The sequence below is a fragment of the Rhizobium sp. WYCCWR 11152 genome (assembly GCF_013087615.1).
In the GTDB taxonomy this organism is placed as follows: domain Bacteria; phylum Pseudomonadota; class Alphaproteobacteria; order Rhizobiales; family Rhizobiaceae; genus Rhizobium; species Rhizobium indicum.
On the sequence record NZ_JABFCP010000020.1, the window covers coordinates 283,223 to 398,565 of the forward strand.

The window sequence follows — 115,343 nt, forward strand, 5'->3', positions numbered from 1 at the left end:
AGCCGTAGGCCTTCTGCAGACGCGGCACCAACTGGTCGTAGATGCTGTCATGCACGAAGAGACGGCGCAGCGTCGTGCAGCGCTGGCCGGCCGTGCCCATGGCGGAGAAGGCGACGCCACGCAGCGTCAGGTCGAGATCGGCGCTCGGGCAGACGATCGCCGCATTGTTACCGCCGAGCTCAAGAATGGCGCGGGCAAAACGCTGCGACAGGCGCGGACCGACGGAGCGGCCCATGGCCGTCGAGCCCGTGGCGGAAACGAGTGGGATCTTCGGATGGTCGACCAGCACTTCGCCGACCTCACGGCCGCCGATGATCAGCGTCGACAGATTGGCCGGTGCGGTACCGCCCTCGGCGACGAAACGCTTCAGCGCCTTTTCGAACAGAGCCTGCACGGCAAGCGCCGTCAACGGGGTCTTTTCCGAGGGCTTCCAGACGGTGGAATTGCCGCAGACCATCGCAAGTGCTGCATTCCACGACCAGACGGCAACGGGGAAATTGAAGGCGGAAATGATGCCGATCACGCCGAGCGGATGCCAGCTTTCCATCATCCGGTGCTCGGAGCGTTCGGTGGCGATCGTCAGGCCGTAAAGCTGACGGGATAGGCCGACGGCGAAATCGCAGATGTCGATCATCTCCTGCACTTCGCCCAGACCTTCCGAAGTGATCTTGCCAACCTCGATCGAAACGAGACGGCCGAGCGCCGCTTTGGAGGCGCGCAGCTCTTCGCCGAGCAGGCGGACCAGTTCGCCGCGCTTCGGCGCCGGCACGGCACGCCATTCGAGGAAGGCCTGGTGCGCCGCTTCGATTGCCGCCTTCGTCTCGGAAACGGAATGTTCCCTGAGTTTGCCGATTTCCTTGCCGGTGACCGGCGAGGTGACGGAAAGCGTGCCGCCGTGATAGCGGCCGGCATCGACGCCGAGTTCGGCAAGCAGCTTGGCGGTTTCGGTGGCGAGATCGAGGACGGCGATGGTCATTGTCGTGTTTCCAATCTTATTGTGCTTTAGAAGCGGGCATCGGCGAAATGGGCAACCTGAGCGCCGGCTTCGTACCATATTTCCTTGAGCGCGCGGAAGCTCGGTTCGGTGGGCGCAGTCAGCGGTAGCGGCAGATCGGCTTCCGGAAGCCGGCCGAGGATATGCTCTGCCAGCGTGCGACCAAAGACCGTGCCGGGTGCAATGCCGCGGCCATTGTAACCCGAAAAGCCGACGACCCCAGGCGCGAATTTGTGGAAGCGCGGTAGCGCATTGTCGGTCATGCCGATCTGGCCATACCATTCGCACTCGAATTCGACATCGCCGACCACAGGGAAAAGCCGCTTCAATGCGCGTTTGGCCCAGCCCTTGTGTACGGCAAGCCCGGTATTGCGCAGCGCCCCGACACTGCCGAAAACGAGCCGGCCGGCCTGATCCATGCGGAAAGAGGAGAGGATTTCCTTGGTATCCCATGCGCCTTCCCGCCCTGGCAGGATCGACTGACGCAGATTGTGGCCCAGCGGCACGGTGGCGAAATTGAAATAGGGCAGATGCACCTGTTCGCTGCGCACCTGCTCCCACGGGCCGGTGCTGTAGGCATCCGTTGCGACGATGATCCACTCGGCGCTGACTTCGCCGCTTGCCGTCTTCACGGTCCAGCGGCTGCCATTGCGCTCCGTCGCGATGACCGGGCTGGATGTGTGAATGGCGACGCCGGCCTTGACGGCGGCATGGGCAAGGCCGCGCGCATAGGCAAGCGGCTGCAGCGTGCCGGCGCGTTTGTCGAGCAGCGAGCCGGTATAGGCATCGCTGCCGATGCGTTTTGCCGTTTCCGCCGCATCGAGCAGCGTCACGGCTGCGCCGCGGGCGGACCATTGCGCCGCGCGATCCTCGATTTCCTTCAGCCCGTCCGCGCCGACCGCGCAATGCAGCGTGCCGTTCCGTTCGAGTTCGCAGGCAATCTGATGTTTGTCGATCAGCTCCATGACGAGCTTCGGCGCATTGCCGAGCAGATCGAGCAGACGTTCGCCATGCACCGGGCCGAGCACGTTGGGCAGATCGTTCGGCATCACCCACATGCCGGCATTGATCAGCCCGACATTGCGCCCGGCGCCGCCGAAGCCGATCTCCTTGGCCTCCAGCAGCACCACCTTCGACCCGGCCTCGGCAAGATGCAGGGCGGAAGAGAGGCCGGTGTAACCGCCGCCGACGATGACGACGTCGGCCGACATCGCACCGTCGAGAGGCGAGGTCGTCGGCGCTTCGGGCGCTGTCTTTTCCCAGAGGCCGTGGGAGCGCGGATCATTCAGCATGGCTCAGTCCGATCGGAGCGAAATCGCGGGTACTCTAATGCAAAAAAGAAAGTGTTGAACCTGGCATTCACGCAACGGTCTTCAACGGCAGGCCCGCAAGGCCGAGCGCGGCCAGCGCCGAATCCAGCGATGCCGCCTGGCGTTCGGCGTAAAGTGCCAGCTCGTCCTGAACGGTAGCGCCAAGTGCTGCCTCGAAGGCGTCACGGTTCGAGCGGGTCGCGTAGTTCTGCTGCTGGTCGGTGCCGAGGTTCGACTGGAAGATGCCGGCCGCGCTGACGGGCAGGAAGTCTTCGTAGACGATCGGGGTGAAGGCGAGGTAACCCTTGGCAATCAGCGACTCCGGATCGCCGGGCAGCGTGCTGCCGGCCGCAGCGGCAATGCCCGCAGGCGTCGCGGCATAGCGGAAGAAGGCCAGATCCTCGTTGCGCAACTCATCCCAGCTGTCCGGCAGTGCCCTGAAACGTGCGGCGAGTTCGTCGTCGTAGGCACCGGCCTTGGCGCCGCCGGCGCCCACCTGCACCTCGCCGCGAACCGAGGCGAGCAGCTGGTCGTAGAGCGCCCGGCCCTTCGCCGTCAGCGCCACGCCGCGCTGTTCGATCTCGCCGAAGCGGGCGGTATGTGTCCCTTGAATCGCACCGTCATCACCGGAAAAGGCGATCATTTCTTCCAGCGCCTTGAAACTCGTCTGTCGCAGCAGGATATCGCAATGACGGCGCGGCGGCCCTTCGATGACGGCCTTCGGCGTGATGCCGCGTTCCGGCATGCGCGCCTGGACCGCGTCGATATCGAGCGTGCGCGGCGTCAGATGGTTGATATGCGGCCCTTTGAAGCTGACGACGTCGGCGATCAGCCGGTGGGCATCATGCAGGCGCTTATAGGTTTCGGCGCTGACTGTCGCTTCACCATGCCAGCGGAAGGTTTCCAGCGCCTCGGCAACGAATTCCGTCGCCTCTGCATCGGTCAGGCCGCCGTTCTGCTCGTGGCGCTCGATCAGCGTGACGGCGCGCGGCGTATAGATCCGCCGTTTCGCCAGAAGGGCTTCGGCCTCGCGGCGCAGCCCTTCGTCCTCGATCAGCTCCAATCGCAGCAGCGAGGTGAAGACCCGGAATGGATTGACGTTGAGCGCTGCCTCGTCGATTGGCCGGAAGCTGGTGGAATGAACCGGCACACCGGCGACCGAAAGATCGTAATAGCCGACCGGCTGCATGCCCATGACCGCAAACAGCCGGCGAATGGTGAAGAGCTCGTCAGCCGTACCGAGCCGGATGGCGCCGTGGCGCTCGACATCGATGCGCTCCAGCTCGCCGGCTTGAGCCAGACGTTCGCGCAGATCGGGATCGTTTTCGAGGCAGCCGGCATTCACATCCGCCACCAGTTCGATCAGCGTGCCGTATTGCGGCACCTCCGCCCGGTACATCTGCGACATCGCCTCGGTGAACAGCGATCGGATGCGGTCTGGGGAAACGAAGGCTTGCGGCATTGAGAAACTCCGGATCATTCCGTTTTTGCAGGATGAACCTCTTTACACGCGCGACAAAGCCTCAAATATCGCTATTTCGGAAATAGCCCATTCTGAAACGGAATGACCATGCTGACGTCCAGACGTTTTCTGCCATCGATTTCGCATCTCGCCGCCTTCGAAGCGGTTGCCCGTACCGGCAGCGTGACGGCAGCGGCGCGCGAACTCGATCTGACGCAGAGCGCCGTCAGCCGCCAGGTCAGCGCGCTGGAAGAGCAGCTTGGCGTCGAGCTCTTCCGGCGCGAACGCCAGACCATGCGGCTGACGCTTGCCGGCGACGGATATGCCCGCGAGATTCGCGAGGCGCTGCGGCGGATATCGAGCGCCTCGCTGAATCTGCGCGCCAATCCGCATGGCGGCACGCTTAATCTCGCCATCCTGCCGACTTTCGGCACGCGTTGGCTGGCGCCGCGCCTGGGACGCTTTCTCGCCGCCAATGCCGGCGTGACCATCAATCTGGTGACCCGACTTTCGCCCTTTGATTTCCGCCTCGATTCGATCGACGCCGCCATCCATTTCGGCCATCCGCACTGGCCGGGCGCCGAACTCGCGCTTCTGATGTCGGAGCGCACGGTGCCGGCCTGCAGTCCGGATTTTCTGAAGCAATATGCGATCTCAGGACCGGAGGATCTGCTCGCCGTTCCGCTTCTGCATCTGACGACACGTCCTGACGCCTGGGAGCAATGGTTCGCCGGCAATGGCGTTTCCTTCGAAAACGTGCACGGCATGCTCTTCGACCAGTTCGCCACCGCCGCGCAGGCCGCAATCGCCGGCCTCGGCGTCGCCCTGCTGCCGACATTCCTGATGCAGGAGGAGATCGGGCGCGGCGATCTCGTCGCCGCTGTCGACCGTGAAATGGAAAGTCGCGAGCGCTATTATCTCGCCTTTCCGCCCGAGCGCGCCGATTATGCGCCACTTGCCGCCTTTCGCGACTGGATCGTCGCCGAAGCGACCGCCAATCCGACTGCGTGACGAACGGCTTGCATCGGCAGGGCGCTTTCGACCATTATGCCTACCAAACAACTTTGCAGGAAATCTCCATGAAGCCGATCTTCGTCCAGCTCCAATGCGCACCCGGCAAGACCTATGATGTCGCCGACGCCATCTACCAGACCGAACTGGTCTCGGAGCTCTATTCGACCAGCGGCGAATACGATCTGCTGCTGAAGGTCTATATCGAGGAAGGCCAGGATATCGGCAAATTCATCAACGACAACATCGCCAATATACCCGGCATCGTCCGCTCGCTGACGACGCTGACCTTCAAGGCATTCTAGAGCAATTCCAGCAAAAGTGTGCAGCGGTTTTGCGTCCGGAATTGCGTGAAAACAAAAGAGATGGAGCGTTTCCGTGATTCGAGAAAAACGGAAACGCTCTGAATTCCCGTCAGACCCGGTTAACCTTTTTCGCGAAGATTGGCCCTCGCAAGCGGTCACCTAAACCGCGCCTTAACGCCGGGCATATCTGGTCGTTGTTATCACAGGCCCGCATCAGCGCGGGCCGGTACGTGCAGCGATAGGTGAAAAATGTCGATCGTCGAGGCAGAGAGGGCGCGCGCGATGCCGCAGTTGGAAACGGCTCCGCTGATCGTCCATGTCGTGCGCCAGTTCCTGCCCAATCGCGGCGGCCTGGAAGATGTGGTCGCCAATCTCGCCCGCCAGACCGTGCGCCGTGGTTACCGCGTGCGCGTCGTCACCCTGGATTCGCTCTTCACCGCGCCTAAAGACAAGCTGCCGCTTCGCGAAGATATCGACGGCATCGAGGTGGTGCGCATTCCCTGGTCCGGCACCAGCCGTTATCCGCTGGCACCGCAGGTTTTTCGTCATCTCGCCGATGCCGATCTCGTCCATGTCCATGCCATCGACTTCTTCTTCGACGCGCTCGCCTGGGGCCGGCTGCTGCACGGCAAACCGATGATCGTCACCACCCATGGCGGCTTCTTCCACACGCGGAAATACGCGACGATCAAGAAGATCTGGTTCCGGACATTGACCCGTGCTTCGGCGATGGCCTACCGCCGCGTCGTCTGCTGCAGCGCCTCCGACCTCAAGCAGTTTTCCGAGATCGTGCCCGACAGCCTGCTGATCGAAAACGGCGCCGATATCGGCAAATTCGCCGACACCGCTTTGCGCCGGGCAAAGCGCCGCATCGTCACGATCGGCCGGTTCTCGGTGAACAAACGCATCGACCATCTGCTCGATGCAATGGCCGCGCTGAAGACCCGCGACCCGGAATGGCATCTCGACATCGTCGGCGCCGAATCCGACCTGGACCGGGCCGATGTCGAAGGCGCAATCGAAAGCCGCCATCTTTCCGGCCGCGTCACCCTGCATGTGTCGCCCGACAACGACACCATCCGGCGCATCATCGCAGAAGCCTCGATTTTCGCCTCCGCCTCGGAATATGAAGGTTTCGGCCTGGTGGCGCTGGAGGCGATGAGCGCCGGCCTCCTGCCGGTGCTGAACGCCAACGATGCCTTTGTTACGCTTGCCGCCCGGCATCCTGTTCTCATGCTTGCCGATTTCACCAATCCTGAGAGCGCCGCCACGGCGATCGAAACGGCATATGAACACCTTTCGCGCCAACCGGACGCCGTTCGCGCCGAGCTTCTCGACGCCGCCCGCGGCTATTCCTGGGATATCGTCGCCGGACATTATATTGATCTCTACAGATCGCTTGATGTCAGCGCCGCAGAAAACATCTGATCCTGTCTTCCTACCGCATAAGCGCTACAGCCTTGCGCGTGTGAAAAGACGCGTGAGCTGTAAAATCCCCAGTCACGCTCTCGCCAGACGGATGATCTCGTCGAGCACGAATTTGCGCGATTGCGGCGGCGTCAGATTGTGGTCGGCATCCGGTAGCATCAGCAGGCGCACGTTCGGATAGCGCGAAAGCCTGGCGCCGCGCGGCCCGAAGTGGAAATAGACATGGTCGAGCCCGACATCACCCTCGCTGTAGATCAGCGTCAGCGGCACCTTGCGTTTGCCGAACAGCGCGAAGGAGTGCCGGACCTCGCGAGCGATATGGCGCCGGTCGGGGAGCAGCTCGAGCAACGGCGCGATCCACGGCGACAACCGGCGGCCGGCGGCGATGACGATATTCTGCAGCGCCGCAACGACATCCACCTGGCCGCGCAGCAGCCGCTTCAGCGTGTCGAGCCGCGCCAGGCGCTGGCTGTAATCATCGAGGCTACGGGGAACGGAGACGACATGCTCCCGGCGCACCGGCATGTCAGGATCCCAGTAATAGACGAAGGGATTGATCGACACGACAGCCTTCAAGCGCTCATCGGCGACGCCGGCGCGGAAGGCGACATAGCCGCCGCTGCATCGGCCGGCGACCATGACGGGGCCGGCGACGACACCTTCGAGCAGATCGAGCGCGGCGACTGCATCTCCGGTCTGCGTATCCGAATAAAGCACCTGTTCCGGCGCATCCGGCCGCGGCGGGCTGTCGCCGACATTGGCGGAATCGAAGCGCAGCGAAACGACGCCTTGGCGGGCAAGCTCGCGCGCCATATCAACCGTCGTCCGTCCCCAGCCGGCATGCCGATCATAGGCCGTCGACAAGAAGAGCACGGCATTGCCCTTGATCTCGCCGAGCGGCCGGCTGACGACGCCGACCAGATGATTATGGCTTCCGAAACGCACCGGAGCTTCGGCAAACCCATCGCCGGCAAGCGGCGGGTTGTCGATCGCCGCCGGTGAATGGGCGGCGGATGTCTCTGTCGTCGTTGCCTCCAGCCACGTCGTCAGCAGCGCCACGACAGCCATCGGCGTCTTGGCAAACAGCGGGTTGGTAGCGAGCTCGTCATAGCCGTCGAAGGCCTTCTGCTCGACATCGGCGCCAAGCGCCTTCAGCGCATCGGCAAAGCCGGTATCCTCGGCTTTGGCAGGACGTTCGAGGATCAGATAGCGGGAGGTTGCGAGCCCCTGCGGCGAGGCAATGTTGAGCTTGCCGAGCTCGGCGGCGATCTCTTCGGGCATGACGAGCCCGGCGATCTGCACCTTGGCGATCTGGACATGCTCCTTGCCGAGGCCAAGATCGGCATCGATGATCTTGGACCACATGTTGAGTTCGCGCAGATAGGCCCGGCCGCTCAGCACCGGCGCCAGCATGACGAGGCTATCGACGCCTTCGATCGAGGAGCCGACGCGGTGGGCAAGCGTCGCACCGAGGCCCTGGGCGATGAGGATGATGCGGTCGCAGCCGCTCAGCGACTTGAGCTTATCGGCGGCCGCACGGATCGAATCTTCCCAGGTTTCCAGCCTCGCCGGCAGTGCGCCGAAATCGAGCGCATCGCCGGTGCCGCGATAGTCGAAGCGCAGGCTCGGCACGCCGATATCCGAGAAATGCTCGGCCGCGACGCGGAAGAATTTACGGCTGCACATCTCCTCGAAACCCCAGGGACTGACGAAGAGCACCGCGGCCGAACGTTTCTTGGCGAGAGGATTTTCAGGCATGAACAGCCCGATCGTGCCGTCGAAGACCACAGGCAGGGCGGCGCTGCGTCCCGCCCCCTCGGCCGGTTCGAGCGAGAATTCACCGGGCGCGACCTTCGCACGATCGGGATCGCCGGGAAGCCGCGGCGCGATGAAATTGATCGCGTAGCCAACCGGTCGCCGCAGCAGGGACGGCATCTTCTCGAGAATGGAGCGCATGACTTCGACATCCTCGCCCGGCACGGCGCGCAGCACCCGGAGTGCTGCAAAATAGGCGAATGCGCCGGCGATGATGGCGCCGACCAATCCGGCCGGACCCTGGACGAATTCCAGCACGGAAGTCGCTCCGCAAGCACACAGCACGGAGGCGAGCGTCACCTTCGTCAGGCTTGCGTAGAGACCCGAAAGCTGGGATCCGAATCCTGTCTGTCTGATCATCATCACCGACATCGCAACGAATACGAGGATGCGCACGAGTGCGGCACCCTCGGCGGCAAGCCTAGGTACGATCAGTAAACAACCCGCTACCATCAGTAGGCCACCTATCACACTGATGTTCAGGCGGGAGCGGGCCCTGTCCATCGACAGCAAATAGAGGCTGAGGATCTGCATGAAGGTATAGGCGGGAGCAACGAGCGCAAGCAGCGCCACTACCGTCCCGCTGCGGCGGAATGCTTCGCCGAACACCACGAGCACCAGTTCGCTAGAGATCGCGGCGAGCCCCAGGCTCATCGGCAGCACGATATAGGCCATGCTGCGGGTAACGGCGGTAAAGACCTCGACCGGCAATGTCGAATCGTCGCTGCTGTGCCGCCGCTCGGAATAATAGGGCAGCAGGCTGCCGGTCATCTGGATCGGCAGTTGCAGTGCGATATTGGCGATCGACAGGCCGACGGCATAATAGCCGACCATCTCCACCGACCAGAACTGCTGCAGGAAGAGAAGCTCGAGGCGGTTGAGGAAAATGGAATCGATGATGAACTGGATCGACAGGATGACGGAAGAGGAGGCGAGATATTTCAGCGAGACCCCGCACCAGTCGCGCCGCGCCAGAAGGATCGGCAGCGTGGCGAAAAACAGCACGAGCTGGCCGAGCGCATAACCGACGAGAACGCCCTCGACGCCGTAGAAAACGGCGCCGACGGCAACGCCGGCAAGCTGCACGATCGAGACGGCGACCGTCAGCTTAAAGAAAGCGCCGAGCTTCTTTTCGCCGATCAGGTAGAATTTGACGAAGGATCCGATCGCCTGGATAAAGAACAGCACGCCCGTGACCAGAGCGACGGATGGCGCGGTGTCGGCCCAGTGCATCTTTTCGGAGGTGAGGAAGAACAGCGCGTAGAGCGCCAGCAGCACGACGGTCGAGAACATCATGAAGCTGACGAGGATGGCGGCAAAACCCCGCCGGCGGCGCGCGTCGAAGCCTTCCGCCGAAAGTTGCGGCAACGTCTTCAGCAGCGTGATGCTGGAGCCGAGCTCGGCGATCGAGGCGCCGGTCACCACCAGCCAGAGCGAGAAGGCGACGATGCCGTTGGCTTCCGGCCCGAGCAGCCGCGCGGTTATGATCGATGACACAAAGCCCGTCAGAAGCAGCAGCATGCCTGCCGCCGCGTTCATCACCGAGTTTGCGATAATACCCTTCGACATCTGTCCATCCGTCAGGATCGGCCTACCGCCGCATACCCGCCATCTCTAATGCGAAAATGTTAAAATAAAGCGGAGTGGCACCTTAGCTGGCCTGCATCGCCGCCAGCGTCTGAAGCGCCTTCTCGTAGCTGTTTTCCGCGAGGTAACGTAGCAGGAACTCCCGCGCCTTCTCGGCCTTCTCTCGTGCACGCTCGGGTGTGCGGAAGATATCTTGCAGGTGCGCCGCCGCCGCCTCGGGTGAGGGATCGGCCCAGACCGCGCCTTCGAGCCCGGCAAATTCGGGATGGGTATCGACCACCGGAATGAGGGGAGAGGCAACCAGCCAGCTATTGTCGGGATCGCAGAAATCCACCGTGCCCGACCAGGCCGTGGAAATGACGGGTGTACGCTGCATGATCGCCTCGGCCACCGTCAGCCCGAAACCCTCGGAACGATGCAGTGAAAGATAGGCATCTGAGCAGCGGATGAGGCCATTGATATCGGAATCCGACATCCTGTCGGTAACGATCCTGATCCGGGTATTGCCCGCGACCGAGGCGACCAGTTCGCGCAGGCCCTCATCCTTGTTGATATCGCCGCTGGCCTTCATCAACAGGAAGGCGCTGGGGCATTCGGCGGCAAATATCCGGAAGGCCTCGATGACGGCTTGCGGATTCTTCCGGTTGATCGAGGAGCCGGCGCTGAAGATGAAGCTGACGAGAAAGGCGTCTTCCTTGATGCCGAATCTCTGACGCATGCCTTCCGTCGCAGGCTTCTCGGTGACGGGATGCGGAACGACGATGACCGGTGCCGCAGTGAGGGGCGCAATCGCCCGCCTGGTGAATTCCGACGGCACGAAGACGGCATTCATGTAATGCATCGCATTGCGCCACTCGGCCGGCACGACTTCGAGCTCCCAGGCGAAATAGCCGATGTTGAAGGCGCGGGTGAAATTCGCCACGCCCTTCTTCAGGATGGCGCGCGGCAGCATCGGCGGATTGAGATGCCAGATCCGGCTTCCCGCGGGTTCGGTGGAGAGATGCGACGGCATCCATCCGGCGAAGGAATTCTCGTCAGGATGCGTGCTGACGTCGGAGAGCGAAATCGCCCGCCCCGCCTCCGACAATGCGCCGGCGCAGAGCCTTGCCGATTCGCCGACGCCGACCGCCATCGAGAGATAGCCGACGATTTCCACCGGCCTGCGCGGATTGAAAGCAAGACGCGACCGCGGGATCAGCCGCTGCAGAACATGGGCGCGCAGAAAGCGGTATATCGTTCTCAAATCACGGTCTTTCCCAATGGATCGGCATCATCCTTCGCAGCGGCGTCAGCCCTCGATTGCGACGCGATGCGAACTGCCTAGACTTCTGATCTCGCCCGCAGGCGGAATGTCGCTTTCCACGCCGGACAGCGCGTGGAGCTTCACGCGCCGCATCGCGCCGGGGGCAAGGTGGAACCAGTCGTCGTCGGCCCGATAGCCTTCGACGTCGATATGCACAGATTGCGCCAGCCGGTCGGCCCTGAGGTCAACGAACCAGTCGTCGCCGTCTCTGGTGAATGATGCTTCGATACCTGCATCATGCAGCGCCTTCCCCCGTCCGCACGGGAAGTGGAAGCTCTCGGCGAGAATGGCGCCGTCCGCCAGCGAGCGCAGGCGCGCCACACTGGCATCATGCGCCGGCGGCCCGAAACGGAAGGCATAGGTCGTGTCGAAGAAGGCGCCGAACAGCGCGGTGCAGGCAAGGCGCTCCGTATCTCTTGCCGCCAGCTTGAAGGCCCTGCTGCCGCTGACGACCTGCTGTTTTCCACCGCGCAGACAGACGACCTCGAGCTCGACATCGAGTGCTTCATCCGTCTCGTTGACGACATGCACGTCGAGACCGTTCGTTCCCTCGTCGGTGAAGACCACTTGCACCGGCCGGAATGCACGGCGCATCGCATACCAGACCGGCTTCGGCTCTCCGGTGGAGTCGATCACTCCCCAGCCGGGGCCGGGCAGCAGATCCTGCAGCGTCCAGACGAGCGCGCCATTGCAGGCGGAGCCCTTGCGCCGCCATTCGGCAAAAGTCTCCTCGATCACCTCGCCGGTAACGGCGCGGGAGAGATCGAGATAGCGTTCCGGATCTTCGCGGCGCAGCTCAGCCGGATCGAAACCGTAGAGAAGCTGCAGGTAGAAGTCGCGAACATCCTCGAAATCCCACGATGCACTGCGGTCGCGGGGCACGCGAGCCTTCCATAGCGGGCTGTGGACGGCGGGCACATCGAGATGACGCTGCAGCGTCCTTTGCTGCGGCACATGCGCGAAGGCGAGGCTTTCCGAGGCAAAACGCACATCAGCGCGGCGCGCATCGGCAATCGGTCGCATATAGGCACCGACGCCGTAATAATGCGCGATACCGGCATTGGGCGAAAAGGGCATCGCTCCGCCATATGGCGAGTTCGGCACATAGGGCACGTCGGGGCGCATGCGGGCGACGACCGCCGGGATGATTTCATCGGTGACCGGCCCGCTCCAGAATTCCGCCGGCAGGCCGAGCATTGCCGCCTGCTGGTGGACTTCGCTGCCGCCGCAGAGCACGGCCAGCGAAGGCGACGCCTGCACGCCGTGGAGGAATTCCTCGACCTCCGCATGCACGTGGCCAAGAAAAGCCTTGTCGTTGCGCGGATAATCAAAATTGGCGAACATGAAATCCTGCCAGACGAGCAGACCGAGTTCGTCGCAGAGCGCGAAGAAATCAGGCGTTTCGTAGGCCATGGTGCCGCCGATGCGGATCATGTTCATGCCGGCTGCAGCGGCAAGCCGCAGGAACGGCTCATAATCCGCCCGCCCGCCCGGCAATCGCGCGATATCGGCCGTCGTCCACACCGCGCCGCGGCAGAAGATGCGTTCGCCGTTGACGAGGAGCGCGAAGTCGTCGCCATCGGCACCACGGTCGACGTCGATACGCCGAAAGCCGGTCCTGCCGAGCGGATATTCCACGCCGTCGGAAACCAGCGTCAGCGCGTAGAGACGCGGAGCGCCATGCGTATGCGGCCACCAGGCCTCGATGTCGGAAAGCTTGAGGATAGCCGAGTAATGACTGTCGCCGACCTTCTCGAAGGGCTGCTCCATCCCGCCGCAGCGCAGCAGCATTGCCGGATCCTCGGCATTGCTATGCAGGGAAACGCTGAGGCGGCCGACACCACTCTCCTCCAATACGGCGCGGATCGAGACATTGTCGATCGAGACGGGATGACGCCGCACCATCGAAATCGGCCGCCATGGCCCGACGGCATGGATATCGGGGCACCAGCCCGGCATGTGGCCGAGCAGCGTCGTGCGGAAATTCTTCAAGCCCGCCGGCGTAATCATCTGCGGCCGCCAGCGCGCGCGCGGGCCCGGCTCCGACAGGCGGGGGCTAAGCGCCCGGAAGCACAGCGCCAGTTCGTCGCCGCCCGAAAGCGTCACCGGAATCTCGTGCGCCGTGAACATGCTCTCGGAAAACAGGATTTCCTGGCCGTTCAGGAAGACGTGGCAGAGCGTCGCCAGCCCTGCGAAACGCAGGATCGCGTCGCCGGGTTCGGCATCGAAAAGCCGGCAGAGATACCAGGCATCCCGCGTGTTCAGCGGCTCGGGATTTTCACGGTCGAAGAGCCCGGCTTTTTCGAGCGCGGCGGCGACGGTGCCGGGAACGGGTGCTGGAATGAACTGTGCGGAGAGCGGGATGTCGTGCGGCACGGCGCAGGCGCCCGGCTCCGTCAGGATCAGGTTCCAGCCTTCGGAAAGTAGACTTTCCTCGGCACCGATGCTCGCCAAACGCCCCCGCATGGTCAGATCTCCGGCCTCAGATTCGCCCCGCAAGCGACGCCATCATGGAATCCCATGCATCGGCGGCCGGATCAAGTGCTGCCTGCAACGGCTCGAACTTCCTGCGGGTGACGGCGCGGGCAAGCTGGAACTGCACCGATTTCGCCACGTCCGAAATACGCCTGGCATGCTCGGCGGCAGCGGCGAATTCACCAGGGGAAAGCCAGGCGAGGTAATCGGCCGCCAGCTCGAAATTGGCGCCCACCTGGCGAAGCGTGTTGAAGGCGTATTTGTGGAAGAAGCCGAACGGCCGTTCCGCCAGCGATTCGACCTGTTGCGGAAAGACGCTTGCAAAGGCGCGGATCGGGTTTTCGCGGGGACGCCGGGCAAAATGAAAACCGGCAAGCCGCCGTGCGCTCGCGCGCAGATGCGCCTCATCTGCCGGCCTTTCCGGGAAACGCGCAAATTCCGTGTAGGGCAGGAATGGCGGGTCGTTTTCCGTCAGATGCAGCTGGAACAAACCGTCGAAATCCTCGCCTTCGAGACGGAAATAACCGGCATTGTGGAAATAATCGACGCGCTTGGCCGCAACGTCCAGGCGGTTGATAGCAACCGTCGTCTTGCCGTGCTCCTGCCGGTAGGCCGTGCCGCGCGTATCCGGCATGTAGAAGGAATCCATTTCGATCAGGCAGAGACGAGCCCGCGCGATCTGAACCTCGACATGGCGTTCGACACGGTCGTAGATGGCAAGCTCGGTCACACGAATGCCGTAGAGCGCTTCCAGATCCTCAAGCGGCACCTTGAAGAAGGTGAACTGGTCGCCCTCGAAATCCTGCGTCAGGGTAAAACCCAGCATCGCCTCGGGCGCAACGCCTGATGTCGCCAGAACCTCGATCCAGAGATCGACATAGCAATTGGTTTCCGGCCAGGCGCGCTCGCCGGTATGCAGCGCATGCGCCCGGTAGGTTTCCGGGTCGATTCCCGAAAAGACCGATGTCATCGATTTGCTCAGCCCCACAGCGCTTTCCGTACGCTGGCCGGCCAGTGCTTCACATCGAGTCCGTGATGATGGAAGAGGGCAAGGGCGATGCGCTCCAGTCCGAAGCCGACGCAGGCGGTGTGCGCGACACTGCCGTCCTCGAGATTGAGACCCCATTTCGTGCCGAAGGCATCCTGATGGTAGTTGAAGCTCATGCAGGCGGTCGGATTGGCAGCCGAGGTGATCGGGATCAGCAGCTCGAACTTCAGGTTCTGGTCGCGCTGATTGTTGGCGAGCATCTTGCCGGCGCGGCCGAAGAACGGATCATTGGCAACGTCGATCGTCACCTCGAGGCCGACGGTCTTCATCATCTCGACGCCGCGATCCATCCAGCGCTGGCGGAAATCGGTGACGTGCAGCTCTGTGCCCATGCAGACATATTCACGCATGCGGAAAAGCTGCTGTCGGGCAGGGTCTTTCGACGGCTCATGGCGGAAGCAATAGGATTGCAGGTCGAAGAGGCCGCCCGTCTCCGGCAGATTGCCGCGCTTGGCGATCGTCGGATAGAGCGGATAGCAGGCAGCCGGCGTCAGCACGATGTCGGTCGCCTCCTGTCCCTTGGTCCAGTCTTCCCCGACTTCCATGCATTGCAGCAGGCTGACATGATCGAGCTCGCTGCCGCAGAAGCTGTGCACCGTGCCGGCGAGCTGCGGAAAGCTCTTCATGTAGCCGCTCTTTTCGAAGAAGGCGCGGTTCATGCCGGGCGGAAAACGCATGGCTTCGGCACCATCGGCGCCGCCGAACGTGTCGATCAGGCGCTCGAAGGCAGCGATCACGTCTTCGAACTGGCCGCTGCGGCCGTAGAGCCCGTCGATGCCGGTATCGATCAACAAGCCGGATTCGAAAAGCCGGTCCAGAAACGAGGTCTGCATATCCATGACTGTCACCCCAGTAGGCTAGTGTCCTGCTTATGGACAAGAAGCATGCTCGACGTGTTGCCGAGGATGCGGTCATTCGAAATCATGAGCTGTGCGGAATGCGCGTCGCGCAGATGGCGTCCGAGGCTGAAGGGCGTGCCGTTCTTGTAGCCCATGATGCCGCAGATCAGCATGGCATGGTTGACGATCTCCAGGATCGTCTCGGACGAGGCAATTTTGACATTGTTCATCGCCACCGCAAATCCCATCGAAGACAGCCTGTCGGCATCGGCCTTGGCATCCTCATAGGCCTTGAGGCCGGCAACCACGTTGGATTTCACCATCTGCAGCAGGTTCGAAACCTCGGCGAGGCGCAGCGCGCCCGGCGGCTGGGCATCCGGCGCCTTGCGGGCGGCAGCGCGCACGAAAGCCTGGGCGCGCACAACGGCATCGACGGCGATGCCGTACCAGACGCCGCTCCAAAGCAGATGCGAAGAGGCGAGCATGGATTGCGCCGCGATCTCAGCGAAAGGCTTCGGCAGGATCTGGCAAGCCGGCGCTTCGCCCTTGAACAGGAACCCATCGGAGCAGGTGCCGCGCATGCCGAGGGTATTCCAGACATGCGTTTTCTCGATCGTGTACTGGTCCTTGAGGAAGGCCGTCAACACCTGATCGGAGGAAGCCGCCTGCGCATGGGCGCGCGAGGTGATAAGGATGGCGTCGGCGTGCGAGCCGTAGGAAATGACGGTCGCATCCTTTTCGAGGCGGCACGTGTCGCCATCGACCTCGACCGCGCAGATGCTGTTGCGCAGATTTCCGCCGATACCGCCTTCGGTGGTGGCGGATGCGATCAGCAACTGCTCGGCTGCGATGCGGCGCATGAAACCGCGATGCCATTCGCTGTCGGCGCCATGTTCAACGAGGCTCGACAGCTTGATGTGGTGCATGGCGAAGACCATGGCGCTTGCAGCGCAGGCCTGGCCGAGCATCGAGCACAATTCGGCGATCTCGGTGATCGAGGCGGATTCGCCGCCGAAGTGGCGCGGCACCTGGATGCCGAGCAGCCTTTCGGCCTTCATCGCATCGACGGCTTCCCGGGGGAAGCGGGCCTCGGCATCAACGGTATCCGCGTGTTTCGCCGCGATTTCGGCGACACGGGCTACCCTTGTGACAAGACCGTCCTGCATGATCTTGACGGGGAAATTCATCAGGCGACCTTCCGGCTGTCCCGGATCAGATCGACGGTCCTGGCGATGGCCGAGATGCTCGCGAAGGATTTGCGGTTCAGGAGATTGTCGGGAAATTCGATGTCGAAGGCCTCTTCGAGGCCAAGCATCAACTGCACAGAAGCAAAGGACGTCAAACCTGCCGCATAAAGATCGGCGTCGTCGGCGACCTGGTCGATCGACCCAGGAAGCTTGCCGAATTTGGCTACGAGGTCGCGGATTGCCTTATTCATCCCATCACTCCAAGATTCTCATGATCCCGAACCGGCGTTCATCGCCTTGTCATGAGCGTTCTTTTAGTGCGGAAAACAGAACATTCCGCTAATTAATTGAGTTAAATATGACTGAGGCTCACAGTTAGGATTTTAACGATCACTCCTGCTCCGTCGTAAACAACCACCTTAAATCAATGACTTAAGGTAATTCCGATACTGCGACACACTCTGGTTTCTGGCGTGGAGAGTACAGAAATGACACGCAAACGCCGCGTTTTGTCTCAATCGGCCGGCGGATAGGAATGCTCGCCGCCGCGATAATCGGTGACGGAATAACATCCGTCGCCTGTTGCCCGGATCGCGCTCCCACTGACGACGGCCTTGCCGTGACCGCCGGGGATATCGAGGATGTAGGCCGGCTGGCAGAGACCGGAAATCCGCCCGCGCAGCGCCGCGACGATCTCCTGCCCCTCCTCGATCGTCACTCTGAAATGGCTGGTGCCAGGCGCCAGATCCGGATGATGCAGGTAATAGGGTTTGACGCGGATTTCGACGAAGGCCTTCATCAGCTTCGCCAGCACGTCGGGATCGTCGTTGACACCCTTGAGCAGCACCGACTGGCTGACCATGGCGATGCCGGCATCGACGAGGCGGCCGCAAGCCGCCCGCGCTTCCGGCGTCAGTTCCCGGGGGTGGTTGGCATGCAGCGCGACATAGACCGTCTTGCCGCTCGCCTTCAGAGCGGCGATCAGCGCCGCATCGATCTTCTCGGGGTCGACGACCGGAACACGCGTATGGAAACGCACGATCTTCACATGCGCGATCTCGGCAAGCGCCTCCATGATCTCGCGGAGCCGGCGCGGCGAAAGCACCAGCGGATCGCCGCCGGTGAGGATGACCTCCCAGATCTCCTCATGACCGCGGATGTAATCGAAAGCGGCCTGCATCGCCGCCGCATCGAGCGTGCCGAGGCCTTGCGGCCCGACCATTTCGCGCCGGAAGCAGAAGCGGCAATAGACCGGGCAGACATGCACGGCCTTGAGCAAGACACGATCGGGATAGCGGTGAACGATGCCTTCGACGGGGCTGTGGGCATGATCGCCGATCGGATCGGTGCGTTCTTCCGGGGCGATCGTGAGTTCTGCCGCATCGGGCACGAATTGCCGAGCGATCGGATCATCGGGATCGGCTCGATCGATGAGCTTGCTGATCGCAGGCGTCAACGCAATCGCGTAGCGCGCCGCAACCTCCTCAAGCCTCGCACGATCGGCAGGCACGACCAGCCCCGCCTTCACAAGATCGTCGACGCTCTTGATCGATTTGACGACATTCATCTTCCATACTCCGCCACCGGCGCCCAGAGCACCTGGTCGATGCGCGATGCTCCCGTCGCCAGCATCACCAACCGGTCGAAGCCGAGCGCGATACCGCTTGCCTCAGGCATCAGCGACAGCGCGGCGAGGAAATCCTCGTCAATCGGATAGGTCTCGCCGTAGACCCGCGCCTTCTCGGCCATCTCGATCTCGAACCGTCGCCGCTGTTCGGCAGCGTTGGTGAGTTCACCGAAGCCGTTCGCAAGCTCGACGCCGCAGGCATAGAGCTCGAAACGTTCGGCAACCCTGGAGTCGCGCGCCGAGGGACGGGCAAGGGCTGCCTCCGAGACCGGATATTCGTCGAGAATGGTGATGCGGCCGAAACCGAGATGCGGCTCGATCTTTTCGACCAGCACCCGGCTGAAGAGATCGGCCCAGCCGTCGTCATCGGCAACACGCATGCCGACGCGCTTCATCTCGGCGGCCAGATGGTCGCGATCGGTCGATCCGTCGGTGGCGACGGAGGCGAGAAGATCGATGCCGGCATGACGCTCGAATGCTTCGGCAACGCTGGTCCGCTCCGGCCCGGCGAAGGGATCGCTCTCGGCGCCGCGATAGGCAAGCTTGCCGGTCTTCACCGTCTCAGTCGCCAGCGCCAGGATGCGCACGCAATCCATCATCAGGCTCTCGTAGCTTTCGCCGGCCCGATACCATTCGAGCATGGTGAACTCAGGATGATGCAGCGGCCCGCGCTCGCGATTGCGATAGACATGGGCAAAACACGAGATGCGCTCCTCGCCCGCCGCAAGCAGCTTCTTGCAGGCAAATTCCGGCGAGGTATGAAGGTAGAACGGCGCCTTTTGCCCATCCGTCGTCAGCGCTTCCGTGGCGAAGGCATGCAGATGCGCCTCGTTGCCGGGAGAGACCTGCAGCACGGCCGTATCCACCTCGATGAAATCCTCGCGCGCGAAAAACCCGCGCAACGCCGCCTGGATCGCATTACGTCCGATCAGGAGCGGACGGCGGTCGGCATGCACGGACGGGGTCCACCAGGGGGACGCTTTCGCCGAAGAGTTCATTCCAAGCTTTCTTCGCCGGAGAGGCCGGTATGGGGGGTGGCTATTTCCCGGATTTTAGGTTAGTTGCGCCCCAAAGAAAAACATTTGCGTCTTCGGGGGCGTCTCGACAGTCATTTACGACGCCGAAAGCCGAGTTACAAGGAAGTCTTATGGTCAAGGTCATCGCCTCTTCGGTCCGCAAGGGCAACGTTCTCGATGTCGACGGCAAGCTCTACGTCGTTCTCACCGCCCAGAACTTTCATCCGGGCAAAGGCACGCCGGTCACCCAGGTCGACATGCGCCGCATCGTCGACGGCGTGAAGGTTTCCGAGCGCTGGCGCACCACCGAACAGGTCGAGCGCGCCTTCGTCGAAGACGTCTCCTTCCAGTTTCTCTATGAAGACGGCGAAGGCTTCCACTTCATGAACCCGGCGAGCTACGACCAGGTCGTCGTCGATGTCGCCACGATGGGTGACGACAAGGCTTATCTGCAGGAAGGCATGTCCTGCATCCTCTCGATGCATGAAGGTATTGCGCTGGCGCTCCAACTGCCGCGCCACGTCACGCTCGAAATCATGGAGACGGAACCGGTCGTCAAGGGACAGACGGCATCGTCCTCCTACAAGCCGGCGATTTTGTCGAACGGCGTGCGCGCCATGGTGCCGCCGCACATCAATGCCGGCACCCGCGTCGTCATCGCCACGGAAGACAATTCCTACGTCGAACGCGCCAAGGACTGATCCTGGTTTCAGCCTATCGAAGAGGCCGGCTCACGCCGGCCTTTTTTTGTATCCGCCGTCTCAATTAATAAGTAGAGCGTGATGCCGTCCGAAAGCCGCTCACACTTTTCGGCATCAAGCTCTAAAGCGCGTCGCGATCTTTCAGATTCGCTCATCGCGCTTTAGGTCTTTGTTTTTACGCATGTCGTTATCGCAAAACCGCGGCACACTTTTGCGCGACATGCTTTAGAGATGCGGGTTGCGCGGCCGGTATTTCTTGACGAGCTTCTGGTTGATCTCGGCAGCACCCGGCATGTTGGCGCTGAGATAAATTGGCGCATCGCCGGATTTGGAAAGCTCCGAGGCGACTTCGGCGAAGATCGCATTGATGACGGTCACCCCGACCGCCGTCGAGACTGGCCCAACCCGAAGCCCCGTGCCTTCGAGATCGACAACGGCGTCACCCGGTGGCAGCCCGTTGTCGAGCACCACATCGGCCACGTCGGCAAGCCGCCGGCGGCCATTGGCGATCGCTGAGGAGTAGGCGATCGAAGTGATGGCAATCACCTTTGCGCCGATTTCGCGCGCATAGTCGGCGGCCTCGATCGGCGCGGCGTTCACACCCGAATTGGAGGCGATGATGATGACATCGCCCGGCTGCATGCCGTAACGCTCCAGCATCGGCCGCACCAGGCCCTGCGTGCGCTCATAGACCGAACTGATGACCGCGCCCTCGTGCAGCATGGCCGAGCCGACGAGTACCGGCACGGTGAAGGCGAGCCCGCCGGCACGATAGTGCACCTCTTCCGCCAGCATATGCGAATGGCCGGTGCCGAAGACATAGACGCGCTTGTCGCCATGGGCAGCATCGAGGATGACCGCTGCTGCCTGCGCCATCGGCTGGGCAAGCGTCTGCTTGAGTTCTTCCAGCCGGCCGATCAGATTGGAGAAGTAGGCATCGGTAATGTCAGTCATCCGGCTTATCCTTGATTTCAGGCTACTTCGCCGCCGAGCCAGATGGCGGTGACGGCAAGCGCATCGGTGAGATGCACGAGATCGGCACGCGCGCCCGGCGAAAGATGGCCGCGATCGGCAAGCCTGAGAAACCGCGCGGGATAAAGGGTCGCCATGCGCAAGGCCTCGGCGAGCGTCAGGTCGAGATAGGTGACGCCGTAACGGATCGTCGAGATCATGTCGACGTCGGAACCGGCCAGCGTGCCGTCGGACAGCACCAGCTTCGAGCAGAAGCCGCCCCTTTCGCGCCGGACGGTGCGCCCGTTCAGCGTGAACGAGTCCTTTTCCGACCCGACGAGCGACATCGCGTCGGTGACGAAGAACAGCTTGCCTTCGCCGCGTTTGGCGCGCAGCGCCGTGCGCAGGGCCTTCGGATCGACATGATGGCCGTCGGCGATGATGCCGCACCAGGTCGAAGGATGATCGATCGCCGCGCCGACGAGACCGGGCGCCCGGTGTCCCAACTGGCTCATGGCGTTGAAGAGATGCGTGACGCCCCGCGCGCCGGCATCGAAACGTTCTTCCGCCGCCTCGCTCGAACAATCGGAATGGCCGATGCTGACGGTGACGCCGGCTTCCGCAAGCTCGCGCACCTGGGCAACCGTCACCTGCTCGGCGGCCATGGTGACCAGCAGCGTGCCGATCGCCTCGCGCGCCCGGATGAAGGCTTTGACATCGCGGTCCTCCACCGGCCGCATCAGTTCGGCCAGATGCGCGCCCTTCCTCGCAGGCGCCAGATGCGGGCCTTCGAGATGCAAGCCGGCGACGCCGCGGTTCATTTTCACTGCCTCCTTGGCGGCCTCGATGGCGGCAATGGAGGCCTCTGATGTGTCGGTGATCAGCGTCGGCAGCAGCGACGTAGTGCCATAGGGACGGTGCCCGCCGGCGATGATGTCCATCGAGGCAACGGAAGGCTGGTCGTTCAGCATCCGCCCGGCGCCGCCATTGACCTGCGCATCGATGAAGCCGGCCGACAAAACACCACCGGCAAGCGTCACCACCTCGCCGTCCGGCAGATCATTTCTTGCGACGATCGCTTCGACGCGGCCGCCGGCAACGATGAGGGCTTTGTCGTCGTGGAAGCGCTCGCCGTCGAAAATGCGGGCGCCGAGGAAGATCTTGCGGGCCATCAGACCGTCTCCGTCACCTTGAGCAGGTTTGCCGGCTTGTCGGGATCGAAGCCCTTGCGGCGCGTCACCGACTCGATCAGCCGGTAGTAGACAAGCAGCGACACCAGCGGATCGACAAGGCCGTTGCCCGTCGTCGGTACGCGCAGATGGACGCCGGAAAGCGGCTGCGTCGAGAAGCCGACGGTGGTGGCGCCGAGTTTCTGCAGGCGTTCCAGCGCCTGCACATTGTTGGCGAAGGCCGCGTCGTCAGGCGCAAAGGCGACGATCGGGAAGCCCGGCTGCACCAGGCGCATCGGGCCATGCATCAGTTCCGCCAGCGAAAAGGCTTCGGCATGCAGGCCGGAGGTTTCCTTGGCCTTCAGCGCAGCTTCGAGCGCGATCGCGAAGGCTGGGCCGCGGCCGGCCGTATAAAGCGAGGTCGCGTTGAAGAGCACCTCCTCGGCTGCCGCCGTGTCGATCCCGGCGGTCGCCGACAGCGCCTCCGGCAGCTTGCCGAGCGCCGCCTGCAAATCGGACGCACCGCCGATCGCAGCCGTCACCCCGGAAAGGGCGGCGACCGAGGCGATGAAGGATTTTGTCGCCGCGACACTCTTTTCCGCGCCGGCATTGAGACCGAGAACGATGTCGGCCTGCTTCGCAAGTGGGCTATCGGTGACGTTGACGACGGCGATCGTCGTTGCTCCGCCCTTCTTCGCTGCATCCTGCAGCGCGACGATGTCGGGGCTGGCACCCGACTGCGAGACGGTGAAATGGACACCGCCCTTCAGATGCAGCGCCGCACCATAGACCGAAGCGATCGACGGGCCGACCGAGGCGACCGGAACGCCACAGGTGATCTCGAACAGATATTTGAAAAAGGTGGCGGCGTGGTCCGAGGAGCCGCGCGCCGCCGTCGTCACCACGCTCGGGCGGGCGGACGAAAACAGCCGGGCGATCTCGGCAAAGACCGGTTTTTCCTTTTCGAGCAGCGTGGCGACCACCTCTGGCGATTGGCCGGCTTCCTGCAGCATCAGTGACTGGTTGTCATTCATAGGTCATCTCCGATTCTCAATTCGGCAACGAAATCATAGGCATCGCCGCGATAATGCGAGCGGGTGTATTCGACGACGCGTTGGTCTTCCAGGCGCGAGACACGTTCGATCAGAAGCGCCGGCGCGCCTGATTTGACGTTCAGAATCGCGGCGGAGGACGGATCAAGCGTGACCGCCGTCAACCGCTGCAGCGCGCGCACGGGCCTATGGCCACTGGCCGTCAGCGCATCGTAGAGCGATCCCTCGCCGCCGGCATCGTGCCCCAGGAACTTGATCGGCACCACGGCGCGTTCGATCGCCAGCGGCAGGCCGTCGGCAAGGCGCAAGCGGTCGAGTCTCAGCACCGGCTCGTCGCCGCCGAGGCCGAGCAGGAAGGATTCCTCCGGCGACGGCGTGTTGACCGCCCGCGACAATATCCGTGCGGCCGGCAGACGCCCGCGCGAGCGCATGTCGGCGGAGAAGGAGGAAAGCCGCCACAGCGACTGTTCCATGCGTTCCACCCTGCTCGATACGAAAGTACCGCTTCCATGGCGCGATTCCAGTGCGCCGGATGCCATCAGATCGCGATAGGCGGTGCGCACGGTGACACGGCCGAGCTTCAGAGCCTCGGCAAGGTCGCGCTCACCCGGGAGTGCGGTGCCGGGCTTCAGCAGCCCTTCCTGAATGAGGCCGGTCAGCGTCTGCGCCAGCCGCTTGTAGAGCGGTCCGGTCAGCGCCTCGTCACGCAGGCCGCGGCTGTTCAGTTCCGCTATCAGACTGGTTCTATCCATGGGCACACAATAGAACCTATATAGAACCAATCGGCAAGACAGAATCGAGCGCAGAAAGAAAAAACCCTCGCCGGCGGCGGACCGGCAAGGGTTTCATAGCGATCAAATTTGACAGTCGTGCGTCCGCGGGGCGCTCAGTTCTTGGTGAAGATATAATCCGTCTCCTGGCGCAGCACTTCGCCGGGGCGCAGGACCGCATTCGGAAAACCTTGGTGATTGATGGCATCCGGCCAGACCTGTGTCTCCAGGCAGAAGCCGGCGAATGGGCCGTATTTGCGCCCGCCGATGCCGGGCGCCGCGACATCGAGCTTGAAGCCGGCATAGAACTGCACGCCTGGCTCCGTGCTGCGCACTTCCAGCGACACACCGGAATAGAGGCTGCGGGCAAGCGCGACGCTCCGCTTGGCGGTACGCTCGCCCGACAGGCAGAAATTATGGTCGTAAAACGCTTGTTGGCTGCCGACGAAACGCTTCATCGGCGCCATCTCGCGGAAATCGAATTCCGTGCCCTCGACGGGACGGATCTCACCGGTCGGCACCTGCTTCTCATCGGTCGGCAGATAGTGATCGGCGGCAATCATGATGTCGTGGCCAAGCGCGTCTTCGCGACCGTCGAGATTGAAATAGGCGTGCTGGCAGACATTGGCGAGCGTCGGCTGGTCGCTGGTCGATTCATAGGTGATCGACAGTTCACCATTGCCATGCACCCGGAAAGTCGCCTGGATGGTGCAATTGCCGGGATAGCCAGCGCGGCCATCGGGATCGACGATCTTCAGCACCACGCGGTCGACGTCATGCTCGACGATCGTCCAATTGCGTTTGGCGATATTGTCGCTGCCGCCATGCAGATGCGTCACGCCGTTTTCATTCAGTTCGAGCTGATAGTCTTTGTCGTCAAGCGTGAACCTGCCGCCGCCGACGCGGTTGGCGCAGCGGCCGGGCGTCGCGCCGAAGTAGGACGAATAGAGGAGGTAGCTGTCGAAATCGTCGAAGCCGAGCTGCAGCGGCGCATCATGTCCCTCGAGACGCAGATCCTGGATGACCGCGCCCCAGCTGATGATCTTGGCCGTCAGCCCGCCGCCCTTGATCACGACGCGATAGACGGTCTCGCCCGCCTGCGTCTGCCCGAAAACGTCCCGCTCCAACTTATCCGACATGATCGACCGTCCATTCTGTCCCTGCTGAAAATTCCTCAATTCGGAATCGATTTGAGGAATGTGCAGCGATTGAAAGTGTGCATTGCACGTCCGACGAAGACGCGCGGTGTGGTAGGCTTCAGGACAGGAACCTGCCCGGATTTGCTTCGATCCGCAACCGGCGGATCAGAAAGAAAAGCCACAGCAGTGGTGCGGCGGCATCGGCTCCAGGCGTGATCGGCAACGGTCAGAGATCGCTGCCGATCTCTTCCACATCAAAGGGCGTCGTCTGGTAGATTTCGTTGATCCAGTTGCCGAACAAAAGATGCGCATGGCTGCGCCAGCGGTTCTGCGGCGCAAGCGCCGGATCGTTATGCGGGAAGTAATTGTGCGGCATCTTGATCGGCACGCCGGCATTGACGTCGCGGAAATACTCGTCGGAAAGCGACGTGGAATCATATTCGACGTGGTTGAACATGTAGAGCCGCCGGCCCCTCTTCTCATGCACGAGGCAGACGCCCATTTCGCTGGACTCCATCAGGATCTCCAGGCTTTCGGATTTCTCGATATCGGCGCGGCGCACTTCGGTCCAGCGCGACACCGGCACTTCGAAATTGTCGGAAAAGCCGTTGAGATAGATCGAGGAAGGCTTCAGGTTCCGGTGGCGGTAGACGCCGAAGGCCTTCTCTTTCAGCTCGTATTTCGGAACGCCGTGAAAATGATAGACTGCCGCCATCGCGCCCCAGCAGACGTTCATCGTCGAATGGACGTTCGTTTCCGTCCAGTCAAGAATCTCCTGCATCTCCGGCCAATAGGTGACATCCTCATAGGGCAAAAGCTCGATCGGCGCCCCGGTGATGATGAAGCCGTCGAACTTGCGGTGCTTTACTTCTTCCCAGGTCTGGTAGAAGGCAAGCAGATGGTCCTCGGACGTATTCTTCGCCTTGTGGCCGCCGATACGGATAAGCGACAGCTCCACCTGCAGCGGCGAGGCGCCGACGAGACGGGCCATCTGCAGTTCGGTCTTGATCTTGTTCGGCATGAGGTTGAGCAGCCCGATCTGCAACGGTCGGATATCCTGACGGATCGCCAACGTCTCGGTCATCACCCGCACACCCTCCTGAACCAGGGTTTCGAAGGCGGGCAGCGTATCGGGGATCTTGATGGGCATTGCGGTCACTCGATCAAAAACAAAAAACCGGCGGCGACAAAAATCGCTACCGGTCCGCACGCGGCCCTTTAGCGACTTTTTTAACGTGGCTGCAAGCCGGCCGGCCAAATCACCACGGAGGCCTTAATTAGACCCAGTCGGATTGCGAATCAACTGGCGAATACATGCAGGAGAGACTCATGCAAGCATCATCACACTTTAATGACTGATAGAATCTGTTGATAGACCGGTAACGCCACCATGTTATTTATAAGGGTATGGGCGATTTGGAAAAGCGTAATGGCAGATAAAATCGAGGGGAGGCCGGGCATCCGGAGGCAGGATAGGGTAGGGTATGATTTAAGCCTGACATATCGCCTCGGCGTCATGTTCTCAGCATTCTGGAATTCGGAAGTGCGTGGCAAGGTGCTGTTTCTGGCGACCGTGCTGATCCTCGTTATCCTGGCGACGTCCTACGGCCAGGTCATTTTGAACGAGTGGAATGCGCCCTTCTACGACTCGCTGGAGCGCCGCGACCTCGGCGAATTCTTCCACCAACTCGAAATCTTCGCGATGATCGCCGGCACACTGCTGCTGCTCAACGTGCTGCAGGCCTGGCTGAATCAGATGACGGCGCTCTATATGCGCGAAGGCTTGTCCCGCGATCTGGTTGACCAGTGGCTGAAGCGCAAGCGGGCGCTGCGGCTTGCCTCCAGCGGCCTGATCGGCGTCAATCCGGACCAGCGCCTGCACGAAGATTCCCGCAACCTCGCCGAAAGCACGACGGGATTGGTTCTCGGCCTGCTGCAGTCGACCATTCTTCTGGTGAGCTTCATCGGCGTGCTCTGGGAACTTTCCAGCGGCTTCATCTTCCGCATCAGCGGCCATAGCTTCTCCATTCCAGGCTACATGGTCTGGGCGGCGATTTTCTATGCCGCTTCCGCCTCGGTGCTGAGCCAGGTCGTCGGTCGGAAGCTGGTGAAGCTCAATGCCGACCGTTTTTCGAAAGAGGCCGAGCTTCGCTTCACGCTGATGCATGCCAATGAGAACATGCCGGCAATTACTGTTGCCCGCGGCGAGGAGAACGAACGCCGGCGCATCAACACCGACATCAGCTCGGTCCTGACAGTCGTCAAGCGGCTTGCCATGGCCAATACCAATCTCACCTGGGTTTCGGCCGGCTATGGCTGGCTGGTGATCGTCATCCCGATCATCGTTGCCGCCCCCGCCTATTTCTCTGGCGGCCTCACCCTCGGCCAGCTGATGATGTCGGTCGGTGCCTTCAACCAGGTCAACACGGCGCTGCGCTGGTATGTCTCCAATTTCGGCCCGATCGCCGAATGGCGCGCCACGCTGATGCGCGTCACCGATTTCCGCCAGGCGCTGGTCGAGATGGAAGAGGACTTCGACCTCAAGGACAGCATCGCCTATGAAAACGCCGCGCCCGACACGCTGACGTTGAAGGATGTGGTGATCGTCGCCAAGGTCGGCGAAGACATCGAGGAATGCGGCGGTTTTCGCCTGCGTGAAACCGATGTCGTGATCAAGGCCGGCGAAAAGATCATGATCAACGGCGATCACAGCGTCAATCGCAAGCTGCTCTTCCAGGCGATGGCCGGCCTCTGGCCGTGCGGCAGCGGCACGATAGGCCTGCCGCCAATCGACGACATGCTCTTCGTTCCGCAGGTTGCCTATGTTCCCGGCGGCACGCTGCGCGAGGCGCTGGCCTTTCCCGAACGTCCCGAAGCCTACGAGAAAGCCGCCGTCGAGGCGGCCCTCGACAAGGTTGGTCTCCATTCGCTGATCGCAAGGCTCGATACCCGCGCCCGCTGGGACAAGATGCTCGACGGCGACCAGCAGAAAGCGATCGGATTTGCCCGGCTGCTTCTCGTGCGCCCGCGCTGGATCATCTTCGACGAAGTGCTGGAAGGCATGGAGCCGGAATTACAGGAAACGATGGCCAAACTGCTCACCTCGATGCCCGAAAGCGGCATGATCTATATCGGCCGCTCCGAGGCCTATCTCGAGGCGCTGAGGCCGCGCGTGCTGCATCTGCAGGCGCTGCCTTCAGCATCCGAGGAGCCGCCTGCCGTCCAGACCGGCGCCAGCGCCAGTGCGGGCGCTGCCGCCGTGCCCGCGCCGGCGCTTTAATGCATGCCGCCCAAAAGTGTGGAGCGGTTTTGGGATGACGGCACGCATAAGACAAGGATTTGAGCCGCTGGTCACATCGGCGGTATGACGCCGTTGAGACCGACGGCGATCTGGCTGGCCGAGATGCTGCCATCCGCCGCCTTCTCGCCGGTGACGACGACGCCGGCGCCGGGCTTCAGATCATCCTTGGTCGCAGGCGCCAACGTCACGATCGGCGTGCCATCGGCAATCGAGATGGTCTTTTCCTTGCCCTGATAGGTCAGCGTGATCGTGTGGCCGTCGACGGATTTGACGGCGTTGCTGACAGTCGCGTTGGTCATCTGGCTGTTCGGCTGCGCATCCCAGGGACGGTTGCCCTCACCGGTTCCCTTCATCGACGCCGGAAAGATCAGCACCTCGATCGCCCCATCCGGGCCCGTGCCCTTCGGAAGCGAAGCGACGCCGACGAAATCGCCGGGTTTGATATCCTCGACCGAGGCTTGTCTGATGCCGCCGACCTTCCAGCCGGCTTTTAGCGCGACCGTCGCATCACTGCCCTCGCGCGTCTTGACGACGAGCGTATCGCCGCTGAGGCTTTCGATTGCGCCGCGAACACGAATGCGCTGGGCATCCTGCGCCTGTGCGGCTTGCGACAGGGCAAGCGCAACGAGGCTGCCGGCAGTAAGTGCTGTGAGAAAACGGGAATGAGGCTTGCGAGACATATGACTTTTCCTTGTCGCCATTGCGATCGGCAATATCCCCGGCTGCCGGACGGCACCTTATGCCGCAGGACGACACACTGACGAATCAAGGAAAAGTGAGCCTTCAGCCTCGAGAAAATCTCAGCCTTCCAGCTCTTCCCGCAGCATTTCGAGCTCCAGCCACTCCTCTTCCATGTCAGTCAGGCCGGCGCGCAGTTTTTCCATCTCCCCGGCAAGCCGGTTGAAGGCTGCGGGATCGCGCGTGAAAAGATTGGGATCTGCCATCAGCTGTTCGCGCTTGGCGATTTCGGCTTCGGTCTTCGCCATTTCCTTCGGCAGGTTTTCCAGTGCAAATTTCTGCTTGAAGGAGAGCTTGACCTTCGAGCTGCCTGACGCTGTTGCTTGCTGCGTCTTCGGCTTCTCCGCCGCCTTCTCGGCTCTCTTGCGCTCCTCGAGCGCGCCCTTGCGCTGTACAAGCATGTCCGAGTAGCCGCCGGCATATTCGATCCAGCGACCATCAGGCGCATCCGGCACGGCGGGTGCGATCGTCGAGGTCACGGTGCGGTCGAGGAAATCGCGGTCGTGGCTGACGAGAATGACGGTGCCGGGAAAACCGGCGACAATCTCCTGCAGGAGATCGAGCGTTTCGATATCGAGATCGTTGGTCGGCTCGTCGAGGATCAAGAGGTTCGTCGGGCGCGAAAGGATGCGCGCCAGCATCAGCCGGGCGCGTTCGCCGCCGGAGAGGTTTCTGATCGGCGTACGCGCCTGTTCCGGCTGGAACAGAAATTCCTTCATATAGCCGGTGACATGGCGCTGCTCGCCGTTGACGAGCAGGTTTTCGCCGCGCCCATCCGTCAGATAGTTGGCAAGCGTATCCTCGGGGTCGAGATCCTCGCGTTTCTGGTCGAGCGTCGCAATCTCCAGATTGGTGCCGAGCTTGACGATGCCGCTATCGGGCGAAAGCTGCCCGGTCAGCATCTTCAGCAGCGTCGTCTTGCCGGCGCCGTTCGGTCCGACGAGACCAATGCAGTCGCCGCGATGCACGCGGATCGAAAACGGCGTGACGATTACCCGCTCGCCGAAGCTCTTGGTGATCTTGTCGGCCTCGATCACCAGCTTGCCGGATTCCTGCGCGTCCGAAACCGTCGCCTGCACCGTGCCCTGCGGCCCCTTGTGGCCGCGATAGTTCGAGCGCATCGTCTGCAGCTCGCCGAGACGGCGCATGTTACGCTTGCGCCGCGCCGTGACGCCGTAGCGCAGCCAGTGCTCCTCACGCTCGATCGACTTGCCGAGCTTGTGCTGCTCCAGCTCCTCGGCCTCCAGCACCTGGTCGCGCCAGGCTTCGAAATGCGCAAAGCCTCTGTCGAGTCGCCGCGAGGTGCCGCGGTCGAGCCAGACGGTTGCCGTCGAGACCTTTTCGAGGAAACGCCGGTCATGCGAAATCAGCACCAAGGCGCTGCGTGTCTTCTGCAGCTCGCCTTCCAGCCATTCGATGGTCGGCAGGTCGAGATGGTTGGTCGGTTCGTCGAGCAGAAGAATGTCCGGCTCGGGTGCCATAACGCGGGCAAGGGCTGCGCGCCGCGATTCGCCACCGGACAGCATTCTGGGGTCTTCATCGCCGCTCAGCCCGAGATGCGACAGCAGATAGGTGACACGATAGGGGTCATCGCCTGGCCCGAGGCCGGCCTCGGCATAGGCCTGCACCGTGTTGAAGCCGGCAAAATCCGGCGCCTGTTCGAGATAACGCACCGTCGAGGAAGGATGGCGGAAGACCTCGCCGGACTGCGCCTCGACCAGGCCGGCGGCAATCTTCAGCAGCGTCGATTTTCCCGAGCCGTTGCGCCCGACGAGACAGATTTTGTCACCGGGCTCGATCTGCAGGCCAGCACCCGCCAGAAGCGGTGCACCGCCAAAGCTCAGGAAGATATCGTCGAGTTTCAGAATGGGAGGGGCCAAAAATCAGACTCCGGAAAGATCATAGGGCCGGGCGAGCACGATTGCCCGGCCGCTGCGGAGCGAAAAGCGAACCTTGCCTTCCGCAACATTGGAAATGGTGCGCGACGAGCCGAAAGGCAGGTGGAAATCCGTGAGCGGATAACGCGCATTTTCGATGGAAAGCCCTCTCAGCTCGCTGAATCCGGGTACGGAAAACAGGCTGCCCTTGGGAAGGTCCAGTTCGATCGTACCGGCAACCAGCGGCGCTGCCTCTTCCTTGCCCGAGGTCAGCAGCAGCTCGAAACCCTCTTCCGCCAGGCTGACGGCCGACAGCAGATGCTGAAGCGCGTGGTCGGAACGTTCACCGCCGAGCGCACCGGCGAGGATCAGCCGCCGCGCGCCCCGCGCGATTGCCTCCGCCACGGCGATTTCACCGTCCGTCGCCGCCTTCGCAGCCGGATAGGGCTGTTTCGGCACATCGGGAAATGCATCCGCGAGATCATCAGGCGTCGAATCGAAATCGCCGACCCAGAGCTCCGGCGTAATACCGAGTGCTGCCGCATGCCGCATGCCGCCATCGGCCGCAATGAAGCGGCTGTCTTCGATGGCATCGCGCAGGCGATCCGTCAGGCTGAGTTCGCCGCCGAGGAGAATGGTGAAGGTGGATTGGCTCATGGGCATTGCCCTTAGCGCAAACGAGGGGTCGAGGGGAAGGGCCGGCGAACGACGGCGTCTGCCTCAGCCCGGTGTATCCTTGTCGCGCGACAGGAAAACCGCCTCGTAGCCGCCGATGAAGCGCTCGAAAAGCGCTGCGAAGCGCTCGACATCTTCCTGCGGCCAGTCGGAAACGATTTCGGAAATGATCGCAAGCTTCTGCGCGACGATCTCGGCAAGCAGTTCCTGGCCGACCTCGGTCATGACGACGACGATCCGCCGCGCATCGGCCTGCGAGGCCTCGCGGCGCAGCACGTTGCGCCCGACCATGTCGGCCACCACCCGGCTTGCCCGTGACGGATCGATGCGCAGCATCTCCGCGATCATGCCGACCGTGACCTCGCCGGCAGGCTGCGCCCTGCGCACGGCATCGAGCACGTCGAGATGCGAAAGCTCGAGGCCTGGTGCAGCACTTTGGATCGCCAGCCGGCCGATCAGCCGCCGCCCGGTCATCAGCCGCATGCGCGCCATGCTCCGGCCGATACGCGGCACGTTTTCACGATCCGGCTCGGCCGGCTCCACAGAAGGGGTCTTGGTCAGGACGTCGCTCATCACAGGACCATAACAGAGCCGATTCAAAAATTGAATATGCCGATGTCATTAATGTGCCATTGACAACTATATGCTGTTTGCACATAAAAGCACGTCAACCCGGAACGATGCCTCCCATGGACATGCAACTCGCGCCTGCGCCGCTCGTGACGGATCCTCGTCGCCGGCTTATCCTCTTCTTCTTTCTGATGACCGCCATGTTCATGGCGACGCTCGATAATCAGATCGTCTCCACGGCGCTGCCGACGATCGTTGGCGAATTCGGCCATCTCGAGCGCTTCGGCTGGATCGGCTCGGCCTATCTCCTGTCGCTCAGCGCCGTCATGCCGGTCTACGGCAAGCTCGGCGATCTGTTCGGCCGCAAATACGTGATGATGACGGCGATCATGATCTTCACCGTCGGATCTACAGTCTGCGGCCTTGCGGTCTCGATGGACACGCTGATCGCCGCCCGTGTGCTGCAGGGCCTTGGCGGCGGCGGCATCATGGTATCGATCTTCGCCGTCAACGCCGACCTGTTCGAGCCGCGCGAGCGGGCGCGCTACCAAAGCTATTCCAGCCTCGTGCTGATGGCATCGGGCGCGATCGGCCCGGTGCTCGGCGGTACGATGAGCGATCTCTTCGGCTGGCGCTCGATCTTCCTCGTCAACGTGCCGATCGGCTTCATCGTGCTCACCGGCCTTGCCTTCATGCTGCCGTACCGCAAACCGCATCGTCGCCCCAAGATCGATTATGCCGGTGCGCTCCTGCTTGCCATGACGACGACAAGCATCGTGCTTGCGACCGACAGCAGCGAACTGTTCGGTGCATTGATTTCGCCGGAGAGTATCGGCATCGTTGTCTTCGGCATCGTCTGCGCCGTCACCTGGGTGTTCGTCGAGCGCCGCGCGCCCGAACCGATCGTTCCCCTGCAGCTGTTTCGCAATTCGACCTTCAGCCTGCTCCTGGTGATCTCGATCATGGGCGGCGCCATCGCCATCGGCATGGTCAATTATCTCGCCCTCTTCCTGCAGACCACGACCGGCCTTTCGCCGTCGGCCGCCGGCCTGCTCTTCATCCTTCTGACCGGCGGCCTCGTCTGCGGGTCGCTTTCCGCAGGCCGCATCATCTCGAAGACGGGGCGCTACAAGCCCTTCGCCATCGCAAGCCTCACCTGCAGCGCCATCGCCTTTGCGCTGATGTCGCAGATTCACGCCGGAACGCCGATCGCCTTCATCGGCGCGGTCATGATGCTGCACGGCATCGGCATCGGTCTTGCCCAGCAGGTTCCCGTCATCGGCGTACAGAATGCAGCACCCGCCCGCGACGTCGGGGCCGCCACCGGCTCGGTGACGTTGTCGCGCATGGGCGGCGCCTCGATCGCCATTTCCATCTATGGCGCCATCATCGCCTCTGAGCTCGGCAAGGTCGGCGTCTCCATTCCCGGCGTCGCCGATATCAAGCAGCTGACGCCGAAAATGATGGCCGCCCTTCCCGAAGCGAGCCGCCAGGCCGTCGCCGATACCTATGCCGCCGCTTTCTCGCCGCTCTTCATGACTTCCTGCGCCATTGCGCTGATCGGCCTTGCCGCCGCCATCATGCTGAAACCCGTACAACTGCCCCGCGCCGGCGAGGCGACGAAGCCGCAACCGGCGACGGCGGAAGCCGCCGAATAGTCGAATCGTTACCTGCGAGAGAATGCTTCATCAGGAGGCGTTCCCTCTCGATGCCTGTATCAAGGGTTGCAATTTTCTCGGAGGACTGTCGCTATCGAGCCGGTTGCTTCAATCGGGCCGTTCTTTTTCCGCGCCGCCGTCGAATCTCGGCTTTGTGACGGAACTTTCGCCATAATTTCATCCGAGCGAAAGGAAGCCTTAATGCCTGAGGCTTGCTAAAATGCAACGGCGCCACATTTAAACAGAGTCTCGCTATGCAACCGATGCGTAAATCAGCTACAGCAACGACTTGTATCGGCCGATTGTGCAGCGCGAGATCAGGGGTGCGCACCTGTTGAGTTCCCCTTGCCACGGTCGGTCTGAATCTGCGGCAAACCGGCAAAACAGCGACATGATGCGGAGAATCAGACTGGACAGCTTGACGACGTGGAAATCGCCCGCGCTTTCCAGTGATGCCATCTCCGCGCCGCGGCGCTTCGCGCGTCGCATGATGCTGCTTTCGGCCCTCGCAATGGCGCTGAATGGCTGTCAATCGCTGATCGACCAATCCTATCAGCCCAGTGTTTCGCCTTCATCCAATCCGCAGATCGTCGACGAGGTGCAGAAGAACGATCCGCGCGCGGCGATGGGTGCTCGTGAGCATCCGCGCATCGTGGCGAGCTACGGCGGCGAATACAAGGACGCCAAAACCGAGCGCCTCGTCGCCCGCATCGCCGGCGCGCTGACGGCGGTGTCGGAAAATCCGAGCCAGTCCTACCGCATCACCATCCTGAATTCGCCGGCGATCAACGCCTTCGCGCTGCCGGGCGGTTATCTCTATGTTACCCGCGGCCTGCTCGCCCTTGCCAACGACGCCTCGGAAGTCGCCGCCGTGCTGTCGCACGAAATGGGCCATGTGACCGCGAACCACGGCATCGAGCGGCAGAAGCGCGAAGAGGCTGAGGTCATCGCCAGCCGCGTCGTCGCCGAGGTCCTCTCCAGCGACATCGCCGGCAAACAGGCGCTTGCCCGCGGCAAGCTGCGGCTCGCCGCTTTCTCCCGCCAGCAGGAGCTTCAGGCCGATGTCATCGGCGTGCGCATGCTCGGCGAAGCCGGCTACGACCCCTATGCCGCCGCCAGGTTCCTCGATTCGATGGCCGCTTACAGTCGCTTCATGTCGGTTGATCCCGAAGCCGACCAGAGCCTTGACTTCCTGTCGAGCCATCCGAATTCGGCCCAGCGCATAGAACTTGCCCGCACCCACGCCCGCGCCTTCGGCCAGGAAGGCTCGGTCGGCGACAAGGGTCGCAATTATTATCTCGACGGCATAGACGGACTGCTCTACGGCGACAGCCCGGAAGAAGGCTATGTGCGCGGCCAGACCTTCCTGCATGGCGGTCTCGGCATCCGCTTCGACGTGCCGCCGGATTTCCACATCGACAACAAGGTCGAAGCGGTGATGGCCACCGGCCCGAACGACATTGCCGTCCGCTTCGACGGCGTCGCCGACAATCAGAACCAGAGCCTCACCAACTACATCTCCAGCGGCTGGGTGACCGGGCTCGACCCGTCGACCATCCAGCCGATCACCATCAATGGCATGGAAGCAGCCACCGCGCGCGCCAGCGCCGACCGCTGGGATTTCGATGTGACCGTGATCCGCAACAATTCGCAGATCTTCCGGTTCCTGACCGCCGTGCCGAAAGGCAGCGGCGCCCTTGAGCCAACGGCGAATGTCCTGCGCGCGAGTTTCCGCCGCATGACGCCGGCAGAGGCCGCCTCGCTGAAGCCGCTGCGCATCCGCGTCGTCACCGTCCGGCCGGGCGAGAACATCTCGACACTGGCCGCCCGCATGATGGGCACAGACCGCAAGCTCGATCTCTTCAAGCTCATCAACGCCCTGCCCACGGGTGCAGCCGTTGCAACAGGCGATCGCGTCAAGATCATCGCCGAATAAAAGAGGCCCGGCTTGCGCCGGGCCAGTCTGTGCTGCTGGAGGGGATAAAACATCTGGCGCAAAACTGTGCGGCGGTTTTGCGACAATGACCTAAAGCGCGACGCGCTTTCGGTTCAGGCGTAGGCCGCCATATGCGGATCGGCGCTGACGAGCGCGCTGCGAAGCTTCTCCATCGCCCGGCTTTCGATCTGACGCACGCGCTCCTTGGAAATGCCGAGATCGGCACCCAGCTCTTCGAGCGTGGCACCATCTTCCGCCAGTCGTCGGGCGCTGATGATCTTCATCTCGCGTTCGTTGAGATGTTTCAGCGCCGAGGCGAGCCAGACGCGGCGGCGTTCGCCGTCGATCATGTTGGACACCTGCTCGTCCGGCAGGGGATCGTCGCTGACGAGGAAGTCCATCTTCTCCGCGCTCTCGGCATCGCCGGAGACCGAAGGCGCCTGCAGCGAAGCGTCGTTGCCGGAAAGCCTGGCATCCATCGTCTGCACATCGGAGAGGCTGACGCCGAGGGCCGCGGCGATTTCCTGGTGAATGGATTGCAGCGTCAGTTGGGTGTCGCCCTTGGCGAGCTTGGCGCGCAGACGGCGCAGATTGAAGAACAGCGCTTTTTGCGCCGAACTCGTGCCGCCGCGCACGATCGACCAGTTGCGCAGGATATAATCCTGGATCGACGCCCTGATCCACCAGCTTGCATAGGTGGAAAAGCGGACGTCGCGTTCCGGCTCGAAGCGGGCGGCGGCCTCGAGCAAACCGACATAGCCCTCCTGCACCAGATCGCTCATCGGCAGGCCGAAATTGCGGAACTTGCCGGCCATCGATATGACGAGGCGCATATGAGCCATGGCGATCTGGTTGCGCGCGCCGCGGTCGTCATGATCCTTCCAACGGGTGGCGAGATCGTGCTCTTCCTGGCGGGCGAGATAAGGCGCGGCCATCGCGATTTTGATCATGCGCCGATCTGCAGACATGTTCTTCATTTCGATCTCCCGAAACAGGCCTCTCTCGCCCTGAAATGAACAATAAAACTCATCTTCCGGAACATCGCTGTCCGGATTGAATGGGGTTCTGAATGCATAAAAGCCTCGCCCCTGGACTTTTCAGGGGGAGGCCCTATTTCTCATCATGTGCCGGTAAGACGGCCGGGCTGGACCTGTTTCTTCACTTTGCCGGATGGGCAATATAGAAAAGGCATGATCCGCTCCTCATCGAACATTGACGGAATAGCAGTTCGCCCGTTGAGGCCGTTGCCCGACGAGCAGTTCGCAATTACGTGTGATAAACGCGGCAGTCGGGAAAAAGTTCCAATAAAAAAACCCGGCTCGAAGGCCGGGTTTTTTGATAGAAGACAGGCGTCGCTTTTATGCGGCTTCGTCCTGTGAATCGTCTTCTTCGATCGCCTTGCCGCGCTTCGGACCCTTGTTGAGATTGGTCTCGACGAGGCGAACGGCTTCGGTTTCCGACATCTTGTTGACAGCGGCGATTTCGCGCGCCATGCGGTCGAGCGCAGCCTCATAAAGCTGGCGCTCGGAATAGGACTGCTCGGGCTGGTTCTCGGCACGATAGAGATCGCGCACGACTTCAGCGATGGAAATCAGGTCGCCGGAATTGATCTTGGCATCATATTCCTGGGCGCGGCGGGACCACATGGTGCGCTTGACGCGCGCCTTGCCCTGCACGACCTTCAAAGCACGCTCGACGAAATCCGTTTCCGAAAGCTTGCGCATACCAATGCTCATCGCCTTCGCGACCGGAACCTTCAGACGCATCTTGTCCTTCTCGAAATCGATAACGAAAAGTTCGAGCTTCATGCCGGCAACTTCTTGCTCTTCGATAGCGGTGATGGTACCGACGCCATGAGCGGGGTAGACGATCGATTCACCGGTCTTGAAGCCGTGACGTGCTGTAGAAGGCTTTTTCTGCTGAGTCGTCATTCTATTCAAAAACTCCCTGTTACGCTTCCGGCGGCGGCCGGAGCCGGGTCAGTCAGGCCCGGGTGAGACGGTAGTATCCGTCGGGTGACTTCACTCTGGTCCCATCGGGCAAAAGCAAAGACTTCTTGCGCACGATCTTGGGACCCGGCGCTCAAAGCGTTGATATGTCACGGAAACCGTGTACGGATTTGTTTTGCTTTCGTGATGGTTTTGGGCATGCGTCATGCCACAAATGGAACAGTAGACGAAACCTATCATAAAAATATGAGGAAATCAATAATTTGCTTCGCTTGAGTCATGCGGGCAACACATGTCACCCATATGCCTCACGCAGCTTTTAAAAACGTTTCGCCCCGCGGCCGCCCGAATCCGGGGGCCGAATGTGGGTGCTGTCTCAATCGCCGGAACCGGGCTTCTCCGAAAAATACTTCTCGAATTTTCCGGTCTCGCCATCCATTTCCTTGGCCTCGGGCAACGGGTCCTTCTTGACCGTGATATTCGGCCAGTTCGTGGCATATTCGGTATTGATCTTCAGCCATTTGTCGAGGCCCGGCTCGGTATCGGGCTTGATCGCCTCGGCGGGACATTCAGGTTCGCAGACGCCGCAATCGATGCACTCGTCGGGATGGATGACGAGGAAATTCTCGCCCTCATAAAAGCAGTCGACAGGGCAGACTTCCACGCAATCGGTGTATTTGCACTTGATGCAATTGTCGGTCACGACATAGGTCATGAAGAACTCCAGGATTTCCATGCGGATGGGGCCGGGCAACCTGGAACGTCGCGCCTATCCCCGTGCCGGAGGAAAAGCGTGAGCAGGCTTGGGAGGCAAGCACGCTTCCGGCAGGTTGTCAGTGACCTATCGGCTTTATCGCCGGATTTCAAGGATAAACGATCTGCAAAAGCCGCCGCCGCAGACAGAGTTTTCTAATCCTCGTCCGACATCAGCCTGTCGATTGCACGTCTTTCCTTTTTGGTCGGACGGCCGGTGCCGGTCGCCCGGATCGCCTGCTCGTAGGCCGTGAGACGTTTTGCCTCATCGGGCGGCGGGGATTGGTCGTCGTAGAGCAGGCGCGCCTCTTCGTAAGGCCCCCGCCGTTCGCCGGCAAGGCGCATGACGAGAACGACATCGCGCCGCTCCAGCGTTAGCTCGATACGGTCGCCCGGCTTGACCATCTGGCTTGGATGGCTGCAACGCTCGCCGTTGATGCGCACATGGCCCGATTGGATATGGCTCTGCGCCAGCGAGCGCGACTTCACCATGCGCGCGAAGAACAGCCACTTGTCGATGCGCTGGCGCGAACCGCTTGTCGGCTGTGTCTCCCCGCTCATGATTACTTCTTCATCTGCTCCTTGAGAGCTGCGAGCTTGGCGAAAGGCGAATCCGGATCGATCGGCTTCTCCTTGCGCGGCGGCTTGGCCTCGAAGCGCAACGGCTGCGAGCCGCCACGATTGTTGTTGCGGTCGTTGCGATCGTTACGCTCGCCGCGATCCTTGCGATCGCCACGGTCCTGCCGGTCACCGCGCGGCTGGTCGCCCCGTGGTTGGTTATTGCGGTCGCCTCTTGCCTGCTGCGGCCGGCCACCATCGCGACCGCCGCCTTCCTTGCCACGGTTCTGGCGATTGTTGTCGCGGCCGTCGCCATTGCGATTGCCCTCGCCGCCTTCACCGCCGCCCGGCCGGCGATTGCGGTCGCCGCGCTCCTGGTTCTGACCGCGCTGCTCGCCCTGGCCGCCACGGCGTTCGCCATGCCCGCCGCGCGCCTGGCGCTGATTGTCGTTGCGACCGCCAAGACGCCACAGAAGAACCGGCTTCGGTTCCGTCGGCTCGCCGGCTTCCCCAGGAGCAGATCCTGCTTCCTCGGAAGCCGATACCGCTTCCGCAGGAGCGGAGGTTTCCCCGGCAGCAGAGGTTTCCGCGGGAGCGGGTGCCTCGATCGCTTCGGCCGGAGCGGGAGTTTCGACCGCTTCCGTCACCGGCGCGTCGGCGACCGCCGAAGCCGCCTCGGTTGCGGATGGCTCGGCAGCAGTCTCTTCCGCAGCGCCATCGGCATCGTCGTGATCGGCCTTCTCGGCTGTCTCTTCCGCAGGCGTTTGTGCGCTGGCGGCAGGCACCGAGGCCACGTCCTGCGCTGCAAGATGTAGTGATGCCTCTTCCGCCTTCACGGCATCGGCGCGATAGCCGAGACCCTTGAGGATTTCTTCCATGTCCTCAAGCGTCGCACCGAGGATCGACAGCATCGCCGTCGTCGTCGTGAAGCGGCGGCCATCATAGGCGCCCTCCGGACGGTTGTTTTGGCCGGGCTTCCATTGCAGCAGCGGACGGATGATATCGGCCAGCCGTTCCAGGATGTCGATGCGTACGGCTCGCTTGCCGAGGAAACGGAAGCCGGCGAGCTTGTAGAACATCCGCTCGAAGGTCGGATCCGTGACGACGGAGGTGCGGCCGGCGGCCAGCACCGGAATGAGATCACCGTAGCCGGGCTTGTCGAGACCGTCGTTCTTCAGCGCCCAGAGCAGCGTGATGAGCTCGGCCGGCGCCGGCTTCAGAAGTGCGGGAACGAAGATATGATAGGCGCCGAAACGCACGCCGTAGCGGCGCATGGAGGCACGGGCCTCCTGGTCCAGCGACTTCACCTCTTCGGTCACGTCGCGGCGGAAGAGCACCCCGAGATTCTCGACGAGCTGGAAGGCAAGCCCTTTGGCAAGGCCCTGCAGATCCTCGGCGCGCGACAGATCATCGAGCGGCTTCAGCACCGTGCTGATATGATGATTGACGAAGCGCTCGATGCGGGCGGCGACGTGATCGCGGGCATTGCCCGTCAGTTGTTCGTCGGCCAGCAGGATCACGCGCGGACGCATGATGTGATCGCTGCCCGAAAGCCGCGCCACCGGGTCGCCCAGCCAACGGATCAACCCATCCGAACCGATCACCAGATCGCTGTTGCCGGCGGCATGCATCCGGGCCGCGCGGGCTTCGAACTCGAGCCCGAGCGCCTTCTGCGACGCAGCCTGAACCGCCTTGGCATCCGGTCCGTCCGTTCCCGCCACCGGCGTGAAACGGAACCCGCTCAATTGCCCTACATGATGTCCTTCAACGAAGACATCGCCATTCACACTGATTTCAGCTTCCAGCATCGCATTCTCTCTCAGGCGCTTCATGAGCACAGATGTCCTGCGATCAACAAAGCGTTTCGTCAACCTTTCATGTAACGCGTCGGACAATCGATCTTCGATTTCCCGCGTCTTTTCCTGCCAGTGTGTCGGATCGGCAAGCCAACCGGGCCGATTCGAAACGTAGGTCCAGGTCCTTATCTGCGCGATTCGCGCCGAAAGCGTGTCAATTTCCCCATCTGTTCGATCGGAGCGATGAACCTGCTCCGCAAGAAACTGCTCATTCACCGTGCCATAGCGGACAAGATCGGAAAAGAGGGTCGAGATAAGATCGGCATGTTGTGCTGGGGTGATACGCCGATAATCGGGAAGCGCGCAAGCCTCCCAGAGTTTTTCGACGCGCGCCGGCCTGTCGGCAAGATCGATGACCTCGGGATAGCGCGAAAGCTGTTCCAGCGCCTGCTGGTCGACCGCAGGCAACGCCCGCGTCAGCCCCGGCACGCGCGGTCCCACCTCAAGGCTGGCGCGCAGCGATGCGATTGAGGAGAAGTCCATCTCCGTCGTCCGCCACTGCAAAACCTTGACGTTGTCGAATTCGTGCCCCTCGATGCGCTGCACCAGTTCGTCGTCGAAGGGCGAGACTTGCCCGGTGACGCCGAAGGTACCGTCCCGCACATGCCGTCCGGCGCGCCCGGCGACCTGGCCGAGTTCGCCCGGATTGAGATTGCGGAACTGGTAACCGTCGAATTTCCGGTCCTGGGCAAAGGCGACGTGATCGACATCGAGGTTGAGGCCCATGCCGATCGCATCGGTCGCCACCAGATATTCGACGTCGCCCGCCTGATAGAGCGCCACCTGCGCATTGCGGGTGCGTGGGCTGAGCGCGCCGAGCACGACCGCCGCGCCACCGCGCTGCCGGCGAATAAGCTCGGCGATGGCGTAGACCTCGTCGGCAGAGAAGGCGACGATGGCCGAGCGCTGCGGCAGTCGGGTGATCTTCTTCTGCCCGGCATAGAAAAGATGCGAAAGCCGCGGCCGCTCGACGATAGTGATGCCGGGCAGGAGCTGCTGCAGGATCGGCCGCATCGTTGCCGCGCCGAGCAGCAGCGTTTCCTCGCGGCCGCGAAGATGCAGGATGCGGTCGGTGAAGATATGGCCGCGTTCGAGATCGCCGGCGAGCTGCACCTCGTCGATCGCGACGAAGGCGGCCTTGGTCTCGCGCGGCATCGCTTCGACAGTGCAGACGGAAAAACGCGCATTGGGCGGCGAAATCTTTTCCTCGCCGGTGACCAGCGCCACATTCTGCGCGCCGACCTTCTCTACCACCCGCGTATAGACCTCGCGCGCCAGAAGCCGAAGTGGCAGGCCGATCACGCCCGTCCCGTGCGCAACCATGCGCTCGATGGCATAATGGGTCTTGCCGGTATTGGTCGGCCCGAGCACCGCGGTCACACCGCGCCCGCTCAGAATCATCGGCTGCGAAATCAGAGTCATGAGTCCATGCAAATGAGGCGGGTGGCCCCAGGAAAATCTCGGCTCCTCGATGGAAGCTGGACAACACATGGACAGCTGCCGTCGCAAACGCAAGGGCAGATTTCAAAATGCATCGGGGATTACGACCTTTGCGAGTCCCGTGGAACGCCCGAATTTCCGATTCGGAACAGCGCAAGAACGAATCAGCGACGAATCGATGACTCCCGCTGATTCAGCTTTTGTTCACGGCTAAGTATTGATTTTGAATCACTTTTTCCCACTAGATGCTGAATCGCGAGACTCTCACCTGTTCATATTTTCGCTATCGCGACTCCGCAATTCCCGCCCGATCTTGGATAGGCGAAAATCCGCCCGAAATTAACCTCTCGACCAAAGCCGGAACGAATCGGAGACGAATCGCTGACTCCGCCGTTTTCGCCTTTCGTTCACGCCCACATCTTGTGGCGCTATCAGGTCCAGGTCCTAGATGCGCATGGGCGGCAGATCCTTCGCCCCGCCCTCGTCGAATCGGCATTAATCTTTCGGAAACCGGATTCAGACGGCGTTAAGTCGCAGCGTTAACTCAGGGGCGGCCACCTCGCCGATCAAAAACGGAACGAATCGCTGACGAATCGGCGACATCGCGATTTTCCCGCTTTGTTCACCGCAACATATTGTATTTAAATGTCTTTTTAACCATAGCGGCAATTTTCGGAAATGACGGAAATTAAACCGTGAATCAGGCTTCGTCACATTTCCAGAGCTTAACCGGGAACAAAAATCGCCAATACGTGTTTCCAGTCCATCCAAATTGCGGATGAAATGAAGGAAACACACCATGCTTGGCACGATACTACTTGTTATCCTCATTCTGCTCTTGATTGGAGCCTTGCCGAATTGGGGTTATAGCCGTGGCTGGGGCTATGGACCTTCTGGCGGTTTGGGGCTAGTTCTCGTGATTATCATTATCCTTGTACTAATGGGCCGCGTCTAAAGGCCAACTAACCTGGGGAGTTACGACATGATGAAGAAGATTGTTCTTATTGGTGCGCTCGTGGGCGCACTCGCATCTTGCACAGCGACCGAGCAAGGCACGGCGATCGGCGCCGGCACTGGCGCTGTTATCGGCGGTGTCGTCACCAACAGCTGGGGTGGTGCCGCCGTCGGCGCCGTTGCCGGCGGTCTGACTGGCGCTCTGATCGGCCAGTCGGTCGAACGCCGCGGCTACTGCGTCTATCGCGACCGCTACGGTCGCCGCTATGAGGCTCGTTGCCGCTGATCGGCACAAGCATATCGGACTCCCAACGGGCGCTTCGGCGCCCGTTTTCTTTGCCGGTCGTATCCGTCAACGAGACGTTGACAATCGGTTGCGAAAGTCAAATCTAGCGCCGCCCAACGGGCAGGCACATATTTCCTTCAGAGCATGATGTCGAAAAGTGTGAGCGGTTTTCGGACGACATCATGCTCTCACTGTAAATGTAGAACAGGATGATTTTAGGCCGACCCGGCCTAAGATCATCCTGTTTTGGAGCGCAACGGACAGGCAGAGCCGCCCGGCGCACCGGAAAGGAAACGCTTCCATGATTCAGATTTTGCTGAATTCCCTCGTCGCCGTTCTCATCGCGTCGGCTTTCCTGACAACCGCAATATCAGCCCTCAGCGCCAATGATCTTTCGCTGCGCAAAGTGCCGGCCAGAGTTCGGCCACAGCGACGTCCGAACACAGACCGCCGCTCTTGATCTTCTCGAAACAGCGCGACTGCTCCGGCCACAAAATCGCAACCGGCATCACGAGACGCCCATAAACAGCGATGGCGCGATCCTGCCGGACGCGCCATCGCTTTGAATCTAATTCCTAATGTCGACGTGAAGACAGAAAGCCTAGGCGAAGAACTGTCCGCCATTGGCCGTCAGCGTCGAACCGGTGATGAAGCCGGCATCGTCGGAGACGAGGAAGGTGACGCAGCGCGCGATCTCTTCCGGTTCGCCGAGCCGGCCGACGGGGATCTGCGGAATGATACGTTCGTTCAGCACCTTCTCCGGCACGGCAAGCACCATTTCCGTTCCGATGTAACCGGGGCAAATGGCGTTGACGGTGATGTTCTTGTTCGCCCCCTCCTGAGCCAGCGCCTTGGTAAAACCGAGATCGCCCGCCTTGGCCGCCGAATAATTCACTTGGCCCATCTGGCCCTTTTGGCCGTTGATCGACGAGATATTGACGATACGGCCGAAGCTGCGGTCACGCATGCCGGTCCAGACCTGATGCGTCATGTTGAACAGGCCGGTGAGGTTGGTATTGATCACCTCGTGCCATTGCTGCTGCGTCATCTTGTGGAACATCGCGTCGCGGGTGATGCCAGCATTGTTGACGAGGATTTCGACCGGGCCGATCTCGCTTTCGACCCTGGCAATTCCCTCGCCGCAGGCGAGATAATCCGAAACATCCCATTTGAACACCGGAACGCCGGTAACGTCGTGGAAGGCTTTGGCCTTCTCGTCGTTGCCGGCATAGCTGGCGGCGACCCTGTATCCGGCATTTCTCAGTGCCATGGATATTGCCGCGCCGATGCCGCGTGTACCCCCGGTGACCAAAGCCACTCTGCTCATGTTCCGCTCCCCTTTTGTTTTTCGCCCCGCCGCTTGGCGGGATCTTCAATCAAACATGGATCGTATGCTATTTAAAGCGCTTCAAAGCACATGGCCACACCCATGCCACCCCCGATGCAAAGCGTGGCGAGACCCTTCTTGGCGCCGCGGCGCTTCATTTCGAACAGCAGCGTGTTGAGAACGCGCGCACCGGAGGCGCCGATCGGATGGCCGATCGCGATCGCTCCGCCATTGACGTTGACGATCGACGGATCCCACCCGAGATCCTTGGTGACGGCACAGGCTTGCGCCGCGAAGGCCTCATTGGCTTCGACGAGATCGAGATCGTTGACCGACCAGCCGGCCTTTTCGAGCGCCTTGCGCGAAGCCGGGATCGGTCCGGTGCCCATGATCTGCGGATCGACACCCGCTGTTGCCCAGGAAACGATGCGGGCGAGCGGCTGGACGCCGCGCCGGACCGCCTCCGCTTCGCTCATCAGCACCGCCACAGCGGCACCGTCGTTGAGGCCGGACGCGTTCGCGGCCGTGACCGTGCCGTCCTTGTCGAAGGCCGGGCGCAGCTTCCCCATCGCCTCGATAGTCGCGCCGTGACGGATATATTCGTCAGCATCGACCGTAACGTCGCCCTTACGTGTCTTGATGACGTAGGGGATGATCTCGTCGACAAAGCGACCGGCCTTCTGCGCTGCCTCCGCCTTGTTCTGCGAACTGACGGCGAACTGATCCTGGTCGTCGCGCGAAAGCTGCCACTGGCGCGCAACATTCTCGGCGGTGATGCCCATGTGGTAGCCGTGGAAAGCGTCGGTCAAGCCGTCCTTGATCATCGTGTCGATCATCGTCATGTCGCCCATCTTGACGCCGCCGCGTAAGTGCGCGGCATGCGGGGCCATCGACATGGATTCCTGGCCGCCGGCAACGATGATCTTGGCGTCGCCGGTGGCGATCTGCTGCATGCCGAGCGCGACGGCGCGCAAGCCCGAGCCGCAGAGCTGGTTAACGCCCCAGGCCGTCGCTTCCTGCGGAATGCCGGCCTTCATCGCCGCCTGGCGGGCCGGGTTCTGACCCTCGCCGGCGGCAAGCACCTGGCCGAGGATGACCTCATCCACCTCGCCGGCATCGACGCCGGCACGCTCAAGCGCGCCCTTGATGACGGCCGCCCCGAGCTCATGCGCGAGGACCGTCGCGAAAGCACCGTTGAAGGCGCCGACTGCTGTTCGCCCTGCGCTGGCGATGACGATGGATGGATTGCTCATGGGGACGCTCCTCGTTTTCGTCTCACTTACATAAGTGGAAACTGGCAAAGCTTGGAGCACAAGTCAAACGCGAAGACCGGCTGCTGTCATTTTTCGGCAAAGCCTTTCAAAGCCCAATTCATCTGCTCTGTTAAAGGTTTGCCGCATCGCACAAAGAGATTGTCACCGGCCTTCTTTTGCGTTTACAGTCTCAAGTGGAGGAATATCCATAAATCAGACGGGGGTTCAGGAGACTGATATGGCGAAGCATGAGGGTCAGATCGTTATCAAGAAATACGCCAATCGCCGCCTATACAACACAGGCACCAGCACCTATGTGACGCTGGAAGACCTGGCGGAGATGGTGAAGAAGGGCGAAGAATTTAACGTACAAGATGCAAAAAGCGGAGATGACATCACCCATTCGGTGCTGACCCAGATCATCTTCGAACAGGAATCGAAGACCGGCAACACATTGCTCCCGATCTCCTTCCTGCGCCAGCTCATCACCTATTACGGCGACCAGATGCAAATGGTCGTGCCGAGCTTTCTCGAACATTCGATGCGCTCCTTCACCGAACAACAGGCCCAGATGCGCGAGCAAGTAAACCGCGCCTTCGGCGAAACGCCGCTCGGCAAGAACCTGCAGTTGCCGATGCAGATGGTCGAGGACCATGTTCGCCGCAACACCGAGCTGTTTCAGCAGGCGATGCAGATGTTCTCGCCCTTCATGACGCCGCCTGCCAAGGAAAGCCGCAAGGCCGAGGCCAAGGATATCGATGAGCTGAAGGACCAGCTCCGCGCCCTTCAGAACAAACTCGACAACCTATAATCCGATCGAGACATCCCGCCCGGCGCTTCGGATCGATACGGCAAAACCGCCGATGACATCGATCAGAGCGATCGTCATCAAAATGAAGAAGACCTGCGTCGCAGCATCCCGGACGAGCAAAAACTCGACCAGGAAAGCGATGAACACCAGCATCGACAGCATGTGGTTGACGAGATTGCCGGGACCAGTTCTGGTCGCTTTGAGGATTTCGAAGAACAGCACGACAAGTGCGATGACGATGAAAAGATCACCGAGCGCCATGCTCCAGATCGCGCCCGAGATCATCGACAGCACGATGATATCATGTTGCAGTGCTGGAATGCCGCCATTGCCCATCAGGCCTAGCATCGCAAGATTGTAAAGAATAAATGGGATAATCATCAGGGGCATGGCGGCTATCATCGGCAATCTCCCAGTGCATCATGGAACAATACTGCCGCAAACCCTTGCCCCACCGCAAGTCATTGCAAATATTATATTGTCGAAATGCAAAAGGCCGGCGTGACGCCGGCCTTGAAACTTCGATCGGACAAGCCGGATCGGGAAATTATGCGCTTTCCTTCGGCGTCAGAACCTGGCGTCCGCGATACATACCGGTCTTCAGATCGATATGATGCGGGCGGCGCAGTTCGCCGGAATTCTTGTCTTCGACGTAGGTCGGAGCCTTCAGGGCGTCTGCCGAACGGCGCATACCGCGCTTGGACGGGCTTGTTTTTCTCTTCGGTACAGCCATTTCTCTTACTCCACTTGCGGGCAAAACATTCCCACGGCCACACCGGCGGCCGAAACGGACATGTCGCGATTTCGGAATTTGGCGCGCTTATACATGCAAGGGGTGACCTTGACCAGTCCCCATGCGTATTTTTTGCAAAGCCGATGATTCCAGGCTCAGACTTCGTCTTCCGGCACGATCCAGGGCTCGGCGCGGGCCGCCTCTTCCCATTTCCGCCAGGCCGGATGCGCCTTCATGGTCTCCATATAGGCCAGCGTATCGTTTTGGCTGACGAGATCATAGATTTCGAACCGGTTGACGACAGGCGCAAACATCGCATCCGCCCCGCTGAACGCGCCAAACAGAAACGGTCCGCCGGATTGCTGCAGGAGGTCGCGCCAGATCGTCTCGATGCGGCTGATATCGGCGTCGACACCATCCGGCAACGCGATCTTGCCCTTCGGCCGGCGGATATTCATCGGGCAGGCACCGCGCAGCGCCCGGAAGCCCGAAAGCATTTCCATCGAAACCGAACGGGCGAGCGCCCGCTCGGCGCGATCCCTCGGCAGAAGGCCGGCGTCCGGATAAAGCTCGGCGACATATTCGATGATCGCCAGCGATTCCCAGATCTTCAATGCGCCGTGCTGCAGAAGTGGTACTCGCCCGGTCGGTGAGACCGCCTTGATATCGGGGTTGCCACCAGGATAGTCGAAGGGGATCAGGACTTCCTCGAAATCGACGCCGGCGCCCGTCAGCGCCATCCACGGCCGGAACGACCAGGAGGAATAGTTCTTGTTGGCGATGTAGAGCGTCGGTCTATCCATGGGCTTCTCCCGTTCAGGCTTCAAAATCGAAGATCAACAATTCGTGGAAATGGTTCATGTCCTCGAACAGGCAGAATGCCGGCGGGGTCAGCTCGAAAACAGGGGCCTTGCGGCGGACATCGTCGGCCACGTTGTCGAGCATTGCCTGCCATCGCGGCAAGGCTTCGTCCTCCAACCGTTCGATCGCATAGGCGAAGGTCATGTGGAACTTATAGTCCTCATGGTTCGGCTGGCGATAGCCCAGAAGCTCGGCCAGCGCATTGCGCCAGGCGCGCATGACCTTGCGGTCTCTCTCCGTCGCCCCGTCGACGAGCAGGCCCGACGGGCGAGCTTCGACGATGGCGACCTTGAAGGGATCGGCCATCGAGAAACCTTCGAGCCGGGCCGCCATCAGCGCTATCATGTCGTCGATCGGCGTATCGAGAGGCAGGTCGCCCGGCCAGCAATCCTGGCGGCGCCTGGTCTCGATGACACCTTCGAAAAGTGTCATGTGAATGCTTGATATCGGCGTGAAGAGGAACTGCGGGGCTTCGGGCATCGCCAGATATTTCTCACGCGCCTCGATCAGCACCGCCTGCGTTTGCGAACCCTTCTCGATATGGCAAACGATGGTGTTGCCGGCTTCCGGCAGAAAGCCGCCGACCTTGCGATAACGGCTGCCGAGATGGGCGGGCGGGGTTGGATTGTGCCTCTTCGAATAAAAGAGAAGCTCGGGCGAAAATGTCGTGATGGTCATGGGCGACTCGGGGGCTCTGGTTGGACTGCATTCGCCCATATGGCAGAACCAAGAATGTCAGATGACACTTGCCACGTCTCGAGCACGATACCGAAAAGTGTGAGCGGTTTTCGGACGACATCCTGTTCTAACGATAAGTTCTGATCTCAATCATAGATGCACCTGATGTAATCGCCCGAACCTTGTGCGCGTCTCTCGATTACGCCGGCGAGCCGGCGAAGACCTCGTCCGGGCTTGCCGGCATTGCGGTCGATCGGGTTCGGCAGCGAGACGGCAAGCAGCGATGCCTGGCGCCGCGTCAGCTTCGAGGCCGGCACCTTGAAATGATGCTGGGCCGCCGCCTCGATACCGTAAATGCCGGGACCCCATTCGGCGATATTGAGATAGATTTCCATCAGCCGCCGTTTCGACAGGACGAAATCCGTGCTCACCGCGAGCGGAAGTTCCAGCGCCTTGCGCACGAAGGAGCGGCCGTTCCAGAGGAAGAGGTTTTTCGCCGTCTGCATCGGGATGGTGCTGCCGCCACGTGTCGCCTGACCTTTCAGCGTATCCTCGACCAGCATGCGCATTTCCGCCCAGTCGACACCGCCGTGAAAGCAATATTGCCCGTCCTCCGACATCATCACCGACTGCACCACAACCGGGGCAATGTTATCAAGCGACACCCATTGCCTGTCATAACCCCGCAGCAGCACGAGATCGCGCAGCATCAGCGTCGAGACGGGATGAATGAAAGGCAGCAGATAGAAAAAGATCAGCGCATAGGGAAGAATCAGCAAGACGAGTACGGCAAGAACAATGCGTTTCAACACACGCCCGTCTCCGAACCATCGCCGACGAGCCGGCATGTCGACGCTGTCCTCTCTTTCCGGCGCTATATCCAATGTCCCCAGTCCGATTTCGCTCCTGTCGTTCTCATAACGCCTGTGCAGAGCTTATGCCAGAGTGTGCGGCGAATCTTGCTGCCGCCATCGACAATTCCGTTGCAAGCCCGGGGGCGCTCATGCCAAACAGCGCCCATGGACGCGAACCGGGACACTTTCGAGACGAGGCTGAAGAACAACGCCCGCGACATCGAGGCGCTGCTCGACGCATTGCTTTCACCGAGTGCCCTTTCCGATGAAATCGCCAGGCCCGAGACGCTGCGCGATGCCATGCATTATGCCGTGCTGAACGGCGGCAAGCGGCTACGCCCGTTTCTCGTCGTCGAAAGTGCAGCCCTTCTCGGCGGCGACGCCGAGGCGGCACTTCGCGTCGGCGCCGCTCTCGAATGCGTCCACTGTTATTCCCTCGTGCATGACGACCTGCCGGCCATGGACGATGACGACCTGCGCCGCGGCAAACCGACGGTACACATAAAGTTCGACGAAGCGACGGCGATCCTCGCAGGCGACAGCCTGCTGACCTACGCCTTCGACATCATCGCCGCGCCGGAAACGACCCTTGCCGATACGAGCAAGGCATCGCTGGTGCTGGCCCTTGCCCGCGCAGCCGGTCTCGGCGGCATGGCCGGCGGCCAGGCGCTCGACCTCGCGGCGGAAAAGCAGGCCCCCGACGAGGCCGGCATCATCCGCCTGCAGGCGATGAAAACAGGCGCGCTGATCCGCTTCGCCTGTGAAGCCGGCGCCGTCATCTCGGCAAGCCCGCCGGAAGATCGTCGCCGCCTGCGCGCCTTCGGCGAAAAGATCGGCCTTGCCTTCCAGCTTGCCGACGACATTCTCGACCTGACCTCGGATGCGGCGACCATGGGCAAGGCGACCGGCAAGGATGCGGCCCGCGGCAAGGGAACACTCGTCGCCCTGCGCGGCATGGAATGGGCCGAGACCCAGCTCCGTGAGCACGTCCGCGATGCCGAAGCGCTGCTTGCTCCCTACGGCGCCCGTGCCTCGATCCTCATTGCTGCGGCGCATTTCATCGCCGACCGAAAAAGCTGAAGCGACAGGTCAGGCGGACAATATCTCCTTGAGAGCGGAGACCAGACGGGCACACTCTTCATCCGTGCCGATGCTGATCCGCAGGAAGTCCGAAATACGCGGCTTGGCAAAATGCCGGACGAGAATGCCGCGCTCCCGCAGGGCGGCTTGAAGCGCTGCCCCTGAACGGCTTTGGTGCCTCGCGAAAACGAAATTCGCCTGCGACGGCAAGACCTCGAAACCCAAAGGTCCAAGTTCAGAGACGAGGCTTTCCCGGCTGGCGATGATGTTCCTCCGGCATGTCTCGAACCACGCCTCGTCCTTGATCGCCGCCGTCGCCGCAAGCTGCGCCAGACGATCGAGCGGATAGGAATTGAAGCTGTCCTTGACCCGCTCCAGCGCCTCAATCAGCGGCCGCTGCCCCAGCGCGAAGCCGATGCGCAGACCGGCAAGCGAACGGGACTTCGACAGGGTCTGGATCACCAGTAGGTTGGGATAGGTTGAAACGAGCCCGGCGGCGCTCTCGCCGCCGAAATCGATATAGGCCTCGTCTATGACGACGACCGCATCCGGATGGGTGGCAAGAAGTGCTTCGATACTGGCAAGCGGCAAGCCGATGCCGGTCGGCGCATTCGGATTGGGGATGATGATCGCGCCGCAGGGCCTGTCGTAATCTTCCAGCCGGATCCGGAACCCATCGTCAACAGCCACCTCGATCGCTTCGACGCCGTATAGCAGGCTATAGGTCGAATAGAAGGCGTAGGTCACATCGGGGTAGAGAAGCGGCCGCTCGTGTTTCAGCAGCGCCTGGAACGCATGCGCGAGAACCTCGTCGGAGCCATTGCCGACGAATACTTCCTCAGCCGTCAGGCCGAAACGAGCCGCGATCGTCTCGCGCAATTCCGTGGCAGTGGGATCGGGATAGAGCCGCAGACGATCGTCCGCCGCGTCCCGGATCGCCTCGAGCGCCTTCGGAGACGGCCCGTAAGGATTTTCGTTGGTATTGAGCTTGGCCATGTTCGCGAGACGGGGCTGCTCGCCCGCGACATAGGGCCGAAGCTTGCTGACGATTGGCGACCAGTACTGGCTCATCCGAAGTTGCGGGCGTTCATTCCGCCGCCGTCCGCTGGCCGAAACGCTTCTCGATATAGTCGACAACAAGCGCCTCGAAATCGGCGGCGATATTGGGACCGCGCAATGTCAGCGCCTTCCGGCCATCGATGAAGACGGGGGCGGCCGGCGTTTCGCCGGTGCCCGGAAGCGAAATGCCGATATCGGCATGTTTGCTTTCGCCCGGCCCGTTGACGATGCAGCCCATGACGGCGACGTTCAGCGCCTCGACGCCAGGATATTTTTCGCGCCAGACCGGCATGTTCTTGCGGATGTCGTTCTGGATGTTCTGGGCAAGCTCCTGAAACACCGTCGACGTCGTGCGTCCGCAGCCGGGACAGGCCGCAACGACAGGTATGAACTGGCGGAAGCCCATGACCTGCAGGATTTCCTGCGCCACCTGGACTTCGCGGGTGCGGTCGCCGTTCGGCTCGGGCGTCAGCGACACGCGGATCGTATCGCCGATGCCGTGCTGCAGCACGAAGCCCATCGCCGCCGACGAGGCGACGATGCCCTTGGTGCCCATGCCGGCTTCGGTCAGGCCGAGATGCAGCGCATGATTGGAGCGTTCGGCGAGCATGGAATTGACGGCGATCAGGTCCTGAACCTGGCTGACCTTGGCCGACAGGATGATGCGGTTGCGCGGCAGGCCGATTTCTTCGGCAAGGGCAGCCGACAGCAGCGCCGATTGCACAATCGCCTCGCGCGTCACCTGGCGGGCCGAAAGCGGCGATCCGGCTTCGGCGTTCCGGTCCATCAGCGCCGTCAGCAGATCCTGATCGAGCGAGCCCCAGTTGACGCCGATGCGCACCGGCTTGTCATAGCGGATCGCCATCTCGATGATCTCGGCGAACTGTTTGTCCTTCTTGTCCTTGAAGCCGACATTGCCGGGGTTGATGCGGTATTTCGCCAGCGCTTCGGCACAATCCGGATGATCGGCGAGCAGCTTATGGCCGATGTAATGGAAGTCGCCGATCAAGGGCACGTCCATGCCGAGGCGCAGCAGCCGATCGCGGATCCTCGGCACGGCGGCCGCACTCTCGTCGCGGTCGACGGTGATGCGCACCAGTTCCGAACCCGCCCGGTGGAGAGCGGCGACCTGCGCGACGGTGGAATCGATATCGGCCGTATCGGTGTTCGTCATGGACTGCACGACGACCGGCGCCCCGCCGCCGACGATGACACCGCCGACATCGACGGCAACGGAAGCACGGCGCGGTTTCGGATCAAAATCGACGGCTGAAGACATGGAGAGTTCTTGCACCCCTAAAAAACAGTGCTTTTCAGGTGGATCAAGGCCGGCTGCTTGTCAACCGCCCCTGATATCACTTTTGTTGGGAGGCGGCTCAGTGACCGCCTCCGGAAGTCTCATCGGCATAATGGGCCAGGTTGGACAGCAGCAGAACGACGAGCAGCAGCACCGGTAGCGCCATGAAAACGACGGCAAAACCGATATGCTCGGCGACGAAGCCGATCAACGAGGGCGCAACCAGCATGCCGGAATAACCCATGGTCGTGACCACCGAGATGCCGATGCCGGGCTTGAGGCCGGGAATATTCCCCGCCGCCGAAAAGGCGATCGGCACCATGTTGGAAATGCCGATACCGCAAAACGCAAAGCCCAGGATGGCAAGCTCGGCATTGGGCGCCAGGCCAGCAAGCAGCATGCCGACAATGGCAAATAAAGTGCAGATGCGTAGCGTCTTGACGCCGCCCAGGCGGTCGCGCACCAGGTCGCCGCCAAAGCGCATGATGGCCATGGTGGCCGAAAAGGCTGCGAAACCAAGACCGGAAAGCGCGACGGACGCGTCCAGTTCCTGCCGGAGATAGAGCGCGCCCCAGTCGAGAACAGCGCCTTCCGGCACCATGCTGAACAGCGCCATCAATCCGAGCAGCCACGGCAGCGGCACCATCGGCAGCTTCGTCTTTTCCTTCTTGGTGTCGGGATGCGGCGGATCCGCAAGGATCATCGGCCAGGCGACGGCAAGGAAGATTGCCGCCAGCACCGTCGCCAGCTGCGCATGGCCGAGAATGCCGAGCTTGGAGATCACGATGCCGCCGAGACCTGAGCCGATCAGTCCGCCAAGGCTCCAGAAAGCGTGGCAGGACGACATGATGGCGCGGCGCATGGATTTCTCGACCGACACTGCATTGGCATTCATCGCCACATCCATTGCGCCGATGAAGCCGCCGAACAGGAAGAGCGAGATTGCCCCGGTGAGCACGTTTGGCGCGAGCGTCAATGCCAGCAGCAACGGCAGCACACAGACAGCTAGGACCTGAACGACGACACGCGAGCCGTGTTTGGCGATCTGCGCACCGGCGATCGGCATCATGACCAGCGAGCCGACGCCGAAGACCAGGATCATCAGCCCAAGCTCGAACTTGGTCAGCGCCAGACGCTCGGCAAAATCCGGGATCTTCGGCGCCCAGCAGCCGACGACAAAACCATTCATAAGAAAGAGCAGGGAAACCGCCGCCCTGCTTCTGGTAATGAAGCCGCTCCGGGCTCCCGGCGCACTCACATGACTATCCATTTCCGGTCTTCCTCATTGCCGGGCTTTCACCCGCCCGGTTTCCCTAAACTCTATGACGTCGCCTCAGTTCGTTTTCTCGGCGAGAACAGTTCTGCATCCGCGCTCGCGGTAACGGGCGAGAACGGCCGGATCGGCATCGTGCTCGACGACCAGGCATTCGCAATGGGCAACCGGCAGGATGCTATGGGGGGCCGCAGTGCCGAATTTCTCCGAGGTTGCAGCCACCAACACTTTTCTGCTCCTGGACGTCGCAAACCGCTTGAACTCCGCATCCTCGAAGCCGAACACCGTGATGCCGGCTTCGAGATCGACCCCGCAGGCGCCGAGAATGCAGAGATCGGGCGAAATCTGTTCCATATCCCGCAAGGCCTTGGCGCCGAGCGAACCGCCCGTCTGCCGGTCGACCATCCCGCCGATCAGAATGACGTTGACGCCAGGCTTGTCGATTAGCGCCGCGGCAATCGCCGGCGCATTCGTCGCAGCCGTGAGTGCAAGTTCGGCCGGCAATGCGTTGGCAATCGCCAGATTGGTGCTGCCGGCATCGAAGAACACAGTCGAACCGGCGGCAATCTGCTTTGCCGCTGCGCGCGCCAGCGCCTGTTTCCGGTCAGCGGCAAAGCCGATGCGTTGCGTCAGGCTTCCATGCGCCGGCGAGACCGGCAATGCACCGCCATAAACCCGCTCGCAGAGCCCTGCCGCCGCCATCTCCCGCAGATCCCGTCGCACCGTGTCCTCGGAGACGCCGAATTCGAGCGCAAGCTCCGTCGCCAGCACGCGGCCATTCAGCCGCAGCCTCTCGGAAATCACGCCTTGGCGCTCTCGCAACAGAAAATCCTGCATGTTCCTACCGGGTCCGTAGCTTACGAATTAGAAACGTGCATAAACGCTTATAATCATGCAGGCAATATGCACGAACACACGTTTTCTGACGTTCGGAAACAAAGCTGCACCCACCAGAGTGAACATGCCCTATTGACCGGTCCGAGAGGCGGGAATATCGATTGATCATTCCCGATTCCCGCCGGCATATCCGCCACCTGGTGCGTTCTCCCCGTGAAAAACTCCGTCAGCCTGGGCATCCTGCTCACGACCGTCGCCTATATGGCGTTCACCTTCCATGACGCGATCATCAAGGTCCTGGCTTCAAGCATTCCCGTCTGGCAGATCCTGTTTTTCCGCAGTCTCACCATCCTCGTCGGTTGTCTCGCCTATGGTCGCGGCAAGCTCGTCCGTCAGACGATGACGTCGCCGATCATCAAGCCGATGATCGCCCGCAGCATCCTTCTTCTCTGCGCCTGGCTTTCCTATTATTCCGCTGCAAGCCGCCTGCAGCTTGCCGAAGTGACCACGCTCTATTACGCCGCACCTGTTGTCGGCACCTTGCTTGCTTGGTTCATCCTGCAGGAGAAGGTCACGCCGGCGCGCTGGCTGGCCGTTGGCGTCGGCTTCGTCGGCGTCCTCATTGCCTGCAATCCGATCGGCCTCACCATCTCCTGGCCGGTCTATCTGGCGCTGCAGGCGGCCGTGCTCTGGGCCTCTGCCATGGTGCTGCTGCGCAAGACCTCGCTGCATGAGAAGACGATTATCCAGCTCACCGTTTCCAACGTCTTTTTCCTTGCCATGACCGGCGTTGCCGTGATCTGGACATGGCAGACCCCCGATATGACGCAGCTCGCGCTCCTCATCGCCACCGGCATCGTTGCCGGCTGCGCGCAGTTCGCCCTTTTCGAAGGCATGCGCCAGGCGCCCGTCTCCGTGCTTGCGCCATTCGAATATAGCTCTCTCATCTGGGCCTTCCTCTTGGGTTATCTAATCTGGGCCGATATCCCCACGCACAATGTGGTCGTCGGCGCGGCGATGATCCTCGGCGCCGGATTGATCATCATCGTCAGCGAAAAACTGCGCCGCCGCATCACCGCCTGATGCCTGTTTCTGCGGGATTCATGGTTCGAGCGGCCGTTTGAGAAAAATATTTGCAGTTGCTGCTTTTATTCGCAGTTTTCTACGCTTCCGGCGCCATAATTTTCTGCCAACTATCCCCATCCGATAACAACCTCCCAAGGATGGATGAAACAATGAACTGGTTGAAAACCGTCGCCGCCGCTGCCCTCATTCAGGCCGCGGCCCTCCTGCCTGCCCATGCCGGTGAAAACCTCGCCGCCATCAAATCGGCCGGCGTCTTCAAGATCGGCACCGAAGGCACCTATGCGCCCTTCACCTATCATGACGAAAGCGGCAAGCTCGTCGGCTTCGATGTCGAGATCGGCGAAGCGATCGCCGCCAAGCTCGGCGTCAAAGCCGAGTTCGTCGAAGGCAAGTGGGATGGCCTGATCGCCGGCCTCGATGCCAAGCGCTACGATACCGTCATCAACCAGGTCGGCATCACCGAAACCCGCAAGCAGAAATACGATTTCTCCGAGCCCTATATCGCCTCCAAGGCCGTATTGATCGCCCGCGACGGCGACGACAGCATCAAGTCTTTCGCCGACCTGAAGGGCAAGAAGTCCGCCCAGTCGCTGACCAGCAACTTCGGCAAGCTCGCAACCGAAGCCGGCGCCGAGCTCGTCGGCACCGACGGTTTCGATCAGTCGATCCAGCTGGTGTTGACCAAGCGCGCCGACGCCACGATCAACGACAGCCTCTCCTTCCTCGATTTCAAGAAGCACAAGCCGGACGCACCGGTGAAGATCGTCGCCGAGCAGGAAAATGCCGATTACTCCGGCATCATCATCCGCAAGAACGAGCCGGAGCTTCTCGCCGAAATCAACAAGGCGCTTGCCGACATCAAGGCCGACGGCACCTACAAGAAGATCGCCGACAAGTATTTCGGCCAGGACGTTTCCAAGTAAGCTTCGTTCAAGAAAATCCCCTCCCCAACCCCTCCCCACAAGGGGGAGGGACTTTGGCGGCGGATCGCCATCGTTTCGGCTAGCAGTTCGGTTGCTATTTCGTGCGGGGCGGCACCTAGATAAGTCCCTCCCCCTTGTGGGGAGGGGTTGGGGAGGGGTATTCCGAGATATCACCACCCAACCGACCAGAAGGAACGCCCTTGCCGCACTGGCTCCAACTGATGGCGGAATCGCTACCCTCGCTCCTCTGGGCGGGATTGATCTTCACCATTCCGCTGACCCTGCTGTCCTTCGCCTTCGGGCTGACGCTCGGGCTCGCCACCGCGATCGCCCGGCTCTTCGGGCCGATGCCGCTGTCCGCCATCGCGCGCTTCTATGTCTGGGTCATTCGCGGCACGCCGCTGCTCGTGCAGCTCTTTGTCATCTTCTACGGCCTGCCGAGCCTCGGCATCCTGCTCGATGCCTTTCCGGCCGCCCTCATCGGTTTCACGCTGAATATCGGCGCCTATAGCTCCGAGATCATCCGCGCCGTCATTTCCTCGGTACCGAAGGGCCAGTGGGAAGCCGCCTATTCGATCGGCATGAGCTGGCGCCAGGCGATGAGCCGCACCATCCTGCCGCAGGCGGCTCGCGTCGCCGTGCCGCCTTTGTCGAACACTTTCATCTCGCTGGTCAAAGACACCTCGCTTGCTGCGGCCATCACCGTGCCTGAGCTTTTCCAGGCAGCACAGCGCATCGTCGCCACCACCTATGAGCCGCTGATCCTCTATATCGAGGCGGCGCTGGTCTATCTCGTCCTGAGCTCCGTCCTCTCGCAGCTGCAGGTGCGGCTGGAACGCCGCTTCGCGCGTTATGGCGGCATGCTGGAGGCAAATGCATGATCGAGCTTTCCAACATCGAAAAGCGCTTCGGCGACGCCGTCATCCTCAAGGATATCAGTATCCGTATCCCCGAAGGCAGTGTCACCGCGCTGGTCGGGCCTTCCGGCGGCGGCAAGAGTACACTGCTGCGCTGCATCAACCTGCTCGAAATTCCGACCGCCGGCTCCATCCGCCTCGGAGAGGAGAAGCTGGCCTTTGCACCGGGCAAACGAACGAGCTGGCCGGCGATCCAGAAGATCCGCCGCCAGACCGGCATGGTCTTCCAGAATTTCCAGCTCTTCCCGCATCAGACCGCGATCGAGAATGTCATGGAAGGCCTGGTGACGGTGCTGAGATGGCCGAAAGAAAAGGCCCGCGAGCGTGCGATGGAATTGCTGACCAAGGTCGGCATGACCCACAAGGCCGATGCCTGGCCTTCGACATTGTCGGGCGGCCAGCAGCAGCGCGTCGCGATCGCCCGCGCGCTGGCGCCGTCGCCGCGCGTGCTTCTGTGCGACGAGCCGACATCCGCCCTCGATCCCGAGCTTTCGGCCGAAGTGGTCGATGTGCTGGGCAAGCTTGCCAGCGAAGGCACGACGATGGTGATGGCGACCCACGATCTCCGGCTCGCCTCGAAGATCGCCAATGACGTCGTTTTCCTGGAAGCCGGCAGCGTGGTGGAAACGGGCAGCGCCAGAGCGATCTTCAGCGCACCGGAGCGCGAACGCACCAAGCGCTTCATCTCGACGATCAACGCCGCCCATACTTACGATATCTGAGACTTACCATATCTGAGCCAATGCCGGGACGCCAACATCCCGGCATTAGCTGGAACGCCAATCAGGAGGCCGTGACGACCGAGCGCGCCGCCTTCAGCGCATTGCCCCACCAGGTGAGCTGGTCGAGCTGGTTCTTCGCGGCTTCGTTGAGATGCGCGTAATCGCTGAGGCTCTTGCCTTCCTTGAGGACCCCGAGATATTCGCCAAGCGCGATATGCACGCCCGTTTTCACCGAAGCTGCACCCATTTCCACGAAGATCAGCCGGAGATGCTCGACCGCACGTGCGCCGCCGACGCCGCCGTAACCGACGAAACCGACCGGCTTGTGGATGAACTCGCCGAGGTCGATGGCGTTCTTCAGAACCGCCGTCGGAGCGTGATTGTACTCGGCAACGGTGAAAATGAAGCCGTCGAATTCACGCAGCTTCTTTTTCCAGCGCTCTGCCGTCTCGCTTTCAGCGGTCGTGGCACGCTGCTCACCGAAAAAATGCATGGGGTATTCGAGCAGGTCGAGAACCTCGACCTCGATGTCCTGGCGCTCTGCGGCGATAGCGGCAATCCACTTGGCCGGATGCTCGGCAAAACGGCCAATACGCGTGCTGCCGACGATGACGGCAATCTTCAACTTGCTCATGGATATCATTTCCTGATTGGTCTTGGGGGCGGATGGTGGGAGCGCAAGTTTATGAGAAAGCCTCCGCGCCGGGCAAGGCGCGAAGGCTTCGGAAAATCAGCTTTTTGACAGGCCGATCGTACACAATCGAGTGAAGGGAGCCGGCTCGCAAAGTCGGCTGATAGGCGCCTTTGCGAAGACGGCAGCCCTTCAGCCTGCGTAGACGACGAGCAGGTCCTTGGCATCGATCTGATCGCCGGCCCGTACCAGTACTTCGGAAATCGTCCCATCCTTTTCCGCATGCAGCGCCGTTTCCATCTTCATCGCCTCAATGGAGACGAGCACGTCACCGGCATTGACGGCCTGGCCGGGCGAGACGAAGACACGGCTGATGACACCCGGCATCGGCGCGCCGACATGAACGGCATTGCCTGGTTCGGCCTTGCGGCGGACGGCGGCACCCGTCGCCCCATGGGCCCGGTCCGGCACTTTGATGCGGCGCGGCTGGCCGTTGAGCTCGAAGAAGATGGTCACCATGCCCTGGCTGTCGGTGGCGCTCATCGCCTGGTTGACGATGACAAGCGTCTTGCCGCGCTCGATATCGGCAAACAGCTCCTCGCCATCCTTGAGGCCATAGAAATAGGCGGGCGTCGGCAGCACCGAGACCGGGCCGTAGGTATCTGAGGCGAGCGCGAAGTCGGTGAAGACCTTCGGATACATCAGGTAGGAGGCGAATTCGAAGTCGCTGACCTCGCGCTCGAGTTTCGTCTCGATGACTTTACGCTCCGCATCGAGATCGGCCTCCTTGAGCAGCGAGCCGGGGCGCACGGTATAGGGCTTGTCGCCCTTCAGCGCCTTCTTCTGCAGTGCTTCGGGCCATCCTGACGGCGGCTGGCCGAGGTCGCCCTTCAGCATCGAGACCACCGATTCCGGGAAGGAGACTTCCTTGTCGGGGCTGCCGACGTCGGCGACCGTCAGATCCTGGGACACCATCATCAGCGCCATGTCGCCGACGACCTTGGAAGACGGCGTCACCTTGACGATATCACCGAACATCTGGTTGGCGTCGGCATAGGCCTGCGCCACCCGATGCCAGCGGGTCTCGAGGCCGAGCGAGCGGGCCTGTTCCTTGAGGTTGGTGAACTGGCCACCCGGCATTTCGTGCAGATAGACTTCGGATGCCGGACCCTTCAGATCGCTTTCGAAGGCGGCATATTGGTTACGCGCCGCTTCCCAATAGAAGGAGATACGGCGGATCCATTCCGGATCGAGGCCCGGATCACGCTCCGTACCGCGCAACGCCTCGACGATCGAACCGAGACAGGGCTGCGAGGTATTGCCGGAAAGCGCGTCCATGGCCGCATCGACAGCATCGACGCCGGCATCGACAGCGGCAAGAACGGTCGCGGCCGCAATACCCGATGTATCATGCGTGTGGAAATGGATCGGCAGGCTGGTCGCCTCGCGCAGCGCCTTGAACAGAACCTTCGCAGCCGCAGGCTTGAGAAGGCCCGCCATATCCTTGAGCGCGATGATATGCGCGCCTGCCTTCTCGAGCTCGACCGCAAGGTCGGTGTAGTATTTCAGATCGTATTTCGGACGGGCCGAGTTCAGGATATCGCCGGTATAGCAGATCGCCGCCTCGCAGAGCTTGTTCTCTTCGGCAATGGCATCCATCGAGACACGCATGTTCTCGACCCAGTTCAGGCAATCGAACACGCGGAAGAGATCGATGCCTCCTCTGGCCGCCTGGCGGACGAAATATTTGACGACATTGTCGGGATAATTGGTATAGCCGACGCCGTTGGCGCCGCGCAGCAGCATCTGCAGCAGAAGGTTCGGCGCGCCCTCGCGGATCAGCGCCAGGCGCTCCCACGGGTCCTCGGTCAGAAAGCGCATGGAGACGTCAAAAGTCGCGCCGCCCCAGCATTCGAGCGACAGAAGGTTCGGCAGCGCATGCGCATAGGTGTCGGCAATGCGGGCGATGTCATAGGTGCGCATGCGGGTGGCGAGCAGCGACTGGTGGCCATCACGCATCGTTGTGTCGGTCAAAAGCACGCGCTTTTCGTTGCGCATCCATTCGCCGAATTTCTTCGGGCCGAGCGTATCGAGAAGCTGCTTCGTTCCATCCTTGACCGCATTGCCGTTGGCGTAGGGAACCACCGGCTCGGCAGCGTTTTCCAGCGGCCTCGGCCTATCCTTGGCCTCGGGATGGCCATTGACGGTGACGTCGGCGAGATAGGTCAGGAGCTTCGTGGCGCGATCCTGGCGCTTGACCTGCTGGAAGAGTTCCGGCGTCGTGTCGATGAAGCGTGTCGTGTAGCTGTTATCCCGGAATTTCGGATGGCCGATGATCGCTTCGAGGAAGGTCAGGTTGGTTGCCACGCCGCGAATACGGAATTCGCGCAGCGCCCGGTCCATGCGGGCGATCGCTTCGGACGGATTGGGCGCCCATGCCGTGACCTTGACGAGAAGCGGATCATAAAAGCGGGTGATGATCGCACCTGAATAGGAGGTGCCGCCATCGAGGCGGATGCCGAAACCGGACGCCGAGCGATAGGCGGTGATGCGGCCGTAATCCGGAATAAAGTTATGCTCCGGATCTTCCGTGGTGATGCGGCACTGCAGCGCATGACCGTTGAGACGGATATCTTCCTGGCGCGGCACGCCCGATTCCGGCGTGCCGATCGCAAAGCCGTCGAGGATGTGGATCTGCGCCTTGACGATGTCGATGCCGGTGACAACTTCGGTCACCGTATGCTCGACCTGGATACGCGGATTGACTTCGATGAAGTAAAATTTGCCGGTATCGGCATCCATCAGATATTCGACGGTACCGGCGCCGACATAATTGGTGGCGGCCGCGATCTTCAGCGAATAGGCGGCGAGTTCCTGGCGTTGCGCCTCCGAGAGATAGGGCGCCGGCGCGCGCTCGACGACCTTCTGGTTGCGACGCTGGATCGAGCAGTCACGCTCGAAGAGATGCACGACATTGCCGTGCATATCGCCGAGAACCTGGCTTTCGACATGGCGGGCGCGCTCGACGAGCTTTTCCAGATAGACCTCGTCCTTGCCGAAGGCCGCCATCGCCTCGCGTTTGGCTTCCGTCACCTCGCGGGCGAGATCCTTTGGATCGCGGATCGCGCGCATGCCGCGCCCGCCGCCGCCCCAGGAGGCCTTCAGCATGACGGGGTAGCCGATCCCCTCCGCCATCTTCGCCACTTCGGCCATGTCCTCCGGTAACGGCCCGGTGGCCGGCACCACGGGAACGCCGACCGAGATCGCCAGGTTGCGCGCCGCAACCTTATTGCCGAGCTGGCGCATCGTATCGGCCCTCGGGCCGATGAAAATGATGCCGGCCTTGTTGCAGGCATCGACGAATTCGGGGCTTTCCGACAGCAGGCCGTAGCCGGGATGGATGGCATCGGCGCCGGAGAGTTTCGCAACGCGGATCACCTCCTCGATCGACAGATAGCTCTCGATCGGGCCCATGTCCTTGGAAAGATGCGGGCCACGGCCGACCTGGTAGCTCTCGTCCGCCTTGAAGCGGTGCAGCGCCAGCTTGTCCTCTTCCGCCCAGATCGCCACTGTTTTTATTCCAAGCTCGTTGGCCGCGCGGAACACGCGAATGGCAATTTCAGAGCGATTGGCAACGAGAATCTTGGAAATGGGCAAAACGGTCTCCTCAGACGTTCAGACGCGGGAATGCTGCACCCGCGAAGGAAATTCTTAACTTCTTGTCACAGAAAGTTCAATTTATCTTGCGACTGCGAAATGCAATTTTTCGACATGCTGAGCAATTCCAGGAAAAGCGCCAAGCGGTTTGCGTCCGGAGTTGCGTAAAAAATAAAAAGCAGAGCGGTTTCGCTTCGATGAGAAGCGGAATTGCTCTAACTTATCAGGCCATGCCGGAAGGCAAGCGCTACCGCCTGCTGCCTGTTTTTCGCCTTCAGCTTGTCCTGCAAGCCGTTCATATACCAGTCGACGGTGTGGTTTGAGATCTTCAGCATCTTGCTGATCTCCATCGAAGTCATGCCTTCGGCGAGATAATGCAGGATTTCCATCTCGCGCCGCGTCAGCGGCGTGTCGGCCGGCAGCACGGTTTCCAGTGCCTGCGCCTCGCCTTTCAGATCGAGCAACCGCCAGAAGGCCTTGCGCGCCACCGCCTCCAGCAATGCGATTTCCACCGGCGACAGCTCGATCGGCTTGCCGGCGAGACTAAGGCTGGCGAGAATGCCGTTGCGTCCGTGGATGGGAAAGATGTAGCCATCCTCCAACCCGTGCCCGAAGGCATCGACCATCATCTGCTCCATGCGGCGATTATAGGCGTCCTTGCGGAATGCCGCCATCGCCTCCCGCCAGCGGAAAGGCCGCTGCGCATGAGCGAGATAGCGCACCATCGGATCGATCAGAGCATATTTTTTCGCGGTATATATCTGCGGCCATTGTTCCGGCCAGCGGCCGGCAAGCGCCGCAGCCCAAGGCTCCGGATTCTGCTGCATCGGGGTCTGCGGCAAATGGCGTGGCAGACCGTAATATTCGAAGCCACAACCGTGGAGGATCTGCTCCAGTTCGGTGATGACAGCTTCAGGATTTGAGCATTCTTCCAGAATTACAAGCAATTGAATTAACGAATTAATATTCACAAAAATGCCCCTTGCCCGGACCTGATGCCCGCATGAGGCCGTCGGCGGCTGGTCAATCTGGTCGCGAAACGGTCTTCAATAAATGCAGTCTGTAACTTAATGCTGCGCTAAACATTTAATAAAATGCAAGCGCAAATTGTCGCGAGATATAGCCGAACGGCAATTTCGGCGCCATGGCCATCTCGTCGCGTCCTGCAATAGTACGATCGTATCAATCATCACATCGGTTGAAGCCTGAATACTCCGTTAATCGCCCGTTCAGGTAGCCTTTTGTAGCATCGCATCATCCCGTTTTCGCAGATGCACAAGAGGTTCGACGTGACGCTATTTAAGGTCTATGCAAGAGCTCTGCGCTATCTTGGCGCCTACAAGCTGCGCGTATCCCTGGTCGTTGTCGCAAACATTGTTCTTGCGACGATCACCATCGCGGAGCCGATCCTGTTCGGTCGTATCATCGATGCGATTTCGGGCAAGGGTGAGGTCAAGCCCATCCTCTTCATGTGGGCGACTTTCGCCGTCTTCAACACCATTGCCTTCGTCCTGGTGGCCCGCGAGGCCGACCGGTTGGCCCATGGCCGGCGGGCGACGCTGTTGACGGAAGCCTTCGGCCGCATCATTTCCATGCCGCTCGGCTGGCACCATCAGCGCGGCACCTCCAACGCGCTGCATACATTGCTGCGCGCCTGCGAAACGCTGTTCGGCCTCTGGCTGGAATTCATGCGCAACCACCTGTCGACGGTTATCGCGCTTGCCCTTCTGATACCGACCGCAATGGCGATGGACATGCGCCTTTCCGCCGTGCTCATGGTGCTTGCCATCGCCTACTGGCTGATCGGCCGCGTCGTCATGAGCCGCACCAAGGACGGTCAGGCTTCGGTCGAGAACCATTATCACACCGTCTTTTCGCATGTCAGCGACTCGATCAGCAACGTTTCGGTCCTGCACAGCTATAACCGCATCGAGGCCGAAACCAGGGCGCTGAAATCCTTTGCCGACCGTCTGCTCGAAGCCCAGTATCCGGTGCTCGACTGGTGGGCGATCGCCAGCGCACTGAACCGCATGGCGTCGACCATCGCGATGATGGTGGTCCTGATCATCGGCACTATGCTCGTCCAGGCCGGCCAGCTGCGCGTCGGCGACGTCATCGCCTTCATCGGCTTTGCCAACCTGTTGATCGGCCGTCTCGACCTGATGCGCCAGTTCGCCACGCAGATTTTCGAGGCCCGTTCCAAGCTTGAGGAATTCTATGCGCTGGAAGACTCGGTGCGTGAACGTGAAGAGCCTGCCGGCAACGGCGAGATCAAGGACGTTAAGGGTGCGATCGAATTCCGCGACGTCTCCTTCGGTTTCGGCAACAGCTCGCAAGGTCTGCATAACGTCTCCTTCTCGGTGAAGGCAGGCCAGACGGTCGCGATCGTCGGCCCGACCGGCGCCGGCAAGACGACGCTCGTCAACCTACTGCAGCGTGTCTACGATGCCCAGGGCGGCAAGATTCTCGTCGATGGCACCGATATCACCAAGGTGACCCGCAAGTCGCTGCGTCGCCACATCGCCACCGTCTTCCAGGATGCGGGCCTGCTGAACCGTTCGATCAGCGACAATATCCGCCTTGGCCGCGAGGGCGCCAGCGAGGAAGACATGCGCCGTGCGGCCGAAGCCGCCGCCGCCGCCGACTTCATCGAGACGCGTGAGGATCGCTACGATACGCATGTCGGCGAACGCGGCAACAAGCTCTCCGGCGGCGAGCGCCAGCGCATCGCGATTGCCCGCGCCATCCTCAAGGACGCGCCAATCCTGGTGCTCGACGAGGCGACCTCGGCGCTCGACGTCGAAACCGAAAACCGCGTCAAGGCCGCAATCGACAATCTGCGCCAGAACCGCACCACCTTCATCATCGCCCACCGCCTGTCGACGGTCCGCGAAGCCGATATGGTGCTCTTCCTGGATGACGGCCGCGTCGTCGAACAGGGCAGCTTCGACGAACTCAGCCACAGCAACGGCCGCTTCGCTGCCCTGTTGCGCGCCAGCGGCATCCTGACGGACGAAGAGGTCCGCAAGGCCCATACCACCGAAGCCGCCTGATCGGTTCGGGTTTCAAGATAAAGGCCGGAAGGGTAACTCCTTCCGGCCTTTTTGTTTGCCTGGAACTGAGGATCGATCGGCATTCGGGATTCTCAACTCGGTTGATCACTGATTCATAGGATACCGTGTGCAGCACGAAGGCCTTTGATGGCGTGAAGCGATACGAGTTGAACGAGGCGCAATGGTCGCGAATTGCGCCTTTGTTGCCAGACAAATCCAGTGATCCGGGTCGAACGGGAGTAGACAACCGGACGTTTGTGAACGGGTGTTTGTGATACTGCGCTCGGACGCGCACTGGCAGGACCTGCCGGAGCGCTACGGCAAGTGGAAGACGGTCCACCGCCGGTTCAGTCGCTGATGCCATGCCGGCGTATGGGAGCGGGTCTTTGATGCCCTCACTGCTAACCGGGACAATCGGTACTTAATGATCGACAGCACCATCATGCGTGCCCATCAACAGGCTGCGAGCGGAAAGGAGGGGCCAAGGATCAGGCGCTGGGGCGTTCCAGAGGTGGACTGACGGTCAAGGCCCATATGCCGATCGATACGCTCGGGCGTCCCCTGCTCTTTACCTCGATGGCCGGCCAGGTCGCGACATCACGCAAGCTCAATAACGAGACAGCTCAAGCCATCTGGAGCGATAAAGCCTATGACAGCAATGCCTCGCGCAATGATCTCAAAGATGGAGGCCGAGGCAGTCATAGCCTCAAACCGTTCCCGAAAACCGAGAGACGGTGTCGCGCCCTGCCGGGCATCTCTCCGCCAAACCATGCCGACCTCCCGAGAAATCATCGCGGAAGTGTCAGGCATGTCTCCGAACATCTGTCAGGTATGTATCAAGACCGTACACCTGTGGGGGAGATGCCCGGCAGGGCAGAGGGGGTAACACACGGCACAACATCTCCGCTCCAACCCACACGATTGATCACCCCGCCGATCTTCCCTATCCTTCGCCAGTCAACGGAGCATAGGGAGAAAACCCATGAAGGTCCTGCGCATCGTCGCCAATATCCAGGCAGCGGATATCACCCCGGCCCGGCGCTTCTATCAGGATATCCTCGGTCTTGACGTCATCATGGATCACGGGTGGATCACGACGTTCGGCGCGGCGCGCTCGATGAACGTTCAGCTCAGCATCGCCAGTGAAGGCGGTTCCGGAACGGAGGTGCCCGACCTCTCGATCGAAGTCGATGACCTCGATGCTGCTTTCGCGGCGATGTCGGCCTCAGGCTTCCCGATCGAGTACGGCCCGGCCGACGAGCCTTGGGGCGTCAGGCGCTTTTATGTGCGCGATCCCTTCGGCAAGCTGGTGAACATCCTCGTCCATAAAAATTGAGCCGGCGGCCATCGGCCACCGGCTCCTTCATGTCGGGAAAAATCCGAGCCCTATTTCCGATCGTTCCGGCGATAGGCATTTGCCGTTCCGCCAATGCGGACCGGAACAGGGATGGTGGCGGTATCGGTGACAAGTTTCCCCTTGACCTTGCCCTGCTGGCGTTTGCGCTCGAGATAATAGGCATAGGCGAATTGTATCGCGATCCCTGCAATCACGAAGAGCGGACCGACCAGTTGGTCCTTGTTGGTGATGTAGAGCACCACCTGGCCGATCATGGCGAGGATCGTGCCGGCGACGAAGATGTTCAGCGAATGGCGGCCGAGGATCGTCAGCGGATGGTCCACAGGACGGCGCAGGATACGCGAGAGCGCGGGGATGCTGATAACGAGATAGGTCAGCGCCAGCACATGCAGCAGCCGCGGCAGCGACAGGAAGGTCTTGTCGAAACCGGTGATAACAGTCGGCAGGCCGAGTGCTGCCAGCGAGTTGCCGAAAATCCAGAGATGGCCGGTCACCCAGACGAAGGACAGCACGACGTAACCGGCAGCGGCCGTCAGCAGCAGCGGATGCTGCGGGATCGTGCCGCCGCGCTTGATATGCAGCATCGAGACGATGCCGATCGAAAATAGGAACTGCCAGGAGAGCGGATTGAGGAACCAGTAGCTCTCGATCAGCATGTTGTGCGGCGCCACTTCATAGATGCCCGCAAGCAGCCAGACCGTGGCCGATACGCCGAGCGCCAGCCAAGGGCTGCGCGCATTTAAGAGCAGGATAATAGGCACCATCAGCATCAGCGCGCCGTACATCGGCAGGATATTGTTGTAGCCGATCTGGTGGCCGAGCAGGAGCAGTGCCGGAATGCCTTCCTTTAGGTTCATCAGAACCGCCAGGATATTGATTTCAACCAGCAATCCCGGCCGATGGAACAGCCATGCACCGCAGATGAAGAGCGCCAGCGTCATGAAGGTGGTGATCATATGGGCGAGATAGAGCGTAAAGGCGCGCTTTACCGCCTTGATCGCCACCGTCAGCCGGTTGCCTGGCTGGAAGCGGGACCCATAGGCAAGGCCGACGGCAATGCCCGAGATCAGCACGAAGGCTTCGGCGGCATCGGAGAAACCGAAATTCTTCGTCGTCACATATTCGAAGATCTGTCCGGGAACATGATTGATGAAGATCATGATCAGCGCCACGCCGCGCAAGACGTCGAGCCTCGTGTCACGCACTGGCGCAGCTGCGGATAGGGAACTGCGCCCCGTGACGATGGCTTCGGTCGGCGTGCTTGCCATGGGTTTCTCCTTATTATCCGATTTGCAAACGCGACGACGGCCAAAAGGGTTCCCTTTTGGCCGTCGCGAATCGCCGTGTTTTTCAGCGTGGAGAACGCTGTTATCCGAGCGGATATCCCTCTTCGGGATCGGTGACTTCGCAGCCGTTGATTGACAGAGTGTAGCCGCTGTCATTGGACGCTTTTGAGACCGAAATGCGGTATTTGCCGCCGCCTTGCTCCACCTCTGCCGCAAAACCGTCCCATTCCGACGGGAGCGACGGGCGCACATAGAGCCGGCCGTCCTTCAGCCGGATGCCGAGGATGCCCTCGACGGCGGCACGATAGAGCCAGCCGGCAGACCCGGTATACCAGGTCCAGCCGCCGCGCGACGTATAGGGATCATGGCCGTAGACGTCAGCCGCCACGACATAAGGTTCGACGCGGTATTGCTCCGCTGAAGCCTTGTCGAGCGAGTGGGTGATCGGATTGAGGATCTGGAAACAGCGGAAAGCATCGTCGCCCCGCTTCAGCTCCGCCAGCGCCATCACCACCCAGGTTGCGGCATGGGTATATTGCCCACCATTTTCGCGCACACCCGGCGGATAGGCCTTGATATAGCCGGGATCCCTAGCGGAATTGATGAAAGGTGGCGTGAACAGCCGGATGATCCGGGCATCCTCGTCGACCAGCTGATCGAGCACGGCCTCCATTGCCGTGACGGCGCGGGCCGGATCGCCCTCGCCCGACAGCACGCTCCAGGACTGCGCGATCGAATCGATCCGGCATTCCGGACTTTCCCTGGAGCCCAGCAGTGCACCGTCGTCGAACGTGCCGCGGCGATAGTAGCCGCCATCCCAGGCAGCTGTTTCGAGCGCCTTCTTCAGCTCGGTGAGATGCGCCGACCAGCGCTCTGCCCGGACCGTGTCGCCGCGCTCTTCGGCATAGGGAATGAAGGAGCGCAATGCACCCGCCAGGAACCAGCCGAGCCAGACGCTGGTGCCGCGCCCACCGATGCCGACGCGGTTCATGCCGTCGTTCCAGTCGCCGCCAAGGAATAGCGGCAGGCCGTTTTCCCCCTTGCGGGCAATGGCGAGATCGAGCGCCAGCGCCGCGTGTTCGTAGACGCTCGCCTTGTCCTCGGAAATTTCCGGCTTGTAGAATGAGTCGTGCTGGCCTTCGAGCAGTGCCGGCCCTTCCAGGAAGGCGATCTCCTCGTCGAGCACGTCCTTGTCGCCGGTAACGCTGCAATAGTGATGGATTGCATAGCTGAGCCAGACGACGTCGTCCGAGATCAGCGTGCGCACGCCGGCACCCGTTCCCGGCAGCCACCAATGCTGGACATCGCCTTCGCGGAATTGCCGCGAAGCGGCATTCAGGATCTGCCGGCGGGCAAGCGAGGGTTCGTGCAACACGAAGGCCAGCGTGTCCTGCAGCTGATCGCGGAAGCCGAAGGCTCCGCTTGCCTGGTAGAAGGCGGTGCGCGCCATGATGCGGCAGCCGAGGCTCTGATAAGGCAGCCAGGTATTGACGAGATTGTTCATCCCGCGATCCGGCGTCGATATCTGCAGCCTGCCGGTGAAGTCCCGCCAGAAGGCGCGGTTCGCCTCGACGGCATCGTCGAACGAAGCCTTGCGCATATCGGCGATAACAGTGCGCGCTTCTTCTTCCGTCGGCGTATCGCCGAGGAAGAATGTGAAGTCGCGCTCCTCGCCGGCGCCGAGCTCAATGTCGATTGCAAGCGCCGCGGCCGGATCACCGTCGAGTTCTGTCGCGCCGGAAAGGGCGGCGGCGGAAGTGACGGCCTGCGGTGCCTGGATCGTCCCCGCCTTGCCGATGAATTCGCGCCGGCTTGCCGAGAAACTCGAAAGCGTCTCGCTCGCCGCGAAGAAGGCGGTGCGGTTGGAAAAATCGATGCTGTAGGGATTGGTGGCAAACAGCGCCCCCGTTTCCTCATCATGGCTCGAGAGGATGAAAGGCACCGTGCGTCCCGGATTGCTGCCGAGGATCCATTCGACATAACCGTAGAGACGCAGCTTGCGGCTGGTCGAACCTGTGTTGCGCAGACGCAGGCGTTGCAGTTTCACCGGCTTTTCGCGGTCGATCGTCTGCGTCAGCTCGAGCGCGATATCGTGCTGAACGCTGGAGAAGACGGAATAACCGAGCCCGTGGCGGGCTTCGAAACGAATGTCCGGCCGGCGGGAAAGCGCCGCGAACGGCGTCATGACGGCACCACTGTCCAGATCGGTGAGATAGAACGCCTCGCCCGAACGGTTGACCACTGCATCGTTCGACCAGGAGGTCAGCTGATAGTCGCGCGAATTGACGCTCCAGGTGAAGCCCGAGCCCTCGGCCGACACGTGGAAGCCGAAGCTGTCGTTGGAAATGACATTGATCCAGGGCTGCGGCGTCGCGTGACCTCCGGGCAGCCGAACGACATATTCGCGTCCGTCGCGGGCAAAGCCGCCAATGCCGTTCCAGAAGTCGAGATCGCCTTCCTCCTCGATGACGACGGCGGGCACGACAGGCGGCGGCACCGGCGCAACGCGCTTGACAGGGGCCTTGTTGCGCTCGGCCCGCTCCATCTCCTGCAACTCCTCCTTGGAGGGTGCAAACAGCGCGACGGCGCGGTTGATCTGGTCGACCACCTTGCCGTTCTTGGTGTGCAGCGTGACGCGGGAAGCCGCGATCAGCGCATGATAGGTGGCTTCCTCCATCAGGTCCTTGCGAACCGCAAAGATATGCTGGCGCAACCCGTCGGCCTGGCCCATGCGGCGCACGTTTTCGCACATGGCGTCGAGCGCATGCTGCATATCTTGCGCATAGGACGAAGCGCGTTCGTTCATGATCACCAGATCGGCGGTGACGCCGCGCGAACGCAGATATTCCTGCGCCAGCAGCGCCTCGCGGGCGATGTCGAGATCCATGTCGTCGTTGATGCGCAGCGTGAAGATCGGGAAGTCGCCGGAGATTGCCAGCGGCCAGAGCGCTGATTGCGACTGCAGGCCGGCCTCGACGGTCGCCTCGTCCTTGCGCAGCTGCATGTCGGGATAGACGAGGTAGCGTCCGAGATGCTGGAAGGCCGCCGCCTGCTGGGAGGTGACGCCGACATGGCGCATCTGCACCTGCGTGCGTGTCCAGGCCTGGACGAGCTCGTGGGTGAAGGCATCGGGATGACGGTAGCGATTAACCGCCTTGTCGACTTCCTCGCGGCTTGGCGCCGCAATCGTCCAGAAGATCACGCTGACTTTCTTGCCGGCCGGTACGCGGACGGTGCGGCGCAGCGACATCACGGCATCAAGCATGAAGCCGTCGCTGCCGGAAAGCGTGGCACCCGGATCGAAGGCCGCCGCATCGGCAAGACTGCGGCCACGGCCGATGAACTTGCGCCGGTCGGTCTCGAATTCGGTATGGCGGGTGTCGCCGGCATTGTCGACGATCAGATGCGCGATGCTGATGTTCGGATCGTTCGGATCGCGCTTGTTGCGTTCGGCGCGGATGACGTCGCCGCGCTTGCCGATCTCTGTCTTGACGAACATGCGGGCGAATGCCGGATGCGCATTGTCGGTATCGTCGGAGGTGATCACCGGTTCGAGATAGGAGGTGACCTCGATGAAACGGTCTTCCGTGCCCATGTTGAGCAGGGTGACGCGGCGGGCCTCGGCATCATGCTCGGTCGCGACGATGCACTCCACCTCGCTTGTGAGGTCGCCGACCATCTTGGTGAACTGCGCCTTCTCGTCGGCGAATTCGACCTTGATCTTTTCGCCTTCGACGCCCTTCGGCTCTGATGTCGCCGACCACCATTCATTGGTGGCGGTATCGCGCAGGAAGATGAAACTGCCCCAGCGGTCTTCAGTCGGATCAGGCTTCCAACGGGAAACGGAAAGATTGTTCCAGCGGGAATAACCGGCGCCCGTCGCCGTCAGCATCACCGAATAATGACCGTTCGACAGGAACACGAGTTCGCGGTCTCGGGAAGCCGGATCACTGATCTTCCTGAGCTCCGGCCGTAGGAGATCGTCCTGGATGCTGGCGGGCGTGTCGGACTCGTGCTTGCCGCTCATGACGGGAATGTCGCGCGGCGCCTTTTCCTGCAGCAGCAGTTCCGCCGCCTCGATGACGGGATCAGCGTGAAAGAGCTCGCGCAGATGACCGTTGAAGGCGACGTTGGCGACCGCCGCGATCGACATGCCGTGATGGTGGGCATAATAATTGTAGACCACCGCGCATTTCTTGCCTTCCGGCACGCGCGTCGGCGTGAAGTCGACGGCGTCGTGGAAGCCGAACTTGCCGAGTGCACCGACCTTGCGCAGCCTCTGCAGGTTTTCCAGCGCGGCCGGCGGGTCGTACTGGGCGGCGAGCAGCGAGGCGTAGGGCGCGATGACGGCGTTGTGGCCGAGACCGCGCTTCAGGCCGAGCGTCGGCACGCCGAAATTCGTGTACTGATAGTTGAGGTTATGGTCGCGGGCATTGAAGGCCGCTTCCGAAATGCCCCACGGAATACCGAGCTTGCGGGCGTAGTTCATCTGCTCGACGACGACCAGATTGTTCGTCTGGTTGAGAATCCCCCCACCGCGCTCCTGCATGACGAGCGGCGGCATCAGATATTCGAACATCGAGCCGGACCAGGAAACCAGCGCGCCGCGCGACCCCACAGGCACGACCTGACGGCCGAGGCGGTACCAGTGTTCCGTCGGCAGATCGCCCTTGGCGATGCCGAAGAGGCTGGTCAGGCGGCATTCCGAAGCGAGAAGGTCATAGCAGGCCTGGTCGAGTTCACCGCTTTCGACGCGATAGCCGATCGACAGCAGACGCCGCTCTGGCCGGAACAGGAAGCCGAAATCCATCGAGAAGGCGAGATCGCGCGCCTTGTCGCGCAGCGCCACCAGCCGCGGCCTCAGCGCATCGACCTTGGAAAGATCGAAGGTGCTGTCGGAAATATGCGCCTCGCAGACCTTCACCAGCGATGCCGCCCACAAGGTGACCTCTTCGCTCTGCTTCGACTTGACCTCATGGTCGAGATTGGCGGCGAGCTTCTCGATGTCACGCGCGAGAACGGCGAGGTTGATGATGCGGATGGAGGCGAATTCGTGCTCGCGCTTGACGGCGGCAAGCGCGTTCTGGAAACCGACAATGCGCTCCTCCAGGCGTCGGCGCAGCGGGCGCACGGTCTTGCGATCGTCGGGCAGGTCCGCCAGCACTTCGCCGAGAATGCCGGCCGTGTCGCCAACGCCGTCGAGATTGCCCTGCATATGAGCGGACGGCGCCTCGGCCCAGTTGCGGCAGGCCGATGAAATGGCGATCAGATGGCCGGCGAGATTGCCGCTGTCGACGGCCGAGACATAACGAGGACCAAGCGTCTGCAGCGTATCGGTGTGGTACCAGTTGAACAGGTGACCGCGGAATTTCTCCATTTTGTCGATCGTCGCGATCGTCTGCTCCAGCCGCTCGAGCGTCTCCTCGAAGGAGAACCAGCCGAAATGCCGGCCGGAGACGACGGAAAGCAGATAAACGCCGATATTGGTCGGCGAGGTGCGCGCCGCAACGATCACATGCGGCGTTTCCTGGATATTGTCCGGCGGCAGATAGTTCTGCTCGGCCGTCGTGAAGGTCTCGAAATAGCGCCAGGTGCGCCGGGCGATCTTGCGCAGTTCGCTCGACACGGAATCGGCAACCTCGAGCCGGTCCTCGGTCTCCGCCGACTGGCTGACATACCAGGCGACAACCGGCGATAATATCCACAGCAGCGCGAAGGGAATGCCGACGAGGAAGGCGTTGTCGCCGGGAAGGGCTGCGAAACCGAGTGCCAGCAGAGCCAGCGCCGGTGCATGCCACATCGCCTTGTAGTAGGAGATCAACGTGCCCTGGCCGCCGGCCTGAACGCTGGCGGCGGTCCGCCATTGCAGCATCAGCTTGCGGCTGACGAACAGGCGGTAGAGCGAACGGCCGATCGCATCCGCCATCATGCAAGCCGAATCGGCGATGAAGACGATGCGCAGCGCAACCTGCGCATTGGCGGCCGTGATATCGGCCCAGACCGTATAGAGATGAGCGCGGGCAATGATATCGCTGGTGCGCGGGATGATGCCGTTGATGAGCGACAGTGTCGGCGCGACGAAGAGGCAGAAGATCAGCAGAATCTGCCAGATGAGCGCGCCGAGCGGCCCCATGAAATACCATCCGAGCACCGAGGCGAAGAACCAGGCGATCGGCGTCAGCGAGCGGCGCAGATTGTCGAACATCTTCCAGCGGCCGAGTGCCGTGACGCCGTATTTCGGATTGAACATGTAGGGGAGAAGCTGCCAGTCGCCACGCGCCCAGCGATGCTGGCGCGAGGTTTCCACCTCATAGCGGATCGGGAAATCCTCCACCAGTTCGAGATCTGTGACGAGCGCGCAACGCGCCATCGAACCTTCGAGAAGATCGTGGCTGAGCACGGAGTTCTCGTCGATCCGGCCCTTCAGCGACGCTTCGAAGGCATCGACATGGTAAAGGCCCTTGCCGGTGAAGGTGCCTTCGCCGGCGAGATCCTGATAGACGTCGGAAACGGTGAAGACATAAGGATCGAGGCCGCGGTTGATCGAAAAGACGCGCTGGAAGACCGACGCGTCCTTGCCCGTCGTCAGCGACGGGGTGACACGCGGCTGCAGCACGCCATAGCCACTTTCGACGCGGCCGGTTTTCGGGTTGATGACCGGGCGGTTGATCGGATGATAGAGCTTGCCGACGAGCTTGGTGACGGCATCGCGCATCAGGCGCGTATCGGCATCGAGCGTCATGACATATTGCACATTGGCCGGCACGGTATTGGCGCCCGGCAGGTAGGTCGTGTCGCGGTCGCCGCGCAGAAGCATGTTCAGCTCATGCAGCTTGCCGCGCTTGCGTTCCCAGCCCATCCAGACGCCTTCCGAGGGATTGTAGAGGCGGCGGCGATGCAACAGATAGAAACGCGTCTTGCCGTCATAGGCATAACGAGCGGAGAGATTGGCGATTTCGCGCCTGGCATAATCGAGAACCTCGAGATCGGCAGGCGTTTCCTCGACGTCGCTGTCTGGCCAGTCGCTCAGCATCGCGAAGTAGATCTCGCCGCGCGGATTGGCGAGGTAATGGACCTCGAGATTGCGCACGTGGTCGTCGACGCTGTCGCGGTTCGAGATCAGGCAGGGCACGACGAGCAGCGTGCGCGCATCTTCCGGAATGCCTTCCTTGAACTCGTAACCGACGAGGCGCGCCGGCGTCACGAAGAAGGACAGCAAGGTGTTGAAGAGGCCTGTCGCCCCTTCCGACGCCGGCACCGAGAACATGATCAGCAGCATGGCGATTTCGACCGCACCCATGCCGGCATTCGCCATGAACTTGCCGACGATCGCCATGGCGATAACCGTCAGCAGCATGACGGGCACGGCAATCGCCAGCCAGTTGAACCGGCGCACAGCGCGCACGAAATGCTGGGTGACCGTCGGGCGATAATTCGCCCGCGCCTCGAGCTTCGGCCGCTGCGCGCCCGACAGGAAGCCGCCGACATTCGGTTCATGCGGCTGCGGCTCGTCGGAGGCCTTGGCGGCATCGGTCATGTCGAGCGCCAGCTGGGCGATTTCCATTTCCGACAGCGGCGAGCGCTTGGCCAGCTTCTCGATCTGCTTGCGATATTTGTTGCGCGAGCCGGAATCGAGGATGCCGTAATCCGAATGCTCCCAGAGCAGCTTGTCGACATGGCTGACCTGCTCGACCCAGACCGACCATTCGGCATCATCGATCTCGCGAAGGCTGCGGATGATGTTGCCCATCGTCACGTTGCCGGAAGAGAGCCGGCTGTGTTCGGCCGTGGTCGCCTCTTCGGTGTTGCGGCCGAGCTCTTCCAACCGCTCGTCAAGCCAGGTGATCGCCAGGCTCGACGTCTGCGAGCCGTCGCGCAAGCGATAGAGGAACTGCGTCGAGAAGGTATTGTCCTCGGCAAGCGGTTCCAGCGTCTTCAGATAGGCGGCCGCCCCGGCCGGATCGGTCAGGCGCACCAATTCGTCGGCCGCCTCGTTGGCGCGGCGGCGCAGCCGGCGGCTGGCTTCGACGCGGCTCGAAATACGGCGAAGGTTTTCCACGAGCACGTAGCGCACGAGAGAGGGCAACGCCCAGAGTTCGCCGATCCTCAGCGTCTCGCTGGCCTGGAAGCCGTCGACCAGCGCCGTCAGACTTTCCTGCGAGATCGTGCTGTGGGTATGGGCGACATAGAGCCAGGCAAGTACGAGGGTGCGCGGCACCTCGACGCCGCCGACGACCATGGTCGGCAATTCGCGATAGAAGCGTCGGGGGAAGTCGCGCCGCACCTCCTGGATCGCCTCTTCGACGATATAGTGATTATCCAGCAGCCATTCTGCCGCCGGCGTGATCGTCTCGCCGGCCTCGACGTCGGTCGCCGTGGTCCGGTAGACGCGCAGGATTTCCTTCTCGTTTTCCTTATGGCGCGCAAAGAAATCGAAGGGGGCGAAAGCCGGCAGCTGGTCGACGCCGTTGCGGGCGACCGCATCGCCCATCGCCTTGATGTCCTCGATCGACAGATAGGTCGAACGGATCGAACCGTTGTGATCGATCTGCTTCATATCGGGTTCGCGCGGAAGGCTCGGAGAAAGATGAGAAATAGACATGGGTTCGGTTCTGGATCCAAACGAAGTTATGGCTGTTTTGCTCAGCCTTTTGCACTGCTTATCATGACTGCTACATGAACGGGGCCCTATTCTTCAAAGATCGATGAAGCCGGGGTGAACGACACTCGGGCCAAGCAATACAAACGGGCTACGCCCTGTTCAGGACGTGACCCGACGGGATCAAGACCATCGATACCCTCTGCGCGAAAGCCATGTCGAAAATTTGGACACCCTCGGGAAAATTCAAGTCAAGAGGCATGCGCCGCGGCCCGGCGAGCTTGTCTGGGCGGTGGAAATGACGAAAATGCCGGCACCTGGTTCCGACAAGGCAAGAGCTCTTCGATTTCAGAAAAACGAAAGACGCATGAGCGCCTGACCATGCGCGGTTTGGACGGCTTGTGACCCACGCCGCTTCCGTTTGAGATCAAGATCGCTCGGGTGTTTTGGATGGCGTGAAAAAAAGTACGGAAGAATGATGGGGATCGGAATGCCGATCGCCATGCCAAAATGCCTCTCGTGACCATTCTCCCTTTGACATTCGAGTGCCAGGAGAATGCCGAGACAAATTAAATGTTCCGAAATTCAATAAAGGCGGAAACCGCCGCAGCGCCGGCATCTGCCGACGCTTGCTCAGGCCGGATTATCCGACGACGCCGCAAACCATGGCTACGACGAACAGGAATGCTGCAGTGAAGATCGCGCCGTGGAGCATCGTCTGAAGCCTGTGGCGTGTGGTAAGCGGCTTCTTGGTCGGTACGGAACCATACTGGTTCCCGTGAGCATGCGAAATACCCAGATCTGCCATATGTCGCCTCCGTTGTTCTCGTGCGGCCGGTTGTGCGGCTCGCGTTTATATTCTTACTTTCTCTATCAAGTAAGTAGAGATAAATTTCCGTCTAGAGCGAGCGGAAGAGAAAATTCAACCAGCCCTTTTAGCAGAGCGTGCGCCATGCCCAGATCAACGAGCGCTCGACGGCGTTCTCGTTCTGCGACGGGTTGGAGGAAGTCTCGATCAGCCGACGGTCCTTTTCCGCAGGAATGGATGCCGAAATCTGTTCCCGGCGATCGGCTCGAACAGGAGGATCGAGGTAACCCATGGTCATCCCACCGAGAAAGAACATGCATCAACCTCCATCGATCACGAAAGCTAACAATCGTTAACGGGATCATGACAGAAGCGAGGCAGCTGTCAATAGTCTAGCTGAATGGTCGTCTTTTAGGGAAGCATTATCCTTAACACCGCTGCCGGTCTTTTCTTTTCAACGGTTTGAAAAGATTGACTTTCAGGCTTTGACGAAACCCTTGCTCGCGATCATCAAATTTCTCGTATATTCCTCGTGAACCGCGCCTTGCGCCAGTTCTTGCGAGCTCAGCCGCTCGACGACGGCGCCGTTGCGCATCACGGCGAGCCTTTCACACATATGGGTGACGACCCCGAGATCATGGCTGACCATCACGAAGGTGAGCTTGCGGTCGCGTCGGATCTCTTCCAGCAGGTTCAGCACCTCGGCCTGCACCGAGGCGTCGAGCGCCGATGTCGGCTCGTCGAGCAGCAGGATCGACGGTTCCACGATCAGCGCCCGAGCGATCGCCACGCGCTGGCGCTGGCCGCCGGAGAGCTGATGCGGGTAGCGGAAACGGAAACCATTGCCGAGGCCGACCTCGTCCAGCGCGCGGGCGATCCGCTTCTCGCTGTCGGCGATGCCGTGGATCGCAAGCGGTTCGAGCAGAAGCCGATCGATCGTCTGGCGCGGATGCAGCGAACCATAAGGATCCTGGAAGACCATTTGCACGCGTCGATAGAAGACTTTGCTGCGCTTCGAACCCTTCAGCGCCTCACCGTCGATGTTGATCGCGCCGCCGCTGATCGGCGCAAGTCCGGCAACGGCCCGCAGCAAGGTCGATTTTCCCGAGCCGGACTCGCCGACGAGACCAAAGGATTCGCCGCGTTCGACAGTAATGCTGACATCCTTCAGCGCATGAAAATGGTCGTAAACGACGCTGAGATCGTCGATCTCGAGAGCTGCGCTCATGCCGCCCACTCCGGCTTGCGGTCGAGCACCGGCAAAGGATGACGGTTCGCGCCGATCTCGGGCATGCAGTTCAGCAGCCCCTGTGTATAGGGATGCTGCGCATGTTTGAGATCGGCCGCCGCCAGCTCCTCGACGACCTTGCCGGCATACATGACGATGACGCGGTCGCAGAAGGAGGAGACCAGCCTCAGATCGTGGGAGACGAAGATCAGCCCCATGCCGCGCTCGGACACCAGCCTGTCCATGATCCGCAGCACATCGAGTTGCACCGTCACGTCAAGCGCCGAGGTCGGCTCGTCGGCAATCAGCAGTTCAGGCCCGGCAATCAGCATCATGGCGATCATCGCACGCTGCCCCATGCCGCCCGAAACCTCGTGCGGATGCAGGTCGAAGACACGTTTCGGATCGCGGATCTGCACCGCTTCCAGCATGGCGAGCGCGCGATCGCGCGCCTCCGCCTTGCCGACCTTCTCATGCGTGCGCAGCGTTTCGCAGATCTGCCGTCCGATCGACATGACGGGATCGAGCGAATATTTCGGATCCTGCAGGATCATGGCGATGCGCTTGCCGCGCAGCCTGCGCCTTTCGCCGGCAGACGCATTGATGAGATCGATGCCGTTGAAATTAAGCCTGTCGGCCGTGACGATACCGTGTTTCGGCGTTAGGCCCATGATCGCCCGTCCGGTCTGCGACTTGCCGGAACCGGATTCGCCGACGATGCCGAGCCTTTCCTTGCCGAGCGTGAAGGAGACGCCGCGCACGGCCTCGATCACGCCGGTGCGCGTGGGGTAGCTGACCTTGAGTTTGTCCACGGTTAGAAGTGTGGTCATTGGCCGCTCTCCTTCGGATCGAGCGCGTCGCGCAGGCCGTCGCCGAGAAGATTGAAGCCGAGGCTGACGATGAGGATGGCGATGCCGGGCATCGCCGCGACCCACCATTGATCGAGGATGAAGCGCCGTCCCGAGGCGATCATCGCACCCCATTCTGGCAGCGGCGGCTGCGCCCCCAGGCCTAGGAAACCGAGACCGGCCGCCGTCAGGATGATGCCCGCCATGTCGAGCGTCACACGCACGATCAGCGAGGAAATGCAGAGCGGCATGACATGCCGCACGATAATGCGAAGCGGCGAGGCGCCCATCAGCCTCACCGCCGAAATATAGTCCGACCGCCGGACCGTCAGCGTCTCGGCGCGCGCAATGCGAGCATAGGGCGGCCACGATGTAATGGCGATGGCGATGATCGCGTTCTGGATGCCGGGACCGAGGGCTGCGACAAAGGCGAGCGCCAGCACCAGCTTCGGAAAGGCGAGGAAGATATCGGTGATGCGCATCAGCGTCGCATCCACCCAGCCTCCGGCATAACCGGAGACCGTGCCGACAATCAGGCCGACCGGCGCGGAGATGACGGCGACGAGCACGACGACGAGCAACGTCAATCGCGATCCGTAGATCAGCCGCGAATAGATATCACGGCCCTGATCATCCGAACCGAGCCAGAATCCCCCCGTGCCGGGCGGCAGCAGCCGAGCATTGCGCAGATCGCCGACAACGGGATTATGCGTGGCGAGCACATCGGCAAAGGCGGCGATGAAAAGCAGCGCCACGATGATCAGCAGGCCGACGACCGCGAGCCTGTTTGCCGTGAACTGCCGCCAGGTGACATAAGTGCGGCCGAGGCGGGCTTGCAGGCGCGATTGCGGCCGGTCGGAAAGCAGCCATTCGCGGCGGCTCATCGGCTGGGATGGGCTGGCGGGAACCGTCATCGGTTTCGCGTCCTCGGGTCGAGCGTCCGGTAGAGAAGATCGGACAGAAGGTTGATGCCGATGAAGACCGTACCGATGACGATCGTGCCGCCGAGTACGGCGTTCATATCGGCGTTCTGCAGCGAATTGGTGATGTAGAGCCCGATGCCCGGCCAGGAAAAGACGGTCTCGGTCAGCACCGATCCTTCGAGCAGGCCGGCATAGGAAAGTGCAATCACGGTGACCAGCGGCACGGCGGCATTGCGCAGCGCATGGCCCCAGATCACCCGCGTTTCCGAAAGCCCCTTGGCCCGCGCGGCGACGATATATTCCTGGGAAAGCTCGTTCAGCATGAAGCTGCGCGTCATGCGGCTGATATAGGCGAGCGAGAAATAGCCGAGCAGCGAGGCAGGCAGGATGATGTGGCGGAAGACATCATAGAAGACGTCCCATTGTCCCTGCCAGGCGCTGTCGAGCAGGTAGAGGCCGGTGATCGGCGTGAACGTATATTCGAAGACGATGTCGATGCGGCCGGGAAAGGCCACCCAGCGCAGTCGCGCATAGAAGATGACGAGCGAGATCAGCGCCAGCCAGAAGATCGGCACCGAATAACCGATGAGGCCGACGACGCGCACCACCTGGTCGACAATGCTGCCGCGGCGCACGGCGGCGAGAACGCCGAGCGGTACGCCGACAACGGCGCCGATGATCGTTCCGAGCGTTGCGAGCTCGATTGTCGCCGGCAGGACACGGCGGATATCGACCATCACAGGATTGGTCGTCAGCACCGAATTGCCGAAGTCACCGGACAGGATGCCTTTGATATAGATGAAGAACTGCTGATAGAGCGGCAGATTGAAGCCCATTTCCTGGCGTACGCGCTCGACGACATGGTTGGGCGCGCGGTCGCCGAGGATGGCGAGCACGGGATCGATCGGCACGACGCGGCCGATGAAAAAGGTGACGGCCAGAAGGCCGAGATAGGTGGTGACGGCGGCAAACAGAAACCGCCCTAACGCCTTTGCAAAGGCCCTAGCACGGCCCTTTCGGGGCCGCGCCTCCTGCGTTGTTTCGACGGTGCTCAAGCGACCAATCCTGCCGGACTATTCCTTGGCGATCGGACCGACGAAATTGGTGTCGAAGCTCGGACCCAGCTTGAAGTCCTTCACGCTCTTGCGGTAGCCGGCCACCTCGGTTTGCTGGAAGATGAAGACGAAGGGGCTGTTTGCCAGATACTTCTTCTGGATGTCCTGATATATGGCGGCGCGCTTGGCAGCGTCGCGTTCCAGAAGTGCTGCCTTGGCTTGCTTGTCGAGCTCCGGCGCTTCCCAGGTGTTGCGCCATGCGAGCGTCTTCACCGTGCCGGCATCGGAATTGTCAGGATTGCCGGTAAAGGTGTCGGCATTGGAATTCGGGTCGAAATAGTCCGAACCCCATTGGCCGATATACATGTCATGGGTACGGGCGCGGTACTTGGTCAGCGTCTGCTTGCCGTCGCCGGGGATGATTTCCATCTTCACGCCGGCCTGCGCCAGCGTCTGCTGCATGGATTCGGCGATACCAGTCACCGGTTGGCTGTTGCGCACGTCCATCGTGATCGAGAAACCGTCGGGTACGCCGGCCTTGGCCAGCAGTTCCTTGGCCTTGGCGACATCGAGCTTGTAGGGATTCTCGTCGAGTGCGCCGAGCTGACCCTTTGGCAGGAAGGTCTGATGGATCTCGCCGATACCCTTGATCAGCGTTGCGCCGATCGCATCGTAATCGACCAGATATTTGAAGGCTTCCTGGACTTCCGGCTTCTTCAGGTTCTCGTTCTTGTTGTTCAGGCTGACATAATAGATCGTGCCCTTCGGCGCACTCGTTGTCGCCAGATCGGCATTCTTCGAAACCGCGTCGATATCGCCCGGCTCGAGATTACGGGCGATATCGATATCACCGGCTTCGAGCGCCAGGCGTTGGGCAGCGCTTTCCTTCATGTAGCGGTAGATGACGCGGTTGAGCTTTGCCTTGTCGCCATAATAATTGTCGTTGCGCTCCAGCACGACGACTTCGTTGGCGCGCCATTCGCGCATCTTATAGGGGCCCGAGCCGGCATAGCCGGTCTTCAGCCATTCATTGCCGAAGTCGTTGTCGTATTTGTGGTCGGCATCGGGCGTCACCGCCTTCACATGCTCCAGCACCAGCTTCTTGTCGACGACGGAAGCGACGGTTGCCGTCAGGCAGTTGAGCACGAAACTCGGTGCATAGGCCTTGTCGACCGTGAAGACGAAGGTGCCGGCATCGGCCGCCTTGGCCTTTTCCGTGACGTTGTCGCCGGTCAGGCCGAACTGGGTGAGGATGAAGGCCGGGCTCTTGTCGAGCTTGACGGCACGCTCGAACGAATAAGCGACGTCTTCGGCGGTGATCGGGTTGCCGGAGGCGAATTTCAGGCCTGACTTCAGCTTGAACGTATAGGTAAGGCCGTCATCGGAAACGCTCCAGCTCTCGGCCAGATCGCCCTTCACCTTGGACGTGTCGTCCATGTCGAGACGGACGAGCAGGCTGTAGCTGTTGGTGGTGATTTCGGCCGTCGAAAGCTCGAAAGCCTCGCCCGGATCCATCGTGATGATGTCGTCGATGGCGAAGCCTTCGACCAGCGTATCCTTCGGCGTCTCGGCAAAGGCCGAGGATGCGGCCATCATCAGCAGTGAAAGCGCAGCTCCCGCGGAAAGCATGCGGAAATTGCGGTTGAGCTTGGTCATCATCATGGTCTGTTCCCCTGTTTTTTGATTGGATACGAAAGGCTTAGGCGTGGTCCTCCCGCCAAGCCTGAGCCAGAATGCGAAGCCAGTTTTCACGGGCAAGTTTTGCCAGGTCGGCGTCAGCATAGCCAACCTCTCTGAGAGCGGCAATCAGCTTCTGATTACCGGCTGCATCACCGATTTCCTCGGGAATGGTGGCCCCGTCGAAGTCCGATCCGAGCGCCACGCAGTCGATGCCGATGCGGTTCACAAGATAGTCGATGTGGCGGATCATGTCGGCAAGCGGCGTATCGCTGTCCGAGCGGCCATCGGCACGCAGCATGGCGGTGGCATAATTGATGCCGACGAGCCCGCGGCTTTCGCGGATCGCATCGAGCTGCCTGTCCGTCAGGTTGCGCGCGACCGGCGTCAGGGCGTGGGCATTGGAATGGCTGGCGACCAGCGGCTGGTCCGTCTTCTTCGCCACGTCCCAGAAACCCTTCTCGGTGATATGGGCAAGGTCGATCAGGATACCGAGACGATTGCATTCCCTGACCAGCGCGAAGCCGGCATCGGTGAGGCCGGGCGCCGTATCCGGCGACATCGGGAAGGCGAAGGGTACGCCGTGACCGAAGACATTGTGCCGGCTCCAGACCGGACCGAGCGACCGCAGCCCTGCCGCATAGAACACCTCCAGCGCCGAGAGATCGGCGCCGATCGCCTCGCAGCCTTCCATATGCATGACGGCGGCGAAAATGTCGTCCGCCATGGCGCCGCGGATATCCTTCACCGTCCGGCAGAGCCGCCAGGCGCCGGCCTGGTCGAGCCGCAGCGCGATCGCCGCCATTTCATTGGCGATGGCAAGCGAAGGCAGCGGATCGAGAGGGGCCGCCATCGGCGTCATATAGCGGCCATCGGCATCCGGATCGGCGAAGACGAGATCGCCTGAAGGAATATAGATGGCGCAGAGACCGCCTGAAAGACCGCCCTCTCTAGCCCGATGCGCATCGATATGGCCGACCGTCGTGCCGTCTGCGAATTCCGCGATCGGGTCGCTGCCATCTTTTGAATGTGTCCAGAGTCGAAGGAGAACGTCGTTGTGACCATCAAATACGAATTGCATCTGTCTTCCTGCGCTGCCCTACTGCATAATTCCTTAAATCAGAATCGATTTAAGAATAAAATTATGCAGCATTCAAAGTGCTACAGCGTCCTTTGCGCGTCTTTTCAGACGCGCGGCGCTGTAGAGGGCGAATGAAGCGGCAGAATAGAAAAGCTGACGGAATTCGCCACCTCTTTTTTCAGAATTCCGTCGATGCTGAAAATGAAACGGGAGCCGAAGCTCCCGTAAAATCATTGCATGCCAGAAATCAGTGCTTGCGGCGTTTCTTCTGTCTGTAGACGTCGATGACGACAGCCGCGACGATGATGAGGCCCTTGACGATCTCCTGGTAATAGGCGTCGATCCTGAGGAACGTGAAGCCCGAGGTCATGACGCCGAGAATGATCGTGCCGATGACGGTGCCGGTGATGCGCCCGACACCGCCGGTGAGCGAGGTGCCGCCGATGACGGTCGCGGCGATCGCGTCGAGTTCATATCCGACACCCATGCTGGCCTGTGCGGTTTCAGCGCGTGCCGCCGTGACGATACCGGCAAGGCCGGCGAGCAATCCGGCAATCACATAGACCTTGACGAGATGCGCCTCGATGTTGATGCCGGAAACGCGCGCGGCCTGCGGGTTCGCGCCGATGGCATAAGTGAACTTTCCATAACGCGTATAGCGCAGCGCAATGTGAAAGATCAGTGCAACGACCAGGAAGACGACAACCGGCCAGGCTTTCGTTCCGATGAAATGAAACTGCTCGGTGATCCCCGAAACCGGCTGTCCCTTCGTATACCACTTCGCGACACCTCTGGCCGAAACGAACATGCCGAGCGTGGCAATGAACGGCGGGATCTTCGTGTAGGCGATGAGCGCGCCGTTCGCGAGACCGGCGGCCGCCCCGATCAGCAGACCAACGACGATCGGCACGAAAGCCGGCAGGTCGGTCAGCGAGGGAAAAACGGCCCGTCCCCAGGTCGAGGACTGGGCAAAGCTCGTTGCGATCATCGCCGTCATGCCGACGACCGAACCCGACGAAAGATCGATGCCGCCGGTGATAATGACCTGCGTGACGCCGACGGCGATAATGCCGATGACGGAGACCTGCAGGATCATGATCGTCAGACGCTGCGAATTCATCAGGAAGCTTTGGCCGATGAACATCCAGCCGAGCACTTCGTAAATGAGCGCGATGCCGACGAGCACAAGGAAAATGCTGAGTTCCGTCGGTATGCGCCGCCGCCTTTGCCGGGTTGCGAGCGGAGCCGCGCCCTCTGCTGCCTTGGTAGTCATGTCAAACCTCCCTTGGGCGATCGCCGTCAACGCATCACTGCGCAGCCAGCTCCATCACCTTGATCTGCGTTGCTTCGTCGCGATTGAGGAAACCGGTCACGCGTCCCTCGTGCATGACCATGATGCGGTCGCTCATCCCGAGAACTTCGGGCATCTCGGACGAGATCATCACCACCGCCACACCATCTCGCGCCATTTCCGTGACCAATCGGTGGATTTCCGCCTTGGCGCCGACATCGATGCCGCGCGTCGGCTCGTCGAGGATGAGAATGCGCGGATTGGTGAGCAGCCAGCGCCCGATCAGCACCTTCTGTTGATTGCCGCCCGAAAGATTTTCCACCCGCTCGTACAGATTGGGCGTTTTGACGCGCAGCTTTTTTGCCATGTCTTCGCAGGTTGCCTCGACTGCGCCCTGCTGTACGAAGCCGCCCCTGACGTATCTGTCCTGCAGAACGGCGATCTGCATGTTCTCGAGAATATCGAGAATCAGCAGGCAACCGGTATCTTTGCGGTCTTCGGTCAGGAACGCCATCCGATTGCGGATGGCCTCGGTCGGCGAAGAAATGGCCGCCGGCTTGCCGTAGAGCTCGATCGAGCCGGAACTTGCCGGCGTCACGCCAAACAGCGTTTCGGCGACATTCGACCGGCCGGAGCCGACCAGGCCGGCCACGCCGAGGATTTCGCCGGCCCTGACCTCGAAGGAGACGTTATTGAAGACGCCCTTGAGACAAAGATCCTTGACGGAAAGCACGACCTCGCCGATCGGCACCTCTTCCTTGGGAAACATCTGGGTGATCTCGCGCCCGACCATCATGCGGATGATGTCGTCGCGTGTGACGTCGGTCGAGGCATGCGTGCCGATATATCGGCCGTCGCGGAAGACGGAGAACTCGTCGGCGATCTCGAAAAGCTCGTTCATCTTGTGGGTGATGTAGACGATGCCGATACCCTGGGCCTTGAGGTCGCGGATGATACGGAAAAGATGCTCGACCTCGCGCTCCGTCAGCGCCGAAGTCGGCTCGTCCATGATCAACACGTCGGAATTATAGGAAACCGCCTTGGCGATCTCGACCATCTGCCGGTTGGCGACCGACAGGAACCGGACCTCGATATCGGGATCGATGGCGATATTGAGCCGAGTAAACAATTCCTCGGTCATGCGGTGCATCACGCCGTGATCGATGAAACCGAGGCGGTTCTTCGGTTCGCGGCGAATCCAGATATTTTCTGCGACCGTCATGAACGGCATCAGGTTCAGCTCCTGATGGATCATGGCAATGCCGTTCTCCAGCGCGTCGAGCGGAGATTTCAGCTGGATCTCGATCCCCTTCAGGCGAATATCGCCCTTGTCCGGCGTGTAGATGCCGGCGAGGATCTTCATCAATGTCGATTTGCCGGCGCCGTTTTCGCCCATCAGCGCATGCACGGTGGCGCGCTTCAGCCGGAACTGCACGTCGTCAAGTGCGACGACTCCAGGAAATTCCTTGCGGACACCCTCGGCGCTCAAGAGATATTCCGCATTCGGGACCGCGCCGCTCGCGCGCACGGCGGCCATGGTTGTCGGGCTGACGGCCATATCATCTCCTCCGGATACGGGTAGGCGAAAAGGATGCGGGCAAAGCCCGCATCCTGTGTGCCGTTCGCCTCAGTTCTTGCTGACGAAGTCCTTGACGTTGGCAGGCGTGACGAGCTGGAAGGGGATGTAGACCTTCTTCTCGATCTTTTCGCCCTTGGCGAGCTTGAGCGCTGCATCGAGCGAGCCCTTTCCCTGGCCGGCGGCATCCTGGAACACCGTGACGTCGAGATCGCCCGCCTGCATGGCGGCAAGCGCGTCCTGCGTGGCGTCGACACCGCCGACGACGACCTTGCTCATATCCTTACCGGCCGCCTTCAGCGCCTGGATGGCGCCGATCGCCATTTCGTCGTTGTTGGAGATCACAGCGTCGAATTCAATACCGCTGGAGAGCCAGTTGGTCATCAGGTCGGCGCCCTGGGTGCGGTCCCAGTTGGCGGTCTGCTCTTCGACGATCTCCAGGCCCTTGCACTCATCCGTCTTGATGACGTCATGGATGTCCTGCGTCCGCATGCGCGCAGCCTGGTTGGAGAGCTCGCCCATGATGACGACGGCCTTGCCCTTGCCACCGAGAATGCGGCAGATTTCTTTGGTTTCCAGCGTGCCGGATTCCTGCTCGTTGGAAGCGACGAAGGCCTGATTGTCCGGCAGCGTGTCGACGTTGACCGGTTCACGGTTGACATAGACAAGCGGAATACCAGCATCGGCCGCGAGCTTCGACATTGCCGTGGTCGCATCGGTATCGACAGGGTTGACGACGATTGCATCGACCTTGGAGGCGATGAAATTCTGGATCTGGCTTTGCTGCTTGGAAACGTCGTTCTGTGCGTCTTCGACCTGCAGCGTCACACCGCTCAGTGTCTTTGCATAATCGGTCATGCCGTTGCGCAGAACCGTCAGGAAATTGTCGTCGAATTTCGCCATCGAGACGCCGACAGTTTCCGCGTGAGCGGCCGTCGACATGACGACCGCCATCGCAGTGCCCAGGATAAACTTTTTCATTTTCACTTCCTCCACAAAGCGGTGCCCGGCTGCACCCTCCTCACGCCGGAGCTCCAGGCATTTGCTCTGAAGCCGCAATTCCCCTGCGCCACCTCTCCCGCGGCGCTCCGCAAAACGGAACAAACAAACCGTTAAATCTGTTCTGCGGAATATTCATTCCATTTTCTGGGAACGGCGTCAAGTATCTTTAGCGGCGACGAGATATGGATGAGAGCGAAATGCCGTGGGACCTCACGACCGACGCCCACATTCCTCGTGTTGTGAAAGACCAAGCGAGCATCCATCTATGGGAGGATCGAAGGCAGGCTCACGGCCGCAGGCGCCTTCGACCTCTCGCCGCGACCCAATCATTTGAAGATTTTGGAGACAGGACAAATGTCCATTTCGATGTATCGCCTCACCGTTCCGATGTTCCAGCGCGGCCTCGCCAGCCTGAAAACCTACCTCGACAAGGCCGAAGCCTATGCGAAGGAAAAGAATATCGATCCTGCAATATTGGTCGCCGCTCGCCTGGCGCCCGACATGCTGCCGCTCTCCGGCCAGTATCAACGCGCCAGCGACAGCGCCAAATTTGCGCTCGCCCGCCTGACGGCGACCGACGCCCCGAAGTTCGAGGACAACGAAAAGACGTTCGACGACCTGCGCGAGCGCCTGGCAAAGACCGACGCCTATCTCGCCGGCTTCTCGGCGGAAGCATTGGAAGACACGCAAACCCGCCAGATCACCCTGCCGGGAAAGAGTGGTATCGTGCTGCCGGGTGACGAATATATCGCCACCTTCGCCCTGCCGAATTTCTATTTCCATGTCGCGACGGCCCACGCCATCCTGCGCAACCAGGGTGCGCCGATCGGTAAGCGCGATTATCTCGGCTGAACAAAGCAATTCCAGCAAAAGTGTGCAGCGGTTTTGCCAGGCAAAGCGTGAAACGCTTTTGCCGGGAATTGCGTAAAAGAGAAAGAGAGTATCGCCGTCATTCGAAGAAGACGGCGATGCTCTATCAGGGCCGGTGCGTCACCAGCCCTCTTTCCGTCAGCTCGGTATAGGCGAGCGTCTGATCGAGATGGCGCGCTCGGAGCGACAGCAGCTTTTCGGCATAGTCGAGCCGTATCGCCGCATAGGCCGGATCCGCCGCGACATTGTCGAGCTCCATCGGATCGTCGCGAAGATTGAAGAGCAGCGGCGGCAATGCGGTAAAATGCACGTATTTGAACCGCGCGTCGCGGATTACCGCGAGGTTGCATTCGTTGGACCGCAGCCGGAAATGCTGCTCGGCCTCGCCATGCGCAATGTCGCGGAAATCGAATTCCCAGAATGCCGCATCCCGCCAACCCTGTCCGCTCCCACCCCTGACAAACGGCATGAGCGACCTGCCATCGAGCCCGTTCTTCGCGTCGATGCCGAGCCTTTGGCAAAGTGTCGGAAAAATATCCGCAGCGCTGGTGAATTTGTCGACGACCCCACCCGCAGCACTGCTTGCGGGATCGCGAATGACAAGCGGAATATGATAGCTGCCATCGAAAAAGCCGCCCTTGCCGAGCGTCCAGTGATCGCCCGCCATCTCGGCGTGGTCAGAGGTGAAGACAATAAGCGTGTCGTCCCAGACGCCCGCATCCTTGAGAGCCTGCCAGATACGGCCGAGCTGCGCATCGACCTCTGATATCATGCCGTAATAGATCGCCCGGATCGCGCCGAAATCTTCGGCGTTCCAGCCGCTGAGCGGCCCCGCTGCACCGTGGATAAAGTGGCCTTTTTCGGAACGCGGCATGGCATAGGCGAGATAGGGATGACTGTCCTGTTCGGCTTCGCAGTTTGCCGCGCGTGCAAAAGCCGGTCCCTCGCCCGGCGTGAACATCCGGTTGAACGGCTCCGGAACGGAGAATGGCGGATGCGGACGTAAGAAAGAGACATGCGCAAACCACGGCCTGTCCTGTTCGCCCATCCAGCGGATGAATTCGCCGCTCAGGAACGCCGTCTGGGTCTCGTCGCGCGAATAGGCAGGTGACGCATCGGAAATGTCTCCGGGTCTGGCACCGACGGGAATATGGATATCGCGGCTGACGGCATCCGCATGGCCACGGGACCTGAGCCAGGAGAGCCATTGTTTCTCATGCTCCGGCAGAAGCTGGCGAGCCGTAAAGCCCGGCAGCACGCCTTCGTAGGTCGTCAGATGCGGATCGCCGGCATCCATCCCGCGCGGATCGGGCGCCGTATCCGTATAGCCGAACAGCGTCGGGTCGTATCCCGCCCGCCGGGCGGCCAGCGCCAGATTGTCGAAGCGGGCATCGAGCGGCGAACCGTTACGGCAGACGCGGTGGTTCATCTGGTAAAGGCCGGTATAGAGCGTGGCCCGCGCCGGCGAGCAGGGTGCCGCCCCGGCATAGTGCCGCCGGAAGAGCGTACCTTCGCGCGCCAGCGCATCGACACCCGGCGTCTTTACGCAGGCATGGCCGACGGCCGACAGGCAATCACCGCGCCACTGATCCGCGGTGATCAGGAGGATGTTCGGTCGGCGCGCCTTCTCGATGCTAGTTGGCTCAATGCTGGTTGGATTTTGCATGCCAGTCCCAGGCAGAGCGGATGATCTGAGACAGATCATACTGCGGCACCCAGCCGAGCACGTCGCGCGCCTTGTCGTTATTGGCGACCAGCGTATGCGAATCGCCTTCGCGACGGCCAATATATTCGACCGGGAAAGGCCGGTTCGACACGTCCTCGATGGCGCCGAGCAATTCCTTGACTGTCGTGCCGGTGCCGGTGCCGAGGTTGAGCGCGACGGAATCGCCGCCCTTCAGCAGATATTCGACGGCGCGCACATGCGCATCGGCAAGATCGAGCACATGGATATAGTCGCGCACGCAGGTGCCGTCGCGCGTCTCGTAGTCGCTGCCGAACACCTTGAAACCCTGACGGCGGCCGAGCGCCGCGTCGATCGCTAGCGGTATTGCATGCGTTTCCGGCTGATGCCATTCGCCGATCCGGCCCTCGAAATCGGCGCCGGCTGCATTGAAATAGCGCAGCACCACCGAGCGCAGGCTCCTGTACTGGTCGTAATCGGCAAGCGCCTGCTCGACGATATATTTCGTCCGCCCGTAAGGATTGATCGGCACCTGCCGGTGCGTTTCGTCGAGCGGCACGCTCTGCGGCAGGCCGTAGGTCGCGCAGGTGGAGGAGAAGACGAAGGCGTTGATATCAGCCGCCTGCGCCGCCGAAAGCAGCGTCAACGTGCCGATCACATTGTTCTCGTAGAAGGAAACCGGATCCTTGACCGATTCGCCGACCTCGATCAGCGCCGCGAAATGCAGGATCGCCGCCGGCTTGTGCTTGGCCAGCACCTCATCCAGACGGGCGCGATCGCGAATATCGCCTTCCTCAGCCGGCCCCCATTTGACGAACTCGCGATGACCGTTCGAAAAATTGTCGAAGACGACAGGCGTATAGCCCTTGTTCGCCAGGTCGAGGCACGTATGCGAGCCGATATAGCCGGCGCCGCCGACGACAAGAACCGTTTCACCTGCCATGCACCACCCTTACTATTCATTGAGAGATGGGAGAAACCTAGACGAGATACACGTCAATAAAAAGAAGGAACTGCGATCGGCGTCAACGGACAATACGTCAAATGCCGAAGCCACGCTCGACCGGGAGCGATACGCCGCCTGCGCAATTTGTGCCGGATCAGGAAGAAACATGAATTATTCGCGTGATTTGCATAGCCGCCAGATCTAAGGGGCTTGCACCACCATGTGATGATCAACGGTCTGCAGCCATCAGGCAGGGAGAGCGCGAATGAGGAAGGCATTGGTCGTTTGGGGCGGCTGGCAAGGCCATGAGCCGGAGCAATGCGCTCATATTGTCGCCGATCTTCTGCGCGAGGACGATTTTACAGTCGAGGTGACCGGCGATCTCGGCGTATTCGGATCTCCGACGCTGGCGAAAGCCGATCTGCTGGTGCCGATCATCACCGGTGAAAAGCTTGAGAAGGAACATGCCACTGCCCTCGTCGAAGCCGTGCGTGGCGGGCTCGGGCTTGCCGGCCATCACGGCGCGCTTGCCACGTCCTTCAAGGAAAGCGCGCCTTTCCGCTATGTCTCCGGCGTCACCTGGGTCGCCCATCCCGGCAACATCATCGACTTCCGCGTCGCCATCACCCGCCAGGACGATCCCGTCATGGAGGGCATTCCCGATTTCGACTATCGTTCGGAGCAATATTATCTCCATTACGATCCCACAGTCGAAATCCTTGCGACCACCACCTTCACCGGCGCCTACGATCCTGCAGCCCGCAATGTCGTGATGCCCGTCGTCTTCAAGCGTCATTTCGGTGCCGGCCGCATCTTCTATTCCGCCCTCGGCCATGTCGCAGCCGAATTCGACCATCCCTATATGCCGCTCATCCTGCGGCGGGGCCTGAGCTGGGCCGCACGCCAGTAGCGTCGGGACGAGCCGTATGCAGGCGAATGCCGACCGACGGCGGCAGCCGTCGGGCAGCCTCGCCTGATTGGGCTATCGATGTTTCTGGATGCCGGTTTCGTCGAAGTGGCAAGGCGCCTGCCAGCAAGACCGTCGTCCGCCTGGAATGCCGCTGAATATTTCGGCAACCCAGGGATTGATAAATACGCCTAGCGAGCCGCTTTGATCTGCCGGCCGTTCTCGACGGCGGGTGCCGCCTCATCATAGATCCGCATCAGCCGCCCGGCCGCTTTCAGCTTCTCGATGAGATCGTTTCCATCAGGCGAAGCCTTCGTCAGCTCAAGCTGCTCGAACTCCCTCAACGCCTGCGCCCAATGGCTTTCCCCGCGCCCATCCGGCCTGCCTTCCGATTCCCACAACGAATAAGCGCGCTGGCTGACCCAGGCGTCTTTATTATGACTCATAATCAACCCCAGCGAGAAATTTGGAAGCAATATTCGACAGGCAACAAGGTGCCAAAACCGGCTTTAGGAGTCGTTACGAGGCAGCGTTAGTTTTTAGCTAATACCGAGGTGCCGAAGGATTATCCTGTGCATACATTCCAGGAGCTTGGCCTCGTACTGCCTCCGGGGTAGGGTCACCCGCAGAAACGACAGCGATCACCGATGGCAGCCAAGACGACACTCAATGCGAAAAATCTCGAATCCCTTGGAGCGCAGCGCCTCGCCGAGCTGCTGATCGAGGTCAGCATGGGCAGTGCCACCCACAAGCGACGGCTTCGAATGGAGCTTGCCGGCAATCACGGCGGCGCCGAGGTGGCGCGTGAGGTGCGAAAGCGGCTTGCGAGCATCGCCCGGGCTCGCACCGTCATCAACTGGCGCAAAGTGAAGGCGCTGAAGAGCGATCTGGAAACGCAGCGCAAAACGATCGCAGAGACCGTTGCCGCCGATGATCCCGAGGAGGCATTCGAACTGATATGGCAGTTCCTCGCACTGGCCGATTCGATCTTTGAGAGGTCCAACGACCGCGGCGGTTCGCTTATCCAAAGTTTTCACCAGGCTTGCGAGGATGCTGCTGCAATTGCTGGGTCCGCCAAAATCGACGCCCATGTTCTGGCCGATAAGGTGTTCAAAGCCGTGCAGGACGATAGCTACGGCCAGTACGACAACCTGGTTGCCGCGATGGTGCCAGCCCTCGGCGAGGATGGTCTCGATCGCTTGAAAACGCTCTTCGTCCAATGGTCCAAGGAGCCGAATGACAAGCCGGCGGAAGAGGATCGCAAGGTCATTGGCTGGGGCAGCGGAGGTGCGATTTACCAAGATGAGATCGCCGGCACTCACCGGGATCTGACGGTGCGCATAGCCTTGCAGCAAATTGCTGACGCGCAGGGCGATGTTGATGCCTACATTGGCCAGCACCCCGAGGAGACACGCAAGGCGCCGATGATTGCGGCCGACATCGCCAATCGTCTGCTTTCGGCCGGGCGGGCGAAGGAAGCGCTGCAGACGTTGGATGAGGCCGACAGGAGAGGCTGGGCCGAAATGCCATTCGAATGGCAGCTTGCTCGCGTCGAGACGCTTGAGGCTCTGGGGCGCGCAGAGGAGGCACAGACCTATCGATGGGCGTGCTTCGAGCGGTCGCTGCATGCCGGGCACCTCAAGGCTTTCCTCAAGCGACTGCCTGATTTCGACGATCTCGAGGCCGAGGAGAAGGCATTTGCCCATGCCCGGGCTTTCCCGGACGTCCACCAGGCACTTGCCTTTTTCCTGAATTGGCCGGCACTTGCCGAGGCGGCAAAACTGGTGGCGATCAGGAAAGGGGAACTGAACGGCGATCTCTATGACCTGATGACGCCAGCGGCCGAAGCTCTGGCGGAGAAACATCCGCTCGCGGCGACCATCGTCTTGCGCTCCATGATCGATTTCGCGCTCGATAACAGCCGGCCCAGCCGCTATAAACACGCGGCGAGGCATCTCGCAGACTGCGCGTCGCTTGCGCCTCATATCGATGACTTCAGCAACACCAGATCCCATGACGCCTATGTCGCGGAACTCAAGCGCCGGCACGGCAAGAAGCATGGCTTCTGGAGACTGGTGACCTAAGTTTCTCCGGATACCTTACCCTCAGAGAGGAATTCCATGACGACCACTGCCTGGCATGCAGATCCGCTCACTTGGGGCACTGGACCCCGCATCTTCGAAGCTTTTTTGGAGCCGACTTGCCCCTATTCGGTCAGAGCGTTCAACAAGTTCGACGAACTGCTGAGCCAGGCCGGCGAAGACAAGATCACCGTGAAGATCCGCCTGCAGTCGCAACCCTGGCACATGTATTCCGGCGTCCTCGTCCGCTGCATCATCGCAGCTTCGACTCTGGAAGGCGGCAAGGAAACTGCAAAGAAGGTCATGGCTGCCATCGCCGCCCATCGCGAGGAGTTCGAGTTTGAACGCCATGCCGGCGGCCCGAATATGAACGTCACGCCGAACCAGATCATCGAGCGCCTGGAAGGCTACAGCGGCATCAAGCTGAAAGAAGCCTTCGCAATCCCGGATCTCGACCGGGAGATCAAGTGGCACTGCAAATATGCCAGGCAGAACGGCATCCATGTCTCGCCGACTTTCATGATCGACGGACTGGTGCAGCCCGACATGAGCAGCGGCGATGAGGTTGGCGCCTGGGTGAAGAAGGCGCGGGGCAATTGACGCTGGCCGTGTGCCTGAGACTATCAAGCTGAGTCGTCTCGCCGATGCCCTTATTGTGTTCGCATGGCGGATGGAGTCGGTAATGAATCTGGGCTAATTGCTTTTTAAGGCATTGCTGATGAACTGCCGTCATGACAAAGCCGCCCCGCAAGCCTTCGAAGCTACTGCTCGGTGAAGCCTACGAGCCGCCCCGCAGCCGACCGCGCCGGCGGCGAAATTCCGCTCAGCCTCATCTTCCTCTCGATTCGATGCCGGCGCGTATCGCGCCGTGTCCGGCGTCAGTGGGAAGGACACGGTTCAGATGAACGACGACCCGAAATTGAATCGGGCCGAAGGTCAGCAATGTCAGCAGCAGACGAGCGACTGGGACATGGCTGCTCGCAACTACCCTAGCCTCAACACGGTGATCTTGCTGGGGATCCTGTGTATTGCCATCGTCTTCAGGTTCCATAAGATCACCTTGCCGCTGGTCGACAGCTTCAGCTGGCGCGAGATAAGCACCGCAATGATGGCCGACAATTTCCAGCAGCGCAGCTGGAACATCTTTTTTCCAGAGGTCAGCTGGACCGGACCCGGGCCAAGCTATCAGGGCCGCGAGTTTCAGATCGTCAGCTATCTGACCGCCTTGCTCTACCAACTCTTCGGCTGGCACGACTGGTTCGGCCGCGCGGTTGCTGCCTCCTTCGGTCTGGTGACAGTATTTTCGCTCCACAGGCTAACGGCGCTATGCTGGAATGAGATGCACGCCCACGCGGCGGCACTGGCCTACGCGCTGATGCCGGCGGCGATCATGATCGACAGTTCGTTTCTTCCCGATCCCGCCATGCTGGCCTTGATCACTCTTGGTGTCTGGCTGTTCGCCAAATACTGGACCGGCGGCAGCGGCTGGCTCTTGCCGCTCGCCACGGTCAGCTTCTCGCTCGGCGTGCTGTCAAAGCCACCCGGCATCGCGGCCGGCGCTGTCATCTTCTATCTGATGGTCTGTTGGATTCTGGAAAGTAAAGGAAAGCACGCGACATGGGTCTTCCTGTCGGGGCTTTTGAGCCTAGCCATCATCGGCACTTATTTCAGCTGGGCGATTTATCTCGGCCGCAGCTATCCGCCGTTTCATATCGCCGGCACCGGCGGCTATATCTGGGATTTCGGCTTCTGGACATACTACAGGAACAGCTTCTACTTCAAATCCGTATGGAACACCTCGGTTTTGTGGTTCTACGGCTATCCGTTCATGGTGCTGCTCGCGGTCGGCTTGTGGCTACCGCCCAGCCCCGCCGAAGACCCGAAGCAACGCACCCTTTCGGCCATTCCTTATGTGTGGCTGGCTGCGGCCCTGATCATCTATCTGGCGGCGGCGGGCGAGATCACCAGCAATGTGTGGAATCTCCACATCTTCCATGTGCCGGTTGCTATGTTCTGCGGCCACGGCGCGCTTCTTCTGGCAACGCTTGCATCGAGAACCATTCTAACGCCGTCGGTTGTGCTTCGCTCGATCTGCATCGTGGCCCTCACGCTTGCCTGGTCGACCGTTCCCCTCGTCAGGACGATGAAGAAGCCAATCGCCATGAACGGCAAACTGCTTGGCGAGGAACTGGCGCGGTTGGCGCAACCGAGCGACCTTGTCGTCGCCATCGCGCCCGAGGTCGGCGATCCCGTCGCAGTCTATTACAGCAGGGCGCGCGGCTGGGTGTTCCCGCCTGGCGGAGGCGATGCCGAATGGTCGAAATTCGTTGAGGATGACGCCACCGCGATCGCGCAACTCGAGGAACTGCGCGCGCAGGGCGCGGATTTGTTCGGCGTGGCCAAGAACGCCGCCGACAAGGACGGCCGGCTGTTCATCGAGCATCATGATGGGGTTATCGACCATCTTGACAGGACTGCAACCAAGCTTGTGGATTTGAATAATTTGCTGATCTATAGGATCACCCGTCCATGAGAGCCGCGACAGTCTGGTTGGGTGCGCTGCGCGTCTGCGACGAGTTTCGCGACCTGGTGCACGGCCGTTTCGGCGCCGGCCGCAATCGGTCGCGCACCGCTCACCTCAAGCAGCCGGGCTGCAGCATATGGCTCTGACGACCGCGGCTTGAGCCCGCGCGGAGTGTCTGCGCAGATGGTCAAGGAGACGGCCAATCTCGACGTCCAGTTCTACGCAGGCTTCGCCGAAAGATCGAAAAATAGCAGGAGGACGCGAACACCCATTACGGTCGAAGGCCAATGGCGGAGAGGGTGGGATTTGAACCCACGATACCCTTGCAGGTATGCCGCATTTCGAGTGCGGTGCATTCGACCACTCTGCCACCTCTCCGCGGTCTGGTCGGCGCTTGTTCGGCGCGGGCGTTCTCATAACGGGCAAATGACAGGCTGGCAAGCCGAAAAGTCGAAGCATTCCATCCTTTTGCCTTGACACCTTTTTGTCACTCGCGTATCTCGACTGCGCAATAGGTTTGGAGAAATCCGCGCCTTGGCCGTCCCGCGCTCGCGCGGGGCTTCACCGGCAGGAAGAGTTCGAGGATTAGACCTCTGAAATCCCTGCTTAACTTCGACTGATAAAAAGACAGCCACCTGCTCAATTAGCGGGGAGCGCTGGAACGAACATGAAAGGATAAAAAATGTTCGCAGTCATCAAGACCGGCGGTAAACAGTACCGTGTGGCAGCCAACGACGTGCTGACCATCGAAAAGCTGGAAGCCACCGCTGGCGACTCCATTGAATTCACCGAAGTGCTCGTGATCGGCGAAGGCGCCGACGCTGCGATCGGTGCGCCCTTCGTAACCGGCGCCTCTGTCAAGGCAGAAGTCGTCGAACAGAACCGCGGCAAGAAGGTCATCGCCTTCAAGAAGCGCCGCCGTCAGAATTCGAAGCGTTCGCGCGGCCATCGTCAGCATCACACGGTCGTCCGTATCACGGACATCGTGGCTGCCAAGTAAGATCAACGAGACAAGGTTTTAAAGGAGAACTCCAATGGCACACAAAAAAGCTGGCGGTTCATCGCGCAACGGTCGCGATTCTCAGTCCAAGCGCCTTGGCGTGAAGAAGTTCGGCGGCGAAGCCGTCATTGCAGGCAACATCATCGTGCGTCAGCGCGGTACTGAGTGGCATCCGGGTTCCAACGTCGGCCTCGGCAAGGATCACACGATTTTTGCGCTTACCGCCGGCAATGTGAACTACCGAACCAAGGCCAACGGTCGCGTCTACGTGTCTGTCATGCCGAAAGCGGAAGCAGCGGAATAAGCCGGTAGCGCTCAAAAACAGCCGGCGTCTCATCGACCCGGCTGGCCGTATCAGGTTCAGTCTAGAAAACAGGGGAGATGGGGCGCCATCTCCCCTTTTTCTTTACCCCTCAAGGAGGACTGAACCATGCAAGGCGAATTGTTAAGGGTAGACCAATCACGGTCTCCCCGGGAAGACCAGCGGTCTTCCACGGAGCGGCTGAGGCCGGAACGGTTAAGGACCGATTGCCCTGTCTTGTTATCGGAAAGGCTCGTCATGCGCGCGCCCCACGAAGAAGACATCGACGCCCTTGCCCATCTCGCCAATAACGCCAAAGTCGCCACCATGGTATCGCGTATGCCGCACCCCTATACCGCCGATGATGCTGCCGACTTCGTGCGTCGCACGAAAAATGGCGAGATTGGCAAGTGCGTCTATGCGATCACCAAGGCCGAAAATGGCGCCTTTATCGGCTGCTGCGGTGTGGAGCCGCAGACAGACGGCAAGACCGTCGAGATCGGCTATTGGCTGGGCGAGCCCTATTGGAACAAGGGTTATACGACCGAGGCCTGCCATGCCCTGGTCGATATGGTGTTCAGGACCCGTCAGGACGTCGATCAGATCGACGCCCGTTGCCGGGTAATGAATGTCGCCTCGCGCCGCGTCATCCAGAAGTGCGGCTTCCAGTTCCAGGGTTCGGGGCTCGCCGCCTCGCTGGCGCTCGGCAGCAACGTGCCGGTCGAATGGTACAGGCTCGACCGCAAGACCTGGATGTCTCTCAGAAGCTGGGGGAACATCGCATGAGCACGACTGCGCTGCAAAGGCCAGAGGTCAAGCCGATGATGCCCGGCCCCGCGCCGGTTATCTCGACCGCCCGGCTGACGCTCCGCCCCCACAGGCTGAGCGATGCGCCTGATATCGCGGAATCGCTTTCCGATTTCGCGGTCACGCGCATGCTGTCCCGCGTACCCGCGCCGTTCGATCGGCAGGATGCGCTGGACTGGCTGATCCCGGTCACCTCGGGCACCCTGCCCGATTGGCCGCTGGCGATCACCGGCAAGGACGATGTCCATATCGGCAACGTCTCGATCGAGTTGCGCCACGGTCGCTGGCACCTCGGCTACTGGCTGAACCGCTACTACTGGCGGCGCGGCTATATGAGCGAAGCGGTGGCAGCGATCATCGAGCGCTTCTCGCGCCGCATGCCGGAGACGCCGGTCCATTCCGGCGTCTTCGCCGACAACCCGGCTTCGCTGCGACTGCAGGAGAAGCTCGGTTTCCGCATGACGGGTTGCGGCGAAATCTACTGTTTCGCCCGCAACACCATGGTGTCGCACATCGAGACCGTGCTGCAGCCGGGCACGCTGCAGCCGCGAAAGGTCGCCTGATCAAACTCCAGACGTCGCCGCACTGGCGGCGTCTCCATCAATCACCGATCTCGACCCATAGAGGGAAATGGTCGGAACCGACGGATCGCGTATCCATCCGGGCGGATTTCAACCGGCTTTGCAGGCCGCAACTGACGAAGCAATAATCGAGATGCATGCGTTTGCCGTGATCTTCAGGATCCATCCAGCTGTAGCTCTCCGGAGAGTAAGCCTCCAGCGCCGCAAAGGCGTCGACCGGCGTGCCGATCCTTGCCACACGGCCGTAATATCCGCTGCCAGCCCCAGCAAGCGCGCAATATTCCCGCGATTCCGGCTCCATGTTGAAATCACCCATGATGACATAATCCTCCGGCAGCGGCGGCTCCGGCAGGTCGAATTCACCACCCCCTGTCAGCGACCCACCCTCCTGGACGAAGGCATTGATATGCGCGTTCAAGAATTGCAGTTGGCGGATGCGCTCGTCGGCGGAGACATGGTCGAGATGCACGGAGTAGACGCGGATCGCACCGCCGGGTGCGTCGATCACCGCCTCGGTTGCGCCGCGCTGCAGGTTGATCTTGCCGATCGTCCGGCTGCGCGGCAGAAGCAGCGTTCGGGTCGAGACAACAGGCCAGCGCGACAGCACCATGTTGCCGAACTGGAAACGGGTGCCCGCCACCGGCTGCAGCCCGCCTTCATCAGCTTCGACATGCATGTCGCAAGCCGGCCCATACACCCAGAAATAGTCGGGAAAGAAGGCTGCAACATCGGCGGCCATGTCGGCAAAACCGTTGCGCGAGAAGCCACGAGTCACCTCCTGCAGCGCGATGACATCGGCTCCCTCGAGACTTCGGGCAATGCGCGCCAGATCGTATCTGCCGTCGAGACCGAAGCCGTACTGTATGTTATAGCTCGCAAAATTCACGATAATCTTTGACCTCCGTCGGAACCGCCTATATCGAATGGGCCAAGACGGGCCGTCCAACTGCCACTGAATATTGGAAGTAAAATGAAATTTCTCGACGAAGCAAAGGTCTATATCAAGTCCGGGGACGGCGGCGGCGGCAGCGTTTCCTTCCGACGCGAGAAATTCATTGAGTTCGGCGGCCCGGATGGCGGCGACGGCGGACGCGGCGGCGACGTCTGGGTCGAGACCGTCAACGGCCTGAACACGCTGATCGATTTCCGCTTTCAGCAGCATTTCAAGGCGACGATCGGCACCCATGGCATGGGCAGGAACCGCACCGGCGCCAATGGAAGCGACGTGACGTTGAAGGTTCCCGTGGGCACCCAGATCTTCGAGGAAGATCAGGAAACGCTGATCTGCGACCTGACCGTCGAAGGCCAGCGTTACTGCCTTGCCCATGGCGGCAATGGCGGCTTTGGCAACGCCCATTTCAAGACTTCGACCAACCAGGCGCCGGATTGGGCCAATCCCGGTCTGCCCGGCGAGGAAAAGACCATCTGGCTACGCCTGAAGCTGATTGCCGATGCCGGCCTCGTCGGCATGCCGAATGCCGGCAAGTCGACCTTCCTGGCATCAGTCACCCGGGCCCGGCCGAAGATCGCCAACTATCCCTTCACCACGCTGCATCCCAATCTCGGTGTTGCCACCATCGACGAGCGCGAATTCATCCTTGCCGATATTCCGGGCCTGATCGAAGGCGCCCATGAAGGTGTCGGCATCGGCGACCGTTTCCTCGGCCATGTCGAGCGCACCCGCGTGCTGCTCCACCTCATCTCCGCCCGGGAGGAAAAGGTCGGCAAGGCGTATAAGACGGTCAAACACGAACTCGAAGCCTATGGAAACGATCTGACCGACAAGGCCGAGATCGTGGCGCTGTCGCAGATCGACGTGCTCGACGATGCCGAACTGAAGAAGAAGACCAAGGAATTGGCCAAGGCCTGCGGCAAGACGCCGTTCCAGATTTCGGCCGTCACCGGCAAGGGCATGACCGAGGTGCTGCGTGCGCTGCGCGACATCATCGTCGAGGCCAATACCGAAGAAAAGCCGGCCAAGGTGCCGAAGCTGCGCCATCGCGACATGGTCGTCACCGATGAGGGCGAGGACGATGACCAGCCGTAAGCCGCTTGGCCGCTACCGCCGCATCGTCATCAAGATCGGATCCGCGCTTCTGGTCGACCGCAAGGCCGGGCTGAAGAAGGCCTGGCTCGACGCCATGTGCGCCGATATCTCAGGCCTGAAGGCCAAGGGCATCGATGTGCTCGTCGTCTCCTCGGGCGCAATCGCGCTCGGCCGCTCGGTGCTCGACCTGCCGTCAGGTGCGCTCAAGCTCGAGGAAAGCCAGGCGGCGGCGGCCGTCGGCCAGATTGCGCTGGCGCGCGCCTGGTCGGAAAGCCTGTCGCGCGACGAGATCGTCGCCGGCCAGATCCTGCTGACGCTCGGCGATACCGAGGAGCGCCGCCGTTATCTCAATGCGCGCGCCACCATCAATCAGCTTTTGAAGATCGGCGCCGTGCCGATCATCAACGAGAACGACACCGTCGCCACCAGCGAGATCCGCTATGGCGACAACGACCGGCTGGCCGCCCGCGTCGCGACGATGACCGGCGCCGATCTGCTCATTCTTCTCTCCGACATCGACGGCCTCTACACCGCGCCGCCGCATCTCGATGCGAACGCGACGTTCCTCGAAACGATTGCCGCAATCACCCCGGAGATCGAGGCGATGGCCGGAGGTGCGGCCTCCGAGCTTTCGCGCGGCGGCATGCGCACCAAGATCGATGCCGGCAAGATTGCGACCGCATCAGGCTGCGCCATGATCATCGCCTCCGGCAAGACCGACAACCCTCTGTCGGCGATCGAAAACGGCGCGCGTTCCTCCTGGTTCGCGCCATCGGGCACACCCGTGACCGCCCGCAAGACCTGGATTGCCGGGCAGCTGCAGCCGGCCGGCGAACTGCATGTCGACGACGGCGCCGTCGCAGCCCTCGGGGCCGGCAAGAGCCTGCTTCCTGCTGGCGTTCGCAGCGTTTCCGGCCTCTTCAGCCGCGGCGACACGGTGGCGATCATCGGTCCGGCCGGCCGCGAGATCGCCCGCGGTCTGGTAAGCTACGATGCCGACGACGCCCGTCGCATTGCCGGCCGCAAGTCGGCAGAGATCGAGGCCATTCTCGGCTATGCCGGGCGCGCCGCCATGGTCCATCGCGACGACATGGTGATGACCGCGCAGGTCGGTTCGAAATCGGAAAGGCAGAAGAAGGACGCGAGCTATGCTTGATACCGTTGCGCCGGGCCCTGACATTGACGTGCTGATGAACGACATCGGCCGCAAGGCAAAGGCTGCCGCACGACCGCTGGGCTTTGCGTCCACCGAGGCGAAGAACAGCGCGCTGAATGCCATGGCCGATGCGATCCTGGCGAACAAGGCGCAGATTCTTGCCGAGAACGCCAAGGACCTGAAGGACATCGAAGGCACCGAGATGCTCGCTTCCTTCGTCGACCGGCTGACGCTGAACGACAAGCGCATCGCCGAAATGGCCGAGGGAATCCGCGCCATCGCCGCCCTTTCCGATCCGGTCGGCGAAGTCATCGCTGCCTGGGACCGGCCGAACGGCCTGAAGATCGAGCGCGTCCGTACGCCGCTCGGCGTCATCGGCGTGATCTTCGAAAGCCGGCCGAACGTCACCGCCGATGCCGGCGCCCTCTGCCTCAAGGCGGGCAATGCCGTCATCCTGCGTTGCGGCTCGGATTCGCGCCGTTCATCGCAGGCTATCCATGCCTGCCTGGTCGAAGGCCTGAAGGCGGCGGGACTTCCAGAGCATGCTATCCAGCTCGTGCCGGTCACCGACCGCGCTGCCGTCGGCGCCATGCTGCGCGGCTTGGACGGCGCGATCGACGTCATCGTGCCGCGCGGCGGCAAGAGCCTGGTTGCCCGCGTGCAGAGCGAGGCCCGCGTGCCGGTTTTTGCCCATCTCGAAGGCCTTTGCCATATCTATGTCGATGCCTCGGCCGATATCGAAATGGCGAAAAAGATCATCGTCAACGCCAAGATGCGCCGCACCGGCATCTGCGGCGCAGTCGAAACCCTGCTCGTCGATGGTGCTGCGATCGGCACGCATCTGACGCCGCTGCTCGAGATTCTGACAGAGGCCGGCTGCGAGGTCCGTGCTTCGCCAACGGTGCTGAAGGTTGCACCCGGCATGAAGCCCGCGACCGAGGAGGACTGGTCGACCGAATATCTCGATGCGATCATTTCGGTTGCCGTCGTCGACGGCATATCGGGCGCCATCGCCCATATCCAGACATATTCCTCGAACCACACCGAGGCGGTCATCGCCGAGGACCCTGACGTCGTCGCGCGTTTCTTCACCGAGGTCGATTCGGCGATCCTGCTGCACAATGCCTCGACGCAGTTTGCCGATGGCGGCGAGTTCGGCATGGGTGCGGAAATCGGCATCGCCACCGGCAAGATGCATGCCCGCGGCCCCGTCGGCGTCGAACAGCTCACCTCCTTCAAATATCGGGTGCATGGTGCCGGACAGACGCGGCCCTGACGTGACGACCGAGAATGTGGACCGGCACTATCTCCGCATGCCGCACAGCGAGCGCGGCATGGTCGTCGGTCTGTTCGGCGGTTCGTTCAATCCGCCGCATCAGGGCCACGCGCTCGTCGCCGAGATCGCCATCAAGCGTCTCGGCCTCGACCAGCTCTGGTGGATGGTCACCCCCGGCAATCCGCTGAAGAGCCGCAACCAGCTCGCACCGCTTGCCGAGCGCATTGCCGAAAGCGAGCATGTTGCCCCCGATCCCCGCATCAAGGTCACCGCCTTCGAACAGACGCTCGGCACCAGCTACACCGCCAACACGCTTGCCCGCGTCAAGGCCCGCAATCCGCATGTGCATTTCATCTGGATCATGGGCGCAGACAGCCTGCAGACCTTTCATAAATGGCAGAAATGGCAGGAGATTGCCCGCACCTTCCCGATCGCGGTGATCGACCGGCCGGGCGCGACGCTGTCCTTCCTCTCCTCGAAAATGGCCAGGACCTTCGATTTCGCCCGTGTCGACGAGGACGATGCCCGTGTTCTCTGGAAGAAACGTGCCCCGGCCTGGACCTTCATCCACGGACCGCGCTCCGGCCTGAGCTCGACGGCAATCCGCAACGGCTCGTCGCACAGCGACGCCGAATAGAGCGCCGCGCGCCCAGCAAGACGCATGCGCTGGCCTGATTTCAGAAGATCCCGAAAACGAGAAAGCCCGACGGGGGAGGATCCGTCGGGCTTATAAACTCGATCGACAACTGGGAGGAGGAGTGTTGTCGATCCTACCGAACGGCTATGGGAGGAGGAGAAGCCGTTTCGATGAGTGTGTTGTAGCATATTTCGCAGGAAGATGAATATCGATTGGTGCATTGCAGCAATGCATCGCGTGCAATCCTGCGCAGCCTCATGGCTTTGGCATTGCCGTTTTTCTTGGCAGAAATCGACGGAGCATGCTCTGCCGCCGGGAGTCCCTGCGGTTTGCCAACCTGTCGCTCAAGTATTTCAACCCTATGGATCTCACGCTGCGGCTCAAGCCATGCACTTCGACAACGCGTAACCATGGTCGTTGCGGACACCGCAGTCCAATACGGTTATATTTTCCTGGATATATCCCTAGCCAAGATGCCTCGCCCGTTATATTCGTCTCAATATTTCGAACTCCGGGAATGAATCATGCAAAACCGCCGCCGATGGATGAAACTGGCAACCGCCGCGATCATGGCCTTCTGGCTTGGCGCAGCAGCGCTTCCGGCGCCTGCCGCCGCAGCCGAAAAACTCACCGTCTTTGCGGCGGCGAGCCTCAAGGATGCACTCGACGCCGCCAATGCCGCCTGGACGAAGGAAAGCGGCAAGGACGCCGTCACCTCCTATGCGGCGAGCGGCGCGCTGGCCAAGCAGATCGAAAACGCGGCCCCCGCCGATATTTTCATCTCGGCCGACCTCGACTGGATGGATTACGTCGCCAAGAAGAACCTGATCAAGGCCGATACCCGTTCCAACCTGCTCGGCAACCGCATCGTGCTCGTTGCCGAAAAGGACAAGGCAAAACCGGTCGAGATCAAGCAAGGCTTCGATCTTGCCGGCCTTTTGGGTGACGGCAGGCTTGCCATGGGTGAGCCGAAATCGGTTCCAGCCGGTAAATACGGCATGGCCGCGCTCGAAAAGCTCGGCGTCTGGAAATCGGTCGAAACCAAGGTCGCCGGCGCCGAAAGCGTGCGCGCTGCCCTTGCCCTCGTTTCGCGCGGCGAAGCGCCTTATGGCATTGTCTACCAGACGGATGCCGCAGCCGATAAGGGTGTTGCCATCGTCGGCACCTTCCCCGCCGATTCCCATCCGCCGATCATCTATCCGATCGCAATCCTCGCCGAGAGCAAGAACCCGGATGCATCAGCCTATCTCGACTTCCTGAAATCCGACAAGGCAGCCGCCTTCTTCACGGCGCAGGGTTTCACCATTCTCAAGTGATAAGCTGAGGTGATTGCGGATTTGCACGTCAGTGCCTGACTTGAGGCTCACATCACGATGCTTCAGTCTACTGACGAAGGCCGCCAACTCCTCTATCGTCATGCTCGGGCCTGTCCCGAGCATCTGCATCCGGTCGATTTTGGATAGGCAGCAGATCCTCGGCATCAGCCCGAGGATGACGCCGAGTAAAGAGCGAGATTTGGCAACAACGGCTTGCATGTGCGAGCCTTCATTTTTGAGAGGAATAAAAGCGCTTGTTGGACGCTCTGGGCTTGAGCAATGAGGAATGGACGGCGATCCTGCTCAGCCTGCGCGTCTCGATCGTCGCCATGCTGGCGAGCCTGCCCTTCGGCATCCTCGTCGCTCTGCTGCTTGCCCGCGGCCGCTTCTGGGGCAAATCGGTGCTGAATGGCGTCGTTCATCTGCCGCTAATCCTGCCTCCGGTCGTCACGGGTTTTCTTCTCCTCATCCTGTTTGGCCGCCGCGGTCCGATCGGCAGCCTGCTCGACGAGTATTTCGGCATTGTTCTCTCCTTCCGCTGGACGGGCGCGGCCTTGGCCTGCGCCGTCATGGCCTTTCCGCTAATGGTGCGTAGCATCCGCCTGTCGATCGAGGCGGTCGACCGCAAGCTGGAAGAAGCGGCCGGAACGCTCGGCGCCGGCCCTGTCTGGGTCTTCCTGACGATCACCCTGCCGCTGACCCTGCCCGGCATCATCGCCGGCATGATCCTTTCCTTTGCCAAGGCGATGGGTGAATTCGGCGCGACGATCACCTTCGTCTCCAACATTCCGGGCGAAACCCAGACGCTGTCGGCGGCGATCTACACCTTCACCCAGGTGCCGGGCGGCGATGCCGGCGCGCTCCGCCTGACGCTCGTCGCCGTCGTCATTTCCATGGCCGCCCTGCTCGCCTCCGAATTCCTCGCCCACCTCGCCGGCCGGAGGATCGATCCGGAATGACGCTGATCGTCGCGGCAAAACAGAGGCTCGGCGCCTTTTCGCTCGATGCCGCCTTTACCTCCGAGCGCGGCGTCACCGCGCTGTTCGGCCGCTCCGGCTCCGGCAAGACCTCGATGATCCGCATCATCGCCGGCCTCGCCCGCCCGGACGAAGGTCGCGTCGTCCTCGACGGCGAGGCCTTGACCGAAACCGAAACCGGCATCTTCGTCCCGAAACATCGCCGCCGCTTCGGCTATGTCTTTCAGGAAGCGCGGCTTTTCCCGCATCTCAGCGTTCGCGCCAATCTATTCTATGGCCGCTGGTTCGCGGCGAGAACGGCGCGCGGCGAGAGCTTCGATCACATCGTCGACCTGCTCGGCATCGAGACGCTGCTGGAGCGCAGCCCCTCGAAACTCTCAGGCGGCGAGAAGCAGCGCGTCGCCATCGGCCGCGCCCTTCTCTCCTCGCCCCGCCTTCTGCTGATGGACGAGCCGCTCGCCGCCCTCGACGAGGCGCGCAAGGCCGAGATCCTGCCTTATCTGGAGCGATTGCGCGACGAAACCGACATCCCGATCGTCTATGTCAGCCACTCGATCGCCGAGGTGGCACGGCTGGCCAACCAAGTCGTCGTCATGCATGACGGCAAGGTGGAAGCGACGGGCCCCGCTATAGACATATTGAGCCGCCCCTCCACCGCCTCCGACCGGCGGGAAGCGGGCGCACTGCTGGAAGGCACGGTGGAAAGCTTCGATGCGCGGCACCATCTATCGACGGTCGCGCTGAAATCCTGTCAGCTCCATATTCCGGGTGCGGCCCTTGCGCCCGGCAAATCGGTCCGCATCCGCATTCCCTCCCGCGATGTCATGCTGGCGACAGCAAGGCCCGAGGGGCTGAGCGCGCTGAATATCCTGGAAGCAAGGATAGACGGGATGTCGTCGACCGAGGACGGAACGGCGGAAATCCGGCTCGATTGCGGCGGCGATATCATTCTTTCCCGGATCACCACGCTGTCCTGCGAGCGTCTGGATCTTCAACCGGGAAGGGCGGTCTTCGCCGTCATCAAGACGGTTGCCCTGGAGGCCTGATTAGCCGCGCTCGCCCTGCTGCAGGTTGCGCTTGGCCTCGAGCCAGGCGAGGTCCTCGGCAAGGCTGGTGCGCACCGTCTTTTCCATCCGACGGAAACGCTCGAGCAATTCCTCGCCGAACGGCGTCAGCACCGCGCCGCCGCCCTTTTGCCCGCCGCGCTGCGATTCCACCACCTGTTCGTTAAACATCCGGTTCATCTCGCTGACCAGCAGCCATGCCCGCCGATAAGACATGTCCATCGCCCGCCCAGCCGCCGAGATCGATCCGGTCTGGCGGATATGCTCCAGCAGTTCCATCTTGCCATGGCCAAGACGATCCTCGTCCGGGAAACTGATTCGCAGGACGGGCACGAGTGTTTTTGCGGCTGAGTCGGTCATTGAATCTGGAGATCGTGGAATTTGCCGCACTTTACGCTGCGGCATGGAAACTGTACACCGCCCGCACAAGGCCGCCCCAAGCAGTCAAATACTTCAATTCGAACGGTAGAGCGGATTTTCGGCCGTTCTGTACCTTAGCATGTCTTGAAACATTAATGGTTTGATGCCTATCTTAACCATGATCCGGTCTCGATCGGATCTGTGTTGTGCATAGTTTGTCATTCCAGGAAAGGGAAAGCACTGACAACAGTACACGCCAAGGGAAAAACGCTTGCCGTTATCCCGAAGAGTGCGGAACGTGGCGCCGATGCCGCCGCCCGTGCCCTAGAAACCGTCCTCGCAAGCCTCGAGGACTCCAAAGCTGAAGATATCGTCACCATCGACATTGCCGGAAAATCGGCCCTGGGAGACTACATGATCGTCGTCTCCGGCCGCTCGAACAGACATGTCATGGCGATCTCGGATCACCTGCTCACCGACCTGAAGGACGACGGCCTCGGTACGGCCCGCGTCGAAGGTCAGGAAGGCGGCGATTGGGTCCTGATCGACACCGGTGACATTATCGTGCATGTGTTCCGTCCCGAAATCCGCGAGTTCTACAACATCGAAAAGATGTGGGCGGCTCCGGATATGGATGAAGAAACACGGCACTGACAGGCGAGCCGGCATTCTGTCCGGCGCCTGAGACGTGGCATTGGCTGGCCGGCAAACAGATAAGCCGGCCGGTGGCGTGGTGTGCGCCCCATGTGCTGCATGAGCGGGAGCGGATGAATGCGAATAGGTCTTTTTGCGGTGGGACGGCTGAAGTCCGGCCCTGAAAAGGATCTTGCCGCCCGTTATTTCGACCGTTTCGCCAAGGCCGGCCCTGCCGTCGGCCTCGAACTGACCCGTGTTGCCGAAGTTGGCGAAAGCCGCGCGTCCAATGCGGAGACCCGCAAGCGGGATGAGGCGGCGATGCTTCTGAAATCGCTTGCCGATGGCAGTATCCTCATTCTTCTCGATGAACGCGGCAAGGCGCTCGACAGCGAAGCCTTCGCAAACCTGCTCGGCTCCTATCGCGACCAGGGCAAACGCGATCTGACCATCGCGATCGGCGGCGCCGATGGCCTCGATCCCTCCCTTTACGACCGTGCCGACGCCACGCTGTGCCTGGGCAAAATGACCTGGCCGCACCAGCTCGTGCGCACACTGATCGCCGAGCAGCTCTATCGCGCCGTCACCATCCTGTCCGGCCACCCCTATCACCGCGTCTGATGCCGCGTCGGCCCCGATGCGTCGACAATCGCAATGTCACGCAGCCGTGTTTTGCTAGGCAGCCCGTTCTCCTGCAAACGTTATGGCAAAGCGCACCAAATCAGCTTAGTCTCCGCGCGATTTGAGAAAGTGCCCCAACACGCATGACGAGAGCATCCACCAGGCGACCCCGCATGATCCTGCCGGCTATCGCGGCCGGCGTCGGTGTAGCGGCGATTGTCGTGTCGGCAAATCCGTTCATCGTCCGGGCGCAGGATGCCGCGCCCGAGGCGGCACAATCAGCACCGCAGCCGGCAGCCGAGCCGCCGCCGCCCGATCCGGCGGCCGAACTTGCCACCAAGCGTGATCAGACTCGTGCCGAACTCGAAACCCTGTCGAAAACGATCAGCCTCTCCACCGACAAAGTGAGTGCGCTTCAGCAGAGCATTGCCGATCTCGAAAAGAGCACGGAAAGCATCCGCCAGGCACTGATTGATTCCGCCGCCCGCCGCAAGACGCTCGAAAAGCAGATCCTCGAAAGCGAGAAGAAGCTTGCCGATCTTGGCGTCAAGGAGGATGGCATCCGCCGTTCCCTGCACGAGCGCCGCGGCCTGCTGGCCGAGGTGCTGGCAGCGCTCCAGCGTATGGGCCGCAATCCGCCGCCCGCTTTGCTCGTTACCCCCGATGACGCGCTCGCCTCCGTGCGCAGCGCCATTCTGCTCGGCGCCGTCGTGCCCGGCATCCGCAAGGAAACCGACAAGCTTGCCGCAGACCTCGCAAGCCTCGCCGCATTGCAGACCGCAAGTGCTGCCGAGAAGGCCTCGCTGACCGGGACGATGACTGATGGCATCGAGGAAGAGCGGCGCATGGACCTGCTGCTTGCCGAAAACGACAAGCTCAGCCGCAGCAACGCCGCCGAACTGGAAGCAGAAAGGAAACGTTCCGAGGAGTTGGCGGGCAAGGCGACGAGCCTTGAAGGCCTGGTCGCCTCGATGGAATCCGAGATCGCTTCGGTGCGGGATGCCGCCGCTGCCGCCCGTCAGGCCGAGGAGAACCGCAAGCTGCTGACGGACGAGCAGCGCGCCCAGGCCAAGGCGCTTGCCGACAGCGGCGTGCCCGATAAAAACCGCATTGCGCCCGCATATCCCTTCGGAGAATTGAAGGCGAAATTGGAGGTGCCCGTTACGGGCGATATCCTGCGCCAGTTCGGCGATGCCGACGGCACCGGGCACGAGGCCATGGGAATGACGGTCGCCACCAATCCAGAGACAGTGGTGACGGCGCCTGCGGATGGTCTGGTGGTTTTCGCCGGCGCATTCCGCAGTTACGGCCAGATGATCATCCTCGACGCGGGCGATGGATACCACCTGGTTCTCTCGGGAATGGATACGATCAATACCCGTCAGGGAAAATTCGTTTTCTCCGGCGAGCCGCTTGCCGTGATGGGCGCGAAAAGAGTGGCAAGCGCAACTGCATTGGCGCTGGAAACGAACCGGCCAACGCTTTACATTGAATTTCGAAAGGACGGTAAACCGGTCGATTCCCGGCCGTGGTGGACCGCCAAAGACACTGGAAAGGCACGCAATGATTCGTAGGGCTTCTCTTGTTCTGGTCGGCGCATTGATGGGTGCGACCGCAATGAGCGTCATTTACTCGGCGGGTGTGCCGGCAGAAGCGGCCGGATCCTCGACCTACAAGGAACTTTCGGTTTTCGGAGATGTCTTCGAGCGTGTGCGTGCGCAATATGTGACGCCGCCCGCGGAAGACAAGCTGATCGAGAACGCCATCAACGGCATGCTCTCCTCGCTCGATCCGCATTCGAGCTACATGAATGCGAAGGACGCCGAGGACATGCGCACCCAGACCAAGGGTGAGTTCGGCGGCCTCGGCATCGAAGTCACGATGGAAGACGAACTCGTCAAGGTCATCACCCCGATCGACGATACGCCCGCCGCCAAGGCCGGTGTTCTCGCCGGCGACTACATCTCCGAGATCGACGGCCAGTCGGTGCGGGGCCTGAAGCTGGAAGACGCCGTCGAGAAGATGCGCGGCGCCGTCAACACGCCGATCAAACTGACGCTGATCCGCAAGGGTGCCGACAAGCCGATCGAACTGACGATCGTCCGTGACGTCGTCGCCGTCCAGGCAGTCAAGTCGCGTGTCGAGGACGATGTCGGTTATCTCCGCATCATCTCCTTCACCGAGAAGACCTATCCCGACATGGAAAAGGCGATCAAGAAGATCAAGGACACCGTTCCGGCCGACAAACTGAAGGGTTATGTTCTCGACCTGCGCCTCAATCCGGGCGGTCTTCTCGACCAGGCGATCAACGTCTCCGATGCGCTGCTGCAGCGCGGCGAAGTCGTTTCGACCCGCGGCCGCAATCCCGATGAAACCCGCCGCTTCAATGCAGGCCCGGGCGATCTGACGGATGGCAAGCCGGTGATCGTGCTGATCAACGGCGGTTCGGCTTCCGCATCGGAAATCGTCGCTGGCGCTCTTCAGGATCTGCGCCGTGCCACCGTTCTCGGCACGCGCTCCTTCGGCAAGGGCTCCGTCCAGACGATCATCCCACTCGGTGAAAACGGCGCGCTGCGCCTGACCACGGCGCTCTACTACACGCCGTCGGGCCGCTCGATCCAAGGCACCGGCATCACCCCCGACATCAAGGTCGAGGAGCCGCTGCCGGAGGAACTGCAGGGCAAGATGGTGACCGAAGGCGAATCCAGCCTGCGCGGCCACATCAAGGGCCAGAGCGAGACGGACGAAGGTTCGGGCTCCGTTGCCTACGTCCCGCCTGACCCGAAGGACGACGTTCAGCTGAACTACGCGCTCGACCTTCTGCGCGGCAAGAAGACCGATCCGGCCTTCCCGCCGAACCCGGACAAGGCCGTCGTCGCCAAGTAATCGATCAGCTCAAGGCCGGGCACCTCGTCCGGCCTTGAGCCTTTCTGCTGTTTCCCGGTTTTGGAGCGGGCGAAAAATTGGGAACGGACCTGCATGCGCCTTTGGGCCGCAACCGCAAAACCGGCAGCCGGCGCCCAGGTGTCCTGCGCCTCGGCCGTATCGCCGCCAGTCTTTGTCTTTTCGCAATAGGCGGCTTTTCCCTCTATACGGCATTTCGCGGCGATGAGCTCGAACGCACCAAACCGCCGGCGGCCGAACAAGCCGCAACACCCCCTGCCAATGCGCCTCAGCCGCCGACGGCCACCACGGGCCAAGCGGCAGACGGCATGCCCCGCACCGACCCGCGCTCGGGCGCCAATGTCGAGCAGATGGTCACCGGCGACGGCTCGGTCGTCACCAAATACAGTCCCCGCCCACGCGACGGCGGCGGGCCTGTGCTGGTCGACGCCATGCAGATCGGCCAGGATCCGCGCATGGCAGCCCAGCCCAATGAAGCACTGCTCGAAGAGACGCCCTTTGGCAGGCTGCCGATCGTCGGCCCCGATGGCCGGCGGCCGATGGATCAATATGCGCGTCCCTCGTCCGGCGCGCGCGGCGTCCGCATCGCCATCGTCGTCAGCGGCCTCGGGCTCAGCCAGACCGGAACGCAGCGCGCCATCGCCGACCTCCCCGAGGAGATCACCTTCGCCTTTGCTGCAAGCGGCAACAGCCTGCAGCGCTGGATGCAGGAAGCCCGCCGCGGCGGTCACGAAATCCTTCTCCAGGTGCCGCTCGAACCCTTTGATTACCCGGCGAACGATCCAGGCCCCAAAACGCTGCTGACCACGAAACCGGCTGCCCGCAACATCGAGAACCTGCACAAGGCGATGGGCGAGATCACCAACTATACCGGCGTCATGAACTATCTCGGCGGCCGTTTCCTGTCCGACCCCGCCGCCATGGAACCTGTCATGCGCGACATCGGCAAGCGCGGGTTGCTGTTTCTCGACGACGGCACATCGGCGCAGTCGAAGACGGCGGCGATCGCCAAGGGAACGGAACTGCCCTATGCCTTCGCCGACCTGCAGCTCGACGGCCAGCTCGATATCAACGCCGTCCTGAAGAAGCTCGACGAGCTCGAGCGCATCGCCCGCAAGAACGGCCAGG

General features: G+C 61.4%; 99 protein-coding genes, 1 tRNA gene, 1 pseudogene and 1 riboswitch (2 of these 102 running past the window's edge). Of the genes and pseudogenes, 40 read left to right on the forward strand and 61 right to left on the reverse strand.

The genetic code is table 11. From position 1 onward, the window contains the following. The 3 genes from G9X67_RS28825 to G9X67_RS28835 form a co-directional block, all read right to left on the reverse strand. On the reverse strand, positions 1-976 hold the 5' portion of the coding sequence (locus G9X67_RS28825) for an aldehyde dehydrogenase family protein (protein WP_171600236.1). 563 nt of this gene lie to the left of the window's left edge; 976 of the gene's 1,539 nt are visible here — the first part of the coding sequence; it begins with the start codon at positions 974-976; its stop codon lies beyond the left edge, outside the window. Between the two features lie 26 nt (positions 977-1,002). Next, positions 1,003-2,286, reverse strand: a complete 1,284-nt coding sequence (locus G9X67_RS28830; protein WP_138331875.1) for an FAD-binding oxidoreductase — start codon at positions 2,284-2,286, stop codon at positions 1,003-1,005. Positions 2,287-2,353: 67 nt separating this feature from the next. Beyond that, a complete protein-coding gene (locus G9X67_RS28835; RefSeq protein ID WP_138331876.1) occupies positions 2,354-3,784 on the reverse strand; it encodes a VOC family protein in 1,431 nt (476 codons plus the stop codon). 84 nt (positions 3,785-3,868) lie between these two features. On the opposite strand from G9X67_RS28835, the gene G9X67_RS28840 reads away from it, so the two are divergent. The 3 genes from G9X67_RS28840 (at position 3,869) to G9X67_RS28850 (ending at position 6,510) form a co-directional block, all read left to right on the forward strand. After that, positions 3,869-4,777 (forward strand): LysR family transcriptional regulator, encoded by a 909-nt coding sequence (locus tag G9X67_RS28840; RefSeq protein WP_138331877.1) that lies wholly within the window; start codon positions 3,869-3,871, stop codon positions 4,775-4,777. 68 nt (positions 4,778-4,845) lie between these two features. Beyond that, positions 4,846-5,082, forward strand: a complete 237-nt coding sequence (locus G9X67_RS28845; protein WP_138331878.1) for an Lrp/AsnC ligand binding domain-containing protein — start codon at positions 4,846-4,848, stop codon at positions 5,080-5,082. 249 nt (positions 5,083-5,331) lie between these two features. Next, on the forward strand, positions 5,332-6,510 hold the full coding sequence (locus tag G9X67_RS28850; protein ID WP_171600237.1) for a glycosyltransferase family 4 protein: 1,179 nt from the start codon (positions 5,332-5,334) through the stop codon (positions 6,508-6,510). A gap of 72 nt (positions 6,511-6,582) precedes the next feature. Here the strand turns inward: G9X67_RS28850 and G9X67_RS28855 are convergent, their stop codons facing one another. The 9 genes from G9X67_RS28855 to epmA form a co-directional block, all read right to left on the reverse strand. Beyond that, positions 6,583-9,894, reverse strand: coding sequence for an oligosaccharide flippase family protein (locus G9X67_RS28855; RefSeq protein ID WP_171600238.1), 3,312 nt, complete (start codon positions 9,892-9,894; stop codon positions 6,583-6,585). Between the two features lie 82 nt (positions 9,895-9,976). Then, a complete protein-coding gene (locus G9X67_RS28860) occupies positions 9,977-11,155 on the reverse strand; it encodes a glycosyltransferase family 4 protein (RefSeq protein WP_171600239.1) in 1,179 nt (392 codons plus the stop codon). Positions 11,156-11,200: 45 nt separating this feature from the next. Beyond that, positions 11,201-13,681 carry a glycoside hydrolase family 2 protein gene (locus G9X67_RS28865; RefSeq protein ID WP_171600240.1) on the reverse strand — a complete coding sequence of 827 codons (2,481 nt, stop codon included), beginning with the start codon at positions 13,679-13,681 and terminating at the stop codon, positions 11,201-11,203. A gap of 16 nt (positions 13,682-13,697) precedes the next feature. Next, entirely contained in the window at positions 13,698-14,660 is a 963-nt protein-coding gene (locus tag G9X67_RS28870) for a DUF1839 family protein (RefSeq protein WP_210259015.1), read from the reverse strand. 8 nt (positions 14,661-14,668) lie between these two features. After that, a complete protein-coding gene (locus G9X67_RS28875) occupies positions 14,669-15,577 on the reverse strand; it encodes an amino acid--[acyl-carrier-protein] ligase (RefSeq protein ID WP_138331884.1) in 909 nt (302 codons plus the stop codon). A 5-nt stretch (positions 15,578-15,582) separates the two neighbouring features. Further along, positions 15,583-16,764 carry an acyl-CoA dehydrogenase family protein gene (locus G9X67_RS28880; protein WP_138331885.1) on the reverse strand — a complete coding sequence of 394 codons (1,182 nt, stop codon included), beginning with the start codon at positions 16,762-16,764 and terminating at the stop codon, positions 15,583-15,585. After that, positions 16,764-17,015 (reverse strand): acyl carrier protein, encoded by a 252-nt coding sequence (locus tag G9X67_RS28885; protein WP_003543737.1) that lies wholly within the window; start codon positions 17,013-17,015, stop codon positions 16,764-16,766. The genes G9X67_RS28880 and G9X67_RS28885 overlap by 1 nt, the downstream gene beginning before the upstream one ends. 263 nt (positions 17,016-17,278) lie before the next feature. Continuing rightward, positions 17,279-18,331, reverse strand: a complete 1,053-nt coding sequence (locus G9X67_RS28890; RefSeq protein ID WP_171600242.1) for a lysine-2,3-aminomutase-like protein — start codon at positions 18,329-18,331, stop codon at positions 17,279-17,281. Continuing rightward, positions 18,328-19,389 (reverse strand): EF-P lysine aminoacylase EpmA, encoded by a 1,062-nt coding sequence (gene epmA, locus G9X67_RS28895; protein ID WP_171600243.1) that lies wholly within the window; start codon positions 19,387-19,389, stop codon positions 18,328-18,330. The genes G9X67_RS28890 and epmA overlap by 4 nt, the downstream gene beginning before the upstream one ends. Positions 19,390-19,538: 149 nt before the next feature. Between epmA and efp the strand changes: the two genes are divergently transcribed. Continuing rightward, positions 19,539-20,108: an elongation factor P gene (gene efp / locus G9X67_RS28900; RefSeq protein ID WP_012759420.1), complete on the forward strand. Its 570-nt coding sequence runs from the start codon at positions 19,539-19,541 to the stop codon at positions 20,106-20,108. A gap of 225 nt (positions 20,109-20,333) precedes the next feature. Here efp and G9X67_RS28905 read toward each other — a convergent pair whose 3' ends face one another. The 6 genes from G9X67_RS28905 to metA all read right to left on the reverse strand — a co-directional run bounded on the left by G9X67_RS28905 (position 20,334) and on the right by metA (position 26,339). After that, on the reverse strand, positions 20,334-21,062 hold the full coding sequence (locus G9X67_RS28905; protein WP_130822695.1) for an SIS domain-containing protein: 729 nt from the start codon (positions 21,060-21,062) through the stop codon (positions 20,334-20,336). A gap of 17 nt (positions 21,063-21,079) precedes the next feature. Further along, entirely contained in the window at positions 21,080-22,231 is a 1,152-nt protein-coding gene (nagA, locus tag G9X67_RS28910; protein ID WP_171600244.1) for an N-acetylglucosamine-6-phosphate deacetylase, read from the reverse strand. Next, complete coding sequence (locus G9X67_RS28915) at positions 22,231-23,262, reverse strand: SIS domain-containing protein (RefSeq protein WP_017989786.1); 1,032 nt, start codon at positions 23,260-23,262, stop codon at positions 22,231-22,233. Before G9X67_RS28915 ends, nagA begins: the two co-directional genes overlap by 1 nt. Then, positions 23,259-24,032, reverse strand: coding sequence for a GntR family transcriptional regulator (locus G9X67_RS28920; protein ID WP_003543751.1), 774 nt, complete (start codon positions 24,030-24,032; stop codon positions 23,259-23,261). The genes G9X67_RS28915 and G9X67_RS28920 overlap by 4 nt, the downstream gene beginning before the upstream one ends. Before the next feature lie 134 nt (positions 24,033-24,166). Continuing rightward, positions 24,167-25,189 carry an aldose epimerase family protein gene (locus G9X67_RS28925; RefSeq protein WP_171600245.1) on the reverse strand — a complete coding sequence of 341 codons (1,023 nt, stop codon included), beginning with the start codon at positions 25,187-25,189 and terminating at the stop codon, positions 24,167-24,169. A 226-nt stretch (positions 25,190-25,415) separates the two neighbouring features. Beyond that, positions 25,416-26,339: a homoserine O-succinyltransferase gene (metA, locus tag G9X67_RS28930; RefSeq protein ID WP_027668526.1), complete on the reverse strand. Its 924-nt coding sequence runs from the start codon at positions 26,337-26,339 to the stop codon at positions 25,416-25,418. A 48-nt stretch (positions 26,340-26,387) separates the two neighbouring features. Further along, positions 26,388-26,465, reverse strand: a riboswitch (SAM riboswitch). 114 nt (positions 26,466-26,579) lie between these two features. On the opposite strand from metA, the gene G9X67_RS28935 reads away from it, so the two are divergent. Then, on the forward strand, positions 26,580-28,469 hold the full coding sequence (locus G9X67_RS28935) for an ABC transporter ATP-binding protein/permease (protein WP_171600246.1): 1,890 nt from the start codon (positions 26,580-26,582) through the stop codon (positions 28,467-28,469). Positions 28,470-28,540: 71 nt separating this feature from the next. On the opposite strand, the gene G9X67_RS28940 is transcribed toward G9X67_RS28935, so the two are convergent. The 4 genes from G9X67_RS28940 to G9X67_RS28955 form a co-directional block, all read right to left on the reverse strand. Then, positions 28,541-29,170: a DUF5666 domain-containing protein gene (locus tag G9X67_RS28940; protein ID WP_171600247.1), complete on the reverse strand. Its 630-nt coding sequence runs from the start codon at positions 29,168-29,170 to the stop codon at positions 28,541-28,543. Positions 29,171-29,290: 120 nt separating this feature from the next. Next, positions 29,291-31,108, reverse strand: a complete 1,818-nt coding sequence (locus G9X67_RS28945) for an ABC-F family ATP-binding cassette domain-containing protein (RefSeq protein WP_171600248.1) — start codon at positions 31,106-31,108, stop codon at positions 29,291-29,293. A 3-nt stretch (positions 31,109-31,111) separates the two neighbouring features. After that, positions 31,112-31,768 carry a thiamine diphosphokinase gene (locus G9X67_RS28950; protein WP_171600249.1) on the reverse strand — a complete coding sequence of 219 codons (657 nt, stop codon included), beginning with the start codon at positions 31,766-31,768 and terminating at the stop codon, positions 31,112-31,114. 57 nt (positions 31,769-31,825) lie between these two features. Then, entirely contained in the window at positions 31,826-32,353 is a 528-nt protein-coding gene (locus G9X67_RS28955) for a MarR family winged helix-turn-helix transcriptional regulator (protein WP_171600250.1), read from the reverse strand. 116 nt (positions 32,354-32,469) lie between these two features. On the opposite strand from G9X67_RS28955, the gene G9X67_RS28960 reads away from it, so the two are divergent. Together G9X67_RS28960 and G9X67_RS28965 are read left to right on the forward strand one after the other, a co-directional pair. Then, positions 32,470-34,008: an MDR family MFS transporter gene (locus tag G9X67_RS28960; RefSeq protein ID WP_171600251.1), complete on the forward strand. Its 1,539-nt coding sequence runs from the start codon at positions 32,470-32,472 to the stop codon at positions 34,006-34,008. Positions 34,009-34,399: 391 nt separating this feature from the next. Beyond that, positions 34,400-35,944, forward strand: coding sequence for a M48 family metalloprotease (locus tag G9X67_RS28965; RefSeq protein WP_129422071.1), 1,545 nt, complete (start codon positions 34,400-34,402; stop codon positions 35,942-35,944). A gap of 113 nt (positions 35,945-36,057) precedes the next feature. Here G9X67_RS28965 and G9X67_RS28970 read toward each other — a convergent pair whose 3' ends face one another. The 5 genes from G9X67_RS28970 to G9X67_RS28990 form a co-directional block, all read right to left on the reverse strand. Continuing rightward, entirely contained in the window at positions 36,058-36,921 is an 864-nt protein-coding gene (locus G9X67_RS28970; protein ID WP_012759432.1) for an RNA polymerase factor sigma-32, read from the reverse strand. A gap of 381 nt (positions 36,922-37,302) precedes the next feature. Further along, positions 37,303-37,875 carry a CarD family transcriptional regulator gene (locus tag G9X67_RS28975; RefSeq protein ID WP_003543775.1) on the reverse strand — a complete coding sequence of 191 codons (573 nt, stop codon included), beginning with the start codon at positions 37,873-37,875 and terminating at the stop codon, positions 37,303-37,305. Between the two features lie 394 nt (positions 37,876-38,269). Beyond that, positions 38,270-38,608 (reverse strand): ferredoxin FdxA, encoded by a 339-nt coding sequence (fdxA, locus tag G9X67_RS28980; protein ID WP_171600252.1) that lies wholly within the window; start codon positions 38,606-38,608, stop codon positions 38,270-38,272. Positions 38,609-38,802: 194 nt separating this feature from the next. Next, entirely contained in the window at positions 38,803-39,207 is a 405-nt protein-coding gene (locus tag G9X67_RS28985) for an RNA-binding S4 domain-containing protein (protein WP_138331898.1), read from the reverse strand. Between the two features lie 2 nt (positions 39,208-39,209). Beyond that, complete coding sequence (locus tag G9X67_RS28990; protein ID WP_171600253.1) at positions 39,210-42,482, reverse strand: helicase-related protein; 3,273 nt, start codon at positions 42,480-42,482, stop codon at positions 39,210-39,212. Between the two features lie 817 nt (positions 42,483-43,299). Between G9X67_RS28990 and G9X67_RS28995 the strand changes: the two genes are divergently transcribed. Together G9X67_RS28995 and G9X67_RS29000 are read left to right on the forward strand one after the other, a co-directional pair. Continuing rightward, complete coding sequence (locus tag G9X67_RS28995; protein ID WP_007632343.1) at positions 43,300-43,455, forward strand: DUF3309 family protein; 156 nt, start codon at positions 43,300-43,302, stop codon at positions 43,453-43,455. A 27-nt stretch (positions 43,456-43,482) separates the two neighbouring features. Beyond that, positions 43,483-43,740 (forward strand): YMGG-like glycine zipper-containing protein, encoded by a 258-nt coding sequence (locus tag G9X67_RS29000; protein ID WP_003589657.1) that lies wholly within the window; start codon positions 43,483-43,485, stop codon positions 43,738-43,740. 601 nt (positions 43,741-44,341) lie between these two features. On the opposite strand, the gene G9X67_RS29005 is transcribed toward G9X67_RS29000, so the two are convergent. Both G9X67_RS29005 and G9X67_RS29010 read right to left on the reverse strand, forming a co-directional pair. Beyond that, complete coding sequence (locus G9X67_RS29005) at positions 44,342-45,067, reverse strand: beta-ketoacyl-ACP reductase (RefSeq protein ID WP_138331900.1); 726 nt, start codon at positions 45,065-45,067, stop codon at positions 44,342-44,344. A gap of 71 nt (positions 45,068-45,138) precedes the next feature. Next, positions 45,139-46,320, reverse strand: a complete 1,182-nt coding sequence (locus G9X67_RS29010) for an acetyl-CoA C-acetyltransferase (protein ID WP_171600254.1) — start codon at positions 46,318-46,320, stop codon at positions 45,139-45,141. 238 nt (positions 46,321-46,558) lie between these two features. Here G9X67_RS29010 and phaR point away from each other — a divergent pair, with 238 nt between their 5' ends. Beyond that, entirely contained in the window at positions 46,559-47,131 is a 573-nt protein-coding gene (phaR, locus tag G9X67_RS29015; RefSeq protein ID WP_171600255.1) for a polyhydroxyalkanoate synthesis repressor PhaR, read from the forward strand. On the opposite strand, the gene G9X67_RS29020 is transcribed toward phaR, so the two are convergent. The 5 genes from G9X67_RS29020 to mtgA all read right to left on the reverse strand — a co-directional run bounded on the left by G9X67_RS29020 (position 47,126) and on the right by mtgA (position 50,287). Next, complete coding sequence (locus G9X67_RS29020; RefSeq protein WP_138331901.1) at positions 47,126-47,533, reverse strand: hypothetical protein; 408 nt, start codon at positions 47,531-47,533, stop codon at positions 47,126-47,128. The genes phaR and G9X67_RS29020 overlap by 6 nt on opposite strands. A 145-nt stretch (positions 47,534-47,678) precedes the next feature. Continuing rightward, a complete protein-coding gene (gene rpmF / locus G9X67_RS29025; RefSeq protein WP_003543812.1) occupies positions 47,679-47,864 on the reverse strand; it encodes a 50S ribosomal protein L32 in 186 nt (61 codons plus the stop codon). A gap of 155 nt (positions 47,865-48,019) precedes the next feature. Further along, complete coding sequence (locus G9X67_RS29030; protein ID WP_138331902.1) at positions 48,020-48,667, reverse strand: glutathione S-transferase family protein; 648 nt, start codon at positions 48,665-48,667, stop codon at positions 48,020-48,022. Positions 48,668-48,680: 13 nt separating this feature from the next. Further along, positions 48,681-49,403, reverse strand: coding sequence for a DUF1868 domain-containing protein (locus G9X67_RS29035; protein ID WP_138331903.1), 723 nt, complete (start codon positions 49,401-49,403; stop codon positions 48,681-48,683). A 146-nt stretch (positions 49,404-49,549) separates the two neighbouring features. Next, positions 49,550-50,287, reverse strand: a complete 738-nt coding sequence (gene mtgA, locus G9X67_RS29040) for a monofunctional biosynthetic peptidoglycan transglycosylase (protein WP_128460421.1) — start codon at positions 50,285-50,287, stop codon at positions 49,550-49,552. Between the two features lie 135 nt (positions 50,288-50,422). On the opposite strand from mtgA, the gene G9X67_RS29045 reads away from it, so the two are divergent. Then, entirely contained in the window at positions 50,423-51,337 is a 915-nt protein-coding gene (locus G9X67_RS29045) for a polyprenyl synthetase family protein (RefSeq protein ID WP_171600256.1), read from the forward strand. Positions 51,338-51,346: 9 nt separating this feature from the next. On the opposite strand, the gene hisC is transcribed toward G9X67_RS29045, so the two are convergent. The 4 genes from hisC to G9X67_RS29065 form a co-directional block, all read right to left on the reverse strand. Then, positions 51,347-52,408: a histidinol-phosphate transaminase gene (hisC, locus tag G9X67_RS29050; RefSeq protein WP_138331905.1), complete on the reverse strand. Its 1,062-nt coding sequence runs from the start codon at positions 52,406-52,408 to the stop codon at positions 51,347-51,349. A 16-nt stretch (positions 52,409-52,424) separates the two neighbouring features. Then, complete coding sequence (ispG, locus tag G9X67_RS29055) at positions 52,425-53,675, reverse strand: flavodoxin-dependent (E)-4-hydroxy-3-methylbut-2-enyl-diphosphate synthase (RefSeq protein ID WP_138331906.1); 1,251 nt, start codon at positions 53,673-53,675, stop codon at positions 52,425-52,427. Between the two features lie 97 nt (positions 53,676-53,772). Beyond that, positions 53,773-54,963, reverse strand: coding sequence for an MFS transporter (locus G9X67_RS29060; RefSeq protein WP_138331907.1), 1,191 nt, complete (start codon positions 54,961-54,963; stop codon positions 53,773-53,775). A gap of 63 nt (positions 54,964-55,026) precedes the next feature. After that, positions 55,027-55,803 carry a DeoR/GlpR family DNA-binding transcription regulator gene (locus G9X67_RS29065; protein ID WP_138331908.1) on the reverse strand — a complete coding sequence of 259 codons (777 nt, stop codon included), beginning with the start codon at positions 55,801-55,803 and terminating at the stop codon, positions 55,027-55,029. Between the two features lie 213 nt (positions 55,804-56,016). On the opposite strand from G9X67_RS29065, the gene G9X67_RS29070 reads away from it, so the two are divergent. From G9X67_RS29070 to G9X67_RS29085, 4 genes are all read left to right on the forward strand, one after another. Next, complete coding sequence (locus G9X67_RS29070; RefSeq protein ID WP_171600257.1) at positions 56,017-56,886, forward strand: EamA family transporter; 870 nt, start codon at positions 56,017-56,019, stop codon at positions 56,884-56,886. 152 nt (positions 56,887-57,038) lie between these two features. Next, complete coding sequence (locus G9X67_RS29075; protein WP_131663109.1) at positions 57,039-57,812, forward strand: amino acid ABC transporter substrate-binding protein; 774 nt, start codon at positions 57,039-57,041, stop codon at positions 57,810-57,812. Positions 57,813-58,012: 200 nt separating this feature from the next. Beyond that, positions 58,013-58,693: an amino acid ABC transporter permease gene (locus tag G9X67_RS29080; RefSeq protein ID WP_027668542.1), complete on the forward strand. Its 681-nt coding sequence runs from the start codon at positions 58,013-58,015 to the stop codon at positions 58,691-58,693. After that, positions 58,690-59,451 (forward strand): amino acid ABC transporter ATP-binding protein, encoded by a 762-nt coding sequence (locus G9X67_RS29085; protein WP_138331910.1) that lies wholly within the window; start codon positions 58,690-58,692, stop codon positions 59,449-59,451. Before G9X67_RS29080 ends, G9X67_RS29085 begins: the two co-directional genes overlap by 4 nt. A 61-nt stretch (positions 59,452-59,512) precedes the next feature. Here G9X67_RS29085 and G9X67_RS29090 read toward each other — a convergent pair whose 3' ends face one another. From G9X67_RS29090 to G9X67_RS29100, 3 genes are all read right to left on the reverse strand, one after another. Then, positions 59,513-60,085: an NAD(P)H-dependent oxidoreductase gene (locus G9X67_RS29090; protein ID WP_138331911.1), complete on the reverse strand. Its 573-nt coding sequence runs from the start codon at positions 60,083-60,085 to the stop codon at positions 59,513-59,515. A gap of 189 nt (positions 60,086-60,274) precedes the next feature. Beyond that, positions 60,275-63,739, reverse strand: a complete 3,465-nt coding sequence (gene pyc, locus G9X67_RS29095; protein ID WP_138331912.1) for a pyruvate carboxylase — start codon at positions 63,737-63,739, stop codon at positions 60,275-60,277. A gap of 215 nt (positions 63,740-63,954) precedes the next feature. Next, positions 63,955-64,710 carry a LuxR family transcriptional regulator gene (locus G9X67_RS29100; RefSeq protein WP_138331913.1) on the reverse strand — a complete coding sequence of 252 codons (756 nt, stop codon included), beginning with the start codon at positions 64,708-64,710 and terminating at the stop codon, positions 63,955-63,957. 318 nt (positions 64,711-65,028) lie between these two features. On the opposite strand from G9X67_RS29100, the gene G9X67_RS29105 reads away from it, so the two are divergent. Further along, positions 65,029-66,792 carry a glucan ABC transporter ATP-binding protein/ permease gene (locus tag G9X67_RS29105; protein ID WP_138331914.1) on the forward strand — a complete coding sequence of 588 codons (1,764 nt, stop codon included), beginning with the start codon at positions 65,029-65,031 and terminating at the stop codon, positions 66,790-66,792. Between the two features lie 982 nt (positions 66,793-67,774). After that, positions 67,775-68,128 carry a VOC family protein gene (locus G9X67_RS29115; protein WP_138331916.1) on the forward strand — a complete coding sequence of 118 codons (354 nt, stop codon included), beginning with the start codon at positions 67,775-67,777 and terminating at the stop codon, positions 68,126-68,128. Between the two features lie 50 nt (positions 68,129-68,178). Here G9X67_RS29115 and opgC read toward each other — a convergent pair whose 3' ends face one another. The 14 genes from opgC to G9X67_RS29185 form a co-directional block, all read right to left on the reverse strand. After that, positions 68,179-69,417 (reverse strand): OpgC domain-containing protein, encoded by a 1,239-nt coding sequence (opgC, locus tag G9X67_RS29120; protein ID WP_171600259.1) that lies wholly within the window; start codon positions 69,415-69,417, stop codon positions 68,179-68,181. 100 nt (positions 69,418-69,517) lie between these two features. Further along, positions 69,518-78,037 carry a glucoamylase family protein gene (locus tag G9X67_RS29125; RefSeq protein ID WP_171600260.1) on the reverse strand — a complete coding sequence of 2,840 codons (8,520 nt, stop codon included), beginning with the start codon at positions 78,035-78,037 and terminating at the stop codon, positions 69,518-69,520. Between the two features lie 345 nt (positions 78,038-78,382). Further along, positions 78,383-78,538 (reverse strand): hypothetical protein, encoded by a 156-nt coding sequence (locus tag G9X67_RS29130; protein ID WP_171600261.1) that lies wholly within the window; start codon positions 78,536-78,538, stop codon positions 78,383-78,385. Between the two features lie 139 nt (positions 78,539-78,677). Then, positions 78,678-78,842 (reverse strand): hypothetical protein, encoded by a 165-nt coding sequence (locus G9X67_RS29135; protein ID WP_171600262.1) that lies wholly within the window; start codon positions 78,840-78,842, stop codon positions 78,678-78,680. 127 nt (positions 78,843-78,969) lie between these two features. Then, positions 78,970-79,158 carry a hypothetical protein gene (locus G9X67_RS29140; protein WP_020052143.1) on the reverse strand — a complete coding sequence of 63 codons (189 nt, stop codon included), beginning with the start codon at positions 79,156-79,158 and terminating at the stop codon, positions 78,970-78,972. Between the two features lie 162 nt (positions 79,159-79,320). Next, complete coding sequence (locus tag G9X67_RS29145; RefSeq protein ID WP_138389381.1) at positions 79,321-80,070, reverse strand: ABC transporter ATP-binding protein; 750 nt, start codon at positions 80,068-80,070, stop codon at positions 79,321-79,323. Beyond that, positions 80,067-80,900 carry an ABC transporter ATP-binding protein gene (locus G9X67_RS29150; RefSeq protein ID WP_138331920.1) on the reverse strand — a complete coding sequence of 278 codons (834 nt, stop codon included), beginning with the start codon at positions 80,898-80,900 and terminating at the stop codon, positions 80,067-80,069. Before G9X67_RS29150 ends, G9X67_RS29145 begins: the two co-directional genes overlap by 4 nt. Beyond that, a complete protein-coding gene (locus G9X67_RS29155) occupies positions 80,897-81,832 on the reverse strand; it encodes an ABC transporter permease (protein ID WP_171600263.1) in 936 nt (311 codons plus the stop codon). Before G9X67_RS29155 ends, G9X67_RS29150 begins: the two co-directional genes overlap by 4 nt. Then, the gene (locus G9X67_RS29160; protein WP_138389379.1) at positions 81,829-82,896 is read right to left on the reverse strand and encodes an ABC transporter permease; all 1,068 of its coding nucleotides are present in this window, start codon (positions 82,894-82,896) and stop codon (positions 81,829-81,831) included. Before G9X67_RS29160 ends, G9X67_RS29155 begins: the two co-directional genes overlap by 4 nt. Before the next feature lie 18 nt (positions 82,897-82,914). After that, positions 82,915-84,558: an ABC transporter substrate-binding protein gene (locus G9X67_RS29165; RefSeq protein WP_138389378.1), complete on the reverse strand. Its 1,644-nt coding sequence runs from the start codon at positions 84,556-84,558 to the stop codon at positions 82,915-82,917. A gap of 37 nt (positions 84,559-84,595) precedes the next feature. After that, positions 84,596-85,654 carry a dipeptidase gene (locus G9X67_RS29170; RefSeq protein WP_029874673.1) on the reverse strand — a complete coding sequence of 353 codons (1,059 nt, stop codon included), beginning with the start codon at positions 85,652-85,654 and terminating at the stop codon, positions 84,596-84,598. A gap of 247 nt (positions 85,655-85,901) precedes the next feature. Continuing rightward, on the reverse strand, positions 85,902-86,927 hold the full coding sequence (locus G9X67_RS29175; RefSeq protein WP_011653996.1) for an ABC transporter permease: 1,026 nt from the start codon (positions 86,925-86,927) through the stop codon (positions 85,902-85,904). A gap of 34 nt (positions 86,928-86,961) precedes the next feature. After that, positions 86,962-88,503, reverse strand: coding sequence for a sugar ABC transporter ATP-binding protein (locus G9X67_RS29180; protein WP_138389377.1), 1,542 nt, complete (start codon positions 88,501-88,503; stop codon positions 86,962-86,964). 69 nt (positions 88,504-88,572) lie between these two features. After that, positions 88,573-89,502, reverse strand: coding sequence for a sugar ABC transporter substrate-binding protein (locus G9X67_RS29185; protein WP_138389376.1), 930 nt, complete (start codon positions 89,500-89,502; stop codon positions 88,573-88,575). 375 nt (positions 89,503-89,877) lie between these two features. Here G9X67_RS29185 and G9X67_RS29190 point away from each other — a divergent pair, with 375 nt between their 5' ends. Then, positions 89,878-90,375, forward strand: coding sequence for a DUF1993 domain-containing protein (locus G9X67_RS29190; RefSeq protein WP_138331928.1), 498 nt, complete (start codon positions 89,878-89,880; stop codon positions 90,373-90,375). Between the two features lie 124 nt (positions 90,376-90,499). Here G9X67_RS29190 and G9X67_RS29195 read toward each other — a convergent pair whose 3' ends face one another. Continuing rightward, on the reverse strand, positions 90,500-92,059 hold the full coding sequence (locus G9X67_RS29195) for an alkaline phosphatase family protein (RefSeq protein WP_138389375.1): 1,560 nt from the start codon (positions 92,057-92,059) through the stop codon (positions 90,500-90,502). After that, positions 92,037-93,020: a UDP-glucose 4-epimerase GalE gene (galE, locus tag G9X67_RS29200; RefSeq protein ID WP_138331930.1), complete on the reverse strand. Its 984-nt coding sequence runs from the start codon at positions 93,018-93,020 to the stop codon at positions 92,037-92,039. Before galE ends, G9X67_RS29195 begins: the two co-directional genes overlap by 23 nt. 268 nt (positions 93,021-93,288) lie before the next feature. On the opposite strand from galE, the gene G9X67_RS29205 reads away from it, so the two are divergent. Both G9X67_RS29205 and G9X67_RS35165 read left to right on the forward strand, forming a co-directional pair. Beyond that, positions 93,289-93,933 carry a ThuA domain-containing protein gene (locus G9X67_RS29205; protein WP_171600264.1) on the forward strand — a complete coding sequence of 215 codons (645 nt, stop codon included), beginning with the start codon at positions 93,289-93,291 and terminating at the stop codon, positions 93,931-93,933. A gap of 72 nt (positions 93,934-94,005) precedes the next feature. After that, positions 94,006-94,088: pseudogene (locus G9X67_RS35165) on the forward strand (N-acetyltransferase); the annotation flags it as partial. A 33-nt stretch (positions 94,089-94,121) separates the two neighbouring features. Here G9X67_RS35165 and G9X67_RS29210 read toward each other — a convergent pair. Further along, positions 94,122-94,376 (reverse strand): DUF2934 domain-containing protein, encoded by a 255-nt coding sequence (locus G9X67_RS29210; protein WP_171600265.1) that lies wholly within the window; start codon positions 94,374-94,376, stop codon positions 94,122-94,124. A gap of 201 nt (positions 94,377-94,577) precedes the next feature. On the opposite strand from G9X67_RS29210, the gene G9X67_RS29215 reads away from it, so the two are divergent. The 4 genes from G9X67_RS29215 to G9X67_RS29230 all read left to right on the forward strand — a co-directional run bounded on the left by G9X67_RS29215 (position 94,578) and on the right by G9X67_RS29230 (position 98,681). Then, on the forward strand, positions 94,578-96,014 hold the full coding sequence (locus G9X67_RS29215) for a DUF6880 family protein (protein WP_171600266.1): 1,437 nt from the start codon (positions 94,578-94,580) through the stop codon (positions 96,012-96,014). A gap of 36 nt (positions 96,015-96,050) precedes the next feature. Next, positions 96,051-96,611, forward strand: a complete 561-nt coding sequence (locus G9X67_RS29220) for a thioredoxin domain-containing protein (protein WP_171600267.1) — start codon at positions 96,051-96,053, stop codon at positions 96,609-96,611. 301 nt (positions 96,612-96,912) lie between these two features. Beyond that, a complete protein-coding gene (locus G9X67_RS29225) occupies positions 96,913-98,544 on the forward strand; it encodes a glycosyltransferase family 39 protein (protein WP_171600268.1) in 1,632 nt (543 codons plus the stop codon). After that, positions 98,541-98,681 (forward strand): hypothetical protein, encoded by a 141-nt coding sequence (locus G9X67_RS29230; protein ID WP_171600144.1) that lies wholly within the window; start codon positions 98,541-98,543, stop codon positions 98,679-98,681. Before G9X67_RS29225 ends, G9X67_RS29230 begins: the two co-directional genes overlap by 4 nt. 142 nt (positions 98,682-98,823) lie before the next feature. Here G9X67_RS29230 and G9X67_RS29235 read toward each other — a convergent pair. Beyond that, positions 98,824-98,913: transfer RNA gene (locus G9X67_RS29235), tRNA-Ser, on the reverse strand. Between the two features lie 304 nt (positions 98,914-99,217). Between G9X67_RS29235 and rplU the strand changes: the two genes are divergently transcribed. From rplU to G9X67_RS29255, 4 genes are all read left to right on the forward strand, one after another. Continuing rightward, positions 99,218-99,535 carry a 50S ribosomal protein L21 gene (gene rplU, locus G9X67_RS29240; RefSeq protein ID WP_003543907.1) on the forward strand — a complete coding sequence of 106 codons (318 nt, stop codon included), beginning with the start codon at positions 99,218-99,220 and terminating at the stop codon, positions 99,533-99,535. A 34-nt stretch (positions 99,536-99,569) separates the two neighbouring features. Then, complete coding sequence (gene rpmA / locus G9X67_RS29245; protein ID WP_003543909.1) at positions 99,570-99,839, forward strand: 50S ribosomal protein L27; 270 nt, start codon at positions 99,570-99,572, stop codon at positions 99,837-99,839. A gap of 126 nt (positions 99,840-99,965) precedes the next feature. Beyond that, positions 99,966-100,622: a GNAT family protein gene (locus G9X67_RS29250; protein ID WP_027668026.1), complete on the forward strand. Its 657-nt coding sequence runs from the start codon at positions 99,966-99,968 to the stop codon at positions 100,620-100,622. Beyond that, entirely contained in the window at positions 100,619-101,206 is a 588-nt protein-coding gene (locus G9X67_RS29255) for a GNAT family N-acetyltransferase (protein ID WP_138331935.1), read from the forward strand. Before G9X67_RS29250 ends, G9X67_RS29255 begins: the two co-directional genes overlap by 4 nt. Before the next feature lie 37 nt (positions 101,207-101,243). Here the strand turns inward: G9X67_RS29255 and G9X67_RS29260 are convergent, their stop codons facing one another. Then, complete coding sequence (locus G9X67_RS29260) at positions 101,244-102,110, reverse strand: endonuclease/exonuclease/phosphatase family protein (RefSeq protein ID WP_138331936.1); 867 nt, start codon at positions 102,108-102,110, stop codon at positions 101,244-101,246. An 84-nt stretch (positions 102,111-102,194) separates the two neighbouring features. Here G9X67_RS29260 and obgE point away from each other — a divergent pair, with 84 nt between their 5' ends. The 7 genes from obgE (at position 102,195) to modC (ending at position 109,679) form a co-directional block, all read left to right on the forward strand. Then, a complete protein-coding gene (gene obgE, locus G9X67_RS29265; RefSeq protein ID WP_171600269.1) occupies positions 102,195-103,271 on the forward strand; it encodes a GTPase ObgE in 1,077 nt (358 codons plus the stop codon). Further along, positions 103,258-104,427 carry a glutamate 5-kinase gene (proB, locus tag G9X67_RS29270; RefSeq protein WP_138331937.1) on the forward strand — a complete coding sequence of 390 codons (1,170 nt, stop codon included), beginning with the start codon at positions 103,258-103,260 and terminating at the stop codon, positions 104,425-104,427. The genes obgE and proB overlap by 14 nt, the downstream gene beginning before the upstream one ends. Further along, positions 104,420-105,703 (forward strand): glutamate-5-semialdehyde dehydrogenase, encoded by a 1,284-nt coding sequence (locus G9X67_RS29275; RefSeq protein ID WP_138331938.1) that lies wholly within the window; start codon positions 104,420-104,422, stop codon positions 105,701-105,703. Before proB ends, G9X67_RS29275 begins: the two co-directional genes overlap by 8 nt. Continuing rightward, positions 105,678-106,340 (forward strand): nicotinate-nucleotide adenylyltransferase, encoded by a 663-nt coding sequence (locus tag G9X67_RS29280; protein ID WP_138331939.1) that lies wholly within the window; start codon positions 105,678-105,680, stop codon positions 106,338-106,340. Before G9X67_RS29275 ends, G9X67_RS29280 begins: the two co-directional genes overlap by 26 nt. A gap of 524 nt (positions 106,341-106,864) precedes the next feature. After that, positions 106,865-107,656, forward strand: coding sequence for a molybdate ABC transporter substrate-binding protein (modA, locus tag G9X67_RS29285; RefSeq protein WP_138331940.1), 792 nt, complete (start codon positions 106,865-106,867; stop codon positions 107,654-107,656). 257 nt (positions 107,657-107,913) lie between these two features. Then, positions 107,914-108,615, forward strand: a complete 702-nt coding sequence (modB, locus tag G9X67_RS29290) for a molybdate ABC transporter permease subunit (RefSeq protein WP_171600321.1) — start codon at positions 107,914-107,916, stop codon at positions 108,613-108,615. Next, entirely contained in the window at positions 108,612-109,679 is a 1,068-nt protein-coding gene (modC, locus tag G9X67_RS29295) for a molybdenum ABC transporter ATP-binding protein (protein ID WP_171600270.1), read from the forward strand. Before modB ends, modC begins: the two co-directional genes overlap by 4 nt. Here modC and G9X67_RS29300 read toward each other — a convergent pair whose 3' ends face one another. Further along, a complete protein-coding gene (locus G9X67_RS29300; RefSeq protein ID WP_027668016.1) occupies positions 109,680-110,057 on the reverse strand; it encodes a winged helix-turn-helix domain-containing protein in 378 nt (125 codons plus the stop codon). Between the two features lie 210 nt (positions 110,058-110,267). Between G9X67_RS29300 and rsfS the strand changes: the two genes are divergently transcribed. The 5 genes from rsfS to G9X67_RS29325 form a co-directional block, all read left to right on the forward strand. Continuing rightward, positions 110,268-110,711 (forward strand): ribosome silencing factor, encoded by a 444-nt coding sequence (gene rsfS, locus G9X67_RS29305; protein ID WP_032984631.1) that lies wholly within the window; start codon positions 110,268-110,270, stop codon positions 110,709-110,711. A gap of 117 nt (positions 110,712-110,828) precedes the next feature. Further along, on the forward strand, positions 110,829-111,311 hold the full coding sequence (gene rlmH, locus G9X67_RS29310; RefSeq protein ID WP_171600271.1) for a 23S rRNA (pseudouridine(1915)-N(3))-methyltransferase RlmH: 483 nt from the start codon (positions 110,829-110,831) through the stop codon (positions 111,309-111,311). A gap of 173 nt (positions 111,312-111,484) precedes the next feature. Beyond that, the gene (locus G9X67_RS29315) at positions 111,485-112,885 is read left to right on the forward strand and encodes a murein hydrolase activator EnvC (protein WP_138331943.1); all 1,401 of its coding nucleotides are present in this window, start codon (positions 111,485-111,487) and stop codon (positions 112,883-112,885) included. Next, entirely contained in the window at positions 112,875-114,197 is a 1,323-nt protein-coding gene (locus tag G9X67_RS29320) for a S41 family peptidase (protein WP_003543943.1), read from the forward strand. Before G9X67_RS29315 ends, G9X67_RS29320 begins: the two co-directional genes overlap by 11 nt. 77 nt (positions 114,198-114,274) lie before the next feature. Continuing rightward, on the forward strand, positions 114,275-115,343 hold the 5' portion of the coding sequence (locus G9X67_RS29325) for a divergent polysaccharide deacetylase family protein (RefSeq protein WP_171600272.1). 128 nt of this gene lie beyond the right edge of the window; 1,069 of the gene's 1,197 nt are visible here — the first part of the coding sequence; the start codon lies at positions 114,275-114,277; the stop codon falls past the right edge of the window.

Excerpts from the sequence above, each read along its gene's own strand:
- rlmH (WP_171600271.1), top strand. The coding sequence starts at position 110,829 with ATGCGAATAGGTCTTTTTGCGGTGGGACGGCTGAAGTCCGGCCCTGAA.
- rplU (WP_003543907.1), top strand. The coding sequence starts at position 99,218 with ATGTTCGCAGTCATCAAGACCGGCGGTAAACAGTACCGTGTGGCAGCC.
- G9X67_RS29090 (WP_138331911.1), bottom strand. The coding sequence starts at position 60,085 with ATGAGCAAGTTGAAGATTGCCGTCATCGTCGGCAGCACGCGTATTGGC.
- G9X67_RS28835 (WP_138331876.1), bottom strand. The coding sequence starts at position 3,784 with ATGATCCGGAGTTTCTCAATGCCGCAAGCCTTCGTTTCCCCAGACCGC.
- G9X67_RS29275 (WP_138331938.1), top strand. The coding sequence starts at position 104,420 with ATGCTTGATACCGTTGCGCCGGGCCCTGACATTGACGTGCTGATGAAC.
- G9X67_RS29125 (WP_171600260.1), bottom strand. The coding sequence starts at position 78,037 with ATGTCTATTTCTCATCTTTCTCCGAGCCTTCCGCGCGAACCCGATATG.
- rpmF (WP_003543812.1), bottom strand. The coding sequence starts at position 47,864 with ATGGCTGTACCGAAGAGAAAAACAAGCCCGTCCAAGCGCGGTATGCGC.
- G9X67_RS29205 (WP_171600264.1), top strand. The coding sequence starts at position 93,289 with ATGAGGAAGGCATTGGTCGTTTGGGGCGGCTGGCAAGGCCATGAGCCG.
- G9X67_RS28960 (WP_171600251.1), top strand. The coding sequence starts at position 32,470 with ATGGACATGCAACTCGCGCCTGCGCCGCTCGTGACGGATCCTCGTCGC.
- ispG (WP_138331906.1), bottom strand. The coding sequence starts at position 53,675 with ATGTCTTCAGCCGTCGATTTTGATCCGAAACCGCGCCGTGCTTCCGTT.
- G9X67_RS28975 (WP_003543775.1), bottom strand. The coding sequence starts at position 37,875 with ATGACGACTCAGCAGAAAAAGCCTTCTACAGCACGTCACGGCTTCAAG.
- phaR (WP_171600255.1), top strand. The coding sequence starts at position 46,559 with ATGGCGAAGCATGAGGGTCAGATCGTTATCAAGAAATACGCCAATCGC.
- G9X67_RS28845 (WP_138331878.1), top strand. The coding sequence starts at position 4,846 with ATGAAGCCGATCTTCGTCCAGCTCCAATGCGCACCCGGCAAGACCTAT.
- G9X67_RS29065 (WP_138331908.1), bottom strand. The coding sequence starts at position 55,803 with ATGCAGGATTTTCTGTTGCGAGAGCGCCAAGGCGTGATTTCCGAGAGG.
- G9X67_RS28880 (WP_138331885.1), bottom strand. The coding sequence starts at position 16,764 with ATGAATTTCCCCGTCAAGATCATGCAGGACGGTCTTGTCACAAGGGTA.
- G9X67_RS29150 (WP_138331920.1), bottom strand. The coding sequence starts at position 80,900 with ATGACCACACTTCTAACCGTGGACAAACTCAAGGTCAGCTACCCCACG.
- opgC (WP_171600259.1), bottom strand. The coding sequence starts at position 69,417 with ATGGCAAGCACGCCGACCGAAGCCATCGTCACGGGGCGCAGTTCCCTA.
- G9X67_RS28840 (WP_138331877.1), top strand. The coding sequence starts at position 3,869 with ATGACCATGCTGACGTCCAGACGTTTTCTGCCATCGATTTCGCATCTC.
- obgE (WP_171600269.1), top strand. The coding sequence starts at position 102,195 with ATGAAATTTCTCGACGAAGCAAAGGTCTATATCAAGTCCGGGGACGGC.
- G9X67_RS28865 (WP_171600240.1), bottom strand. The coding sequence starts at position 13,681 with ATGCGGGGGCGTTTGGCGAGCATCGGTGCCGAGGAAAGTCTACTTTCC.
- G9X67_RS29035 (WP_138331903.1), bottom strand. The coding sequence starts at position 49,403 with ATGACCATCACGACATTTTCGCCCGAGCTTCTCTTTTATTCGAAGAGG.
- G9X67_RS29010 (WP_171600254.1), bottom strand. The coding sequence starts at position 46,320 with ATGAGCAATCCATCCATCGTCATCGCCAGCGCAGGGCGAACAGCAGTC.
- G9X67_RS29225 (WP_171600268.1), top strand. The coding sequence starts at position 96,913 with ATGAACGACGACCCGAAATTGAATCGGGCCGAAGGTCAGCAATGTCAG.
- modC (WP_171600270.1), top strand. The coding sequence starts at position 108,612 with ATGACGCTGATCGTCGCGGCAAAACAGAGGCTCGGCGCCTTTTCGCTC.
- G9X67_RS29130 (WP_171600261.1), bottom strand. The coding sequence starts at position 78,538 with ATGGCGATCGGCATTCCGATCCCCATCATTCTTCCGTACTTTTTTTCA.
- epmA (WP_171600243.1), bottom strand. The coding sequence starts at position 19,389 with ATGAACTCTTCGGCGAAAGCGTCCCCCTGGTGGACCCCGTCCGTGCAT.
- proB (WP_138331937.1), top strand. The coding sequence starts at position 103,258 with ATGACCAGCCGTAAGCCGCTTGGCCGCTACCGCCGCATCGTCATCAAG.
- G9X67_RS29165 (WP_138389378.1), bottom strand. The coding sequence starts at position 84,558 with ATGATGATGACCAAGCTCAACCGCAATTTCCGCATGCTTTCCGCGGGA.
- G9X67_RS29135 (WP_171600262.1), bottom strand. The coding sequence starts at position 78,842 with ATGGCAGATCTGGGTATTTCGCATGCTCACGGGAACCAGTATGGTTCC.
- G9X67_RS29060 (WP_138331907.1), bottom strand. The coding sequence starts at position 54,963 with ATGGATAGTCATGTGAGTGCGCCGGGAGCCCGGAGCGGCTTCATTACC.
- G9X67_RS29020 (WP_138331901.1), bottom strand. The coding sequence starts at position 47,533 with ATGATAGCCGCCATGCCCCTGATGATTATCCCATTTATTCTTTACAAT.
- G9X67_RS28870 (WP_210259015.1), bottom strand. The coding sequence starts at position 14,660 with ATGACATCGGTCTTTTCGGGAATCGACCCGGAAACCTACCGGGCGCAT.
- efp (WP_012759420.1), top strand. The coding sequence starts at position 19,539 with ATGGTCAAGGTCATCGCCTCTTCGGTCCGCAAGGGCAACGTTCTCGAT.
- G9X67_RS29230 (WP_171600144.1), top strand. The coding sequence starts at position 98,541 with ATGAGAGCCGCGACAGTCTGGTTGGGTGCGCTGCGCGTCTGCGACGAG.
- G9X67_RS29220 (WP_171600267.1), top strand. The coding sequence starts at position 96,051 with ATGACGACCACTGCCTGGCATGCAGATCCGCTCACTTGGGGCACTGGA.
- G9X67_RS29030 (WP_138331902.1), bottom strand. The coding sequence starts at position 48,667 with ATGGATAGACCGACGCTCTACATCGCCAACAAGAACTATTCCTCCTGG.
- G9X67_RS29155 (WP_171600263.1), bottom strand. The coding sequence starts at position 81,832 with ATGACGGTTCCCGCCAGCCCATCCCAGCCGATGAGCCGCCGCGAATGG.
- G9X67_RS29190 (WP_138331928.1), top strand. The coding sequence starts at position 89,878 with ATGTCCATTTCGATGTATCGCCTCACCGTTCCGATGTTCCAGCGCGGC.
- G9X67_RS29250 (WP_027668026.1), top strand. The coding sequence starts at position 99,966 with ATGCAAGGCGAATTGTTAAGGGTAGACCAATCACGGTCTCCCCGGGAA.
- G9X67_RS29170 (WP_029874673.1), bottom strand. The coding sequence starts at position 85,654 with ATGCAATTCGTATTTGATGGTCACAACGACGTTCTCCTTCGACTCTGG.
- G9X67_RS29195 (WP_138389375.1), bottom strand. The coding sequence starts at position 92,059 with ATGCAAAATCCAACCAGCATTGAGCCAACTAGCATCGAGAAGGCGCGC.
- G9X67_RS29185 (WP_138389376.1), bottom strand. The coding sequence starts at position 89,502 with ATGAAAAAGTTTATCCTGGGCACTGCGATGGCGGTCGTCATGTCGACG.
- G9X67_RS28875 (WP_138331884.1), bottom strand. The coding sequence starts at position 15,577 with ATGGATATGCAGACCTCGTTTCTGGACCGGCTTTTCGAATCCGGCTTG.
- nagA (WP_171600244.1), bottom strand. The coding sequence starts at position 22,231 with ATGGCCCGCAAGATCTTCCTCGGCGCCCGCATTTTCGACGGCGAGCGC.
- G9X67_RS28850 (WP_171600237.1), top strand. The coding sequence starts at position 5,332 with ATGTCGATCGTCGAGGCAGAGAGGGCGCGCGCGATGCCGCAGTTGGAA.
- G9X67_RS29180 (WP_138389377.1), bottom strand. The coding sequence starts at position 88,503 with ATGGCCGTCAGCCCGACAACCATGGCCGCCGTGCGCGCGAGCGGCGCG.
- G9X67_RS29000 (WP_003589657.1), top strand. The coding sequence starts at position 43,483 with ATGATGAAGAAGATTGTTCTTATTGGTGCGCTCGTGGGCGCACTCGCA.
- G9X67_RS29255 (WP_138331935.1), top strand. The coding sequence starts at position 100,619 with ATGAGCACGACTGCGCTGCAAAGGCCAGAGGTCAAGCCGATGATGCCC.
- G9X67_RS29300 (WP_027668016.1), bottom strand. The coding sequence starts at position 110,057 with ATGACCGACTCAGCCGCAAAAACACTCGTGCCCGTCCTGCGAATCAGT.
- G9X67_RS29140 (WP_020052143.1), bottom strand. The coding sequence starts at position 79,158 with ATGTTCTTTCTCGGTGGGATGACCATGGGTTACCTCGATCCTCCTGTT.
- G9X67_RS28935 (WP_171600246.1), top strand. The coding sequence starts at position 26,580 with ATGTTATTTATAAGGGTATGGGCGATTTGGAAAAGCGTAATGGCAGAT.
- G9X67_RS28955 (WP_171600250.1), bottom strand. The coding sequence starts at position 32,353 with ATGAGCGACGTCCTGACCAAGACCCCTTCTGTGGAGCCGGCCGAGCCG.
- G9X67_RS28990 (WP_171600253.1), bottom strand. The coding sequence starts at position 42,482 with ATGACTCTGATTTCGCAGCCGATGATTCTGAGCGGGCGCGGTGTGACC.
- G9X67_RS29210 (WP_171600265.1), bottom strand. The coding sequence starts at position 94,376 with ATGAGTCATAATAAAGACGCCTGGGTCAGCCAGCGCGCTTATTCGTTG.
- modA (WP_138331940.1), top strand. The coding sequence starts at position 106,865 with ATGCAAAACCGCCGCCGATGGATGAAACTGGCAACCGCCGCGATCATG.
- G9X67_RS29320 (WP_003543943.1), top strand. The coding sequence starts at position 112,875 with ATGATTCGTAGGGCTTCTCTTGTTCTGGTCGGCGCATTGATGGGTGCG.
- G9X67_RS29145 (WP_138389381.1), bottom strand. The coding sequence starts at position 80,070 with ATGAGCGCAGCTCTCGAGATCGACGATCTCAGCGTCGTTTACGACCAT.
- rpmA (WP_003543909.1), top strand. The coding sequence starts at position 99,570 with ATGGCACACAAAAAAGCTGGCGGTTCATCGCGCAACGGTCGCGATTCT.
- G9X67_RS28950 (WP_171600249.1), bottom strand. The coding sequence starts at position 31,768 with ATGCCCATGAGCCAATCCACCTTCACCATTCTCCTCGGCGGCGAACTC.
- G9X67_RS28905 (WP_130822695.1), bottom strand. The coding sequence starts at position 21,062 with ATGACTGACATTACCGATGCCTACTTCTCCAATCTGATCGGCCGGCTG.
- G9X67_RS29115 (WP_138331916.1), top strand. The coding sequence starts at position 67,775 with ATGAAGGTCCTGCGCATCGTCGCCAATATCCAGGCAGCGGATATCACC.
- fdxA (WP_171600252.1), bottom strand. The coding sequence starts at position 38,608 with ATGACCTATGTCGTGACCGACAATTGCATCAAGTGCAAATACACCGAT.
- hisC (WP_138331905.1), bottom strand. The coding sequence starts at position 52,408 with ATGAGCCAGTACTGGTCGCCAATCGTCAGCAAGCTTCGGCCCTATGTC.
- G9X67_RS28965 (WP_129422071.1), top strand. The coding sequence starts at position 34,400 with ATGATGCGGAGAATCAGACTGGACAGCTTGACGACGTGGAAATCGCCC.
- G9X67_RS28920 (WP_003543751.1), bottom strand. The coding sequence starts at position 24,032 with ATGGATAGAACCAGTCTGATAGCGGAACTGAACAGCCGCGGCCTGCGT.
- G9X67_RS29045 (WP_171600256.1), top strand. The coding sequence starts at position 50,423 with ATGGACGCGAACCGGGACACTTTCGAGACGAGGCTGAAGAACAACGCC.
- G9X67_RS29175 (WP_011653996.1), bottom strand. The coding sequence starts at position 86,927 with ATGACTACCAAGGCAGCAGAGGGCGCGGCTCCGCTCGCAACCCGGCAA.
- G9X67_RS29085 (WP_138331910.1), top strand. The coding sequence starts at position 58,690 with ATGATCGAGCTTTCCAACATCGAAAAGCGCTTCGGCGACGCCGTCATC.
- G9X67_RS28970 (WP_012759432.1), bottom strand. The coding sequence starts at position 36,921 with ATGAAGAACATGTCTGCAGATCGGCGCATGATCAAAATCGCGATGGCC.
- G9X67_RS28915 (WP_017989786.1), bottom strand. The coding sequence starts at position 23,262 with ATGAATGACAACCAGTCACTGATGCTGCAGGAAGCCGGCCAATCGCCA.
- G9X67_RS28885 (WP_003543737.1), bottom strand. The coding sequence starts at position 17,015 with ATGAATAAGGCAATCCGCGACCTCGTAGCCAAATTCGGCAAGCTTCCT.
- G9X67_RS28940 (WP_171600247.1), bottom strand. The coding sequence starts at position 29,170 with ATGTCTCGCAAGCCTCATTCCCGTTTTCTCACAGCACTTACTGCCGGC.
- G9X67_RS28830 (WP_138331875.1), bottom strand. The coding sequence starts at position 2,286 with ATGCTGAATGATCCGCGCTCCCACGGCCTCTGGGAAAAGACAGCGCCC.
- G9X67_RS28890 (WP_171600242.1), bottom strand. The coding sequence starts at position 18,331 with ATGAATGTCGTCAAATCGATCAAGAGCGTCGACGATCTTGTGAAGGCG.
- G9X67_RS29215 (WP_171600266.1), top strand. The coding sequence starts at position 94,578 with ATGGCAGCCAAGACGACACTCAATGCGAAAAATCTCGAATCCCTTGGA.
- G9X67_RS29315 (WP_138331943.1), top strand. The coding sequence starts at position 111,485 with ATGATCCTGCCGGCTATCGCGGCCGGCGTCGGTGTAGCGGCGATTGTC.
- metA (WP_027668526.1), bottom strand. The coding sequence starts at position 26,339 with ATGCCCATCAAGATCCCCGATACGCTGCCCGCCTTCGAAACCCTGGTT.
- G9X67_RS28995 (WP_007632343.1), top strand. The coding sequence starts at position 43,300 with ATGCTTGGCACGATACTACTTGTTATCCTCATTCTGCTCTTGATTGGA.
- G9X67_RS28925 (WP_171600245.1), bottom strand. The coding sequence starts at position 25,189 with ATGTCGGATAAGTTGGAGCGGGACGTTTTCGGGCAGACGCAGGCGGGC.
- G9X67_RS29005 (WP_138331900.1), bottom strand. The coding sequence starts at position 45,067 with ATGAGCAGAGTGGCTTTGGTCACCGGGGGTACACGCGGCATCGGCGCG.
- G9X67_RS28855 (WP_171600238.1), bottom strand. The coding sequence starts at position 9,894 with ATGTCGAAGGGTATTATCGCAAACTCGGTGATGAACGCGGCGGCAGGC.
- G9X67_RS28985 (WP_138331898.1), bottom strand. The coding sequence starts at position 39,207 with ATGAGCGGGGAGACACAGCCGACAAGCGGTTCGCGCCAGCGCATCGAC.
- galE (WP_138331930.1), bottom strand. The coding sequence starts at position 93,020 with ATGGCAGGTGAAACGGTTCTTGTCGTCGGCGGCGCCGGCTATATCGGC.
- G9X67_RS29280 (WP_138331939.1), top strand. The coding sequence starts at position 105,678 with ATGGTGCCGGACAGACGCGGCCCTGACGTGACGACCGAGAATGTGGAC.
- G9X67_RS29075 (WP_131663109.1), top strand. The coding sequence starts at position 57,039 with ATGAACTGGTTGAAAACCGTCGCCGCCGCTGCCCTCATTCAGGCCGCG.